Origin of the sequence: Thermus albus (assembly GCF_022760855.1) — a bacterium.
In the GTDB taxonomy this organism is placed as follows: domain Bacteria; phylum Deinococcota; class Deinococci; order Deinococcales; family Thermaceae; genus Thermus; species Thermus albus.
In genome coordinates, this window is record NZ_JAKTNR010000001.1 from 1 (window position 1) to 109,298 (window position 109,298).

General features: G+C 64.2%; 110 protein-coding genes, 3 tRNA genes, 2 pseudogenes and 1 riboswitch (1 of these 116 running past the window's edge). Of the genes and pseudogenes, 67 read left to right on the forward strand and 48 right to left on the reverse strand.

From position 1 onward, the window contains the following. The 4 genes and pseudogenes from L0D18_RS00005 to L0D18_RS11990 all read left to right on the forward strand — a co-directional run. On the forward strand, positions 1–231 hold a 231-nt coding region (locus tag L0D18_RS00005), incomplete at its 5' end, for an indolepyruvate ferredoxin oxidoreductase subunit alpha (protein WP_243026621.1). A 359-nt stretch (positions 232–590) separates the two neighbouring features. Then, positions 591–1,316 (forward strand): sulfurtransferase TusA family protein, encoded by a 726-nt coding sequence (locus L0D18_RS00010; RefSeq protein WP_243026622.1) that lies wholly within the window; start codon positions 591–593, stop codon positions 1,314–1,316. Then, positions 1,313–1,609: pseudogene (locus L0D18_RS11985) on the forward strand (2Fe-2S iron-sulfur cluster-binding protein); the annotation flags it as partial. The gene L0D18_RS00010 and the pseudogene L0D18_RS11985, both read left to right, overlap by 4 nt. Then, positions 1,607–1,912: a hypothetical protein gene (locus L0D18_RS11990; RefSeq protein ID WP_423247887.1), complete on the forward strand. Its 306-nt coding sequence runs from the start codon at positions 1,607–1,609 to the stop codon at positions 1,910–1,912. The pseudogene L0D18_RS11985 and the gene L0D18_RS11990, both read left to right, overlap by 3 nt. Here L0D18_RS11990 and L0D18_RS00020 read toward each other — a convergent pair. The 4 genes from L0D18_RS00020 to L0D18_RS00035 form a co-directional block, all read right to left on the reverse strand. Beyond that, a complete protein-coding gene (locus L0D18_RS00020; protein WP_243026623.1) occupies positions 1,866–2,432 on the reverse strand; it encodes a hemerythrin domain-containing protein in 567 nt (188 codons plus the stop codon). The genes L0D18_RS11990 and L0D18_RS00020 overlap by 47 nt on opposite strands. A gap of 10 nt (positions 2,433–2,442) precedes the next feature. Further along, complete coding sequence (locus L0D18_RS00025) at positions 2,443–2,820, reverse strand: cupin domain-containing protein (RefSeq protein ID WP_243026624.1); 378 nt, start codon at positions 2,818–2,820, stop codon at positions 2,443–2,445. A gap of 273 nt (positions 2,821–3,093) precedes the next feature. After that, complete coding sequence (locus L0D18_RS00030; RefSeq protein WP_243026625.1) at positions 3,094–3,747, reverse strand: Crp/Fnr family transcriptional regulator; 654 nt, start codon at positions 3,745–3,747, stop codon at positions 3,094–3,096. Between the two features lie 2 nt (positions 3,748–3,749). Continuing rightward, on the reverse strand, positions 3,750–5,558 hold the full coding sequence (locus L0D18_RS00035) for a GAF domain-containing protein (RefSeq protein WP_243026626.1): 1,809 nt from the start codon (positions 5,556–5,558) through the stop codon (positions 3,750–3,752). Positions 5,559–5,655: 97 nt separating this feature from the next. On the opposite strand from L0D18_RS00035, the gene L0D18_RS00040 reads away from it, so the two are divergent. From L0D18_RS00040 to L0D18_RS00100, 13 genes are all read left to right on the forward strand, one after another. Continuing rightward, the gene (locus tag L0D18_RS00040; protein ID WP_243026627.1) at positions 5,656–6,450 is read left to right on the forward strand and encodes a c-type cytochrome; all 795 of its coding nucleotides are present in this window, start codon (positions 5,656–5,658) and stop codon (positions 6,448–6,450) included. Positions 6,451–6,452: 2 nt separating this feature from the next. Then, positions 6,453–10,043 carry a nitrate reductase subunit alpha gene (locus L0D18_RS00045; RefSeq protein WP_243026628.1) on the forward strand — a complete coding sequence of 1,197 codons (3,591 nt, stop codon included), beginning with the start codon at positions 6,453–6,455 and terminating at the stop codon, positions 10,041–10,043. Between the two features lie 12 nt (positions 10,044–10,055). Beyond that, positions 10,056–11,591, forward strand: coding sequence for a nitrate reductase subunit beta (gene narH, locus L0D18_RS00050; RefSeq protein ID WP_243026629.1), 1,536 nt, complete (start codon positions 10,056–10,058; stop codon positions 11,589–11,591). A 9-nt stretch (positions 11,592–11,600) separates the two neighbouring features. After that, a complete protein-coding gene (locus L0D18_RS00055; protein WP_243026630.1) occupies positions 11,601–12,113 on the forward strand; it encodes a nitrate reductase molybdenum cofactor assembly chaperone in 513 nt (170 codons plus the stop codon). Between the two features lie 3 nt (positions 12,114–12,116). Then, the gene (gene narI, locus L0D18_RS00060; RefSeq protein WP_243026631.1) at positions 12,117–12,794 is read left to right on the forward strand and encodes a respiratory nitrate reductase subunit gamma; all 678 of its coding nucleotides are present in this window, start codon (positions 12,117–12,119) and stop codon (positions 12,792–12,794) included. A gap of 3 nt (positions 12,795–12,797) precedes the next feature. Beyond that, entirely contained in the window at positions 12,798–14,129 is a 1,332-nt protein-coding gene (locus tag L0D18_RS00065; protein WP_243026632.1) for an MFS transporter, read from the forward strand. Beyond that, positions 14,123–15,454, forward strand: a complete 1,332-nt coding sequence (locus L0D18_RS00070; RefSeq protein WP_243026633.1) for an MFS transporter — start codon at positions 14,123–14,125, stop codon at positions 15,452–15,454. Before L0D18_RS00065 ends, L0D18_RS00070 begins: the two co-directional genes overlap by 7 nt. Before the next feature lie 120 nt (positions 15,455–15,574). Beyond that, positions 15,575–15,793, forward strand: a complete 219-nt coding sequence (locus L0D18_RS00075; RefSeq protein ID WP_243026634.1) for a DUF2249 domain-containing protein — start codon at positions 15,575–15,577, stop codon at positions 15,791–15,793. After that, positions 15,766–16,590 carry a DUF2249 domain-containing protein gene (locus tag L0D18_RS00080; RefSeq protein ID WP_243026635.1) on the forward strand — a complete coding sequence of 275 codons (825 nt, stop codon included), beginning with the start codon at positions 15,766–15,768 and terminating at the stop codon, positions 16,588–16,590. The genes L0D18_RS00075 and L0D18_RS00080 overlap by 28 nt, the downstream gene beginning before the upstream one ends. 13 nt (positions 16,591–16,603) lie before the next feature. Beyond that, positions 16,604–17,041, forward strand: a complete 438-nt coding sequence (locus L0D18_RS00085) for a hypothetical protein (protein ID WP_243026636.1) — start codon at positions 16,604–16,606, stop codon at positions 17,039–17,041. Continuing rightward, positions 17,038–17,889, forward strand: a complete 852-nt coding sequence (locus L0D18_RS00090; RefSeq protein ID WP_243026637.1) for a protoglobin domain-containing protein — start codon at positions 17,038–17,040, stop codon at positions 17,887–17,889. Before L0D18_RS00085 ends, L0D18_RS00090 begins: the two co-directional genes overlap by 4 nt. 49 nt (positions 17,890–17,938) lie before the next feature. Then, the gene (locus tag L0D18_RS00095) at positions 17,939–19,090 is read left to right on the forward strand and encodes a hypothetical protein (protein ID WP_243026638.1); all 1,152 of its coding nucleotides are present in this window, start codon (positions 17,939–17,941) and stop codon (positions 19,088–19,090) included. Further along, the gene (locus L0D18_RS00100) at positions 19,087–19,389 is read left to right on the forward strand and encodes a metal-sulfur cluster assembly factor (protein WP_243026639.1); all 303 of its coding nucleotides are present in this window, start codon (positions 19,087–19,089) and stop codon (positions 19,387–19,389) included. Before L0D18_RS00095 ends, L0D18_RS00100 begins: the two co-directional genes overlap by 4 nt. 54 nt (positions 19,390–19,443) lie before the next feature. On the opposite strand, the gene L0D18_RS00105 is transcribed toward L0D18_RS00100, so the two are convergent. Genes L0D18_RS00105 through hemE form a run of 5 tightly spaced genes read right to left on the reverse strand, consistent with a single transcriptional unit; the run spans position 19,444 to position 27,645 of the window. Next, entirely contained in the window at positions 19,444–22,011 is a 2,568-nt protein-coding gene (locus L0D18_RS00105) for an EAL domain-containing protein (protein WP_243026640.1), read from the reverse strand. Between the two features lie 39 nt (positions 22,012–22,050). Further along, a complete protein-coding gene (locus L0D18_RS00110) occupies positions 22,051–24,291 on the reverse strand; it encodes a diguanylate cyclase (RefSeq protein WP_243026641.1) in 2,241 nt (746 codons plus the stop codon). A 35-nt stretch (positions 24,292–24,326) separates the two neighbouring features. Further along, positions 24,327–25,682 (reverse strand): protoporphyrinogen oxidase, encoded by a 1,356-nt coding sequence (hemG, locus tag L0D18_RS00115; RefSeq protein WP_243026642.1) that lies wholly within the window; start codon positions 25,680–25,682, stop codon positions 24,327–24,329. Further along, complete coding sequence (hemH, locus tag L0D18_RS00120) at positions 25,670–26,623, reverse strand: ferrochelatase (RefSeq protein WP_243026643.1); 954 nt, start codon at positions 26,621–26,623, stop codon at positions 25,670–25,672. Before hemH ends, hemG begins: the two co-directional genes overlap by 13 nt. Next, a complete protein-coding gene (hemE, locus tag L0D18_RS00125) occupies positions 26,620–27,645 on the reverse strand; it encodes a uroporphyrinogen decarboxylase (RefSeq protein WP_243027022.1) in 1,026 nt (341 codons plus the stop codon). The genes hemH and hemE overlap by 4 nt, the downstream gene beginning before the upstream one ends. A 13-nt stretch (positions 27,646–27,658) precedes the next feature. Between hemE and L0D18_RS00130 the strand changes: the two genes are divergently transcribed. Further along, positions 27,659–28,594 (forward strand): peptidylprolyl isomerase, encoded by a 936-nt coding sequence (locus L0D18_RS00130; protein ID WP_243026644.1) that lies wholly within the window; start codon positions 27,659–27,661, stop codon positions 28,592–28,594. Here the strand turns inward: L0D18_RS00130 and L0D18_RS00135 are convergent. The 4 genes from L0D18_RS00135 to L0D18_RS00150 all read right to left on the reverse strand — a co-directional run bounded on the left by L0D18_RS00135 (position 28,589) and on the right by L0D18_RS00150 (position 32,363). Beyond that, positions 28,589–29,437: a nitrilase-related carbon-nitrogen hydrolase gene (locus L0D18_RS00135; RefSeq protein WP_243026645.1), complete on the reverse strand. Its 849-nt coding sequence runs from the start codon at positions 29,435–29,437 to the stop codon at positions 28,589–28,591. The two genes, L0D18_RS00130 and L0D18_RS00135, sit on opposite strands and share 6 nt — an antisense overlap. Before the next feature lie 9 nt (positions 29,438–29,446). Further along, a complete protein-coding gene (locus L0D18_RS00140; protein WP_243026646.1) occupies positions 29,447–30,208 on the reverse strand; it encodes a sulfite exporter TauE/SafE family protein in 762 nt (253 codons plus the stop codon). Continuing rightward, the gene (locus L0D18_RS00145; RefSeq protein ID WP_243026647.1) at positions 30,205–30,864 is read right to left on the reverse strand and encodes a rhodanese-like domain-containing protein; all 660 of its coding nucleotides are present in this window, start codon (positions 30,862–30,864) and stop codon (positions 30,205–30,207) included. Before L0D18_RS00145 ends, L0D18_RS00140 begins: the two co-directional genes overlap by 4 nt. Before the next feature lie 62 nt (positions 30,865–30,926). Continuing rightward, positions 30,927–32,363, reverse strand: a complete 1,437-nt coding sequence (locus tag L0D18_RS00150) for an MBL fold metallo-hydrolase (RefSeq protein ID WP_243026648.1) — start codon at positions 32,361–32,363, stop codon at positions 30,927–30,929. 165 nt (positions 32,364–32,528) lie between these two features. Here L0D18_RS00150 and pdo point away from each other — a divergent pair, with 165 nt between their 5' ends. Genes pdo through L0D18_RS00165 form a run of 3 tightly spaced genes read left to right on the forward strand, consistent with a single transcriptional unit; the run spans position 32,529 to position 34,386 of the window. Further along, positions 32,529–33,218, forward strand: a complete 690-nt coding sequence (gene pdo / locus L0D18_RS00155; protein ID WP_243026649.1) for a protein disulfide oxidoreductase — start codon at positions 32,529–32,531, stop codon at positions 33,216–33,218. Position 33,219: 1 nt separating this feature from the next. Beyond that, entirely contained in the window at positions 33,220–33,594 is a 375-nt protein-coding gene (locus tag L0D18_RS00160; RefSeq protein WP_243026650.1) for a rhodanese-like domain-containing protein, read from the forward strand. Then, positions 33,595–34,386, forward strand: coding sequence for a TlpA disulfide reductase family protein (locus L0D18_RS00165; RefSeq protein ID WP_243026651.1), 792 nt, complete (start codon positions 33,595–33,597; stop codon positions 34,384–34,386). Here the strand turns inward: L0D18_RS00165 and L0D18_RS00170 are convergent. The 6 genes from L0D18_RS00170 to L0D18_RS00195 all read right to left on the reverse strand — a co-directional run bounded on the left by L0D18_RS00170 (position 34,383) and on the right by L0D18_RS00195 (position 41,651). After that, entirely contained in the window at positions 34,383–35,756 is a 1,374-nt protein-coding gene (locus L0D18_RS00170; RefSeq protein ID WP_243026652.1) for a SpoVR family protein, read from the reverse strand. The two genes, L0D18_RS00165 and L0D18_RS00170, sit on opposite strands and share 4 nt — an antisense overlap. Positions 35,757–35,759: 3 nt before the next feature. Continuing rightward, positions 35,760–36,803 carry a DUF444 family protein gene (locus tag L0D18_RS00175; protein ID WP_243026653.1) on the reverse strand — a complete coding sequence of 348 codons (1,044 nt, stop codon included), beginning with the start codon at positions 36,801–36,803 and terminating at the stop codon, positions 35,760–35,762. Then, complete coding sequence (locus L0D18_RS00180; protein ID WP_243026654.1) at positions 36,800–40,000, reverse strand: serine/threonine protein kinase; 3,201 nt, start codon at positions 39,998–40,000, stop codon at positions 36,800–36,802. The genes L0D18_RS00175 and L0D18_RS00180 overlap by 4 nt, the downstream gene beginning before the upstream one ends. 122 nt (positions 40,001–40,122) lie before the next feature. Further along, positions 40,123–40,671 carry a CPBP family intramembrane glutamic endopeptidase gene (locus L0D18_RS00185; RefSeq protein ID WP_243026655.1) on the reverse strand — a complete coding sequence of 183 codons (549 nt, stop codon included), beginning with the start codon at positions 40,669–40,671 and terminating at the stop codon, positions 40,123–40,125. Positions 40,672–40,681: 10 nt separating this feature from the next. Next, the gene (locus L0D18_RS00190) at positions 40,682–40,960 is read right to left on the reverse strand and encodes an Lrp/AsnC family transcriptional regulator (RefSeq protein ID WP_243026656.1); all 279 of its coding nucleotides are present in this window, start codon (positions 40,958–40,960) and stop codon (positions 40,682–40,684) included. 4 nt (positions 40,961–40,964) lie between these two features. Further along, the gene (locus L0D18_RS00195) at positions 40,965–41,651 is read right to left on the reverse strand and encodes a metallophosphoesterase (protein ID WP_243026657.1); all 687 of its coding nucleotides are present in this window, start codon (positions 41,649–41,651) and stop codon (positions 40,965–40,967) included. A gap of 17 nt (positions 41,652–41,668) precedes the next feature. Here L0D18_RS00195 and L0D18_RS00200 point away from each other — a divergent pair, with 17 nt between their 5' ends. The 6 genes from L0D18_RS00200 to L0D18_RS00225 all read left to right on the forward strand — a co-directional run bounded on the left by L0D18_RS00200 (position 41,669) and on the right by L0D18_RS00225 (position 45,460). Further along, positions 41,669–42,109, forward strand: a complete 441-nt coding sequence (locus tag L0D18_RS00200; protein WP_243026658.1) for a regulatory protein RecX — start codon at positions 41,669–41,671, stop codon at positions 42,107–42,109. Between the two features lie 9 nt (positions 42,110–42,118). Further along, entirely contained in the window at positions 42,119–42,556 is a 438-nt protein-coding gene (locus L0D18_RS00205) for a type II toxin-antitoxin system RatA family toxin (protein ID WP_243026659.1), read from the forward strand. A gap of 91 nt (positions 42,557–42,647) precedes the next feature. Beyond that, on the forward strand, positions 42,648–42,920 hold the full coding sequence (locus L0D18_RS00210) for a stage V sporulation protein S (RefSeq protein WP_014515944.1): 273 nt from the start codon (positions 42,648–42,650) through the stop codon (positions 42,918–42,920). Next, on the forward strand, positions 42,917–44,116 hold the full coding sequence (locus tag L0D18_RS00215; RefSeq protein WP_243026660.1) for an RsmB/NOP family class I SAM-dependent RNA methyltransferase: 1,200 nt from the start codon (positions 42,917–42,919) through the stop codon (positions 44,114–44,116). The genes L0D18_RS00210 and L0D18_RS00215 overlap by 4 nt, the downstream gene beginning before the upstream one ends. After that, complete coding sequence (gene proC / locus L0D18_RS00220) at positions 44,113–44,898, forward strand: pyrroline-5-carboxylate reductase (RefSeq protein WP_243026661.1); 786 nt, start codon at positions 44,113–44,115, stop codon at positions 44,896–44,898. Before L0D18_RS00215 ends, proC begins: the two co-directional genes overlap by 4 nt. Positions 44,899–44,905: 7 nt before the next feature. Then, entirely contained in the window at positions 44,906–45,460 is a 555-nt protein-coding gene (locus tag L0D18_RS00225; RefSeq protein WP_243026662.1) for a hypothetical protein, read from the forward strand. Here L0D18_RS00225 and L0D18_RS00230 read toward each other — a convergent pair. The 8 genes from L0D18_RS00230 to rpsB form a co-directional block, all read right to left on the reverse strand. Beyond that, a complete protein-coding gene (locus L0D18_RS00230; RefSeq protein WP_243026663.1) occupies positions 45,457–46,086 on the reverse strand; it encodes a glycosyltransferase family 2 protein in 630 nt (209 codons plus the stop codon). The two genes, L0D18_RS00225 and L0D18_RS00230, sit on opposite strands and share 4 nt — an antisense overlap. Then, positions 46,087–47,097, reverse strand: coding sequence for a M50 family metallopeptidase (locus L0D18_RS00235; protein WP_243026664.1), 1,011 nt, complete (start codon positions 47,095–47,097; stop codon positions 46,087–46,089). Continuing rightward, complete coding sequence (dxr, locus tag L0D18_RS00240) at positions 47,094–48,197, reverse strand: 1-deoxy-D-xylulose-5-phosphate reductoisomerase (RefSeq protein ID WP_243026665.1); 1,104 nt, start codon at positions 48,195–48,197, stop codon at positions 47,094–47,096. The genes L0D18_RS00235 and dxr overlap by 4 nt, the downstream gene beginning before the upstream one ends. Beyond that, positions 48,194–49,024 carry a phosphatidate cytidylyltransferase gene (locus L0D18_RS00245; protein WP_243026666.1) on the reverse strand — a complete coding sequence of 277 codons (831 nt, stop codon included), beginning with the start codon at positions 49,022–49,024 and terminating at the stop codon, positions 48,194–48,196. The genes dxr and L0D18_RS00245 overlap by 4 nt, the downstream gene beginning before the upstream one ends. Before the next feature lie 91 nt (positions 49,025–49,115). Next, positions 49,116–49,673: a ribosome recycling factor gene (frr, locus tag L0D18_RS00250; protein ID WP_243026667.1), complete on the reverse strand. Its 558-nt coding sequence runs from the start codon at positions 49,671–49,673 to the stop codon at positions 49,116–49,118. A gap of 10 nt (positions 49,674–49,683) precedes the next feature. Beyond that, on the reverse strand, positions 49,684–50,388 hold the full coding sequence (pyrH, locus tag L0D18_RS00255) for a UMP kinase (protein WP_243026668.1): 705 nt from the start codon (positions 50,386–50,388) through the stop codon (positions 49,684–49,686). A gap of 140 nt (positions 50,389–50,528) precedes the next feature. Further along, the gene (gene tsf, locus L0D18_RS00260) at positions 50,529–51,119 is read right to left on the reverse strand and encodes a translation elongation factor Ts (protein WP_243026669.1); all 591 of its coding nucleotides are present in this window, start codon (positions 51,117–51,119) and stop codon (positions 50,529–50,531) included. After that, a complete protein-coding gene (gene rpsB / locus L0D18_RS00265; RefSeq protein ID WP_243026670.1) occupies positions 51,116–51,904 on the reverse strand; it encodes a 30S ribosomal protein S2 in 789 nt (262 codons plus the stop codon). The genes tsf and rpsB overlap by 4 nt, the downstream gene beginning before the upstream one ends. 164 nt (positions 51,905–52,068) lie before the next feature. Between rpsB and L0D18_RS00270 the strand changes: the two genes are divergently transcribed. Then, a tRNA-Ala gene (locus L0D18_RS00270) sits at positions 52,069–52,143 on the forward strand. Between the two features lie 139 nt (positions 52,144–52,282). Then, a complete protein-coding gene (locus tag L0D18_RS00275; protein ID WP_243026671.1) occupies positions 52,283–53,530 on the forward strand; it encodes a Gfo/Idh/MocA family protein in 1,248 nt (415 codons plus the stop codon). 15 nt (positions 53,531–53,545) lie between these two features. Here L0D18_RS00275 and L0D18_RS00280 read toward each other — a convergent pair. After that, a tRNA-Ser gene (locus tag L0D18_RS00280) sits at positions 53,546–53,639 on the reverse strand. A gap of 56 nt (positions 53,640–53,695) precedes the next feature. On the opposite strand from L0D18_RS00280, the gene L0D18_RS00285 reads away from it, so the two are divergent. The 4 genes from L0D18_RS00285 to L0D18_RS00300 are packed head-to-tail and all read left to right on the forward strand — an operon-like array spanning position 53,696 to position 57,598. Continuing rightward, complete coding sequence (locus L0D18_RS00285) at positions 53,696–56,182, forward strand: CBS domain-containing protein (protein ID WP_243026672.1); 2,487 nt, start codon at positions 53,696–53,698, stop codon at positions 56,180–56,182. Next, complete coding sequence (locus L0D18_RS00290) at positions 56,157–56,762, forward strand: site-2 protease family protein (RefSeq protein ID WP_243026673.1); 606 nt, start codon at positions 56,157–56,159, stop codon at positions 56,760–56,762. The genes L0D18_RS00285 and L0D18_RS00290 overlap by 26 nt, the downstream gene beginning before the upstream one ends. Then, the gene (locus tag L0D18_RS00295) at positions 56,759–57,418 is read left to right on the forward strand and encodes a site-2 protease family protein (protein ID WP_243026674.1); all 660 of its coding nucleotides are present in this window, start codon (positions 56,759–56,761) and stop codon (positions 57,416–57,418) included. Before L0D18_RS00290 ends, L0D18_RS00295 begins: the two co-directional genes overlap by 4 nt. Positions 57,419–57,427: 9 nt before the next feature. Further along, complete coding sequence (locus L0D18_RS00300; RefSeq protein ID WP_243026675.1) at positions 57,428–57,598, forward strand: hypothetical protein; 171 nt, start codon at positions 57,428–57,430, stop codon at positions 57,596–57,598. Positions 57,599–57,624: 26 nt separating this feature from the next. Here the strand turns inward: L0D18_RS00300 and nfo are convergent, their stop codons facing one another. The 5 genes from nfo to ileS form a co-directional block, all read right to left on the reverse strand. Beyond that, the gene (gene nfo, locus L0D18_RS00305) at positions 57,625–58,443 is read right to left on the reverse strand and encodes an endonuclease IV (protein WP_243026676.1); all 819 of its coding nucleotides are present in this window, start codon (positions 58,441–58,443) and stop codon (positions 57,625–57,627) included. 1 nt (position 58,444) lies between these two features. Then, a complete protein-coding gene (locus L0D18_RS00310; RefSeq protein WP_243026677.1) occupies positions 58,445–58,939 on the reverse strand; it encodes a septal ring lytic transglycosylase RlpA family protein in 495 nt (164 codons plus the stop codon). After that, a complete protein-coding gene (locus L0D18_RS00315) occupies positions 58,940–59,971 on the reverse strand; it encodes a M24 family metallopeptidase (RefSeq protein ID WP_243027023.1) in 1,032 nt (343 codons plus the stop codon). A gap of 163 nt (positions 59,972–60,134) precedes the next feature. Further along, entirely contained in the window at positions 60,135–60,548 is a 414-nt protein-coding gene (locus L0D18_RS00320; protein ID WP_243026678.1) for a Uma2 family endonuclease, read from the reverse strand. A gap of 4 nt (positions 60,549–60,552) precedes the next feature. Continuing rightward, a complete protein-coding gene (gene ileS / locus L0D18_RS00325; protein ID WP_243026679.1) occupies positions 60,553–63,684 on the reverse strand; it encodes an isoleucine--tRNA ligase in 3,132 nt (1,043 codons plus the stop codon). A gap of 412 nt (positions 63,685–64,096) precedes the next feature. Here ileS and fsa point away from each other — a divergent pair, with 412 nt between their 5' ends. From fsa to pdxT, 8 genes and pseudogenes are all read left to right on the forward strand, one after another. Beyond that, positions 64,097–64,768: a fructose-6-phosphate aldolase gene (fsa, locus tag L0D18_RS00330; protein ID WP_243026680.1), complete on the forward strand. Its 672-nt coding sequence runs from the start codon at positions 64,097–64,099 to the stop codon at positions 64,766–64,768. After that, a complete protein-coding gene (gene rho / locus L0D18_RS00335) occupies positions 64,765–66,048 on the forward strand; it encodes a transcription termination factor Rho (RefSeq protein WP_243026681.1) in 1,284 nt (427 codons plus the stop codon). Before fsa ends, rho begins: the two co-directional genes overlap by 4 nt. Positions 66,049–66,171: 123 nt before the next feature. Continuing rightward, the gene (locus L0D18_RS00340; protein ID WP_243026682.1) at positions 66,172–67,365 is read left to right on the forward strand and encodes a M23 family metallopeptidase; all 1,194 of its coding nucleotides are present in this window, start codon (positions 66,172–66,174) and stop codon (positions 67,363–67,365) included. 87 nt (positions 67,366–67,452) lie between these two features. Further along, complete coding sequence (gene pdxS, locus L0D18_RS00345; RefSeq protein ID WP_243026683.1) at positions 67,453–68,334, forward strand: pyridoxal 5'-phosphate synthase lyase subunit PdxS; 882 nt, start codon at positions 67,453–67,455, stop codon at positions 68,332–68,334. 4 nt (positions 68,335–68,338) lie between these two features. Beyond that, positions 68,339–68,698 (forward strand): ArsR/SmtB family transcription factor, encoded by a 360-nt coding sequence (locus L0D18_RS00350; protein ID WP_243026684.1) that lies wholly within the window; start codon positions 68,339–68,341, stop codon positions 68,696–68,698. A 31-nt stretch (positions 68,699–68,729) separates the two neighbouring features. Beyond that, positions 68,730–70,808 (forward strand): heavy metal translocating P-type ATPase, encoded by a 2,079-nt coding sequence (locus L0D18_RS00355; RefSeq protein WP_243026685.1) that lies wholly within the window; start codon positions 68,730–68,732, stop codon positions 70,806–70,808. Between the two features lie 7 nt (positions 70,809–70,815). Next, positions 70,816–72,053: pseudogene (gene nhaA, locus L0D18_RS00360) on the forward strand (Na+/H+ antiporter NhaA). Positions 72,054–72,060: 7 nt separating this feature from the next. Beyond that, entirely contained in the window at positions 72,061–72,639 is a 579-nt protein-coding gene (gene pdxT / locus L0D18_RS00365; protein WP_243026686.1) for a pyridoxal 5'-phosphate synthase glutaminase subunit PdxT, read from the forward strand. Here pdxT and asnS read toward each other — a convergent pair. Then, the gene (asnS, locus tag L0D18_RS00370; protein ID WP_243026687.1) at positions 72,636–73,952 is read right to left on the reverse strand and encodes an asparagine--tRNA ligase; all 1,317 of its coding nucleotides are present in this window, start codon (positions 73,950–73,952) and stop codon (positions 72,636–72,638) included. The two genes, pdxT and asnS, sit on opposite strands and share 4 nt — an antisense overlap. An 82-nt stretch (positions 73,953–74,034) precedes the next feature. Between asnS and L0D18_RS00375 the strand changes: the two genes are divergently transcribed. The 4 genes from L0D18_RS00375 (at position 74,035) to L0D18_RS00390 (ending at position 77,228) form a co-directional block, all read left to right on the forward strand. Next, positions 74,035–74,676: a hypothetical protein gene (locus L0D18_RS00375; RefSeq protein ID WP_243026688.1), complete on the forward strand. Its 642-nt coding sequence runs from the start codon at positions 74,035–74,037 to the stop codon at positions 74,674–74,676. 59 nt (positions 74,677–74,735) lie between these two features. After that, complete coding sequence (locus L0D18_RS00380; RefSeq protein WP_243026689.1) at positions 74,736–75,398, forward strand: response regulator transcription factor; 663 nt, start codon at positions 74,736–74,738, stop codon at positions 75,396–75,398. Next, the gene (locus L0D18_RS00385) at positions 75,376–76,620 is read left to right on the forward strand and encodes a sensor histidine kinase (protein WP_243026690.1); all 1,245 of its coding nucleotides are present in this window, start codon (positions 75,376–75,378) and stop codon (positions 76,618–76,620) included. Before L0D18_RS00380 ends, L0D18_RS00385 begins: the two co-directional genes overlap by 23 nt. Before the next feature lie 245 nt (positions 76,621–76,865). After that, positions 76,866–77,228, forward strand: a complete 363-nt coding sequence (locus L0D18_RS00390) for a hypothetical protein (protein ID WP_243026691.1) — start codon at positions 76,866–76,868, stop codon at positions 77,226–77,228. Here the strand turns inward: L0D18_RS00390 and L0D18_RS00395 are convergent. The 4 genes from L0D18_RS00395 to hisS are packed head-to-tail and all read right to left on the reverse strand — an operon-like array spanning position 77,225 to position 81,964. Beyond that, positions 77,225–78,052 carry an HAD family hydrolase gene (locus L0D18_RS00395; protein ID WP_243026692.1) on the reverse strand — a complete coding sequence of 276 codons (828 nt, stop codon included), beginning with the start codon at positions 78,050–78,052 and terminating at the stop codon, positions 77,225–77,227. The two genes, L0D18_RS00390 and L0D18_RS00395, sit on opposite strands and share 4 nt — an antisense overlap. Beyond that, entirely contained in the window at positions 78,052–78,945 is an 894-nt protein-coding gene (locus tag L0D18_RS00400) for a PhzF family phenazine biosynthesis protein (RefSeq protein ID WP_243026693.1), read from the reverse strand. Before L0D18_RS00400 ends, L0D18_RS00395 begins: the two co-directional genes overlap by 1 nt. Continuing rightward, positions 78,938–80,683, reverse strand: a complete 1,746-nt coding sequence (gene aspS / locus L0D18_RS00405) for an aspartate--tRNA ligase (protein ID WP_243026694.1) — start codon at positions 80,681–80,683, stop codon at positions 78,938–78,940. Before aspS ends, L0D18_RS00400 begins: the two co-directional genes overlap by 8 nt. A 24-nt stretch (positions 80,684–80,707) precedes the next feature. Then, positions 80,708–81,964: a histidine--tRNA ligase gene (hisS, locus tag L0D18_RS00410; protein ID WP_243026695.1), complete on the reverse strand. Its 1,257-nt coding sequence runs from the start codon at positions 81,962–81,964 to the stop codon at positions 80,708–80,710. 39 nt (positions 81,965–82,003) lie between these two features. Here hisS and L0D18_RS00415 point away from each other — a divergent pair, with 39 nt between their 5' ends. Next, a complete protein-coding gene (locus L0D18_RS00415) occupies positions 82,004–82,339 on the forward strand; it encodes a hypothetical protein (RefSeq protein WP_243026696.1) in 336 nt (111 codons plus the stop codon). A gap of 460 nt (positions 82,340–82,799) precedes the next feature. On the opposite strand, the gene L0D18_RS00420 is transcribed toward L0D18_RS00415, so the two are convergent. The 3 genes from L0D18_RS00420 to modA form a co-directional block, all read right to left on the reverse strand. Further along, positions 82,800–83,810 carry an ABC transporter ATP-binding protein gene (locus L0D18_RS00420; protein ID WP_243026697.1) on the reverse strand — a complete coding sequence of 337 codons (1,011 nt, stop codon included), beginning with the start codon at positions 83,808–83,810 and terminating at the stop codon, positions 82,800–82,802. After that, on the reverse strand, positions 83,789–84,463 hold the full coding sequence (modB, locus tag L0D18_RS00425; RefSeq protein ID WP_243026698.1) for a molybdate ABC transporter permease subunit: 675 nt from the start codon (positions 84,461–84,463) through the stop codon (positions 83,789–83,791). Before modB ends, L0D18_RS00420 begins: the two co-directional genes overlap by 22 nt. An 8-nt stretch (positions 84,464–84,471) precedes the next feature. Next, complete coding sequence (gene modA, locus L0D18_RS00430) at positions 84,472–85,386, reverse strand: molybdate ABC transporter substrate-binding protein (protein WP_243026699.1); 915 nt, start codon at positions 85,384–85,386, stop codon at positions 84,472–84,474. Continuing rightward, positions 85,377–85,500, reverse strand: a riboswitch (molybdenum cofactor riboswitch). It overlaps the preceding gene by 10 nt. A gap of 91 nt (positions 85,501–85,591) precedes the next feature. Here modA and argF point away from each other — a divergent pair. The 7 genes from argF to L0D18_RS00465 all read left to right on the forward strand — a co-directional run bounded on the left by argF (position 85,592) and on the right by L0D18_RS00465 (position 90,625). Next, positions 85,592–86,497: an ornithine carbamoyltransferase gene (argF, locus tag L0D18_RS00435; RefSeq protein WP_243027024.1), complete on the forward strand. Its 906-nt coding sequence runs from the start codon at positions 85,592–85,594 to the stop codon at positions 86,495–86,497. A 126-nt stretch (positions 86,498–86,623) separates the two neighbouring features. Further along, complete coding sequence (gene argC / locus L0D18_RS00440) at positions 86,624–87,664, forward strand: N-acetyl-gamma-glutamyl-phosphate reductase (RefSeq protein ID WP_243027025.1); 1,041 nt, start codon at positions 86,624–86,626, stop codon at positions 87,662–87,664. Then, positions 87,655–88,800 (forward strand): bifunctional glutamate N-acetyltransferase/amino-acid acetyltransferase ArgJ, encoded by a 1,146-nt coding sequence (argJ, locus tag L0D18_RS00445; RefSeq protein WP_243026700.1) that lies wholly within the window; start codon positions 87,655–87,657, stop codon positions 88,798–88,800. The genes argC and argJ overlap by 10 nt, the downstream gene beginning before the upstream one ends. Positions 88,801–88,803: 3 nt before the next feature. Next, on the forward strand, positions 88,804–89,283 hold the full coding sequence (locus tag L0D18_RS00450; RefSeq protein ID WP_243026701.1) for a hypothetical protein: 480 nt from the start codon (positions 88,804–88,806) through the stop codon (positions 89,281–89,283). 28 nt (positions 89,284–89,311) lie between these two features. Beyond that, positions 89,312–89,884, forward strand: a complete 573-nt coding sequence (locus L0D18_RS00455) for a hypothetical protein (protein ID WP_243026702.1) — start codon at positions 89,312–89,314, stop codon at positions 89,882–89,884. Between the two features lie 28 nt (positions 89,885–89,912). Next, positions 89,913–90,191, forward strand: a complete 279-nt coding sequence (locus tag L0D18_RS00460) for a hypothetical protein (protein ID WP_243026703.1) — start codon at positions 89,913–89,915, stop codon at positions 90,189–90,191. Then, entirely contained in the window at positions 90,188–90,625 is a 438-nt protein-coding gene (locus L0D18_RS00465) for a DUF420 domain-containing protein (protein ID WP_243026704.1), read from the forward strand. The genes L0D18_RS00460 and L0D18_RS00465 overlap by 4 nt, the downstream gene beginning before the upstream one ends. Here the strand turns inward: L0D18_RS00465 and L0D18_RS00470 are convergent. The 7 genes from L0D18_RS00470 to deoC are packed head-to-tail and all read right to left on the reverse strand — an operon-like array spanning position 90,612 to position 96,482. Next, entirely contained in the window at positions 90,612–91,139 is a 528-nt protein-coding gene (locus L0D18_RS00470) for a septum site-determining protein MinC (RefSeq protein ID WP_243026705.1), read from the reverse strand. The two genes, L0D18_RS00465 and L0D18_RS00470, sit on opposite strands and share 14 nt — an antisense overlap. A gap of 9 nt (positions 91,140–91,148) precedes the next feature. Further along, positions 91,149–92,894 (reverse strand): penicillin-binding transpeptidase domain-containing protein, encoded by a 1,746-nt coding sequence (locus L0D18_RS00475; RefSeq protein WP_243026706.1) that lies wholly within the window; start codon positions 92,892–92,894, stop codon positions 91,149–91,151. Further along, a complete protein-coding gene (gene mreD / locus L0D18_RS00480) occupies positions 92,891–93,349 on the reverse strand; it encodes a rod shape-determining protein MreD (protein ID WP_243026707.1) in 459 nt (152 codons plus the stop codon). Before mreD ends, L0D18_RS00475 begins: the two co-directional genes overlap by 4 nt. Continuing rightward, complete coding sequence (gene mreC, locus L0D18_RS00485; protein WP_243026708.1) at positions 93,346–94,134, reverse strand: rod shape-determining protein MreC; 789 nt, start codon at positions 94,132–94,134, stop codon at positions 93,346–93,348. The genes mreD and mreC overlap by 4 nt, the downstream gene beginning before the upstream one ends. Continuing rightward, positions 94,131–94,706, reverse strand: a complete 576-nt coding sequence (locus tag L0D18_RS00490; protein WP_243026709.1) for a Maf family protein — start codon at positions 94,704–94,706, stop codon at positions 94,131–94,133. Before L0D18_RS00490 ends, mreC begins: the two co-directional genes overlap by 4 nt. Further along, complete coding sequence (locus L0D18_RS00495; RefSeq protein ID WP_243026710.1) at positions 94,682–95,833, reverse strand: phospholipase D-like domain-containing protein; 1,152 nt, start codon at positions 95,831–95,833, stop codon at positions 94,682–94,684. The genes L0D18_RS00490 and L0D18_RS00495 overlap by 25 nt, the downstream gene beginning before the upstream one ends. Continuing rightward, positions 95,823–96,482, reverse strand: a complete 660-nt coding sequence (deoC, locus tag L0D18_RS00500; protein WP_243026711.1) for a deoxyribose-phosphate aldolase — start codon at positions 96,480–96,482, stop codon at positions 95,823–95,825. Before deoC ends, L0D18_RS00495 begins: the two co-directional genes overlap by 11 nt. 73 nt (positions 96,483–96,555) lie before the next feature. Here deoC and ychF point away from each other — a divergent pair, with 73 nt between their 5' ends. The 14 genes from ychF to L0D18_RS00570 form a co-directional block, all read left to right on the forward strand. Continuing rightward, positions 96,556–97,680: a redox-regulated ATPase YchF gene (gene ychF / locus L0D18_RS00505; RefSeq protein WP_243026712.1), complete on the forward strand. Its 1,125-nt coding sequence runs from the start codon at positions 96,556–96,558 to the stop codon at positions 97,678–97,680. A gap of 74 nt (positions 97,681–97,754) precedes the next feature. Then, a tRNA-Gln gene (locus L0D18_RS00510) sits at positions 97,755–97,828 on the forward strand. Positions 97,829–97,869: 41 nt separating this feature from the next. Then, a complete protein-coding gene (locus L0D18_RS00515; RefSeq protein WP_243026713.1) occupies positions 97,870–98,244 on the forward strand; it encodes a response regulator in 375 nt (124 codons plus the stop codon). 10 nt (positions 98,245–98,254) lie between these two features. Beyond that, the gene (locus L0D18_RS00520) at positions 98,255–100,423 is read left to right on the forward strand and encodes a transglycosylase domain-containing protein (protein ID WP_243026714.1); all 2,169 of its coding nucleotides are present in this window, start codon (positions 98,255–98,257) and stop codon (positions 100,421–100,423) included. Between the two features lie 22 nt (positions 100,424–100,445). Next, positions 100,446–101,201 (forward strand): RNA methyltransferase, encoded by a 756-nt coding sequence (locus L0D18_RS00525; RefSeq protein ID WP_243027026.1) that lies wholly within the window; start codon positions 100,446–100,448, stop codon positions 101,199–101,201. After that, positions 101,194–102,741 carry a sensor histidine kinase gene (locus L0D18_RS00530; protein WP_243026715.1) on the forward strand — a complete coding sequence of 516 codons (1,548 nt, stop codon included), beginning with the start codon at positions 101,194–101,196 and terminating at the stop codon, positions 102,739–102,741. Before L0D18_RS00525 ends, L0D18_RS00530 begins: the two co-directional genes overlap by 8 nt. A gap of 13 nt (positions 102,742–102,754) precedes the next feature. Continuing rightward, complete coding sequence (locus tag L0D18_RS00535; RefSeq protein WP_243026716.1) at positions 102,755–103,258, forward strand: low molecular weight protein-tyrosine-phosphatase; 504 nt, start codon at positions 102,755–102,757, stop codon at positions 103,256–103,258. After that, the gene (locus L0D18_RS00540) at positions 103,221–104,009 is read left to right on the forward strand and encodes a fructosamine kinase family protein (RefSeq protein WP_243026717.1); all 789 of its coding nucleotides are present in this window, start codon (positions 103,221–103,223) and stop codon (positions 104,007–104,009) included. The genes L0D18_RS00535 and L0D18_RS00540 overlap by 38 nt, the downstream gene beginning before the upstream one ends. Then, positions 103,985–104,746 carry a DUF4388 domain-containing protein gene (locus L0D18_RS00545; RefSeq protein WP_243026718.1) on the forward strand — a complete coding sequence of 254 codons (762 nt, stop codon included), beginning with the start codon at positions 103,985–103,987 and terminating at the stop codon, positions 104,744–104,746. The genes L0D18_RS00540 and L0D18_RS00545 overlap by 25 nt, the downstream gene beginning before the upstream one ends. Positions 104,747–104,765: 19 nt before the next feature. Next, entirely contained in the window at positions 104,766–105,611 is an 846-nt protein-coding gene (locus tag L0D18_RS00550; RefSeq protein ID WP_243026719.1) for a pseudouridine-5'-phosphate glycosidase, read from the forward strand. Between the two features lie 4 nt (positions 105,612–105,615). Further along, on the forward strand, positions 105,616–106,494 hold the full coding sequence (locus tag L0D18_RS00555) for a RodZ domain-containing protein (protein WP_243026720.1): 879 nt from the start codon (positions 105,616–105,618) through the stop codon (positions 106,492–106,494). A gap of 93 nt (positions 106,495–106,587) precedes the next feature. Next, a complete protein-coding gene (rimO, locus tag L0D18_RS00560) occupies positions 106,588–107,892 on the forward strand; it encodes a 30S ribosomal protein S12 methylthiotransferase RimO (protein WP_243026721.1) in 1,305 nt (434 codons plus the stop codon). 12 nt (positions 107,893–107,904) lie between these two features. Then, a complete protein-coding gene (gene trkA, locus L0D18_RS00565) occupies positions 107,905–109,242 on the forward strand; it encodes a Trk system potassium transporter TrkA (protein WP_243026722.1) in 1,338 nt (445 codons plus the stop codon). Then, positions 109,214–109,298, forward strand: the 5' portion of a protein-coding gene (locus L0D18_RS00570) for a TrkH family potassium uptake protein (protein ID WP_243026723.1). It continues 1,388 nt past the right edge of the window; 85 of the gene's 1,473 nt are visible here — the first part of the coding sequence; its start codon is at positions 109,214–109,216; its stop codon lies off the right edge, out of view. Before trkA ends, L0D18_RS00570 begins: the two co-directional genes overlap by 29 nt.

Below are 109,298 nucleotides of genomic sequence, written 5' to 3' on the forward strand. Positions count from 1 at the left end.
AAGGACCGTTCTTGCCAGGAGGTTTGTCCGGTGGAATGCATCTACGATGCTGGCGAGCAGCTTTACATCCACCCGGACGAGTGCATTGACTGCGGGGCCTGTGTGCCTGCCTGTCCGGTGAACGCCATCTACCCTGAGGAGGATGTCCCCGAGGAGTGGAGGGTTTACATAAAGAAGAACCGCGAGTGGGCCCAGACCTTGCCCAACGTGCACGTGTTGGAGGAAAGCTGATGTTGAGCCCGGTGGTGGAGGTGCGGCAGGAGGTACCCTTCTTGCCCAAAGTGGCCTTTACCCTTATATCCCTTGCTTCCTTGGCAGGGGCAGTTTTTACTGGCCTCCACCTAGGCCTCTCCCTTCCTGCCCTTTTGCTACGTTGGCTTCTCCTTTGGCTTTTGGCCTTAGCCTTAGGTTTCAGTGCCTGGCGTACCCTTTACCTGCGCGAGGAAAAGGATCTGGGAGCGGAGGCCCAGGCTTTTTTGGCGGAGGAACAAGCGGTTTGGAAACGCTTGGCCCAGCCCTTGGGTCTGGTCCTTGTACTACTGAGCCCATCTCTGGCGCTTTTTCCTTATCTCGGTCCCGCTTGGGGATATATGTCCCTTGCACAAGTGTTCCTTGGATTGGGACTGTGGCTGGGTAGGCCAGGGCTAGCCTTGGGGCTTTCCCTAGCCCTCACCCTGTTTTGGGCGGAGCGGGATACCCAAGGTCTTTGGCCCTCGGCCTTGCGGGCCCTACACCTCAGCGCCTTTGGCCTTTGGTTGGGTGGGGCGCTTTTCAACCTCTTAGTGAATGTTCCCGTGGGCATACGCCATCCATATGTGCAAGCGGTGGTAGCTGGGGCCCGGCAGCTAGAACGTTTCCGCTTCGTAGTGCGTTTGGCGCTTCCCACCCTTCTGTTCACGGGATTCTTCATGGCCGCTGGGTACCGCCTACCCCTCGAGGCTTGGGGGAAGTTCCCCTTCATGCTCATCCCCCTGAAGCTGGGTTTCATCCTGGCTTTGGTGGTCATCTTCATCACCTGTCCCCTGTACCGCCAGTGTTCTCCTGTAAGGGGCGTGTGCAACTTGGATGACCTTAGAGTACGCCCTCTAAAGCGCCTGGATAATCGTAAAACCCCTTGTGCCTTGGGTTTGATCCGGGCTACGGAGGTGATGGAAAGCCTACCTTCTGGTACGGTTCTCGAGCTCCTTTCCCGGGATGTCTATGCCCCTTATGAGGTACCTGCGTGGGCCTTGAAGTATGGCTACCGGCTTCTCAAGCATGAGAGGCGGGGATTTTTCCCCTTTCGTTACCATCGCTTTTGGGTAGAGAAACCATGAGGGTGAGGTTGGCGATTCGCAGGATGAATTCTGGGGGCGGTTCCTACTGGGCCCGGTATACTTTGGAGGCTGAACCGCGGGAACGAGTGCTGGATCTTCTGCTGAGGGTCAAAAGCGAGATAGACGGTACCCTAAGTTTCCGTTACTCCTGCGGTCAGGGTGTCTGTGGGTCGGATGCCATGACCATCAACGGACGAAACCGCCTGGCTTGTAAAACCCTGGTTGTGGCTCTTCAGGAGGGACGTCACGCTGCCCTTAATCTGGTGCGAAGCTTGCACGGGAAAGAACCTTTGCCCTTCCGGTACCGAGATCGTGGGCAGCTGGCGGTGATCGGGCGCAACCAAGCCGTGGCCCAGATAGCAGGGATGGACCTTTCAGGCTTTCCCGCCTGGCTCCTTTGGGCCCTGATACACCTAACGGAACTGGCAGGTTTTCGCAACCGGCTCCTGGTCCTTTTAGACTGGGCCTACTCGTATTTCTTCCGGGAGCCGGGGGTGCGGATTCTCCCGCAAGGGCCGGTGTCCAGAATACCAGCCCTTATGGAACCCCTTAACTCGCCAGTTCCGCCTCGGAGTGGGCGAGGAGAGCCGTCTTGAACCGCTGGACAACACCTTCAGTAGGCCGGTTTTCCTTCAGGGTGGTGAGAAGTTCTGCCAGAAGTTCCCTTAGGAGTCTGTGCTCGAGAAGCCGTTCCTTTAACTTTCCTGGGGACAGGGTGGGGTAGTAAAGGGTTTCCTCCTTGGCGATGTGTTCTTCCAGTTTTCGAGCTAAGGCCTCCGCCGCTTCCCTAGAGGGAAGGGCCTCGAGGAGGGTCAGGAGGCGTTTGTGGTCCTGGGCCAGGGTTTCAGAGGAAACCCCTAAGGTAATCAGGAGGGCCCTCGCCCCCTCGGGGGCCTTCAGGATAAGCCTGCCCCGGTAAAGGCGGGCTATTTCTCCAGCCTCCAACTCAAAGGCCTTCCTCCAAAAGAGGAGCCGCAGCCTTCCCCTAAGGGGGGCCAGGAGGACGTCCTCACCCCTTTTGACCTCCAGGGAAACCTCTTTTCCTGGTTCCAAGTCTAGGATCCGGAGCCTGCCTCCGGGACGTATCAGGAGCTTGCCTTGAAAAAGGGTTACCATAAGTCTCCTTTCAAAACACCCCCTTTGTTAACTTCCTTTGCACCTCGGCATGATCGGCTTCCTTTGGTGGTGGGGCCACCACCTGGAAGAGGACCATCTTGGTGGTGGCACGGATCCCCCGCCGGGTTCCTTTGGGCACCAAGGCGACGCTACCTGGGGCAAGTTCGATTTCCCTTTCCTCTACTACCAGCCATCCCCTTCCTCTGAGGACCAAAAGGGCCAGGTCTACACCAGGGGTGTGCAGGGGAATGAACTGCCCGGGAAGAAAAGCGGTGAGTAGGGCTTTAAGGTGTGCTCCCTCTCCAAGGGGGATGGCGTTAAAGCGTTCCTTGTCATAGGAAACGAGTTTCCCGTACTGGGGTTGGAAGGAGAAATCGCCTGCAGCCATAAATCCAGGCTAGGTTGGTAGGGACATCTTGTCCATGACCCGGGTCATACCGGAAGTCCGTTCGCAGGAGCCAGGTGCCTCCTACCGTTCTCAGCGATGGAATCCGCGATTGGGGCACCCAAGGGCTAAGCCCTCGCGGCCCAAGGGATCCAAAAGGGATGGGGGCTTTGCCAAAAGGTCTACGGGTCTCCCACGAAGCTTCGCCCGGAAAGGGCGTAATGCCAAGGCCCCAGCACATCCTTTCTGCACGGTATACGGTATAGCGAAACGGCATCACTTTATGAGGTCTGCGAGGGCCTGGGGATCCGGAATCTCCACCTGCCGTCCCTTAAGCCGGATGAGGCCCTGGCGGTAGAGTTGCCCTAGGTTGCGAGAAACGGCCTCGGGGATGGTACCCAAAAGGGCAGCCAGCTCGGGATTGGTGGGGAGGGTAAACCCCTGTCCTTCCTGCTGGAGGCGCTCTAGAAGGTACTCGCCGAGCCTTTCCCGCACCTCATGGAAAACCAGACGGTCCAAAAGGTGCAGTAGCTGCCCCTGGCGACGGGCCAGGTAGCGGATCAAGGCCCGGGCCAAGGGGGGACGGGCCTCCACCAGCTGGAAGAAGCGCTCCTTGGGGATGACCAGGACCTGGCTTTCCTCCAGGGCCTCGGCGCTGGCGGGGTAGGTGGGCCGGTCCAGGAATAGGGCTACCTCGGCCAGGACCCGCCCCGGTCCTTCCAGGTGCAACACCACCTGCTTGCGTCCTTCTGGGTCCAGCTTGTACACCTTAATCAAGCCCTTCTCCACCACGAAGAGGGCGTGTACGGGCTCCCCCTCCAGGAAGAGCATCTCGCCCCGTTTCAACTGCCTAGCCCAGGCTTCCTGCCCTATGGCTTCAAGGTCCTGATAAGCCAAATCCCGGAAAAGGGGAACCTGTTTAAGATCCATCCCTACCCCTTTAGAAGGCTCAAGCGCTTTTGGGCTTCTTCTAGATAAGGCTCCAGCTTTAGGGCCCGGGCATAGGCTTCTTTAGCTACCTCTACGTAGCCTAAAGCCTCGGCCAGCTCGCCCAACCGGAGGAGTCCGGAAAGGGCCCGGTCCTGAAGATAACTCCTCTCCGCCTCCGCCCATTCCCCGTAGGGATCATCCCCGAAGAGGGGGCCCTTGTAGAGATCCAGGGCCTGCCTGAGGGTTTTGAAGGCGGAGAGTCCTTCCTCCAGATCGGCCTTGCGCATGAGTTCCTCAAAGCGCTCAAAGTCCAGGAAGCGGTCCTCGGGAAGCCTAAGCCGGTAGTAGTCCCCTTCGCGCTCCACGATGCCGGGGAGGGTTTTGCGAATGTGGTAGATCTGTGTGTACAACTCCTGCCGTGCCCGGTCCGGCGGCAGTTCGGGCCAGAGGGTTTCGCAGATGTCCTCCATGTAAAGGGCCCGGTCCTTGTTGGCTAATAGATACTTGAAAAGCTGGAACGCCCCGCTTCGCCCAAAGCTTTTGGGAGTCAGTGCCTTTCCACGGTACCTTAGGCGGAACTGCCCCAGGGCGTAGATCTCCAGCTCCGGGGCCTGGGCCTTTTCCTGGAACAAGGAGGGGAAGAGAAAGGGGGTCGCCAGGCGGGAAAACCAAAGGGCGGGAGCGGCTGGGCGGGTGGCGGGTTTGGGAGGGTGGGCGTGGAACAGGGTAACCATGGCCACCACTTCCCCCCGGGCCCAAAGGGGAAGGCAGGTCCTGGGACGTCCCTGGGCCTCTGGGCAGTCAGGGAGCCCGTTCTTGTGACCTACCACCTGGCCTTTCCAAGCGGGGCAGTCCTGCATGGCACAGGCGGGAACCAGGCCCAGCTCCCATCTCTCCCCACCCCGGGCCACCACCCGGATCCCCGTGGCTTGGGTGAGCTGCCGGATTTCCTTAAGGAAGGCCAAGCGGGCCTCGGAGACCTCGCCCCGGTAGAGGTGTTGGTGGAGGGCCTCTAAGCCCACTTCCCCTAACCGGGTGAGGAGGGTGTAAAGGGTACTGGCGAAGAGGGGAGCGATGCGGGAAAGCGTTTCCAAAGAATCTTTGTGGTCCAGCTGCGGGTTGCGGGAGGCCAGATTCAGGACCCCGATAAGCCCTTGGGGAAGTTCAAGGGGGTAGCAGATATAGGTCTGGTAGCCCAGCTGTTTGACCTTTTGCCGTAAATAACGGCGGTCTTCCCCAAGGGTATGGGTGATCAGGGGTTCACGCCTTAAGGCCACGATACCGGGGTAGCCTTCGCCCAGCTGGAACCACGGTCTTTCCAAAAAGGCCTCGCGGTGGAGACCCTCATAAGCCGTCAGGATCAGGTGGCGTCCCTCGGGATCCGCCAGGAAGAGCTCGGCCGCTTCCATGTCCAGGGCTTGGCGCAAGGTACGGAGGAAGTCCTCGAGGGCCTGGGGCAACCCATCGGGGTTATGCAAGAGATGCCGCGTTAGACGGGAAAGTTCCAGAAGAAGGTCCGGGGGCTCGGCCCGCTCGGGGTAGAGTTCCACCAAAAACCCTTCCCTCTCCCGGTACCCCTGGCAGCGAAGACGCCGACCTTTAACCACCAAGGGGGTGCTGGCCCGGTAGGCTCCCCGTTTAAGTTCCCGCTGCACGGGGCACCGCGCGCAGAGGGGGCGGCCGAAGGGGTCTTGGCCTTGAACCAGGAGGGCGCAGGGGAGGCCACTTCCCTCCAGGCCTAAAGAGGGGTCGGCCCCGAGGGGCGTAGCCCTCCCTTCGGGGTCCAGCCGGATCCGGGCCAGGGGCTTCATCCTCCTTCAGTGTAGCTTCCTTTCCGCTAGGACATATGTCCCGAGCCCTGCCAGTGAACGCAAGGACCCCTTGCCATCCTGGTACGCGGAGGTGAGGATGACGGGCAAAAGCTTCTATCCCTTGGCCCTGCTCCTGCTCTTCTCCTGGGCGCTGGCCCAAGACGGAAAGGCCCTATACGGCCAGCATTGCGCGGCTTGCCACGGGCCGGAAGCCAAGGGGATCCCCGGGGCCATACCTCCTTTGGCGGGGAACCCCCGGGTCCAGGATGAGGCCTATGTGCTGAAGGTGGTGCGGGAAGGGCTTTCTGGCCCCCTGGAGGTAGGGGGGATGAGCTATAGCGGGGTCATGCCTCCCATGTCCCAGGTCTCCGAGGCCCAGGCCCGGGCCATAGCCCAGTATCTAAAGGGCTTATCCGGTGCCCAAGCTGAGGCCAGAGCGCCCGCGCCTCAGGTCCAGGGGGATCCCGCCTTAGGCCGGGCCCTGTACCTGGGAGAGAGGCCCTTGCAAAACGGCGGGGCCCCCTGCCAGGCCTGCCATACGGTGGCCGGGGTGGGCTTCCTGGGTGGAGGGTCCATGGGTAAGGACCTCACGGACGCGGCCAAGCGTTTGGGGGGTGAGGCGGGGCTTGCCGCCCTTTTGCAAAACCCCGCCTTCCCCGTGATGCGGGAGGCCTACAGGGGAAAGCCCTTGACCGAGGCCGAGGCCGCGGCCGTGGCCGCCTTCTTGGCGCAGGTGTCCAACGAGGTCCCCAGGCCTTTTTCCTCGTATCTGGGCCGGTTCTTGGTGGCGGGCCTAGTGGTGCTGGGGGTTCTTCTCCTCTACCAAGCCATCCTTTGGCAGCTCCGTCCCAAAAGCCTGGCGGAGCGCATCCAAAGCCAGCTTAGGAGGTAAACATGGACGGTTGGATCAAGGAAATTGAGAGCCCGGCGGAGAGGAAGTGGGAGGAGTTCTACCGCAACCGCTTCCAGCACGACAAGAGGGTGCGCACCACCCACGGGGTGAACTGCACCGGTTCCTGCTCCTGGGAGGTCTTCGTCAAGGACGGGGTGGTCACCTGGGAGCTCCAGGCCACGGATTACCCTAGCCTCGAGGCCGGCCTTCCCCCCTACGAGCCCCGGGGTTGCCAGCGGGGCATCAGCTTCAGCTGGTACCTCTATAGCCCCATCCGGGTGAAGTACCCCTACGCCAAAGGGGCCCTTCTGGACTTGTATCGGGAGGCCAAAAAGCAACACCCCGATCCTGTGGCCGCCTGGGAGGCCATCCAGGGCGACCCCCACAAACGCAAGCGCTACCAGAAGGCCCGGGGTAAAGGAGGCTTCAGGCGGGCCAGGTGGGATGAAGTGCTGGAGATCATCGCCGCCGCGGTGGTCTCCACGGTGAAGCGCTACGGGCCGGATAGGGTCATCGGCTTTTCCCCCATCCCCGCCATGAGCCAGATCTCCTATGCCGCGGGAAGCCGCTTCCTCTCCCTTTTGGGCGGGGTACCCTTAAGCTTCTACGACTGGTACTGCGACCTGCCCAACGCCTCGCCCGAGATCTGGGGGGAGCAGACCGACGTCCACGAGTCCGCCGACTGGTACAACGCCCGTTTCATCGCGGTGATGGGCTCCAACCTCAACATGACCCGCACCCCCGACACCCACTTCATCTCCGAGGTGCGCCACGCCGGGGCCAAGCTCACCGTCTTTAGCCCCGACTTCTCCCAGGTTGCCAAGTACGCCGACTGGTGGATCCCCATCAACCCCGGCCAGGACGGTGCCTTCTGGATGGCGGTGAACCACGTCCTCCTCAAGGAGTACTACGCGGAGCGGGAGGTGCCCTATTTCCTGGACTACCTGAAGCGCTACACCGATGCCCCCCTCTTGATTGAGATCCAAAACGGCCGCCCAGGGCGCTACCTCAGGGCGAACCGCCTTTCCGAATACGCCGAGGAGGAAAACGGGGATTTCAAGCTCCTCCTTTGGGATGAGGCCAAGGGCCCCAGGATGCCTGGGGGCACCATTGGCTTCCGCTGGCAGAAGGAGAAGGGCAAGTGGAACCTGAAGTTGGAAGACCCCAAGACGGGTGAGCCCCTAACTCCCCGCTTGAGCCTCCTAGGGGTGGAGGATGAGGTCCTCCTTCTGGAGTTCGACGACTTCTCCTCTGACCGGAAACTGAAGCGGGGCGTGCCCGTCAAGTACGTGGTCACCAAAGAGGGAGAAAAGGTGGCGGTGGCCACGGTCTTTGACCTCCTCATGGCCCAGTTCGGGGTGGGACGGGGCCTGCCTGGGGATTACCCCAAGGGCTACGAGGAGGACCTTCCCTACACCCCCGCCTGGCAGGAGAAGTGGACCGGGATCCACCGGGACACCCTCCTTAAGTACGCCCGTTCCTGGGCGGAAAACGGCCTCAAGACCCGGGGTAAGAACCTCATCATCGTGGGGGCCGGGGTCAACCACTGGTACCACAACAACCTCATGTACCGGGCGGGGATCGTGGCCCTGATGCTCACGGGAAGCGTGGGGGTAAACGGCGGAGGCCTGGCCCACTATGTGGGGCAGGAGAAGCTGGCCAACCAGGCTGCTTGGGGCCCCATCGCCTTCGCCACCGACTGGGGCTACCCCCCGAGGCAGCAGAACACCCCCAGCTTCCACTACGTTCACTCCGACCAGTGGCGCTACGAGAGGGGCTTCTCCACCTACGACAAGACGGCGGTGGGTTTAACGGACCATACCATTGACCACCAGGTGCGGGCGGTGCGCAAGGGGTGGCTTCCCTTCTTCCCCCAGTTCAACAGAAGCCCCTTGGAGGTGGTCAAAGAGGCCGAGGCCAGGGGGGCCAGGACCGAGGCGGAGATCGTCCAGTATGTGGTGGAGGCCCTTAAGCGGGGGGAGCTGAGGCTAGCCGTGGAGGACCCCGACGCTCCCGAGAACTGGCCTAGGGTCTGGTTCATCTGGCGGGGGAACGCCATCGGCACCAGCGCCAAGGGACACGAGTACTTCCTGAAGCACTACCTGGGCACCCACACCAACGCCGTTGCCGAGGAAAAGGCGGAAGGGCAAGTCCAGGAAGTGGTTTACCGCAAGCCGGCCCCCGAGGGGAAGCTGGACCTGGTGGTGGACCTCAACTTCCGCATGGACACCAGCGCCCTCTACTCCGATATCGTCCTCCCCGCCGCCACCTGGTACGAAAAGGACGACCTCAACACCACCGACCTCCACACCTTCATCAACCCCCTGCAGGCGGCGGTGCCCCCCTCCTGGGAGTCCAAGCCGGACTGGGAGATCTTTAAGGCCATCGCCAAGAAGGTTTCCGAACTGGCCCGGGTCCACCTGCCTACCCCGGTGAGGGACATCGTGATGATCCCCCTGCAGCACGACACCCCAGACGAGCTGGCCCAGACCGAGGACTGGGACTGGAAAAAGGGCGAGGTGGAGCCCATCCCCGGCAAGACCATGCCCAAGTTCCGGGTGGTGGAGCGGGACTACACCCAGCTTTACGAGAAGATGGTCACCCTGGGGCCGGTGGTGGAGAAGGTGGGGGTGGGAATGCACGGGCTTACCATCCCGGTGGAGGACTTCTACAAGGAGTTGGCGGAACGCCAGCCCAGGGTGTTCCAGGGGGAGAAGCGGCCGAGCCTCGAGGAAGCCCGCCAGGTGGCGGAGGCCATCCTCTTCTTGGACCCGGTTTCCAACGGGGAGCTGGCCTACAGGGCCTTTTCGGACGAGGAGAAGAAGACCGGGGTCAGGCTCACCGACCTGGCCGAGGGGAACCGCCACGTGCGCATTTCCTTCAAGGACCTTGTGGCCCAGCCTCGCCGTCAGCTCACCACCCCCACCTGGAGCGCCATCATCAACCAGGGGCGGGCCTATAGCCCCTACACCCTAAACGTGGAGCGCCTCGTCCCCTGGCGCACCCTCACCGGCAGGCAGCACTTCTACCTGGACCACCCCAACTACCTGGCCTTCGGCGAGCACCTGCCCACCTACAAGCCCAGGCCCGAAGTCCACATGCTCCAGGAAACGGAAAAGACCCTTAAGGAGGCCCAGGGCAAGCTCCTTAACTACATCACCCCCCACGGGAAGTGGTCCATCCACTCCACCTACTCGGAGAACCACCGCATGATGACCCTTTCCCGGGGCGGGTACCCGGTCTGGCTCAACGATAAGGATGCCGCGGAACTGGGCATTAGGGACAACGACTGGGTGGAGCTTTTCAACGACAACGGGGTCTTCGTGCAAAGGGCCATCGTTTCTGCCCGCATCCCCAGGGGAACGGTCTTCGTCTACCACGCCACCGAGCGCACGGTGGGCATCCCCAAAAGCCCCTTAAGGGGCAAGCGGGCCGGCATGAACAACTCCATCACCCGGGCCCGCCTCAAGCCCGTGCTGATGTCGGGCGGCTACGCCCAGTTCACCTACGCCTTCAACTACTGGGGGCCGGTGGGGGTGAACCGGGATACCTGGGTCTTCGTGCGCAAGCTGGAGCGGCCCCCGGAGTGGTGAAGGAGGAACGCCATGAAGGTTAGAACCCACATGTCCATGCTCTTCCACCTGGACAAGTGCATCGGCTGCCACACCTGCTCCATCGCCTGCAAGAACCTCTGGACCGACCGCAAGGGCGCGGAGTACATGTGGTGGAACAACGTGGAGACCCGGCCCGGTGCCGGCTACCCCACGGGTTGGGAGGACCAGGACCGCTTCAAGGGGGGCTGGGAGTATAAGGACGGCCACCTGGACCTTCGCCTGCACTCCCGCACCCAGGGGCTTTTCCGCCTTTTCTTCAACCCCGCCTTACCCTCCATAGACGACTACTACGACCCTTACACCTTCCGCTATAGCGACCTCTTCACCAGCCCAGAAGGGGAGGACCAGCCCACCGCGGTTCCCGTTTCCATGATCACCGGGGAGGTGATGACCCCCGCTTCCGGCCCCAACTGGGACGACGACCTGGGGGGAAGCCCCCTTTACGCCCAAAACGACCCTAACCTAAGGGGCTTGGACCCCGAGGTGCGGGCCCAGCTTTCCGAGATCGAGGGGGTGGTCTTCCAGTACCTGCCCCGCATCTGCAACCACTGCCTGAATCCGGCTTGCGTGGCCGCCTGCCCCACCGGGGCCATCTACAAGCGGGCGGAGGACGGGGTGGTCCTGGTCAACGAGAACAAGTGCAAGGCCTGGCGGATGTGCGTGGCCGCCTGCCCCTACAAGAAGGTCTACTACAACTGGGCTACCGGTAAAAGCGAAAAGTGCATCCTCTGCTTCCCCCGGTTGGAAACCGGCCAGGCCCCGGCCTGCGCCCACTCCTGCGTGGGGCGGATCCGCTACATGGGGGTCCTCCTCTACGATGCCGACCGCATCCCCGAGGCGGCCATGGTGCCCGACGACCGGCTGGTGGAGTCCCAGCTCTCCATCATCTTGGATCCCTTTGACCCTGAGGTCATCGCCGCTGCCAAGGCGGAAGGCATCGACGATGGGTGGATCAAAGCCGCGCAAAACTCCCCCATCTACAAGTTCGTGAAGATCTGGCGGCTCGCCTTCCCCTTGCACCCCGAGTACCGCACCCTGGCCATGATGTTCTACGTCCCACCCCTTTCCCCAGTGGTCTCCACCCTGGAGAAGGCCTTGAGGGCGGGCAAGGGGAGGGAGGGGCTGGTGCGGCTGGACATCCCGGAAACGGATCTGGACTTTGAGGTCTACGAAAACCTGGAAAAGGCCAGGATGCCGGTGAAGTACTTGGCGAACCTCTTCACAGCTGGCAACGAAAGCCTCATCGTGCCCGCCCTCAAGAAGATGCTGGCGGTGCGCATCCTGAAACGGCAGGAAAGCCTAGAGGGCGGCGTCACGGAAAGGGCCCAGAAGGTCTTGCGGGAGGCCGGACTCACCCTCGAGGAGGCCGAGGCCATCTACCGCCTCACCACCCTGCCCACCCTGGAGGAGCGCTTCGTGCTGCCCCCCTACCACCGGGAGATGGCGGCGGAGGTTTGGAAGGACCCCCTGGCCCACAAGGGGGAGACGGGCTTTGGCTACATCCAGCCGCCCGTGCGGGGCGAGTAGGAGGAGACCATGGGCAAGGCCACCCTTTTGGAAACCCTGGCCCTGGCCTTGGACTACCCCATGCCGGGGCGCTTGGAGGAGCTTTGGCGGCGGTGGATCGCCTGCCCCCGGGGTCCGGCCAAGGCGAAGCTGGAACGCTTTCTTCGCCAGGTGGAGGAGCTCCCCTTGGGCGAGTGGGAGGAGCTTTACACCCGCACCCTTGACCTTACCCCCACCACGGCCCCTTATGTGGGCTTTGCCGTCTACGGGGAGAGCTACCAGCGGGGGGAGCTTTTGGCGGCTTTGGTGCGGGCCTACCGGGAGATCTCCTTGGACCCGGGAAGCGAGCTTCCTGACCACCTGGCCAACGTGCTCCGCTACCTGGCCCGGTGTGAAAACCCCCTTCCCGAGCTTCTGGAGATCCTGCCCAAGGCCCTTAACGAGATGCACAAGACCCTTAAGACCCTGGATGCCAAGAACCCCTACCTCCTGGTCCTCGAGGGGGTTCAGGAGGCCTTGCAAGGGGATTTGGCTAGGAGGTGAAGGATGAACTGGAACGCGCTTCTCTTCGGCATCTTCCCCTACATCGCCCTCACCTTGGCGGTGGTGGTGACCGCTTACCGCATGGCCTATAGGCCCTTTTCCGTTTCCGCCCAGTCCAGCCAGCTCCTGGAGCAGAGGCGCCTCTTCTACGGCTCCATCGCCATGCACTGGGGACTGGTCCTGGTGCTCCTTGGCCACTTGCTGGCGCTCCTCATCCCCAAGGGGCTTCTCCTCTGGAACGCGGTGCCCTTAAGGCTCTACCTTCTGGAGATCACCGGGCTTGGCCTAGGGCTTTGGGCCTTGGTGGGGACCTGGGTGCTCCTCACCCGGAGGCTTTCCGTGGCCCGGGTACGGGCGGCTTCCACCCCCATGGATTACGCGGTGTTGGTGGTGGTCCTCATCTCGGCGCTTACCGGGGTCCTTACCGCCCTTCTTTACCGCTATGGCAGCTACTGGTTCCCCGCGGTCATGACCCCTTACCTCTGGTCCATCCTTACCCTGAAGCCAAGGCCGGAACTCATCGCTGATCTCCCCTTCTGGACCCAGCTTCACGTCTTCAACTTCTGGGTCTTCCTGGCGGTCTTCCCCTTCTCCCGGTTGGTGCACATCATCACCATTCCCTTGGGGTACGTCCTCAGGCCCTGGCAGATCGTCATCTGGGTGCGCAAGCTGGCGGGGTGAATCATGGTCCATGATCCCATCCAACTGGAAAAAGAGCGTCCAGACCGGCTCCGGGTCCTCTGGTTTTCCACAATCGGCTTCACCCTGATGTTCGCGGTCTGGCTGATGTTTGGGGTGTTGGGGGTGCCCATCCGCAAGGAGTTTGGTCTTACCGATGTCCAGCTTTCCTGGCTTTCGGCCGTGGCCATCCTGAATGGCTCCCTGTGGCGGCTTCTCGCCGGCATCCTCACCGACCGCTACGGGGGGCGGCTGGTTTTCACCCTCATGCTCTTCTTCACCGCCATCCCCGCCTACCTGGTCTCCCGGGCGGGAAGCTACGAGGAGCTTCTCCTCTACGCCTTCCTGGTGGGCTTTGCTGGAAACTCCTTTAGCGTGGGCATCGCCTGGAACTCCGCCTGGTTCCCCAAGGACCAGCAGGGCTTCGCCTTGGGCCTCTTCGGGGCGGGGAACGTGGGGGCCAGCGTCACCAAGTTCATCGGCCCGTCCCTCATCGTGAGCATTCCCCCAGCGGGGTACCTGGGGGGGCTCATCCCCGGGGGCTGGCGCTTCATCCCCTTCCTCTATGCGGTGCTTTTAGTGCTGATGGGCCTCCTCATGTGGTTTGGTACCCCCGGGCAGGACAAGCGCCCGGGCCAAGGGCGGCCTTTCCTGGAGATGCTGATGCCCCTTAAGCACATCCGGGTGTGGCGCTTCAGCCTGTACTACGTGGTGGTCTTCGGGGCCTACGTGGCCTTGAGCGCCTGGCTTCCCAAGTACTACGTGGATGTCTTCGGCCTGCCCCTTCATGAAGCCGCCCTCCTCACCGCCCTTTTCATCTTCCCCGCAAGCCTTTTGAGGCCCTTTGGGGGCTACCTTTCCGACCGCTTTGGGGCTCGGCGGGTCATGTACTGGACCTTCGGCATTATCCTCCTGGCCTCCGGGATCCTCATGATGCCCGAGGGGCATATCGTCCTTTACACCAAGCAGGGGACCAAGGAGGTCATGCAGTTCACCATGAACGTCTGGCTCTTCACCGCTTTGGTCTTCCTGATCGGCGTGGGGATGGGGGTCGGCAAGGCCGCGGTCTACAAGCACATCCCCACCTACTTCCCCAAGGACGTGGGGGCGGTGGGGGGGTTGGTGGGGATGCTGGGGGCCTTAGGCGGGTTCTTCTTGCCCCCTCTCTTTGCCTACGCCCAGGCCTGGACCGGCCTGCCCCAGATGACCTTCTTCGTCCTTTTCCTCCTAGCGGGCATCAGTTTCCTCTGGATGCACCTTACCGTGTTGCAGCTCCTGCAGCAGGAGGCCAAGCAGCTGAAGAACGAGTTCGAACTGAAAGGAGATCGCCCATGCTAAAGGTTTACAAGGGGACTTGGATTCGTGAGTGGAACCCGGAAGACCCTAAGCGCTGGGACCCCGGCTTGGCCTGGCGTACCCTTTGGATCACCACCTTCAACCTCACCCTGGCCTTCATCACCTGGTTTGCGGTGAGCGCCCTGGTGGTCCGCCTGCCCAAGGTGGGGTTTGAGCTTTCCACCACCCAGCTCTTCTGGCTTACGGCCATGCCGGGGCTTGCAGGGGGTACCTTGCGCATCGTCTGGACCTTTTTGCCCCCCATCCTGGGCACCCGGCACCTGGTGACCTTCTCCACCCTCCTCCTCCTCATCCCCCTCTTGGGCTGGGGCTTCGCCGTACAAAACCCCGAAACCCCCTACTGGGTCCTTCTGCTCCTGGCCTTTTTGGCGGGGATCGGCGGGGGGAACTTTTCCGGCTTCATGCCCTCCACCAGCTACTTCTTTCCCAAGCGCCTCCAGGGGACAGCCCTGGGGTTGCAGGCAGGGATCGGCAACTTTGGCGTGTCCGTGGTCCAGTTCGTAACCCCCTGGGTTATCGGCTTTGCCCTTTTTGGTTCTCTTCTCGGGGGGCCTCAGACCTTCACCCCTAAGCCCGGGGTGTCCCAACCCATCTGGCTTCAGAATGCCACTTTCCTCTGGGTGCCCTTGGTCTTGGTGGGGGCTTGGCTGGCCTGGGTGTACTTGCGGAGCGTTCCCGTCCGAGCCAACTTCCGGGAGCAATTTGATATTTTCCGCGACAAGCACACCTGGATCATGACCAGCCTCTACATCATGACCTTCGGCTCCTTCTCGGGGTTTTCCGCCATCTTCCCCCTTCTGATCCGGGAGGTTTACGGGAAGTTTGACGGGGCTCCGGACCCCTTGAGGTATGCGTTCCTGGGGCCTTTGGTGGGTTCCTTGGCCCGGGTAGTCGCTGGGCCCGTTTCCGACCGCTTTGGCGGGGCCATCGTCACCCAGGTTTCGGCCATTGGCCTCTTCTTTTCCGCCCTCCTGGTGACCCTTTTCGCCCACCCCACGTCTTTGGAACAGTTTGCCTTCTTTGTCCTGGCCATGCTCCTGGTTTTCTTCTTCAGCGGGGTGGGGAACGCCAGCACCTTTAAGCAGATGCCCATGATCTTCCCGCCCAGGCAGGCAGGAGGGGTCATCGGTTGGACCGCGGCCATAGCCGCCTATGGCCCTTTCCTCTTCTCCACCCTGGCCGCTTATACGCAGAGGGTCACCGGAGGCTTCACCGCCTTCTTCTATGGCCTCATGGTCTTCTACGCCCTGAATCTTTTCCTGAACTGGTACTACTACGCCCGGAAAGGGGCGGAGAAGCCTTGCTAATCCCACCCCACCCTGGCCATGGCCAGGGTGGGGCCCCGGCAGGGGGCAGGGCCCCAAGGCCCGGGGCTTCCCTTGACCCAAGTCATGGCCGGGGAGAAGAGGATAAGGGATTTTAAGGGCATGGAGCTGGATGTGCGCACCCTACCCCCGCGGGAACGGCACCCCAGGATCTTTGCCCTTTTTGACAGCCTAAAGCCTGGGGAGGGCTTTGTCCTGGTCAACGACCACGACCCAAAGCCCCTCTATTACCAGCTCATGGCGGAGAGGCCAGGGCAGGTGGACTGGGCTTACCTGGAGGAGGGCCCTGAGGTATGGCGGGTGAGGATCGGCAAGAGGTAGTTCGGCCCGATATGAAAGTGGCCGAGGTCTTGAGGCGCTGGCCAGAGCTCCTTCCGGTCCTGGTGGAGGCAAGCCCGGCCTTCCAAAAGCTCAGGAATCCCATCCTGCGCAGGACCATGCCCAGCCTGGTTACCGTGGCCCAGGCGGCCAGGATAGGGGGCCTAAAGCCGGAAGAGCTGGTGGCCTGGCTGAACCGGGCCCTAGGGGTGGAGGCCACGCCAGAGGTGCTGGAGGCCAAGGATGTGGAAAGCCTCCTTGGCACCCCACCTCCTTCCTGGGTTTCCGCTCCCGTGGGATTTCGGTTGGATGTGCGGCCCATCCTGGAACAGGGTGGGGAGCCCTTCCAGGCCATCATGGCCGCGGCCAAGGAGGTGAAGCCCGGGGAGAGGCTCGTGCTGGAGGTGCTCTTTGAGCCCATCCCCCTTTACAGGGCCTTGGGAAAACAAGGCTTCTTAGCCTGGTGCGAACGGCTTGGGGAGAGGCACTACCGGGCGCACTTTTACCGGGTGAAGGTGGAAGGGGGCCAGAAGACCTCCGCTGGTCTAGTTCCACTCAGCGAGGCGGATTGGGATAACTATCAGGCGGAGGTCTCCATTGAGGAGAACCTCGAGCCCCCCTTGCCCATGATGCGGGTGCTGGAGGCCCTCGCCCAGCTAAAGCCCGGGGAGAAGCTTCTGGTCCACCACGTGCGTAGGCCCGTGCACCTCCTGGCCCGCCTCGAGGAGGAGGGGCACGCCTATCTGCTCAAGGACCTGGGCCCGGGGCAGGTGAAGATCTTGATCCGGAAAGGAGGGTAGGCCCCCAAGGCCCATGGGCTTTTGGCACTTCCTCTTCATCCGGGCGGCGCTTTTATACCTGGTCTACACCGCCCTCTTGGGCACCCTCTTCTATCTCTTCCCGAGCCTGGTGGGACCCCTTAGGCCTTCCCATGTGCACGCAGGGCTGGTGGGCTTCTTCCTGCAGATGGTGATGGGGGTGGCTTACTGGATGATGCCGAGGCCCGGGGGCTTGAGGCAGGATGCCCTCGAGGCCCTCACCTTCTTCCTCCTCAATGCCGGCCTCCTCCTGAGGCTTTTCTTGGAGCCCCTTTACCTCCTGGGGCAGGAGGGTTTGCGCCCCTGGCTTGGGCTTTCCGGTGTCTTTCAGCTTCTCGCCACCCTGGTGTTCGCCTGGGCCATGCGTAGGCGGGTGGTCACGGGGGATATGCTGAGGAAAATGCGCGAGGAAAGGGAAAGGAGGGGAGGATGAAGCCGGGGGTTACCTTTTCCGAGGCCACGGAGGTCCTCATCCTGGACCTGCCGCCCCTGCCCGAGGAGGTTCTGGCCGAGCTGCTGGCCTTTGGCGGGCTGGGGGAGGCGGAGAAGAGGGGCATGCGCCTGGATGCGGAGAGGCTTCTTGAAGGTGCGGCACCTTTCGTGGCTGGGGTCTATGACCACCTAAGCCGCCACCCGGGCACCGCCCGGGCCCTGGGCTGGGAGGGAAGGGTTAAGGAGGAGGAGCTTTACCTGAGGCGGGCCTTTTTCTCCGCTTGGCTTTCCCGCACCATCGGGGTGGACACCTCGGTGGAGTTCGCCCGGGAGGTGTACCGGGCGGGGCTTTGGCATGGGGGCCTGGGTCCCAAAGGGGCCTTCATCCCCCCGGAGTACGTGGGCCTTTCCTTTGCCCAGGTGGGGCAGTATCTGGCGGAAAGGGTGCGGGATGTGCGTCCCTGGCTCGTTTACCTTTCCGCCCAGGAGGAGGTGATGCGCAAAGGGTTTGACGCCGCCATGGCCCTAAAGGAAGGGCAAGTGACCGTAACTTTCCAGGCCTTGGGCCTGGCCCACCCCGCCTTACCCAAGCCCGTTTCCTTGCGGGCGGGGGATGTGGAGGAGGCGCTACGCAAGGTGTTCACCATTAGCCCTGCCCTAAGGGACCTGGCCCTGGAAGCCCTTCTGGCCGAGGAGGAGGTGGGGCTTTGGCTTGAGCCCAAGACCCTTTGGCGGCTTAGGCCCCGCTGGGCGGTGCTCTTAAACGGCCGGGATGTGCGCTACCTTCAGGGTCTGGCTACGCCTTTGAAGGAGGGGGATCGCCTTACCCTTCTCCCTCCGGGCCGCTGATTGACCTAGGTCATGGTGAATCCTGAGTAAAAGAATCAGGATTAAGCCGATGATGGTCACCGCCCATAACCGCGTCATCCCCTTGTCCATTCCCTTGGGGTTCGTCCTTCTGGGGGAGGTCTTTTGGCTGGTGGCCCTCTTGCTTTGGGCCTTCCATCCCGAGGCCATCCTTACTCCCCGGCACCCCTGGGGCTTGGCGGTAGCCCACCTGTTCCTTCTGGGCTTTGGGGTGGGGGTGCTCCTCGGAGCCATGCACCAGCTTTTGCCCGTGGTCCTCGAGGCGCCCCTTTACCGCCCGGAGTGGGGGTATCCGGTGATGGCCCTTTGGGGGCTAGGGGTCTTTTTGCTGGCCTGGGGTTTTACCCAGGCTTTTTTCTTGGTGCCGGTAGGCGGGGCCTTGGTGCTTTCGGCCCTCTGCTTCTTTGCTTACCACGCCTACCTCACCTTCCGCCTAGCCCCCCGCTGGAACCGGGTGGCCACCGCCTTGGCCTGGGTGGTCTTCTACCTGGTCCTTACCCCTTTACTGGGACTCTTGCAAGCCCTCTCCCAGCGGTACGGCTTCTACGACCCCGAGCGGCTTACCTGGCATCTCCTAGCTGGTCTGGGAGGCATCTTTCTCCTTTCCATCTTGGGGGTGGGCTACAAGCTTCTTTCCATGTTCACCCTTACCCACGGGGTGGACGAAAGGGTCTTAGGGCTCCTTCTTTGGGCGGCTAACCTGGGGCTTCTGGGCTTGGCCATGGGGGAGAGGCTTGGGTACCTTCTCCTTCTCCTAGCCTATGCCTTAGCCCTTTACGATACTTGGCGCATCCTCAAGAACCGCATGAAAAAGACCCTGGATATCGGGGTGCGGCACTACCTTGCGGGGCTATTCTTCCTGGGCCTTGCCCTTTTCGCCCTGCCCTTTAACCCCGTGTGGGCCGCCTTGTGGTTTGGCTTGGGCTTCGTGGGGCTTGTGGTGACGGGGATGCTCTACAAGATCCTGCCCTTTTTGGTCTGGACCCACCGCTATGCCCCTAAAGCGGGGAAAGAGAAGGTCCCCATGCTCAAGGAGATGCTGCCCGAGGGGGCGGGGTATCTGGCGGGGGGGCTTTTGGCCCTAGGGGCTTTGCTGGTCCCCCTCTTCCCCTGGGCGGGGTGGGTCTACTTCTTAGGGGCTTTCCCCCATGCCTATGCCCTTTGGGAGGTGATGCGGCGATGAGCCCGTTGGAAGAGCAGGCGTGGAACCTTTTGCGTTCGGTCTACGACCCGGAGCTGGGCTTGGATGTGGTGAACCTGGGGCTTATCTACGAGCTTCAAGTGGAGCCGCCCAGGGCCTACGTGCGCATGACCCTGACCACCCCAGGCTGCCCCCTGCACGACAGCATGGGGGATGCGGTACGCCAGGCCCTTAGCCGGCTCCCCGGGGTGGAGGAGGTGGAGGTGGAGGTCACCTTTGAGCCGCCCTGGACCCCGGACCGGCTTTCCGAGGAGGCCAAGAGGCTTTTGGGCTGGCTTTAGGGCCCAGGGGTCCTCATACCACCCCGCCATGGCTTAGGCCAGGGTGGGGTGGCATCAGATACGTCGGGGTTGGCCAAGAAGGTACCCTTGGCCCAGGGGGAAACCCAGACCTCTCAGATAGGCCAACACCGCATCGTTTTCTATCCCCTCGGCCACTACCTGTAGGCCTAGGGCCTTGGCCAGGGCCAACACCGCCGCCACCAGGCGGGCGGTGGGGCTCTGGGGGTCGGGAGGGTTTCCCAGGCGCTGGGTGAAGGCTTGGCCCAGCTTGAGCCCATTCACGGGGAGTTCGGCCAGGCGCTCCAGGCTGGAATAGCCCGAGCCGAAGTCGTCCAGGAAGATGCCCACCCCCAGATTTCTGAGGGCCTGCAGGGCCCGGTTGGCGTCCCGTCCTCGCTCGTCGGGGATCAGGGAGCTTTCCGTGATCTCCAGGACCAGGCGGCTGGGCGGGCAGGCGGTTTCCTCGAGGATCTCCGCCACCTGAAAAGGGTAGGAGGGGTTCATGAGCTCTTGGGGGCTTACGTTCACATGCACCGTAAGCCCGTGTAGGGCTTGTTCCCGGCAGGCCTGGTGCAGGACCCAGCGGCCAAGTTCCGGCATCAGGCGGTGGCGCTCCGCCAGGGGGATGAGCTCGGAAGGCGGGGCCTGCCGCCAGCGCAGGAGGGCCTCGAGGGCCACCGTTTCCCCTGTGCTCAGGTCCACGATGGGCTGGTAGACCAGCCAAAGCCCTTCGCCCCGTTCTAGGTCTTCCCGCAACGCCTCTAGGAGATGGTTTTCCCGCCGCAGGGCTTCTTGCCAATGGGGTTCAAAGAAGGCCAGCCGGTCCTTGCCTTCCCCTTTGGCCCGGTAAAGGGCGATATCGGCCCGGGCCAGGAGCTCTCCGGGGGAGAGGCCTTCCTCCCCCAGGGCGATGCCGATGGAGGTGGAGAGGTGGTAGACCCGCTCCCCCACGGGGCAAGGTAGGCGGGCCACCTCCAGTAACCGCTCGGCGATGGCGAGGGCTTCCCGGCCTTCCCTGATGCCGGTGACCAGGACCAGAAACTCATCCCCCCCTTGCCGGGCCACCAGGTCCCGGGGGCGGAGGGCGGCCCGGAAGCGGGCGGCCATGACCCTTAGCACCTCGTCCCCGGCGCTGTGCCCCTCCAGGTCGTTCACCAGCTTGAGCCCGTCCAGGTCCAGGTACAGGATGGCAAGGTGCCGGGCTTCCTTGCGGAGGCTCTGGGCTAACTTCTCCAGGAAGAAAAGGCGGTTGGGGAGGCCCGTTAGGGGGTCGTGGTAGGCCAAGTGCTGGATTCGGTCCTCCAGCTCAAGCCGCCTTAGGAAAAGGCCCAGCTGGCTGGCAAAGGCCTGGGCTAGCTCCAGGTCCAAGGGGGAGAAGGCATCCTCCCGCTCAAAGTTGTCCAGGTACAAGAAGGCCTTGCGCTCCCCTCCCAGATACACGGGTACGGAGAGGATGGCCTGGATCTCATCCACCCTTCCTGCCTCCTCCATAATCTTCCGCCTCTTCCCGTCTAGGCGGGCGTTAAAGCGTTTTAGATCCTTCCACGTGAAAACCTGGGCTTCCCGATGGCCGGTGAGGGAGAGGGGTTCCTCCGGGCGTAGGCATACTTGCCGCAGGGCATCCAGGTTGTACCCCTTGGCCGCCACGAAATGGTAACAGCCGTCCTCTTTAAGAACGGTGACGCTTCCTGCTTGGGCGGTGGGAAGGGTTTCCAGGGCGGCCTCGAGGATCAGCCCAAAGATGGACTCGGAAAGCCCCTCGGCCATGAGGGTTTCGTAGACCCGCAGGAGGTTTTTGCGGAACACGCTCCAGCGGGCCTCCCGGATTTCCGCTTCCTTCCGCTCCGTCACGTCCACCCCCAGGGCTAGGACCTCCAGCACCTCTTTCCCCGGCCCCGGTACCGCCAGCAGGGTCCACTCCACCACCCGGCCATCCTGGGAAAGGTGGGCGTGGGGTTGGTTCGGGGCCTTTAGGGCCTCGGCTACGGGGAGGGCGGGCCCTTGGGGAAAGGCCCTTTGCAAGGCAGGGTTGGCGTAGAGGAGGCGGCCCTCCTTGTCCAGGCGGGCCAGGTAAAACGGCGAGGATTCCAGCAGGGTCTCCAGCCAGCGCTCCCTTTCCCAAAGCTCCAGGATGCGGGCCAGGACCTCGGCCACCGCGCGCAGGAAAGCTTCCTCTTCCGCGGTGAAGTCCCTTTCCTCCTGGCAGTCGTCCACCCCCAAAAACCCCCAAAGCCTTCCCTCCACCCAGATGGGCACCACCAGGAGGCTTTGGATGTCCTGGGCCTCGAGGAGGGGCTGCTCCTCTCCGGGGAAGGAGGCCACAGGCCCCGCCACGGCCCGGTCTTCCAGGAAAAGGTCCAGCCAGCGGCCGTAGCCCGCTTTCCGCATGGGGAGGTTCTGGAGCTCAGGGTTTTGCAGCTGGGGGGTGGTACCCGGCCCTGCCCACTCCGCGAGCTGGCTGGTATACCAGGTGCCCTGGCGCTCTTCCAGGCGAAAGAGGTAGGCCCGGTGCGCCCTCAGGGTTTGGCCCACCTGCTCTAGGGCCTCGGCCAACCCCCTAACCCCCCGGCGCAACAGGGGAAGGAGCGCTTGGGATAGGCCTAGGCCAAAAGTCCCGTTCATAGCTAGGCCACATCCAATATACAGCCTTCTTGGAAAGGGTCAAGCCACCACGGCCTGCCCCTGGGCCTTGGCCTGGTACATGCGGGCGTCGGCGGCGGAAAGGAGGGCGTCCGGGGTGCTGCCGTCTTCCGGGTAGCTGGCCACCCCGATGTTCACCCCCAGGCAGAGCCCGTCAAAGCAAAGGCCCTGGATGGCTTTGGCGTAACGAAGGACAGCGCTTACGGCTCCCCTTTTGGGGGTGTGGGGGAAGATGGCGGCGAACTCGTCCCCGCCCCAGCGGAAAAGGCGGTCCCCGTTCCGCCTTTCCCTTTCTAGGGCCTCGGCCACCTTGATAAGGGCCAGGTCCCCCACGGCATGCCCTAGCCGGTCGTTCACCGCCTTGAACCCCGTTAGGTCCAAGACCGCTAGGGAAAGGGGATGGCCATACCGCTCGGCCCGTTTGAGCTCTTCCTGGAGGAAGCGCTCAAAGGCCCGGCGGTTGCCCAGGCCCGTAAGGGGGTCGGTGAGGGCGGCTTCCTCCAGGAGCTTTCGGGTGCGGCTTTCGTGGAGCAGGGTGGCCAGGGGGGCGGCGAAGAAGTGGGCGGCCTCCAAAGAGTCTTCGCCGAAGGCCTGGGGATCGTGGAGGTTATCCAGGTTTAAATAGGCCAAGACCTCTCCTTTGTAGGGGATCGGCAGGCACAGGTTGGCCTGGATTTCTTGAGCCCGGCCAGCGGTGTCCATAATTTCCGGCGGGGCGGTCTGGTGGCTGATGACGGCGATGGGCTCGTGTTCAAGGCTGAGGATGCGGGGCTCCCCCTTTTGCGCCTTCTTGGGGCCCAGGCGGTACCAAAGCAGTTGCTCCTCCTGGCTGAAGGTCACGGTTTGAAGATCCTCCAGGCGATATCCGAAGGCCGCCTTGTAATGGTAAGCCCCCTCTTCCCAAACCAAGAGGCTTCCGGCCTCTGCCCCTGGGACCTGGCGGATAGCCTCTTCCAGGATGCGCCCATAAAGCTCATCCAAGGGTTTATCTAAGAGTTCTAGGAAAAGCTGGTTTACCCTCTCGTGGTGGGCTTTCTCCGTAAGGCGCTCCAGGCCGAGGCCCAGGGTGCGGCTGGCCAGGAGGAGGAGCTCCACCTCAGCCCTTCGCCATAAGCGCGCTTCCTTTTGCCCTACCACCATAACCCGGCGGCTCCGGGGGGCCTTGGCGGAGGGAATGGGCAAGGCGGCCATGGTGCGCCAGCCCAGGGCCTTGAGGGCGGGTATGGCCTTGGGCTCCTCGGCATAGCGGGCGGTAAAGAGGGGGCTTTGCCCACGGTAAACCTCCCAGGCCAGGCCCTGCCCGTAGGGGAGGCCCTTTCTTAGGATCTCTAGGAGGCTGGGTTCCTCTACACCCCGGTAGGCCAGGGCCACCATGCGCTCGCCCTGCTCCTCCCAAAGGAAACCGGCCTCCAGGTGGAGGGCCTCCAGGAGGAGGGCCAAGGCTTTTTCCGCGGCTTCCCTCAGGGTGGTGGCGCTTTGTAGGCGTAGGGAGAGCTCGGCCAGAAGCCTTCGCTCCTCCAGGTCGGCAAGCCGGTCCAGCTGGAGGCTTACCGCCTGGGCAAAGCGGGTAAGCCCCTCCACTTCCTCCGGGGCGAAGGGGGCAGGGCGCTCCAGGTTGAGGATGGCCACTACCTGGCCCCGTTCCCAAAGGGGCAGGGCCAGTTCCGAGAGGACGTTTAAGCCGGGGGCGGCGATATAGCCGGGCTCCTGGCGCACGTCGGGCACGTGAACCGGCTGGGCTTCCTGTAGGGCGCGGCCCAGGACTCCGCTGGCCGGGACCTCCTCAAGGGCCAAGGGGGGGATGCTGGAAAGAAGGCGGAAGCCGCGCTCTACGGGTACCCAGACCCCCACGTGCCCACCTTCGCCCAAGGCGGCCAGGCGCTCGGGGAGGGAGGCAAGGAGGGCTTCCCGGTTTTCCGCCTGGGGGAGGGCCTCGAGGGCCTCGGTAAGGAGCCTTTGGCCCTTAGCTAGGGCCTTGGCCCGGCGGTGGGCCCTTCTCAGGCTTTCCCCAATGCCGTGGGCCAGCCAGGCGGAAAGGAGGAGAAGGGCCAGGGCCATGATGTTGAAGCCGGGAAAGAGGAGGAGAACCCCAGCCGAGAAGAAGGCCGCCAGCAATCCCAAAGCGAGCCCGTGCAGGCTGGCGGTGGCCGCGGTGAGGATCATGAACCAGGGGAGGATGTAGGGATCGGTGTAGCCCAGAAACCCTGCCAATAGGCCCATGAGAAGGGAGCCTAAGGCAATGACGGGGTAGGGCAAAACCATGTTTGCTTTATGCTATCCGGCAGCCCATCCCTTGCCTAGGGGGTGGGGGTGAGGGTGAGGTAGCCCAAGGCCCGCCCAGCGGCCTTTCTCCCTGAGCGCACCACCTCGGGGAGGCCCACCCCTTCCAGGTAGTTCCCGGCCAGAAAGAGCCCTGGGACCTTGAGGAGGGCCATGTCTAGCCTTTCTAGCCGCTCCAGGTGTCCCACCCGGTAGGCGGGCATGCCCTCGGGGAAGCGGAAGACAAAGGTGCGCTCTGGCCTTACCTCCTGGCCCAGGAAGCGGCGGAGGTCCTCCAGGGCCACCTTGGCCAGCTCCGCCTCGGAAAGCCTGGCCACTTCTCCTGAGAAATAGGCCCGCACCAGGGACCAACCCTCCGGGGCCCTCCCTGGCCATTTGCCATGGGTCCAGGTAAAACCCCTGGCCCGGTACCCTTCCCCCTGGGCGATGAGGAGCCCGTGCCCCTCCACGGGCAAGGCCTCGGAAAAGGCCAGGCTCACGGTGGCCGCAGGGGTGTGGGGGATACCCTTGAGAAGGGCGGTGGCCTCGGGAAGAAAGGGCCTTAAAAGCTGGGCGGCCACCGGGGCAGGGGTGGCCAGAATCACCGCCTCCGCTTCCCAGGTGCCCCTAGGGGTATGGAGGCGGTAGCGGCTCCCCAGGGGCTCCAGGGCCAGGACAGGGGTACCCAGGAGGGTCTTCTCTCCCACCCCCTCCTTTAGCCTCTGGGTCAGGGCGGAAAGCCCCTCCTGGAAGGAGAAAAAGAGGCTTCCCCCCTCGCGGCTTCCCCGGGCCTTTTGGGTGCGCATGGCCCCCAGGATGAGGCTGCGGTGCCTTCTTTCCAGCTCCAGAAGCTGGGGGAAAGCGGCCTTCAGGGAAAGCTCGTCCGGCTCCCCCCCGTAGATGCCCCCCGCCAAGGGGGCCACCAGGGCGGCAAAGACCTCGGGACCCAGCCTTCTCTCCACAAACTCCCTAAGGCTCTCGTCTTCCTTGCTCCCCCGGGGGAGGAAGAGATCGTAAAGGGCCCTAAGCTTCCCGGAAAAGGAGAGGAGGGAGGTGCGGGCTAGGCCCTTGAGGTTGCCGGGGACGATTTGCAGAAGCCCCTCGGGGAGGGGATGAGGCTTTCCCCGGCGCAGGATGTAGGCCGCAGGCTTGGCAGGAAGGGTGCCGATGGGGGTTAGGCCGAAGCGTTCCCCCAGTTCCAGCACCTCCTTTTTGTAGCGCACGCTGGCATCGGGACCCCCTTCCACCAAAAACCCTTCCCCCTTGTGGGTGCGCACCTTCCCTCCCAGGCGGAGGCTGGCCTCAAAGAGCCGGAAGTCCACCCCGGCCTCCTTCAGGGCCAAGGCGGCGGCAAGCCCTGCCCAGCCTCCCCCCACCACAGCTACTTGAGCCACGCCGCCTCCACCAGGTCCTTGAGCACCTGGATGTAGTCCAGATCCGCGTTGAGGCTCCGGGCGCGAAGGAGCCTTAGCCCCACTTCCTTAGCGGTGGCCTGGGCCTCGAGGTCCAGGTCGTAGTAGACCTCCAGATGGTCCGCGGGGAAGCCCACCGCCTGCACCACCACCTCTTCAAAGCCCTCTTCCCTTAGGGCCCTTAGGTGTTCGTTGATGTCGGGGCCAAGCCAGGGCTCGGGGGTACGCCCCGCGGACTGGTAGGCCACGCTATACCGGGGGAGGGAGAGCCTCTTGGCGATGAGCTCCGCCGTCCTTTCCACCTGGCGCGGGTAGGGGTCGCCCCGTTCCACGGCGGCGAGGGGGATGGAGTGGGCGGTGAAGACATAGGCCGCCTTCCTGGGCTCCCTTAGCCGCCAGATGGCCTCCTCCAGCCTCCTGGCATAGGCGGCGATGAGGCCGGGGTGGGCCTCGTAGCTTTGCACCCAGACCACCTCTATGGGCTCAGGGAGGGCCTTAAGGGCCTGGTCCACCTTTTCCTGGTACTCGGCCACGCTTCTTAGGGAGTAGTGGGGAGCGGCCACGATGGCCACCGCCCGCCGCACCCCATCCTCGTGCATGGCGGCCAAGGCCTCCCCGATGGAAGGGTGCCAGTGCTTGGTGCCCACGTAGACCCGGGCGGGGCCCTGGGGGGTACGGGGGCCAAAGGGGCCGAGAAGGCGCTTGGGATAGACGGGGGCCTCGAGGTTCAAAAGCGCCTGGAGCCTTATGGCCTGCGCCAGGGTGATCTCGTTCAGGGGGCTTTTGCCAATGGCGGTGTAACGTTCTTCCAGTTCCTTGATGAGCTCTTCCGATGGGCGCCTTCCCCGGCGGATGTCGGTGTAATAGGGCTCAATCTCTTCCGGGGTATAGGGGGTGCCGTAGGCCATGAGGAGTACGTTCATGCTTCCGCCTCCTTTAGGAGTTCTACCACGTAGCGCACGTGGTCCACGGGGGTCTGGGGCAGAATGCCGTGGCCCAAGTTGAAGATATGCCCTGCTCTGCCGGCGTTTTCCTCCAGGATCCGCCTCACCTCCCGCCTGATCACCTCCTTGGGGGCGAAGAGGACCACGGGGTCCAGGTTGCCCTGGACGGGGGTTTCCCCCAGGACCTCCCGGGCCCAGGGAAGGGGGGTGTGGTGGTCCAGGCCGAGCACATCCCCGCCCGCTTCCCGCATGTCCTTTAGTAGGCCCATGGTCCCCACCCCGAAATGGATCACCGGCACCCCTAGGGGCTTTAGCTCCTGAAAGAGCCGTTCCATGTGGGGCTTCACGTACCGGCGGTAGTCCGCAGGGGAAAGGGCACCCACCCAGGAGTCAAAGACCTGGAGGAGGTCGGCTCCCGCCTCCGCCTGGGCCTTGAGGTAGCGGGCCATGCCCTCGGTGAGTTTTTCCAAGAGCCGGTGCCAGAGGGCCTCTTCCCGGTACATGAAGGTCTTCACCTCCCGGAAGTGGCGGCTTGGCCCGCCTTCTATGAGGTAGCTGGCCAAGGTGAAGGGCGCCCCGGCGAAACCGATTAAGGGAACTCCCAGCTCCTTTTTTAGAATACGGATGGTGTCCAGCACGAAGGGCACGGCCTCTTCCGGTTCCAAGGGCCTTAAGGCCTCCACCCCCCTTTCGTTGCGGATGGGGTTAGGGATCACCGGGCCCTTGCCCTCCACCAGGTCCAGCTCCACCCCCATGCCGTGGAGGGGGGTGGTGATGTCGGCGAAGAGGATGGCGGCGTCCACCCCCAGCTGCCGCACGGGCAAGAGGGTGACCTCAGCGCAGACCTCGGGGTTTTGCACGATCTCCGGGAGGGAGTAGCGCTTGCGGATCTCCTGGTATTCCTTCTGGTAACGGCCCGCCTGGCGCATGAACCAGACGGGGGGCCTAGGGGTGGGCTCCCCGCGAGCGGCCTTGAGGATGAGGTCGTTCACGCCCTCCATGCTAGCATGGGGCATGCGCCTTCTTTTTTCCCGCAACCCCTTGTGGGGGCTTTTCTTTCTGGCCCTCGGCCTTCTGGCCTTTGCTCAAGAAGATCCGGTGGTGGCCCAGGTGGGGCCCGAAAGCCTCACGAGAAGTCAGTTTGAGCTACGCTTTGGCCTCTTCGCCAAAGGCGCCCTTCGCCAACTGGGCCTTCCCGACAACCAGGAAACCCGGGCCCTTCTGGCCCAGTACCGGGCCCCTTACTTGGAGGCCTTGGCGGAGGAACGGGCCCTCCTCCAGGTGGCCCGGAAAAGGGGGTTTTGGCCAAGGGAGGAAGCGGTGGCCAAGAAGGTCTGGGAACTCTCCGAGGCCTTTCCTTCCCAGGAAGCCCTGCTCCAGGCGCTTTTGCAAGCCGGGATACCCGACCTGGATGCCTACCGCCTCTTGCTTTCCGAGGCCATGGCCCTCGAGGCCCTGGAGGCCCATTACCGGCAAGCACTAAGGGTGTCTCCCGCCGCCCTAAAGGCCCTTTGGCTCCTTTCCCCGGAGTACCGCCACCCCACCCTCTACTGCGCCCGGCACATTTTGGTGCCTACCCTGGAGGCAGCCAAGGAAGTTCTCGCCCGCCTGGCGAAGGGGGAGGCCTTTGCCCAGGTGGCCCAGGAGGTTTCCCAGGACCCGGGCTCCAAGGAGGTGGGTGGGGACCTGGGATGCGAGCCGGAAGGCACCTATATTCCCGCCTTTGAAAAGGCCCTTCTCGGCCTCAAGCCGGGGGAGGTTTCCCCTCCCGTGGGTACGGAGTTCGGCTTCCACGTGATCCTTTTGGAAAGGACGGAGCCGCCCGGACGCTACCCCTTAGAGGAGGTGGCGGAGGAGATCGCCCAGGGGGTGGAGGACCTGGCATGGGAACGGCTGGCCAAGGCCTTGATCCGCCCTTATCCCATCACCCTTTTCCCCGAGCGTCTATAGGACCAGGAGAAGGGATTCATCCCCACGGAGGGCCTTGGCCAGGGCCAGGGTCTCCCCGGGGGCATAGACACCGCTTTGCCCCTCAAAGCTTAGGCCCAGGATTGTCCCGTTCAGCATGGGGTTAAGGAGGAGCCTTAGGTTCTCGCGGTCCCTTAGCCGTTCCCTGGCGGAGGCGAGCCACACCTCGCCCTCTGTCCTGGACCTATCCCAAGGCCAAGGCCTTTCCCAGGGGGCGGGGTTGGCGGAGGGTTGCAGGAGGACTTCCGCTCCCAGGGCATCCAGGCGGGCCAGGTGCTTTTCAAAAAATCCATCCAGACAGGTGAGGATACCCACCCGGCCCGCTTGGGTTTGGACCAGGTGGGGCCCGAAGTGTCCCCGCCTAAGCCAGCTTTCGGGCGGGGTGAGCTCTATCTTAGGCACCTGGGCTAGAAGGCGGCCATGGGGATTGAAGAAGAGGGCCAGGTTCTGGAAGAAGGGGCTCCTGGCGAAGCGCCCTCGGGCCAGCTCCTCCTCGTAAGGCGGGGAAAGGAGGGTGCCGGAGAGGAGGTAGGTACCGAAGGCCCTGGCGGCCTCGGCCATGGTCCGGTGAAAGACCTCATAGGCCTTTCGCGCCCGTTTCCAGGGGGATAGGGGAGAGGTGAGGAGCTCCCGGGGGTGGAAATCCCCTCCCAGGTGCAGGAGCAGGGGAAGCCCGAAAAGTTCGGGGAAGGCGGCCAGGCGGGGAGAGGGGGTGCCCTGTAGGGGCCTTAAGAGGGAAAAGACCCGTTTGCGAAAGGCTTCTTCCGTGCGGTAGTGCTCTGGCCTTGTTTCCGCCTGGATGGCCAGTAGGGTGCGGAAGGGCACCCCTTTAGTCTAATGTCCCTGGACCAGGTTCTGGCCCAGGATGAAAACCCCCATGACCACCAGGAAAAGGGCGAAGCCCCGCCTCAGGCTCTCCTGGGGCAGGCGCAGGGCAAGCCGCCCACCCCAAAAACTCCCCAGGGTGCCCACGGCGATGAAGAGAAGGGCCACGGGGTAGTCCACCCCTAGGCCGTACTGGGGCAGGAGGTGCAGGTACTTGTAGAAGCCGGTGAAGGATTTAAGGGCGATGACGAGAAGGCTTGTGCCCACCGCCAGGTGCATGGGAAGCCCCCCCAGGAGGACCAAGGCGGGGACGATGAGAAACCCCCCCCCAACGCCCACAAATCCGGTAAGGGCTCCCACGGCTAGGCCATCCAGGACCACCTTCCAGGCTTTGCGGGAGGCCCTTTTTGCCGAGGATAAGAGGGTGGGCCGGGCCATGGAGTAGGCGGCTAGGAGCATCACCATGGCGAAGGTAAGAAGCTGCACCTCCCCGGAGACGAAGCGGGAAAGCCAGGCTCCCAGGTAGGTGCCCGCCATGCCCGGAAGGCCAAAGAAGACCACGTTTCGCCAGTCCACGAGACGCCTAAGGACGTAGGGAAGGGCTCCAAAAAGGGCGATCCCCCCCACGATGAGAAGGCTTTCGGCGATGGCCTGCTTCGGGGGCTCCCCCAGGAGGTAGACCAGGACGGGTACCGTGAGGATGGATCCCCCCGAACCCAAAAGGCCCAAGGAAAGCCCTATGAGAAGGGCTCCAATCAGGGCTAGGATCATCGCTCCACCGGGAGGCCTGCTCCCACCCAGGCGTAGGTGCCGCCCTCGAGGTTGAACACCTTTTCCCCCGGGAAGCCCTGACCTACCAGGAAGTCCGCCGCCACCCCGGAGCGGTTGCCGGAGTTGCAGACCAGAAGGATGGGCCGGTCCTGGGGAAGCTCGGCTAGGCGTTGCGGCAGGGAGGAGAGGGGAATGTTGATGGCCCCGGGCACGTGTCCTTCGGCATACTCCCAGGGCTCCCTTACGTCCACCACCAGGGCCTCGCCCAAAAGCTTTTCCGCCTCGTGCGGGCCCACCTCCTGGTAGGGGGTGGCGGCGTAGCCCACCTCCACCGGGGTGGTGTCCACGGGAAGGCCTGAGCGGTACCAGCGAACAATCCCCCCTTCTAAGTTGTAGATGTTTCCGTAACCTTGGGCGGAAAGCCAGGCGGCCGCTTGCCAAGAGCGGTTTCCTGTGCGGCAGTAGAGGACCACAGGCCGGTCCTTGGGGATCTCCCCGTAACGGGCCATGAACTCGGAAAGGGGGAGGAGGCCCGCCCTCGGGATCCGGGCCTGGGCGTACTCCTCCACCTCCCGCACGTCAATGAAGGGCACACCCTGGTCGTAAAGCTGCTTAGCCTCTTCTGGGCTTAGGTCCTTGACTTGCGCTTCGTACATGGTTGGCCTCCCCTAGATGCCCTGGGGAACCGGGGTATGGCCCCAGCTCCCCAGCGGGCTACTCAAGCTTGGACCAGCTCCTCCCCCTTCACCACCGGGAAGCCCGCCTCCTGCCAGGCCTTGATCCCCCCGGTGAGGTTGAGGGCGTTCTTAAAGCCATGGGACAAGAGGGCGCTGATGGCGGTGCTGGAGCGGTCCCCGCCCACACAGTGGAGGATGAGGGGCTTGTCCTGGGGAAGCTTGTCCAGGTGGGCCAGGACGCGGCCCGCGTGGATGTTCAGGGCCCCGGGGATGTGCCCGGCCAGGTACTCGTCCCGGCCCCGCACGTCCAGGATCACCGCCTCGCCCTTTTGCCAGAGGGCATGGGCCTCCTTGGCGGTAATCTGGGGCACGGTTTCCAGTTCCCCGTCGGCGTAGCCCTCGAGGCCCGGGATGTACCCCACCACCTCGTCCAGGCCGATGCGGATCAGGGCCCGGGTCAGGGCCTCCACCTCGGAGGGGTGGGCCAGGAGGATGAGGGGCCTTTCATAGGGCAGAAGCCACCCCGCCCAGGTGGAGAAGTTTTTGCCGGCAGGGATGTTGATGGCACCCCGGAGGTGCCCGCCCGCAAAGGCGAACTTGTCCCGGGTGTCTACCAGAATAGCCCCCTCTGCCAGGTAGCGCTCAAACTGCGCCTTGGTGAGGCGGCCCGGGTGAGGGATGCCCCCCAGGATGGGCATCCCGTCCCGGTTGAGCCGCTTCATCTCCTTGAAGTAGGTGGGGGCCTCCGGCTGGCCTTCCAGCAGAGCCTTGACAAAGCCTTCCTCGTCGTTTCGGTCCAGGTACCCCGCCCACCAGGCATACCGCCTTTCGTAGCCCACGGTGGTGGCGGGAAGGGCCCCCAGGGCCTTGCCGCAGGCGGAACCCGCCCCGTGCCCGGGCCAGACCTGGACGTGGTCGGGAAGGGTCAGGAACTTCTCCTTGAGGCTTTGGAACATGCGCTTGGCTCCGGGCAAAGCGGTGCCCTTGATGCCCGCGGCTTCCTCTAGAAGGTCCGGCCGGCCAATGTCACCCACAAAGACGAAGTCCCCGGTGAGGAAGAGGAGAGGCTCATCGGTGACGGCACCATCGGCCACCAGGAAGGAGATGTGCTCCGGGGTGTGGCCAGGGGTGTGCACGGCCTTGACCCGAATATTCCCCACCTTAAACTCGTCCCCATCCTTGAGGAGGACGTAGCTGAAACCCCCCAACCCCTGGTACTTCCAGTTCTCATCCCCCTCGTCGGAAAGGTAGAGGGTGGCTCCCGTGGCCTTGGCCAGTTCACGGGCCCCCGAGAGGTAGTCGGCGTGGATGTGGGTCTCGGCCACGGCCACAATGCGCATGCCGAAGCTCTGGGCCATCTCCAGGTAGGTGTCAATGTCCCGCTTGGGGTCCACCACCAAGGCCTCCCCCGTGGCGGCGCAACCGAGGAAGTAGCTCATCTGGGCTAGACCTTCTTCGTAGACTTGGCGGAAAACCATGCTTCACCTCCGGATAGGGGCATCTGTCCCCACGGTCCGCAGTATACCCATATGGGGTATATGGGTCAAGCGGGGGATGGAGATAATGGGCACATTCTCCTGGCGTACCTTCTTTGCTATAGTGGTGAGAGGATGTACCCCGATAGGGGTATCCGGGAGGATACGATGGCGCTACTGGGACCCAAGGAACAGGAGATTGTACGCGAGCGGCTTGCCAACCTCGAGCGGGACGTGGAGCTGGTGCTTTTCACCGATACCTCCACCCTGATCGCCCCGGGGAAGGAGCCCTGCCTCTACTGCAAGGAGACCAAGCAGCTCCTGGAGGAACTGGCGGGTCTCTCCCCTAGGCTGCACCTGGTGGTCTACGACCTGGCCACCCCGGAGGGGAAGGAGAAGGCCAAGGAATACCGGGTGGAGGCTCCCCCTACCCTGATCCTGCGGGAGAAGGGTTCAGAGGCCATCAACCTGCGCTACCGGGGGATTCCGGCAGGGTATGAGTTCGCCAGCCTCCTCGAGGACATTGAGATGCTGGGCCGCGATGGCCACGGTTTACCGGATAACGTGGTGGAGGAGCTCAACAACCTGCCCGAGGAGGTGGTGCTCCAGGTCTTCGTCACCCCCACCTGCCCCTACTGCCCCCAGGCGGTGCGCACCGCCCACCGCATGGCCTACGCTTCCCCCAAGGTGTGGGGCGAGATGATCGAGGCCAACGAGTTCCCCGAGCTCTCCAGCCGCTACCACATCCACGGCGTTCCCGACACCATCGTGAACCATGGCAAGGAAAGGGTTCTTGGGGCCCAGCCCCTTTCCCAGTTCCTCCAGGCCATCCGCAAGGCGGTGGGGGTGAGCGCCTAGCATGACCCGGCGGGCGCTACTGGGATTTTTCGCCCTCTTCATCCTTGCAGCCTGTGGGCCCAAAGGGAGCTACACCCATGTGGGTCCCGAGGAGCTCTACCAGGCGGTGGAGAGGGGGGCGGTGATCGTGGACGTACGAACCCCCCAGGAGTTCGCCGGGGGGCACGTGCCCGGGGCCATCAACCTGCCCGTGGAGGCCATCGCCCAGTGGGGGGACACCCTACCCAAGGACAAGCCCGTGTACCTCTATTGCCGTAGCGGCAACCGCAGCCGCCAGGCGGCGGAATACTTGAAGCGGAAGGGGTACACCAACCTCTACAACCTGGAGGGAGGGGTTTTGGCCATTGAAAGGGCGGGCTTCCCCTTGGTTCGCTAGATGGATGCTTTCCAGATCGGGCCTTTTGCCATCCCCTGGGCCAGGTTTCAGGTCTTCCTGGCCCTTTTGGCCATGGTGCTCCTGGCGGAGGCCTGGGCCCGGAAGGTGGACCGCAGGCTTGGCCCTTGGGCCTATAACGCCATCCTCCTGGGCTTTGTGGGGGCGCGGCTGGGTTTCGTCCTGGAAAACGCCTCGGTATTTGCCCGGGATCCCCTTTCCGCCCTTTACGTCTGGCAAGGGGGGTTTAGCCCCATGTGGGGTATCCTGGCTGCGGGAGGGTACACGCTGATGGCACTGCCCAAAAACCTTTGGCGGTATGCCCTGTTCTCCGCGTTGGCGGCGGGCCTGGTCTTCGGGGTTTTCCTGGTGCAGAGGCGAGGGGGGGAGGAGGTGCGGCTGCCCTCGGTCACCCTGGCCACCCTCGGGGGTACCCCGGTCAACCTCCAGGATTTCCGCGGGAAGCCCCTGGTCCTGAACCTCTGGGCCACCTGGTGCCCCCCTTGCCGGCGGGAGCTTCCCATGATGGTGCGCCTGAGCCAGGAAAATCCCGAGGTGCGCTTCGCCTTTGTGAGCCAAGGGGAGGGGCCAGCGGTGGTGCGGAGCTTTTTGGAGGAGCAGAAACTGGCCCCCGAATGGGTCCTTTTGGACCCGGAAACCCAGCTTTCCCAGGCCCTGAAGACCCAGGGCCTTCCCACCACCTTCTTCTTTGACCGGGAAGGGCGCCTGGTGGCCCGGCACCTGGGGGAGCTTTCCGAGGCCCTCCTTCTTGGCTATCTGAGGGTTCTGCGCTAGCTCCCCGCGGAAAGGAGGGTTTCTTTGTCCCCCACCACCGTTTTCAGGTGCACGGGCCGGCCCCAAAGGCGGTGCAGGTTTTCCAGCACCGCCTTGGTCTTTTTGAGGTCCAGCCCCACCCCCTCGTAGGCGTGTTCCAGAAGAAGCTCCCCTCGATTCCCATAGTTGGCATCCACCAGCTCCACGATGGGGTAGCCTGCGTTGGTGAGGCGGAAGAGGAGGGCCTGTTTGGCCTCGGCGAACCGGGGGAGGTCCTCAGGGGAGATTAGCCTCTGCCTTAAGGCGAACTCCGGGGTCAAGAAGCTATCCAAAAAGCCCAGGTCCGTGTGGATGGTGCGCACCTGAAAGAGTTTTTTCAGGCCTTCCCCGGTGGGCCTCTCGTAGGTGAGCCGTTCCCCCAGGGGCAGGGCCTCGTACTCCGGGCCGAACCGCCCCTTGTCCCAGCGGTCCTCCACCTCCTTGAGGAGCAGGTAGCCCAGGCGGTAGGGGTTAAGCCCCTGGGGGGCCAGAAGCCCCGCCTGGAGCTCGGCGAACTCCAAGGCCTCCGCCGGGGAGAGGAGGGGGAGGAGGATGCGGGTGTGCCAGTAGGTGGCCCAGCCCTCGTTCAGGATCTTGGTGGCGGCTTGGGGAACGTAGTACAGGCTCTCCTCCCGGATGATCTCCAGGATGCCTTTCTGCCAAGGGGCCAGGGGGGCGTGCCGGGCCAGGAAGCCCAGAATGTCCCGGGTGGGCCGGGGAGGAAGGGGGGTGGGGCTTGCCCCCTCCTCGGCCTCCTTGGGGGGCTGGGGTGGGGGGTTCACGTAGGGGTCCAGGTAGGGGCGTACTTGGAGGCGGCCAGGAGCCTTTTCCTCCTGGGGTTCCACCTGCCTTTGAATATAGAGCGCTTGGGGGTCGATGAGGTTCTCCAGGGAGAGGGCCAGGTCTAAAAACTCCTCCACGCTCCTCGCCCCGTGCCGCTCCATGGCCCTCTCCACGAAGGAGGCATGGTGGGCCATCTCCTCGTGCATGTCCTTGGGGATGGGCTTGAAGGCCAGGTTGTTCTGGAAAAAGTCCGCGTGGGCGTACACGTGGGCCATGACCAGCTTTTGGGCCAGGAGGGTGTTCCCCTTTAGGAGGTAGGCGCGCACGGGTTGGGTGTTCACCACCAGCTCGTAGATACGCCCAAGCCCATAACGGTAGGTTTCCCGGTAGCGCAAATACTCGCTGCCGAAGCGCCAGTGAGGGTAGCGCCGGGGAAACCCCCCGTAGGCGGCCAGCATGGCCATCTCCTCCGGGCCCACCTCTTCAAAGAGGACCGGGGGAAAGGAGAGGCCTTCGGCCAAGGCGCGCTCCCGTAAGCGTTCGGCCCAGCGGCGAAGCTCCTTGCGCATCCTCTAGCCTCCCAAAAGCCGCCTCAGGGCCAGGGGTAGGTCCTCCTTCCCCCGCACCTCGGTGGCGGCCAGCCCTTCCTCCTTGCCCAAGGCCTCCTTCAGGTCCTCGAGGAAATGCCCTTGGCCGTAAGGTCCTTGCACCTGGGCGTAGCCGTATAGGGCCAGGGTGGGAAGGAGGCGCCTTAGGGCCTCGAGGGCCACGGGGGTATCCCCTTGCCAGTTTTCCCCGTCGGAGAAGTGGTAGAGGTAGCGGTTGTAAAAGGCCTCGGGGTAGGATTTCAGGATCTCCTCCGCCAGGAGGAGGGCGCTGGAAAGCCTTGTTCCCCCTCCTTCCCGGGCGCGGAAGAACTCTTCCTCGCTCACCTCCCAGGCCTCGGCGTCGTGCAGGAGGTAGCGCCTTTCCAGCCGGGGGAAGTGGCGCTTGATCCACAGGGTGATCCAGAAGGAGAGGGTCTTCACCAGCCTGAGCTCCTCCTCCCGCATGCTCCCCGAGACATCCAAGGCGAAAAGGACCACCGCCTGGGCGTGGGGGCGGGGCTTGGTCTTGGGGGCCTTGTAGCGGAGGTCCTCCCGCTCGGGGACCAAGAGGGGTTCCTCCGGGCGGTATTCCCCGGTGATGAGGGCCCGCTTGAGGCTTTCCTTGAGGGTGCGGCGCACGTGGCGTAGGCCCCTAGGCCCCTTGCGGGCGATGGTGGTGTAGCGGAAGGCCTCCTCGGTAACCTCCCCCTCCCCCTTGGGCCTGAGCCGGGGAAGCCTTAGGGCCTCGCCCATGAGGTCCAAAAACTCCTCCAGCTCCAGCTCGGCCACGGGCACGTGCCCCCCAGGGCCCAGGCTTTCCGTTCCCGGGCCCCCAAGGCCCAGGCCTTCCTCCAGGGGCTCCCCATAGACGATCTTGGGGAGCTCCAACTGGGGCAGGGGAATGGAGACCAGGCGGCCTTCCACCTGGCCGAAGAGCTCCTCCCGGGTCAGAAACTCCCGCGCCCTTTTCTTTACCTCCCCGCGCACGATCTCCTTAAAGCGCAGGAGGTCGCGCTCAATGGGCCTCATCGTTCGCTCCGGGCAAAGATGGAGGCGGCGAACTCCAAAACCCCGCTGGCGCAGTGCTCACAGTAGCCGTGGTCGCGGATGAGGCGGGCCTTGACCACGTCGATCTTGGCCTGGGTTTCCGGGTCCACCACCCCCGAGACCAGGGCGGAAAGGCGGATGGTGTCCTTCTGGTCGTCAAAGAGCTTGAGTTCCAGAGCCCGGCGTAGCCGATCGTTGTCCTTGTAGGTGAACTGCCTTCCCTCCAGGGCCAGGGCGCCGATGTAGTTCATGATCTCCCGGCGGAAGTCGTCCTTGCGGGACTCGGGGATCTCTATGCGTTCCTCGATGGAGCGCAAGAGCCTTTCGTTGGGGGGTTCCGGGGCACCCGTGTAGGGGTTTTTCACCTTTTCCCCAAGGACATAGGCCTTCACGTGGTCAATGTAGTTGTGGAAGAGGCGGTTTAGCGCCTCCTCATCGGCGGCGATGGCCCTTTGCACCTCGTTTTTCACGATCTCCGCGTACTCCGCCTTTACCTCCTGCAAAAGGGCCTTGTACCGCTCCTTGGTCTTCTCATCGGAGATGAGGGAGTGGTGCTTGAGGCCCTCCTCCAGCTCGTTCATCACCATGAAGGGGTTGATGCAGGGCTCCTCGGAGGTGACCAGGACGTTGGAGATCTTGTCCTGGATGTAGCGGGGGCTGATGCCCTCGAGGCCCTCCCGCTTGGCCTCGGTCATGAGCTCCCGCACCGCTTCCTCGGTCCAGCCGGGCAGGAGCTTGCCGTCGTAGAGCTTGAGCTTTTGCATGAGGGTTAGCCCCGCCCGCTTGGGGGGTTCCAGCCGGGTGAGGACCGCCCAGGTGGCGGCCATCTCCAGGGTGTGGGGAGCGATGTGCTTGGCCCTCACCTTGCTGAAGTCCCGCTGGTAGATCTTCACCTCGTCGGAGACCCGCAGGATGTAGGGGACGTCTATCTTGATGGTGCGGTCCCTCAGGGCCTCCATGTACTCGTTGGCCTGGAGCTTTCGGTATTCCGGCTCGTTGGTGTTGTGACAAACAACGTTGCCGACCCCGCAGACGAAGTTATGGAGGTCTTCGCACTCGATGTCGTAGACCCATTCCGCGAACGCTTTCCGGGAGTATACCCGAGCCTGGAAGCGGCGGTGGCGGCCGCCTCGCTTACCCTCTCCCGAAACGAACCGAATCCGGTAGGCCGGAGGCCGGCCAGGTCGCTCCTGCCGATAGACGCTATAGTCGTGGTCCAAAAGCGTCGCCAGGGTACCCACCTGAGCGGCCAGCATGGGTGAGATCGTCTTGAACTCAAAGAAGCGGGCACGGTAGTCGGCCGAGGCGGTCCGGTCAAGCTCTGCGGAGAGCTTACGGGAACCGTCGGTGCGCATCAGCTCGTTAAAGGCGTGCTCAAGGAATGGTCTTGGCAAGCGAAAGAGGAAGTCCGGAAGCCTCTTCGAGGCCGCGTGCTCGCCGCAGTGGTGCCGCGCGAGCACGGCGATGGCCTGCGAACCCAGATAGAGTCGCCATGCCGAATCCTTCTTGGCGCCGGCATCTATGTAACCGTGTGCGGTTGTAATGCGGGCGTAACTCCTACGAACCCGTTCCAACTCGTTCCGATCCGCATGGCTAATCACGATGCCGCCGTTTTTGCCGTTTACGTGGCCCTCGGTGGCGTACCAGATGAGGACGGTGAGGAGGTCCTTGAGGGCAGTCTCGTCCCGAAGCGGATGGTAAACCGCTCGGACCTCCGTTGCGTGCCGTGGGAGGGCGAGCCTTGCCCACCCGGGACGGGCGGGGCGTGTCAGGGGCCCGCTGCCCGCCACTGCACGAACGTCTTCGCGGATGAACCCGACAACACCCTCCATAACGTCCACAAGCTCCCCTTCTTCCCGTAGGGCGAGATCCACATGGATCCGGCGCACGGCCGCGATCTCCCGGCGCTCCTCCGGGTAGAAAGTCTGCCCGTCGCGGTCGTATAGGGAATGGTTGGGAGTTGTCTCCACCACACCCCACTTCTGGGAGGTGGTGAGCATCACGCCTGTAAAGCGGTGTCGGAAAATCGACCGGACCCGGGTCCAACGCGTCTGACCCGACGAGAAGTCGTGTGCGAGCACCTCAAGTCCCGTAGGGTCGTGGCCGAACCTTTCCCAGAGGTCTTGGACTGTTGCCCACCCCGGGATGCCCTGGTAGCGGTACAGGATGGGCGTGTCCCCGGAGACGCTATGGCCCAGGATGATCTCGTCAATGTCCGTTTGGGCGAACTTCTTGGACTTGATCTTGTGCTCCTGGCTGGCGGTGAGGAGGTCGTAGAGGAAGGCCACGTCCAGCTTCAGGATCTCGATGAACTCCACCAGGCCCCGGTTGGCGATGTTGAGCTCCCCGTCAAAGTTGAAGGCCCTAGGGTCGGAGTCGGAGCCGTATATGGCCACCTTGCGGTAGTTGATGTCCCCGGTGAGCTCCGTGGAGTCCTGGTTCTTCTCGTCCTTGGGCTGGAAGGTGCCGATGCCGATGCGGTCCTTCTCGGAGAGGACCAGGCGCTTGACCCCGATCTCCTGTTCCAAGACCGCGGCCAGATCCCCCCTGTGGCGGGCCAAGGCCTCCCGCATCTGGAAGCGGCAGACCGGGCACAGGTCCCCTTCCACCTCGAGGGGGTAAGGGTAGTCGGGGTGGAGGTGCCTTAGCTCCCCCAAAAACTCCTCCCTCAGCTCCCTAGGCAGTAGGAGGAGGGGTTCCTCGTGCATGGGGCAGGGGAGGGGGCCCTCCGGGGTCTTCCAGTAGAAGGTGAAAAGCTTGCCCTCCTCGGTGCGGCTATAGGCCTCGAGGCCCTTCTTGAGGAGCCGGGCGATGGTGCTTTTGGCCGAGCCCACGGGCCCGTGCAGGAGGAGGATCCGCCTTTCCGGCCCCAGGCGGTGGGCAGCGGCCTTTAAGGTGGCCACCAGGCGCATGAGGGGTTTATCCAGGCCGAAGATGGCGTCCTTGCCCTCCTCAAAGGGGTCGTCAAAGAAGCGGTAGTGGAGAAGCCTCTCCTTGAAGAGGGTGTACTCCTCCACCCCTTGGGCCAGGATCATGTCGTGGACCCGCTGGAAGCTGGTCCTTAAGGGTCTGGGGTCCTGTTTGAGAAGGCGCAGGTAGTCGGCGAAGGAACCTTCCCAGCTAAGGGCCCGATAGGCCTCGAGGTCTTGACGGCGACGTATCCGTTCCAGCTCGTTCATGGACGCCCCCTCCATAGCGGATATACCCGGTGTTTTGATAGCTTCCTCCCCATTATAGCAAGTTTTGGGCGGAGAATGTGGCTCGGACCCTTGGCCAGGAAGGGAACTTTTGCTACCTTATCTCAGCTCCGGGAGATCTCGTAAAACCCCCGGGCGTTGTGGAGAAAATGGGCTAGGATTCCCGGGAGCAAGCTTCCGGTAAGAAGGTAGGTGGCGCCCAAGAGGAGCCCAGCCGCCCCGGTGAAAAGGGGATAGGCGAAGGCCCGTTTAGGGGCAGGGTGAAGGAGGGCAAAGGCCACGGCCTGGAGGCCCAGCCCAAGGGGGCCCCACCAGGCGATGAAGAGGCTTTGCAAAAGGCCCCGGAAGAAGACCTCTTCCGCCACCCCGGAGAGGAGGGCGAGGAATACCAAGGCCGGGGGGCGCACCCCTGCTTGGCGCAGGGCCTGGCCCAAGGCCCGGTGGAGGCCTTCCGCTTCCCGGAAGGAGGTGGGGAAGAGGCGCCGGAAGGCCTCCTCCAGGAGGGCCAAAGCCAGGAAGAGACCCAAGGCGTAAGGAAGCTCCCGGGGGTTAGCTTGACCAAAGGGCAAATCTAAAAGAAGCATGCCCGCGGCCCCTAGAAGGAGAAGCCCTCCTTGGAGCAGCAGGAGGAAGACCAGGGGTGGAGGGACCAAGGTCTTGGGCCTATTCCCCACCCAGGGCGAAGCCTTGGTCCAGGAGCTTCCTGGGGTAGGCGCGGAAAGCCAGGAGGGTTTCCGTGCGTTCCACCCCTTCCAAGGCCAGGATCCCCCGGGTGACCACCTGGTCCAGCTCCTCGAGGTCCTTAAGGCGCAAAAGGGCTACCAGGTCAAAGGATCCGGTGACCGAATAGACCTCGGCCACCTGGGGGAGCTCGGCGATGGCCTCGCCCAAGGTGGCGATCCGGTCCCCCCGGGCGCGGATGAGTACGAAGGCCGTGATCACTCCCTTATCCTAACTCCAGGATCAGCTTGGGGCGGAAGCCCAGGGCGTCGGCGGCCACCAGGTGGAGGGGGATGCCTTGGTACTCCTGGGGAAGCCTTTCCGGATCCGCCCCGTGGAGGTGGCCGTAGACGATGGCCTGGGGTTTGGCCTCCAGGGCCAGCTCCAAAAGGGGGGTGGCCTCTCCCTTAGGGCCAAAGGGGGGGAAGTGAAAGGCCACCACCAGCTGGCGGTAGGGCTTGTCCTTCAGATCCTGCAAGGAGAGCTTAAGCCTTTCCACCTCTCGGGCGAAGATCCTTTCGTCCTCCGGGGTAGGGGGTGGGTACTGCCAGCCCCTAGTGCCCGCCACCCCCACCCCTTCCAACACCAGGGCGTCGTTTTGTAGGGCGTACATACCCTGGGGCAGGACCGCCCTTAAGCGGCTTATGGAGGGCCACCAGTAGTCGTGGTTGCCCTTTAGAAGCACTTTTTTTCCCGGTAAGGCGGCCAGGTCTAGAAGGTCGGGTAAGGCCTCCCCTAGGCGCATGGCCCAGGAGATATCCCCGGGTACGATCACCAGGTCTTCCGGGCCCACCACCTCCCGCCAGCCCCGAAAGAAGGCCTCCGGGTGGCCCTGCCAGTTTTGGCCGAAGATGGTCATGGGTTTGGGGTGGAGGCGGGAGAGGTGGGGGTCGGCGATGGCGAAGACCCGCATGGGCCATAGCGTACCCTATGGGTATGGAAAAGGCGGAGGCTATGGCCTACGCCCTTAGGCTCTTGGCCAGGCGGGCCTTGAGCCGGGCCCGCTTGCGGGAGAAGCTTCGGGACCGCTTTCCCGAAGGGGAGGTGGAAGGGGTCCTGGCCCGCCTCGAGGCCATGGGCTACCTGGATGACCGGGCCTTTGCGGAAGCCTTTGTGGCCAGTAGGCGGAAGTACGGTCCCCATAAGCTTCGCCACCTCCTAAGGGCCCAGGGGGTGGCGCAGGAGGTGGTGGAGGAAGTGCTTAGCGCCTATGGGGAGGAGGAGAACCTGGAGGCGGCCCTAAAGGTCCTCCGCCGCTACCCCCGCCGCCAGGACAAGGCCAAGGCGGTGCGCTTCCTCCAGGGCCGGGGTTTCCCCCTTTCCGTGGCCTTGGAGGCCTACCGGCTTGTCATGGAAGAGGAAACGGGGTAAAAAGAGCCCATGCCCGAGGTGCGTGCGGAACGCTTCATCCAGGCCCCGCCGGAAAAGGTGTATGCCCTGGCCAAGGACCTAGAGGGCCTTAAGCCCTACCTCAAGGAGGTGGAAAGCCTCAAGGTCCTTTCCCAAGAGGGAAACCGCACCAAAAGTGAGTGGGTGGCGGTGGCCATGGGAAAGAAGGTGCGTTGGCTGGAGGAGGAGGAGTGGGACGACCAAAACCTTAAAAACCGCTTCTACTCCCCCGAGGGGGACTTTGACCGCTACGAGGGCACCTGGGTCTTCCTGCCGGAAGGGGGGGGCACCCGGGTGGTCTTGAGCCTCACCTACGAGCTCACCATCCCCCTCTTCGGCGGGCTTCTGCAGAAGCTGGTGCAAAAGCTCATGCAGGAAAACGTGGAAAGCCTCCTTAAAGGCCTCGAGGAACGGGTCCTGGCCTCCTAGTTGCGCACGGGGCCCTTTTGCTCTACCATGGGCCTGAAGCCGCCCATGTCCTTCCAAAGCAGGGTGGCCCAGGAGCTTTCAGGAGGTCAAAGTGGAAACGTTGCGCGTGTCTTCCAAGTCCCGCCCCAACTCCGTGGCCGGCGCCATAGCAGCGCTTTTGCGCACCAAGGGAGAGGTGGAGGTACAGGCCATCGGGCCCCAGGCGGTAAACCAGGCGGTGAAGGCCATCGCCATCGCCCGCGGGTACATCGCCCCCGATAACCTGGACCTGGTGGTGAAGCCGGCCTTCGTCAAGTTGGACCTGGAGAACGAGGAGCGGACCGCCCTAAAGTTCAGCATCAAGGCCCATCCCCTGGAGTCTTGAGGCCGGAAAGCCCCAGGGCCTTGGCCGTTCGCGTCCTGCTGGAGGTGGGGCGGGGCGGCAGGGCCCAGCTGCTATTGGACCGGTTCCTGGACCGCCTGGCGTGGCCAGAGCGGGATAAGGCCTACACCACCCACCTGGTCTACGGGACTTTGCGGCACCTGCGGCTTTTGGACTTTCTCCTAGAGCCTCTCTTGTCCAAGCCCGATAGGCTTCCCGCCGCCGTGCGTTGGATCCTGCGCCTGGGAGCCTGGGAATGGCTTTCCGGCAAGGCGGACCATGCCCGGGTGAGCCCCTGGGTGGAAGAGACCAAGAGGATCTATCCCCGCCTGGCTGGCCTGGTCAACGCCGTGCTCCGGCACCTCCAGCCCCGGGAGGCCCCGCAGTGCGTGCGCCTAAGCCTCCCCGAATGGCTTTGCCAGGCCTGGAAGACGTATTTTGGGGGTCTGGACTTCGCCCAGGGGTTTAACGAACCCGCCCCCCTCTTCGTCACCGCCTACCGTCCGGTGCCAGGACTAAGGCCTGGCCCCATTCCCGACAGTTACCTTTGGGAGGGCCCTAAGACGGACTTTTCCGCTTTGGGCCTTCAGCCGCAGAACCCGGCTTCCCTCTTTGCCGTCCAGCTCCTGAACCCAGCCCCGGGGGAGAAGGTTTTGGACCTCTGCGGCGGTGCGGGGATAAAGGCTTTTTATCTTGCCGCTAAGGGAGCGGAGGTGGTCTCCTACGACCTGAATCGCGGACGTCAGGAGGCGGGCCAGAGGACGGCGAAAAGGCTCGGCCTACGGGTTTCCTACCGAACCCAAGACCTCACGGAGCCCATCCCCGAGCGGGCCGCCAAGGTCCTCCTGGACGCCCCTTGCACGGGTACCGGCACCTTTCGCTCCCATCCCGAGCTGCGCTATCGCCTGGCTCCCGAAGACCCCAGGCGTATGGCGGAGTTGCAGCTCATGCTCCTGGAGACTGCCGCCCAGGCCACGGAGGAAGGAGGGGTGCTGGTCTATAGCGTTTGCACCCTAACGGAGGAGGAAGGGGAAGGGGTGGCCAGGGCCTTCCTTGCGGACCATCCGGAGTTCGTGCCCGAGCCCATCCTGTGCCCCTTGCCCGTGCTTAAGGCGGGGCTCGGGGTCTACGTGGCCCCGGAAGGGGGGTTGGATGGGTTCTATTACCTCCGCCTGAGGAAGGTAAACTCTAGGGCATGAAGCTGGCGATCGTGGGCCTGGGCAAGATGGGGAAGAGCATCCTGAAGGGGGCCTTGGACCGGGGCTTCCTGAGGCCGGAGGAGGTGGGGGTGGTGGGCCGGACCCCGGAGCGCACCCGGGAGCTGGCCCAGGCCTTCGGCCTCCGCCCCCTGACCCTGAAGGAACTCGCCCAGGCGGAACGGGTGCTTCTTGCCGTCCAACCCCGGGATTTTCCCCATCTGGCCCCGGAGATGGCCCATCCCGGGGTGGGGTACATCTCCATCATGGCCGGGGTGTCCACCGCGGTGTTGGCCCGCAGGCTGGACACCCGGCGGGTGGTGCGGGCCATGCCCAACCTGGCGGCGGTAATCGGGGAGAGTTCCACGGCCCTCACCGCCTTAAAGGAGGCCCGGGAGGCAGGGGATTTGGCCTTCGCCCGGGCCCTCTTCGCCACGGTGGGGGATGTGTACGAGATCCCTGAGCACCTCTTTGACCCCTTTACCGCCATGTCCGCCTCGGCGCCCGCCTATCTGGCGGTGGTGGCCGAGGCCCTGGCGGATGCCGGGGTGAAGATGGGCATGCCTCGGGCCCTGGCCCTGCGCCTGGCGGCGGAGGCCTTGGCGGCCACGGGGGAGCTCCTAAAAAGCCGCCATCCCGCCCAGCTCAAGGACGAGGTGGCAAGCCCTGGGGGCACCACCATCCACGGCCTTCATGCCCTCGAGGCCCGGGCCTTAAGGGCCGCCTTCTACGAGGCGGTGGAGGCGGCCACCCGGCGGGGACATGAGTTGGGGGAGGCGGAGTAGAAAGGCCATGGGGTGCTCCGGGAGGCCGCAGGGATTCCGGTGTCTTTTGGCGCTGGCGGTCCTCCTTTCCTTGGCCCTGGGCCAGGTCCTTCCCCAGGCGGGTGGGCGGTACCGGTATTCCGACGGCGTGGTGCAGGAACTCGTGCCCACCCCGGAGGGCTTCCGCCTCCGCTACCTAAGGGAAGGGCGGGTTTTTCGGGAAGACCGGCTCAAGAGGGGATCCGAGGGGTTTGTTCTCCTCGGGGTGGGGTTGCCCGAGGGGTACTTCCCCTTTACGCCCCCTCTCCTGGTCTACCCCTCAAGGTTGGAGGTGGGGCTGGCCTGGGGGGGAAGCGCCCAGTTCCGCGGGCAACGGGTGGCCCTTTCCGCCCGGGTGGAGGGGATAGAAGGCGTGAGGGTAAAGGCCGGGGCCTTCAACGCTTATAGGGTGCGGGTGGCCTTTACCACGGAAAGGGGCGGCACGGACCTCAAGGAGCTCTTCTTGGTCCCGGGCCTGGGGGTGGTGGCCTACCGCACGGGAGGGTCCTGGGTGGAACTCTTAAGGCTTCCCGAGGCTCCTTAGAGCTGGGCCCTGAGGTAGTGGCGGAGGATCTCCCGGTACATGCGCAGGCGGTGAAGGAAGCCCGGTATGAGCCCCCGCTTTTCCTCCTTCATCACCTGGCTCACCCCAGTTAGGGGCAGATAAAGGACCCGCCAGCCCTCCCTTTTGGCGTGGCGGGTAAGGAGGAGTTCCAGGTCGTAGCGGGCCGCCTCGAGGCCCGGCACCCTCCTTAGCGCCTCCGTCCTTAGGGCCCGCTGCCCGGAAAGGAAGGGGGTGAGGCGCATGGCGAGATCCGTGGAAAACCGGCCCCCTTGGAAGACCCCCACGGTCATCTCCGCCTTACCCTCCAAAACCGGGGCCAGAAGGGCATGGAGGTGCTCTGCCTTTAGCCCCACCAGGTCGGCGTCCAGGAGGAGGACGAAGGGGGTGGTAACCTTCTTAAGCCCTTGGGCCACGGCGCCCCCTTTGCCCCGGTTTTGGCCAAGGCGCACCACCTGGGCCCCGGCCTTGGCGGCTTCCTCAGAGGTGGCGTCCTGGGAACCGTCGTCGGCCACCACCACGGGAAACCCCGCCTCCTTGGCCACCTTTACCACCCGGGCCACGGTGGCCTCTTCGTTGTAGGCGGGGATGAGGGCCGTGGCCTCCATCTAGCCTCCCAGTAGCCTTCTTAGGTCCTGGAAGGTGACCAGGATGACCAGGAGGATGAGGAAGAGAAAGCCCAGGTAGTGGACCATGGCCTCCTGCTCAGGCCGGATGCGGAGGAAGCGGGAGAGGAAGAGGATCAGGATCCGCCCTCCATCCAAGGCGGGGATGGGCAGGAGGTTGAAAAGGGCCAAGGAGAGGTTGATGGCCACGGTGAGCTCCAGGAGCCGGAAAAGCCCTTCCTGGGCGGCCCGGCCCGTCTCGGCCACGATGCCCACGGGACCCACCACCCCGCTATCCGGGTTTCCGGCAAGCACCCCCAAAAGCCCCCCCACCAAGGCCTTCACCATCTGGGGCCCAAAGGCCAGGGTGCGGCCCACGGCAAGGCCAAGCCCCTCCAGGAGACCCACTTTGCGGAAGGCCACCTCCGGCTGGTACACCACCCCCAGCCGCTCCATCCCTTCTTGCCAGGTAAGGGAAAGGCTCACCTCCTTTCCCTCCCGCAGGACCGTGAGGGTATGGGTCCCCGGGGTCTTCACCCGCTCAATCTCTTGGGCCCGGGTGAGGGGTTGGCCATCCACGGCCAGCAGGAGGTCCCCGGGTTTTAGACCGGCCGCCTCCGCCACGCTTCCCGGAAGGACTTCCATGATGGCCGCTCTGCCCGTGGCCTGGGGTACCCCCTGGGCGGTAAAGAGGAAGGCCAGAAGCCCCCAGGCCAAGAGGACGTTCATCACCACCCCAGCCACCAGGACCAAGAGCTTCCCCGCAAAGGGAAGGGCGTCGTACCCCCGGCCCCGCTCCTCGGGGAGGAGGCCCTCGATGTCCGCATACCCCCCCAGGGGAATGGCGGAAAGCCGCCACTCCGTGCCCCAGGCCTGGCGCTTCCACAGGATGGGACCGAAGCCCAGGCTGAAGGCCTTGACCCGCACCCCTTGGACCCGGGCCGCCAGGTAGTGTCCCAGTTCGTGCACAAAGATGCTGACCCCGATGATGATCAGAAACCAGATCAAGCTCATGTCCACCTCTTGGCCTCCTCCCGGGCCCAGGCGTCCACGGCGAAGAGGTTCTCCCATGTTAGGGGAAGGGAAGGGGTGTTTTCCAGGACCTGGGCCAGGATTTTGGGGATGTGGGGGAAGGGTATCCGGCCGGCCAAAAATGCCTCCACCGCCACCTCGTCGGCGGCGGAAACGGCCACCTGGGCCACCCCGCCCCGCCTTCCCGCCTCGTAGGCCACCTTTAGGGCGGGGAAACGGTTTAGGTCTGGCTCCAAAAACTCCAGCTCCCCGGGGAGGGGAAGATTCCTAAGAGGGGTTTCCGCCCGCTCGGGGTAGGTGAGGGCGTACTGGATGGGAAGGCGCATGTCCGTGGGGCCCAGTTGGGCCTTAAGGCTTCCGTCCACAAAGCGCACAAGGCCATGCACGTAGGCCTGAGGGTGGACCAAAACTTTGATCCCCTCCAAGGGAAAGCGGAAGAGCTCCTTGGCCTCGAGGACCTCCAGGCCCTTGTTGAAGAGGGTGGCGGAGTCTATCGTCACCTTAGGGCCCATGCGCCAGCGGGGGTGGTTTAGGGCCATTTCCGGGGTGACCTGGGAGAGGTCTTGCGGCTCCCTTAGGAAAGGTCCGCCGCTGGCCGTCAGAATGAGCTCGGCCACGTCCTCCCGCCTCTCCCCTAAAAGGGCCTGGAAGAGGGCCGAGTGCTCCGAGTCCACGGGGAGGATCTCGGCCCCATGGGCCTCCACCTCCTGCCAGAGGAGGGGCCCGGCGGCCACCATGGCCTCCTTGTTGGCCAGGGCGATGCGCTTGCCCGTCTGGGCCGCCACCCGGGTGGGGGAAAGCCCCGCAAGCCCGGGGATGGCGGCTACCGCTACCTCGGCCTCCAAGGCGGCCACTTCCTCGGGGGAGGCCAGCTTAAGCCAGGGGAAACGGGACTTGAGCTCCCCGTGAAGGCTTTTGTCCGCCGCCACCAGGGAAGGCCGCCACTCAGCGATCTGCTGGGAAAGCGTCTCCAGGTTCTTCCCGGCGGCCAGGCCCACCACCCGGTAGCCCTGCCAGCGGCAGACCTCGAGGGCCTGCCGCCCGATGGAGCCTGTGGAGCCCAAAACGATGACCCGTTTCATGTGAAGAGCACCACCAGAAAGTAGGTGAGGGGGAAGGTAAAGAGGAGGCTGTCAATCCGATCCAAAAGCCCCCCATGCCCCGGCAGGAAGCGCCCCGAGTCCTTGACCCCGCAGTAGCGCTTCAGCATGGACTCCACCAGGTCCCCAAGCTGGGCCGCCAGGGAGAGGAGGAGGCTGAAAAGCCAAAGCTCCAAAAGCCCGAAGGGAAATACCTCCCGCACCAGGCTCGTGTAGAGGACCAGGGCCAAAAAGCTCACGGCGATGCCCCCCAAGGAGCCCTCCACCGTTTTCCCGGGGGAGATCTCCGGGGCCAGCTTCTGCTGGCCCAACGTTCGGCCCACGAAGTAGGCCCCGATGTCGGTGGCAAAGCTGGCCACCAAGGGGAGGGAGAGGGTCCAAAGGCCCAGGGTACTGTCTGGGAGCTCACGCAACAGGGGGACGTATCCCAGGGTCCAGGGCAGGTACAAGAAGGCGAATAGGGTAAAGGCAAAGCGGGTGAGGTCTGCGCCCTTTAGGAGCTCATAGCTGAAACTGCCCAAGAGGAAAAGCCCCAGGGCCACCTCCCGCCAGGGCACCTGGGGGAAGTGCCAGTAGACTGGGGGCAAGGAGAAAAGGAAGAGGAGCACCCCTCCGCCCAGCAAAAAGGGCAGGTTCAGACCTATGCCCCGTTTGGCCAGCATGTCCCGTAGCTCCAGACTCCCCAGCCAAAGGACGAAAACCAGGGTGGGGAGGATTAAGGGCAAGCCGGCCCACAGCACCCATAGGAGGATAAGGGCCCCTACCAGGGCGGAAAGGACGCGGGTGGGAAGATCCTCCTTCCCCTCCATCACCCCTCCTTCCCTAGGGGCCCGGGGGCGAGGGGGCGATGACCTTTGGGCAAACCGGCCACAGCAGACCAAAGATGGGACCCAGGGGCTCTTAGCCCAGGATCTCCTCTTCCTTCTTCTCCAAAAGCTCGTCCACCTTGGCGATAAACTCGTCGGTGATCTTTTGGATTTCGGTTTCTGCTCGCTTGGTGTCGTCCTCGGAAAGGTGGAGTTCCTTGGAAAGTTTCTTGAGTTTTTCCAAGGCCTCGCGCCGGAGGTTACGGATGGCGATCCGGCCCTCCTCGGCGTAGTGGCGGGCGGTCTTCACCAGCTCCTTGCGCCTTTCCTCGGTGAGGGGAGGGATGTTGATGTACAGGGCATCCCCCTTGTTGGCGGGGTTCAGGCCCAGGTCGGAGTCGCGGATGGCCTTTTCTATGGCCTTTAGGGCGTTTTGGTCCCAGGACTGCACCACCAGGGTCTTGGCGTCGGGAGCGGTGACGGTGGCGATCTGGTTCAGGGGCACATGGGTGCCGTAGTACTCCACCTTGAGGTGGAGGAGAAGGGCAGGGTTGGCCCGCCCGGTGCGCAGGCCCGCCAGGTTGTGCTCCAGGGCCTCGAGGCTCTTTTGCATGTGCGCCCGCGTTTCTGCGTAGAGTTCTTTCAGGCTCATGGCACCTCCTTCAGGTGTGGATCAGGGTACCCACCTTTTCCCCCTGGATGATACCCACCAAGGCGCCCGGTTTAAAGATGTCAAAGACCACGATGGGAAGCCCGGCCTCCATGCACAGGGTGATGGCGGTGGTGTCCATGACCTGTAGACCCCGGTTCAAGACCTCCAGGTAGGTGAGCTCGTCAAAGCGCACCGCATTTGGGTTTTTACGGGGGTCATCGGAGTAGACCCCGTCCACCTTGTTCTTGGCCATCAGGACCACCTCGGCCCCCACCTCCAAGGCCCTTAGGGCGGCGGCGGTGTCCGTGGAGAAGAAGGGGTTGCCCGTTCCCCCCCCAAAGATGACGATGCGCTCCTTCTCCAGGTGGCGCAGGGCCCGCCTGCGGATGTAGGGCTCGGCCACCTGGGTGATGGTGAGGGCCGTCTGGACCCGGGTGGGAATGCCCAGGGATTCCAGGGCGTCCTGGAGGGCCAGGGCGTTCATGATGGTGGCCAGCATGCCGATGTAGTCGGCGGTAGCCCGGTCCATGCCCACACCCTGGCGGGCACCCCGCCAAAGGTTCCCAGCCCCAATCACGATGGCTAGCTGGACCCCGGTGTCGTAGGCGGCCTTGATCTCCTTGGCCAGAGCTTTGGTGGCCTCGGGCTCAATGCCGAAGCCATTTTGGGTCAGAAACTCGCCGGAAAGCTTGAGGAGAACCCGTTTGTACTTCATGGCCTTAGCAAAACCGGGGCCCTCTTAAAAAAGGCCCCGGATCTTCCCCGCGACTCACGCCCTTGTTCCTTACGGGGTACGCTTCCATAGCCTTGGATTTGCCGGGGTGCCCACCCTGGCAGGGCCAGGGTGGGGTGACCCTACGCCCCCAGCTCAAAGCGGCAGAAGCGCCGCACCACAATGTTTTCCCCAGTCTTGGCGATGGCCTCCTGGATGAGCTCCCTCACCCGGACCTTGTCGTCCTTGACAAAAGGCTGTTCCAGAAGCGCCACCTCCTCCAGGTACTTCTTCAGGCGGCCTTCGGCGATCTTCTCGGCGATCTGGGCCGGCTTGCCCTCGTTAAGGGCCGCCTGGATGTAGATCTGCCGCTCCTTCTCCAGCTCTTCGGCGGGGATCTCCTCGGCGGAGACATAGCGGGGGTTCATCATGGCGATGTGCATGGCCAGGTCTTTGGCCAGGTTCTGGAAGATCTCGTTCCGGGCCACGAAGTCCGTTTCGCAGTTGAGTTCCACCAGGACCCCCACCCGTTGGTTGTGGTGGATGTAGTGGCCGATGACCCCTTCCCTAGCCTCCCGTTCCGCTTTTTTGGCCGCCTTCATGGCCCCCCGCTCCCGGAGGAGCTGGACGGCCTTTTCCTCGTTCCAACCGGCGTCCTCGAGGGCCTTCTTCACGTCCATCATGCCGGCCCCCGTGGCCTCGCGCAGCTTTTTGATGAGTTCCATCTGGCTCATGCTTCCACCTCGTCCTCGTCAATGTCGGATGCGGTTTGGGACTGGGATTCGGCCCTTTCCGCCTCCTCGACCAGGGCGTAGGAGGGGGAGGGCTCCACCACCCCGCCCCGGGCCTGGATGATGAGGTCCACCGCCCGGGAGACGATGAGCTGGATGGAACGGATGGCGTCGTCGTTGCCGGGGATGATGTAGTCCACCAGCTCGGGATCGGAGTCGGTATCCGCCAGGGCCACCACGGGGATGAAGAGCTTGCGGGCTTCCCGGACGGCGATGGCCTCCTTGGTGGGGTCCACCACGAAGACGGCGTCAGGAAGGCGCTTCAGACGCCGGAAACCCGAAAGGTACTTCTGCAGGCGCTCCAGCTCGTGCTTCAGACGTACCTGTTCCTTCTTGGGCCGGTCCTGGATCTCTGGGGAAGCGAAGAGGTTCTCCAGCTCCTCCAGGCGGTTTACCCGCTGGGAGATGGTCTTGAAGTTGGTGAGCATCCCACCCAGCCAGCGCTGGTTCACGTAGGGCATCCCCGCCCGTTCCGCTTCCATGCGGATGATGTCCTGGGCCTGTTTCTTGGTGCCCACGAAGAGGATGGTGCCTCCCCGCATGGCCAGGTCCTCGAGGAAGCGGAAGGTGCGCTCCAGCTCCACCATGGTCTTCTGCAGGTCAATGATGTGGATGCCGTTGCGCTCCGCGTAGATGTAGCGCCCGAACTTGGGGTTCCAGCGCTTACGCTCGTGACCGAAGTGAACCCCTGCCTCAAGAAGCTCCTTAACGCTGATGTTTACAGGCATATTCCTCCCGTTCGGGGAAGGTTGGGCTTGGCGTTTCCCGTGCGCCGGCCTTTTTCCCACGGGACCTTCCCCTGCCCGTGGGCTGGCCCGGCACACCTCTCCGATTATAGAGGGAAGAGGGGCTTTGCGTAACCCCCCCTTTTGGGCTATACTCCCCTAGGCTTGGGGCGGTAGCTCAGAGGGAGAGCACCCGCCTTGCAAGCGGGAGGTCAGGGGTTCAAATCCCCTCCGCTCCACCAGGTCCAGGTACCCCCCCGGTAGCATGGCTGGGGGGGTACTTTTTACTGCTTACGGGGTGTGAGGCCCGGGGTGCGGACATCCCTGGGGTGGCGTTCTTTTGGTCTTCCCCCAGGGGGTAGGCCATGGCAGGATGGGGCCATGGGGCCCAGCCTGGTCTTCCTGGGAGGGGGAAACCGGGGTCTAGCCTATGCGCGTCACGCCCACGCCCTGGGCGCCCGCATCGTGGCGGTGGCGGACCCCCGGCCGTGGCGCCTGGCGGCCTTTCGCCGGGCCTTCGGGGTGGAAAGGACCTTTGCCGATTGGCGGGAGCTTTTGCAGGCCCCTCTTTTCGGGGAGGCTGCGGTGGTGGCCTTACCCGACCGCCTGCACGCCGAGGCTGCGGTGGCCCTCATGGAAAAGGGCTACCACCTTCTCCTGGAGAAGCCCATCGCTCCCACCTGGCGGGAGGTGGAAGGGGTGGCCGTGGCCAAGAGGCGCACGGGGCGCATGGTGGCCGTGGCCCACGTGCTGCGCTACACTCCCTACGCCCGGGCCCTGAGGGAACTGCTCAGGGAAGGGGCGGTGGGCGAGGTGGTTTCCGTCCAGCACCTGGAGCCGGTGGGCCACTGGCACTACGCCCACAGCTTCGTACGGGGAAACTGGCGGAAGGAGGCGGAGTCTAGCCCCTTTCTTCTGGCCAAGAGCGTCCACGACCTGGACTGGATCCTCTTCCTGCTGCCGGGGGAGGTGGCCCGGGTAGCCTCCTTCGGGGGGCTGTACCACTTCCGCCCCGAGAACCGGCCTCAGGGGGCGGCCAGCCGGTGCCTGGAATGCCCCAAGGAGGTGGAGGGGTCCTGCCCCTTTTCCGCCAAGCGCATTTATCTGGAGGCCTACGAAAAGGGGGAGCGGGGCTGGCCCCTGGACGTGGTGGCCTACCCGGTGACCTGGGAGAACCTGATGCAGGCCTTGAGGGAGGGCCCCTACGGGGAGTGTGTGTACCTGGGGAAGAACGACATGGCGGACCATCAGGTGGTGATGTTGGAATACCAGGACGGACGCACGGCCAGCCTGCATGTGGAGGGGTTGAGCCGGATGCGGTTTCGGGAGACCCGCATCTTTGGCACCCGGGGGGAGCTTTTTGGGGACGGGCGGCACCTCAGGCTCTACCGGTTCGGGGAGGGGGAGAGGGTTTATGACCTGGAGACCGAGGCGGAGGGTTCCATCCTTAGCGGGCACGGGGGTGGAGACTTTGGGCTGGTCCAGGCCTTCTTGCAAGCCCTGATCCGGGGTGACGAAGGCCCTCTGGAGCCCTTCTCCGAGGCGGTCCAGGCCCACCGGCTCACCTTCTTGGCGGAGGAGGCCAGGAGGGCCCGTAAGGTGGTCCAAGTGGAAATCCCCTTGCCCTAGAGGGCAAGGGGCCTTTGGCGGAGAGGGCGGGATTCGAACCCGCGAGGCAGGTTTAAGCCCGCCTACACGATTTCCAGTCGTGTCCCTTCAGCCACTCGGGCACCTCTCCAAGTGCCAAGCCTGAGTTTAACAAGGCCCGTTTTTAACGTCAAGTAAGCTGGTGCTGTGCGGGTGGTGGTGGCCCACGAGAACCTGGACTTTGACGCCCTGGGCTCCATGGTCCTGGCGGGCAAGCTGTTCCCTGGAAGCGTTCTGGCCTTGGTGGGAGGCCTCGAGGGGCCTCTAAAGGAGATCGCTCCCCTTTTGGAGGATCGTTTGGACCTGGTGCCAGCCTCGGAGGTCCCCTTGCAAAGGGTGACGGGGGTAATCCTGGTGGACAATGCCCGGCCCGAGCGCATCGGGCCCTTCAAGGCCTTGGTGGGCCGGGTTCCTTTTCTGGTGTTTGACCACCACCCCCGGGCCCCTGGGGATGTGCCGGCGGTGGGGGGTAGGGTGGCCCAGGTGGGGGCCACGGTGAGCCTTTTGGTGCCCCTTATTCGGGAGCGGGGCCTGACGCTTACACCTTTGGAGGCCACCTTGGCCTATGCGGGGATCTGGGAGGACACCGGGGGGTTTAGCTTTCCCTCCACCACGCCTCTGGACCTCGAGGCCGCCCATTTTCTGGCCCAGCAGGGTGCGGAGATCCCAAGGGTTCGGCAGTGGGTGCGGCCCCATATGGGGGAGGAAGCCCGGGAGGTGCTGAAGGCCCTGATGCGCACCGCCCGGGTGGTGAACCGGGAAGGCTTCCGCCTCCTCCTTTGCCAGGCCAAGGAGGAAGGGTACGTGCCCGCTTTGGCCCCTCTCGCCCATACCCTATTGGACCTCCACGAGGCCGATGGGGTCCTTTTGGTCCTGAAGCTGGGGCGGGAGGTTCTCCTCATTGCCCGGAGCCGGGAGCGGCTGGATGTGGGCCGCTGGCTTTCCCAGGTGGGGGGCGGGGGGCACCCTCGGGCGGCCTTCGCCCGGGTGCGGGGGGTGCGGAATGCGGTGAAGCGCCTTGTGGAGAGCCTTCCCCGGTACCTGGAGCCTGAGCCCACCTTGGGCGAGGTCATGACCTCGCCCGTGGAAACCCTGCGCCCCACCACGGTGCGGGAGGCCCTCCGGGTTCTGGAGGACCGCGGGTACGGGGCCATGCCGGTGGTGGTGCCTGTGGGGGGGGAAGGGGTGCGGATTTTGGGCCTAGCCCGCAGGCGGGACCTGAGGAAGGCGGAAAGGCTAGGTTTGGCAGAGCATCCCGTGGAAGGGTTTCTGGCCCGGGCCGTGGTCCTGCCTCCGGAAACCCCCCTTTCCCAGGTGGGGCCCTACCTGAAGGAGGGAGGAGGGCGGGTCCTGGTGGGAAAGCGGCATGGGGAGGGAGTGAGGCTTTTAGGCATCTTTACCCGGACCGACCTCTACCGGAAGAAGCCTTCCCGGGAGAAGCCCTTGGGAGAGCGGATTCTGGAGGCCTTGCCCGAGGGGGCCAGGCAGGTGGTCCTGGCCCTTAAGGAGGCCTTTTCCCAAGGGGTGTACCTGGTGGGCGGCGTGGTGCGGGATGCCCTTCTGGGCCGTTCTGGGCCGGATATAGACCTGGTTCTGGAACCGGGGGTAAAGGTGGGGGAGGTGGCCCGCTTCCTGGTGGAGCGCTTTGGAGGGAGCTTTGGCCTGCACTATGCCTTCGGCACTGCGCGGGTGCGCCTCTCTTTCGGCCTTGCCGTGGACCTGGCGGAAAGCCGGGAGGAGGTGTACCCCTACCCCGGGGCCCTGCCCCAGGTGCGCCCAGCCCCCATCGCCAAGGACCTGGAGAGGCGGGATTACACGGTGAACGCCATGGCTTTGTCCCTGGCCACCCTGGAGCTTTTGGATCCTTACGGGGGCCTCGAGGATCTTCAGGCCCGCCTACTTCGTCCCCTTCACCCCCTCTCCTTCGTGGAGGACCCTAGCCGCATCGTCCGAGGGGCACGCCTGGCTGCCCGCCTGGCCTTCCGCTTTTCCGAGGAGGCCTTGAAGGCCCTGCCTCCGGCCCTCCTGCCCGAGGTGCTGAAGACGGCCAGCAAAAGCCGGCTGAGAGACGAGCTTTTGCTCACGCTGGAGGAGGATACCTTCCTCGAGGCCCTCTCCCTCCTGGAAGAACTGGGAGCCCTGGGTCCCCTCTATGGGCTTAGGCTTCCACCACGGGAGCCCTTTGCCAGGCTTAGGTGGAGGTACCCCGAGGAGGAGGGAATCCCTTTAGAGCGGCTGAGGGTGGAAGCCCGCCTCCTCCTTCTCCTTTGCTTCCAGGAAAATCCCCTGGAGAAGGCCTTAGCCCTGGGGCTTCCCAAGCGGCTTCAGGAGGGCCTAGCCCTCTTGCTGAAGGGTTCCTGGAATGAGGTGGAAAAGGAAGCCCTGGCGAAGGAGCCCCTGCGAAGCGTTTTTTTGGCCCTTTTCCCCGAGAAGGAGGGCTGGCTTACGGAGAGGAGGCGGGTCCTCATGGGGCGGGATCTTTTGCAACTGGGCCTTAAGCCGGGCCCCAGGGTGGGGGAGATCCTGCGCCAGGTGGCCGAGGCCCGGGCTCGAGGCGAGGTGAGGACCTTTGAGGAGGAGCTGGCCTTAGCCCGTAGACTGATAGGCGATGGGTCTTTTTCCGTACCTCAATGACCCCCCGGTCTTCCTGGTGGCCTTCGCCTTTGCCGTTTTTGGCCTCGTGATCCACAACCTTTTCCAAGCCTACCTGGCAGACCGGTACGGGGATACGGCCCCCCGGCGCTACGGTTTCCTTTCCCTGGATCTCCGGGCCCACCTGGAGCCCTTGGGCCTAGTCCTGTTGGTCCTTCTGGGCTTCGGCTGGCCTCGGTTCGTGCCCACCGGCCTTCCGGGGAGGAAGGGGGCCATGGTGGCCCTCATGGGCCCGTTGGGTTTCCTTGTGGCCGCCTTCCTGTACGGCCTTCTCGCCCGCTTTTTGCCCTACCCCTTTGGGGAGGGGCTTTGGGTGGCCCAAAGGCTCCTGCTTCTGCACGCCGCCATTTACCTTTTCCCCGTGCCCCCTTTGGATGGGGCCAAGGCCCTTTATGCGGTGGGCGGGTATGAAGCCCGGCGTTTTCTGGATCAGGTGGCCTCATACGGGCCCCTGGGCTTTATCCTCATCTTCCTGGTCCTCTCGTTTACCGGGGTCACGGGCTCGGTGGTCCGGGGGCTGGCGGGGCTTCTGGAAACCTTTTATCGGGCTTTAGGGCTATGATCGGGCTTTGGCAGCAAGATCCCTTGGCCTTCGTACTGGCCTTTGCCGCCTTGGTCTTCAGCTTGGTTTTGCATGAGCTGGGCCACGCCTACGCCGCCTACCTCTTCGGTGACACCACGGCTAAGCGCCAAGGGCGGCTTACCCTTAACCCCTTGAAGCACCTGGACCCCTTGGGCACGGTGCTTCTTCTCCTGGTGGGCTTTGGCTGGGCCAGGCCGGTGCCCATCTATCCCCCGGCCTTCCGCTCCTACCGGCTGGGGCTTTTCGTGGTCTCCATCGCCGGGATCGTCATCAACCTGGTTTTGGCCGTGCTCTTCGCCCTTGTGGTGCGGGGGATCTTTGCCCTGGATCCTGTGGGGGTGGTCCTGACCCTAAGGGGAGAAGGGCAGACCCTATGGGGACTTTTGGCGCTGGCCGCCTTCTTCGCCAGCTCCATCAACCTGGTCCTGGCGGTCTTCAACCTCCTGCCCATTCCTCCCTTGGACGGCTCCAAAATCCTGCAAAGCCTTATGCCCCTTTCCTGGCAACCCCTTCTCTGGCGGCTGGAGCAGTACGCCTGGCTTTCCTTCCTCCTTATCCTTACGGTGTTGCGGGGGCCCATTCAGGAGGTGTTGCGTTTTGCCCGCAGGGTGTTCTTTGGCCTTTTCTTTGGCTAGACTGGGGCTATGCGCACCCTGAGCCTGGTGCTGGCCGTGCTGTCCCTTTTGTTACTGCTTCCGGCCCTTTTGCCCCTTGTGGGCTGGCTCAACTGGCTGGTTCTGCCCCTGGCCCTTTTGGCCGCCGGGCTTGGGGTGCTAGCCGGGGAGGAGCGAGCCTTTAGGCTAGGGTTTTGGTGATGATCGTCTCCGCCCTGCGCCTTTTCCTAGGCGGGGGCCTCCTCTAGCCAGCTGCGCAGGACCTTCAGGTTCCAGGCGTCCTCCTCGGGGCTTCTAGGGGTTTCCAAGATGAAGACCCGGTTCCTGAGCCGGGGGTCCAGGAGAACGCGTTTAAGCCCTTCCCCGATCTGGCCTTGGAGAAGATGGGCATGGTGGTCTATGCGGCTGGCTAGGCCCCCCACGGAATCGTTGAGGTGCACCACCGGCACCCGCTCGAGGCCCACGAGGCGGTCCAGTTGGCTCAAGACCTCCTGGGGCTCCTCCCTCACGTCGTACCCGGCGGCATAGGCGTGGCAGGTGTCCAGGCAGACCCCCAGGGGGGTGTCCTTTAGGAGCCAGGCCAGCTCCTCAAACCGGGCCCCCACCTTTTCCCCGCCTCCGGCGGTGTTCTCCACCAGGAGGGTGGGCCGTTCCTTTACCCCGGTCAGGCGCAGGGCCTTTAGGAGGCCCTCTTTTACCCGTTGGGGGTCTCCTGAGCCTGGATGGACCACCACGTACTCCAGTCCCAGGATGCGGGCCTTTTCCAGGTCGTCCGCCAGGCTCATCACGCTCTTTTCCCAAAGCTCCCCCTCCGCCCCCAGGTTCACCAGATAGGAGGCATGGATCACCCCGGGAAGTTCCCCGGCCATTTCCCGCAGGGCGCGGAAGGTTTCCACCTCGCTTGGGGAAAGGGCACGGGTTTTCCAGCTACGGGGGCTTTTGGCGAAGATCTGGAAGGCGGAAAGGCCCAGGGCCTGGGCTTCTTCCACGGCCCCGGCCACGCCCTTTTTCCCGGCGATGGAAAGGTGAAAGCCATAGCGCACCATCTCACTCCTCCAGCACCTCCACCCGTACCCGGGTGGCGGAAAGGGCCCCAATGGCCTTGGCGGCGGCGTAGGAGAGGTCAATGATGTACCTGCCCCCAAAAGGTCCCCGGTCGTTGATGCGCACCACCACGCTTCTGCCGTTTTTTAGGTTGGTGACCCGCACCCGGGTGCCGAAGGGCAAGGAGGGGTGGGCGGCGGTGAGGGCGTGCATATCGTAGACCTCCCCGCTGGCCGTGCGCTTCCCGTGGAATCCCGGGCCGTACCAGACGGCCAGGCCCTCCTGGAAAAGGGAGGCTTTCTTGGGAGGGTCCTGCGTTCCCACCCTAAGGACCTGCCCCGGGTGAATCAGGTCCGAGGTGAGGCCGTTTAGCCCCTTTAGCTCTTCCACGCTCAGGCCGTGGGCCTTGGCGATGCGGTAAAGGGTGTCCCCCTTCTGTACGGTATAGGTCTGGGCCAGGGCACCGGAGAGGAAAAGGGCTAGGACCAGGGCGCGCACCTAAACCTCATGCCAGCCCCGGGGAAAGCGGGAGAGGAGTTCCATCCCCGTATCCGTGATGAGGACAAGCTCCTCTATGCGCACGCCCCCTTTCCCCGGTAAGTAGACCCCGGGCTCCACGGTGACCACCATGCCCGCCTCGAGGGCCTCCTCCGTGTAAGGGGAAAGCCCCGGCCCCTCGTGCACGGCAAGCCCCACCCCGTGCCCCAGGGAGTGGACGAAGTAGCGGTCCAGGCCAAAGCGCCTTAGCTCCTCCCGGGCCAAGGCGTCCAGCTCCTTGGTGCTTTTGCCTGGGCCTAAGGCGTCTAGGACCCTTTCCAGGGTGGCCAGGGTGGCCTGGAAGGCCCGCTTGAGTTCCCCGTCCACCCTTCCCAGGGCCACGGTGCGGGTCATGTCCGAGTGGTACCCCTCCACCTCCGCCCCCAGGTCCAGGGTGACCAGTTCCCCGGCCTCGAGGGCTTTCCTCGAGGCCCCGGCATGGGGCAAAGCCCCCCGTACCCCCGAGGCCACGATGGGAGGGAAGGCCACCCCAGCCCCCCGGCGTTTCAGGAAAAACTCTATCTCCAAGGCCACCTCCCGCTCCAAAACGCCGGGCTTCAGGAGGGTGAGGGCGTGGGCCAGGGCTTCTTCCGCCAGGGCCTGGGCCTTGCGGATCCGCTCCACCTCCTCCGGGGTTTTCTTAAGCCTAAGCCGTTCTATGACCCCCTTGGTGGGCACCCACTCCGCAGGGGCGAGCTCCCGCAGGCGCTCCAAGGAGGCGTAGGGAAGGTGCTCGGCCTCAAAGCCCACCCGGCCCCTGAGCCCCCTCAGAAGGGCCTCTTTTTCCTCCCGCTTCAGCACCTTAGCGGGGATGCGGCTTTCCCGCTCCGCCTCAGGGTAGCGGGGGTCGGTGAGGAGGAAGGAGCCTTCCCCCATGACCAGGACCTGGGCGTCCTCGGGGTGGGGAAAGCCCGAAAGGTAGCGGACGTTTTCCGGGCGGGTGATGTAGAGGGCATCCAGCCCCAAGGGCTCTAGGAGGGTCTTGGGCTCCAGCACGGGGCCTACTATACCACCCGTTAACCCTCTTCCAGGTTCACGCCCGGGTACAGATGGTCCACGGTCAACTCCAGAGGGGGACAGGGGAGGGGAAGGCTCTCCCCTGGCCCCAGGCGGGGGTAGGTCCCCTTGTCTTCTTCCCGCAGCTAGGCCTCGAGGCCTACCCGACGGCTATCCACCAGAAGATACGCCCGCAGCGAGGGTAGGCGCAGATAGTGCCATAGCTTTTCCCCCGACCCAGATCCTCCGTGCTCTCCGAGAGGATTTCCAGCAAAAGGCCGGGGGCTTCCTCGTAAAGGGAGGGGGAGGGACCGCACGCCACCATGAGGTCGGGGTAAAAGACGGTATCCTCCGACACCTTAAGCCTACGCTCCACTGCAAAGGCCTCACACCCTTCCTCTAGGGCCTTGGGCCCCAGTTTTAGGAGTAACCGGGTCAGGATCTGATGGTGGGCCCGGCCTGCTCCCGCCATGGCCCATAGGGTTCCCTCCACCAGATGATGCCGTATGGGGCTTTTCTCCTCCAGCCTTAGGTAGGCCTCGAGGCTAAGGGCTTTCCGGGCGGGCTGGCCCATGGCCCTATCCTAGCCTTTCCAGGCTAAAGCGCACCCGGCCTTCCTCGTCCTCCAAAGAGGTGGTGTGACCGGGGAAGAGGCCTGGCCCAAACTCTAGGGCCAAAACCTCCTCGGCGATCCAGCCGCCATAGCCTTTCAAGGCTTCCAGATAGGCGCCTTCCGCCTCGTAGCCCACCCGGATGCGGTCGGAGACCTTGAGGCCCATCTCCTTGCGGGTCTGCTGCAGGTGGCGGATCAGGTCCCGGGCCAGCCCCTCAAGCTTGAGCTCCTCCGTGACCCGCACCTCCAGGGCGGCCACGTACCCGTCCTTTTCCAGGGCCTCATACCCCTCGGGGGCCTGGGCCTCGAGGAGCACCTCTTCCGGCTCCAGGACCACCTCCTGGCCCTCCAGGGTTAAGGGCACCCTTTCCCCTTTGAGGACCAGATGGGCCACCCTGGAGGCCTCCTTCTCCAGGGCCTCCCGGATCTGGGGAACGAGCCTGCCGTACTTCTTGCCGAGGAGCCTAAGGTTGGGCAAGACCCGGTAGCGGAGCACCTCCTCGCCGGGCTCTAGGACCCTTACTTCCTTTACGTTGAGCTCATCGGCCATCTCCGGGGCGAAGTGCCGGAGGCCCTCCCTTTCCAGGGCGCTAGGGGCGGTGACCAGAAGAAGGGGTAAGGGGATGCGGGTCTTGACCCCGCTTTTGGCCCGGGCGGAACGGGCCAGGTCCACCACCCTGAGCACCGCCCGCATCTTGGCCACCAGCTCCTCGTCCAGTAGCTTCGGGTCCACCTCCGGCCAGTCGGAAAGGTGCACGGAAAGGGGAGCTTCTGGGCTTACGGAGCGCACCAGGTTCTGCCAAAGCACCTCGGCCAGGAAGGGGGTGAAGGGGGCGGAGAGCTGGCTTACCGTGACCAGGGCCTGGTACAAGGTGGCGTAGGCGGATTCCCGGTCCAGGGGGTCCTCGTTTTTCCAGTAGCGCCGCCGGCCCCGGCGCACGTACCATTGGGAGAGGTCCTCCACCACAAAGTCCCGGAGGGCGCGGCTGCTTTGGGTGGGGTCGTAGGCCTCGAGGGCCTCCGTCACCCTTTGGATCAGGTCCTGAAGCCGCGCCAGAAGCCAGCGGTCCAACTCGGGCCGTTTCTCCACGGGAGGCGGGTTCCTGAGGTCCGGCCGGTCCAGGTTGGCGTAGGTCACGAAGAAGCTATACACGTTCCAAAGGGTTAAGAAGTAGTCCCGCACGGTTTCCCGCACCAGGTTGGGCCCAAAGCGGCGGTCGGCCTCCGGGGGTGCGGAGATGTAGATGTACCACCTTAAGGCGTCCGCCCCGAACTCCCGGATGATGTCCCAGGGGTCCACCACATTCCCCTTGGACTTGCTCATCTTCTGTCCCTTCTCGTCCAGGATGAGGCCGTGGCAGATCACGTTCTTGAAAGCAATGGAGCCGAAGAGCATCACCCCAAGCTGGTGCAGAGAGTTGAACCAGCCCCGGGTCTGGTCGATGCCCTCGGCGATAAAGTCCGCGGGGAAGGACTCCTTAAACTCCTCCTGGTTCTCAAAGGGGTAGTGCAAGGAGGCGAAGGGCATGGCCCCGGAGTCGTACCAGACATCGATCACATAGGGTACCCGGCGCATGGTGCCCCCGCAGGCGCACTTTAGTTCCACCTCGTCCACATGGGGGCGATGGGGGTCAAAGGGTTCGGGAAGGGGCCGGGTGGCCTTTTCCCTAAGTTCTTGGATGCTGCCGATGGCCTCTTCTTTGCCGCAGGAGGTGCAGGTCCAGATGGGAAGGGGGGTACCCCAGTAGCGGTTGCGGCTAAGGGCCCAGTCCACCAGGTTCCTGAGCCACTCCCCGTAACGGCCCTCCTTGATGTGGGGCGGAACCCAGTTGATCTCCTGGTTCTTCTGGATGAGGGCTTCCTTGAAGAGGGTGTTCTTGATGAACCAGGTCTCCGTGGCGTAGTACATGAGGGGGGTGGAGCAGCGCCAGCAGTGGGGGTAGTTGTGGAGGTAGCTTTCCTCCCTAAAGAGGAGCCCCCGGGAGCGCAAATCCTTCAGGATGGCCCGGTTGGCCTCCCGGAAGAAGAGGCCCCTAAAGGGTTCCACCAGGAGCTTTCCTTCCTCGTCCACCGTCTTGAGAAGGGGAAGGCCGTAGGCCCTGGCCGTCTCCAGGTCCTCGGCGCCAAAGGCCGGGGCCTGGTGGACGATGCCCGTGCCCTCTTCCCGGCTCACGTATTCCGCCAGGACCACGAAGTAGCCCTTTTCCAAAGCGCTTGGGTATGGGGGTTCGTAGGCCAGGCCTTCCAGGTCCTTTCCCGAAAAGGTCTTGAGGATGGGGGTTTCCTCCCCGAGGAGCCTTTTCCCCAGGGATTCCTCGAGGATCACCGCCTCCTCCCCCACGGCGAAGGCCCCATAGGTGAACCCTGGGTGGACCGCCGCGGCCACGTTCCCGGGCAGGGTCCAGGGGGTGGTGGTCCAGACGAGGAGGCTCGCCTGTTTCAGGCCCAGTTTTTCCGCCTCCTTAAGGGGTAAGCGCACGTAGACCGAAGGGTCGGTGATCTCCTTGTAGCCCAAGGAGAGTTCATGGGAGGAAAGCGGGGTGCCGCAGCGCGGGCAGTAAGGCACCACCTTTTGATCCCGGTAAAGGAGCCCCCGGTTAAAGAGCTCCTTCAAGCTCCACCAGATGCTCTCCACGTAGGTGGGGTGGAGGGTGGCGTAGGCGTTTTTTAGGTCCACCCAGTAGGCGATGCGTTCCGTGAAGGCCTCCCACTCCTTCTCGTAGGTGAAGACCGACTCCCGGCAAGCTTGGTTGAAGCGCTCAATGCCGTAGGCCTCAATCTCCCGCTTATTCTTAAGGCCCAGCTTCTTCTCCACCTCCAGCTCCACGGGCAGGCCGTGGGTGTCCCAACCGGCCCGGCGGGGCACGTAGTAGCCCCTCATGGTCTTATACCGGGGGAAGAGGTCCTTGTAGCTGCGGGCTTGAGCGTGGCCTACGTGGGGCATGCCGTTGGCGGTGGGGGGGCCCTCATAGATGGTGTAGCGGGGTCTTCCCTTGCGGTTTTCCACACTCTTTTCAAAGATACCTTCCCGCTTCCAGAAGGCCAGGATCTCTTCTTCCAACTTGGGAAAGTGGGGTTCGCCGACCTCCTTGAACATACCCTTCCTCCTCTTAAAGCAAAGCCCGCGCCCTCTGGGCGCGGACGAAAGCCAACTGGGCTTCCGCGGTACCACCGCGCTTCCTGGGAGGAGCTCCCAGGCCCTCTTTGGGCGCTGTCACGGGCGCACCCGGCGGGCATTACTCAGGGCCTTGGCCCCTTTCCTCCCGCGGCTCCGGGGTGATCTTCCCGCCTCTCCTCACCACCGGGCTTCCACCCTCCCCGGCTCGCTTTGGGCTATTGGAAAGGGGTACTCTCCCCATCCTCGCCTTTACACCTCCCGCCTCCTGGGGTAAAATCCCCCGTTGGCGGCTAAGCCCATCCTAGCAGCCCTTCCCCTTCCTTGACAACGCCCCGGTTGGGTCTGCTAGAATCGAGCTAAGCCGGTCCGCTTCCCGACAAAAGGAGTGCTCATGGAGCTGTACTTGGATACCGCCAACTTGGAGGAGATACGGGAGATCGCTGCTTGGGGAGTGCTCTCCGGGGTGACCACCAACCCCACCCTGGTGGCGAAGGAGTATGCGGGTCGCGGAGCCAAGCTGACGGAGGAGGTTTTGTTCGCCCACCTACGGACCATATGCGAGGTGGTGAAGGGGCCCGTGTCCGCAGAGGTGACCACCTTGGAGGCGGAGGCCATGGTGGCGGAAGGACGGCGGCTTGCGGCCATCCACCCCCAGATTGTGGTCAAGCTGCCCACCACCGAGGAGGGTTTGAAGGCCTGCAAGCGGCTTGCCGCTGAAGGGGTTAAGGTTAATATGACCCTGATCTTTTCCGCAAACCAGGCTCTTCTGGCGGCCCGGGCAGGGGCAAGCTATGTCTCCCCCTTTTTGGGGCGGGTGGACGATATCTCCTGGGATGGGGGAGAGTTGTTGCGGGAGATTGTGGAGCTGATCCAGGTGCAGAACCTGCCGGTGAGGGTCATCGCTGCCTCCATCCGCCACCCCCGTCATGTTACGGAGGCCGCCCTTTTGGGGGCAGACATCGCCACCATGCCCTACGGGGTGTTCAAACAGCTACTCAAGCACCCGCTTACGGACATAGGCCTTAAGCGCTTTATGGAGGATTGGGAGAAGGTCAAGCCATGAGGAGAAAAGCGGAGATCCATCAAGAAGCGCCCCTGACTTACCAGGAACTTGCGACCAAGATCCTGCCAGAGCTTCACCTCCTGGCCCAGGAGGCGGGGATCGAGAACTACAAGCGCATGAAGAAGGACCAGCTCATCATGGCCCTCCTGGAACGGCAGACCCAGGGGGAGGGCTTGCAGCTGGTCAAGGGGTACCTGGAGATCAGCCCGGATGGGTATGGCTTCATCACCGAAAACCTGTACAACCTGGAATCCAGGGTCGCCATCGTGTCCGCCGGGCTCATTCGCCAGTATGCGTTAAGAAGCGGGGACTACATCGTGGGCCGGGTACGGCCGCCCCGGGAGAACGAGCGCTACGGCACCCTCCTTAAGGTGGAGGCGGTGAACGACCTGGACCCCGAAGCGGCCAAGAACCGGCCCCGCTTTGACGAGCTCATCCCCCAGTTCCCCGACCGGCAGATCAAGCTGGAAACCACCCCCGACGAGCTCTCCACCCGGGTCATAGACCTTCTTGCCCCCATTGGTCGGGGCCAGCGGGGGCTGATTGTGGCCCCGCCCAAAGCGGGTAAGACCACCCTCCTTAAGAAGATTGCCAACGCCGTCTTGAAGAACGAGCCCGACATCAGGGTGATCGTGCTCCTCATTGACGAGCGGCCGGAGGAGGTCACGGACTTCCGGGAAAGCGTCCAGGGGGCCGAGGTCATCGCCAGCACCTTTGACGAGCCGCCCCAGAACCACATCCGGGTGGCGGAGTTCGTGCACGAAAGGGCCAAGCGCATCGTGGAGGAAGGGGGGCACGTGATGATCCTTCTGGATTCCATCACCCGCCTAGCCCGGGCCAACAACCTGGTGACCCCGCCCACGGGCCGCACCCTTTCCGGCGGTTTGGACTCCGCGGCCCTCTACTTCCCCAAGCGTTTCCTGGGGGCAGCCCGCAACATCCGGGGCGGGGGTAGCCTCACCATCCTGGCCACCGCCTTGGTGGAGACGGGAAGCCGCATGGACGACGTCATCTTTGAGGAGTTCAAGGGGACGGGGAACATGGAGCTCCACCTTTCCCGTCGCCTCGAGGAGCGCCGCATCTTCCCGGCCATAGACATCCTGAAGTCCGGTACCCGTCGGGAGGAGCTCCTGTTGGGTGAGGAGGTGGTCCACAAGATGTGGCTTTTGCGCAAGGTCTTGGCGGACATGGATCCGGCGGAGGCCATGGAGATGCTCCTCGCCCGCTTGGCGCGCACCAAGAACAACAAGGAGTTTCTGGCTTCTTTGGCTGCCCGCTAGGCGGGATTCTTCCCTGGGGGGCGGGGTTTCCGCCCCCCAGCGTCCTTTGCCCCTTGCATTTGCCCCGCTTGCCCCTGGTATAATCCCCCCGAGGTTGGGGTTAGGTTCGTTTGGAGGTGGGCGTTGCGGGGAATATGGGGAAGTTTATGGCTTTTGGTTTCCTCTTTGGCCTTCGCTAAGCTGCCTGTTCTTAGCCCCCTTCCCCTTCCCGAGAACACGGTGGAGGTGGGCCGGGCGGCCAAAAAGGGGTGGGTTCTCTACGTGGTCAAGCCTGGGGATACGTTGGCAGGGATCGCGGCCCGCTATGAGGTAGACCCCAAGCACATCATGTGGTCCACCGGCTTGCAAAGCGACCGCTTGCAACCTGGGCAGCGGATTCTTATCCCGCTGACGGCCGAAAAGGAACGTCCTCCCCGTATACCTCCTGGAGTGGAGACCTACCGCGTTCGCCCGGGAGATACCCTGCAAAGCGTGGCTAGCCGGTTTGGAATATCTATCCTGGAACTGGTTTCCGCCAATCCCTCTTTGGAGAGCTTGGATCGCTTGGTGGCAGGTGGTGTCTTGTACGTTCCTAAAAAAGCCAAGGGCTTGCTGGTGGCCTTGCCCGAGGGGGAAACCTTGGTGGACCTGGCGGCCCGCTTTGGCCTTTCTCCGGTGCAGGTGGCCCGAGCCAATGGGGTGGAGAACCCCACGGAGCTTCGCCCTGGCGATTTGGTACTCCTGCCCGGTATCCAGGCCAAGACCACCTACCAGCGCCTTTTGGCCAAGCAGGAGGAGGAGCGCAAGGCTCGCCTCGAGGCGGAACGCCGCCGCCAGGAGGAGCTTAGGCGCCTAGCGGAGGAGAGGCGCAGGCAGCAAGCCTTGGTCCAGCGGCAGACCCGGCAGGTGCAGCAGGCCCAGACCCAACAGCCCCAGGTACGCCGGGTGAGCTACCAGGAAGGGGGTATGCGCTGGCCCCTTTCGGGGTTCCGCATCACCACCTACTTTGGCCAGCGGGGGGCTTTCCAGCGCTACCACACGGGGATTGATCTGGCAGCGCCCCATGGTACCCCCATCGTGGCCGCCAAGGCGGGCCAGGTTGAGGTGGCGGGTTGGAGCTCCATGGGCTATGGTTTCCACGTGGTGCTGGACCATGGAGGGGGGGTGGAAACCCTGTACGCCCACATGTCCCGCATTGCGGTGCGGCCTGGCCAGTGGGTGGAGGCCGGGCAGGTAATCGGCTACGTGGGCTCCACGGGATGGTCCACGGGTCCCCACCTGCACTTTGAGGTACGGGTGGGCGGGGTGGCCCGTAACCCCTTGGCCTACCTCCCTTAGGCGTACGTGAGCGGACCGGGGGCCTTTGGGCCCCCGGCTGCTGTTGGCTTGACCCTCTGGGCGGTAAGCTGGAGGATGGAGGACGGGATGGAGAAGGGAACCTTCCAGATCAAGACCGGCTTCGCCGAGATGTTCAAGGGCGGGGTGATCATGGACGTGACCACCCCCGAGCAGGCGATGATCGCCGAGGAGGCAGGGGCGGTGGCGGTGATGGCCCTGGAGAGGGTGCCCGCCGACATCCGGGCCCAGGGGGGGGTGGCCCGCATGTCCGACCCCAAGGTGATCAAGGAGATCATGGCCGCGGTTTCCATTCCCGTGATGGCCAAGGTGCGCATTGGCCACTTCGTGGAGGCCATGATCCTCGAGGCCATCGGGGTGGACTTCATTGACGAGTCCGAAGTCCTTACCCCCGCGGACGAGGAGCACCACATTGACAAGTGGAGGTTCAAGGTGCCCTTTGTGAACGGGGCCCGGGACCTGGGGGAGGCCTTAAGGCGGATCGCCGAGGGGGCGGCCATGATCCGCACCAAGGGGGAGGCGGGCACCGGCAACGTGGTGGAGGCGGTGCGCCACGCCCGCACCATGTGGAAACAGATCCGCTATGTCCAATCCCTGAGGGAGGACGAGCTGGTGGCCTATGCCAAGGAGATCGGGGCTCCCTTGGAGCTGGTTCGCTGGGTCCATGAGCATGGCCGCCTCCCGGTGGTGAACTTTGCCGCTGGCGGCATCGCCACCCCCGCCGACGCCGCCTTGATGATGCACCTGGGGATGGATGGGGTTTTCGTGGGTAGCGGCATCTTCAAGTCCGGTGATCCCAGGAAGCGGGCCCGGGCCATCGTGCGGGCGGTGACCCACTTTAACGACCCCGAGGTGTTGGCCGAGGTTTCCGAGGACCTGGGTGAGCCCATGGTGGGCATCAACCTAGACCAGCTTAAGGAGGAGGAGCGCTTGGCCAAGCGGGGCTGGTGAGGGCATGGCCAAGGCGGTCTGCGGGGTTTACGAGATCCACCCCGAGCGGGTGGCCAAGGCCCGTGTCGGCTTGCCGCAGGAGGGGGTGCTTAAGGAAGCTGCTCTCCTCCTCAAGGCCTTGGCCGATCCCACCCGGATGCGCCTTCTCTTGGCCTTGAGGGCGGCGGGGGAGCTTTGCGTGTGCGACCTAGCCCTTTTGGCCGGGGTTTCGGTTTCTGCGGTAAGCCACCAGCTCAGGCTCCTGCGCCAGGCTAGGCTGGTGGCCTTCCGCCGGGAGGGAAAGCAGGTCTATTACCGCCTGGCGGACGAGCATGTGGAGCGGCTTCTGGATGGGGCTCTGGAGCACGCGGCAGAGAACACTTGAATAGCTGCTCAAACGATGCTACCCTGGGGGCATGGAGGCCCCCAGGGTTCGCGTGTTCCAGGTGGAAGGGATGGACTGCGCCGACTGCGCCTTGAAGGTGGAGAAGGCCCTTTCCCGGGTTCCCGGGGTGGTGCGGGCTGAGGTGAGCTTTGCCAGTGGGAAGGCCTATCTCCACCTCGAGGTTCCCCAGGCGGAGAAGGAAGCCGAGATGGCGGTGGCCGCCTTGGGTTACCGCCTGGTTCCAACCCAGGTGTCGGAAATCGGGGGACAAAAGGAAAGTGGGGCATGGACCCCCCGCCTTCCCGGGCCTTGGGCATGGGCCTTGGCTTCGGGAGGGCTTCTCCTTGGAGCCTTTTTGAGTTCCCGTTTTGTACCGTCCTTGGCCACCTGGGCCTACGCTTTGGCCGCCTTGGTGGGGGTGTTCCCCTTGGCCCGTCGGGCGGCAGCCCTATTCCGGCAAAACCCCTTCAGCATGCAGGCCTTGGTCACGGTGGCCACCTTGGGGGCTCTGTTCATCGGCGCCGAGGCGGAGGCCGGCTTGGTGGTCTTCCTCTTTCTGGTGGGGGAGGTGCTGGAGGCCTACTCCGTGGCCCAGGCCAGAAAGGCCCTTTTTGCTTTGGGAGAGCTTCTTCCCCAGAGGGCCTACCGCTTGAAGGAGGGCGGGTTGGAGGAGGTGCCCCTGAGCGCCCTTGAGGTGGGGGACCTGGTGCGCGTGCCCCCGGGGGAACGGGTCCCCGCCGACGGGGTGGTGCTGGCGGGAGAAGGGGCTGTGGAGGAGGCGGCTTTTACGGGGGAACCCTTGCCTCAGCTTAAGGGGACAGGGGACCGGGTCTATGGGGGTAGCCTCCTGGTGGAGGGAAGCCTGGTCCTAAGGGTGGAGCGCCTGCCCAGGGAAGGTTTCCTGGCCCAGATGGAGCGCATGGCCGAGGAGGCCTTGGCGAAGAAGAGCCAGGTGGAGCGGGTGGTGGACGCCTTCAGCCGTCGTTATACGCCAGCGGTGCTTTTCTTGGCCGGTGTGGTGGCCTTCATCCTGCCCCTTTTCCAGGGGGATTTCCTAGGACATGTGTACAAGGCCTTGGCCCTCCTCCTCATCGCCTGTCCCTGTGCCTTGGTGGTTTCCGTGCCGGCGGCGATCGCCGCCGGGGTGGCCCGGGGGGCCCGGAGCGGGGTTCTCTTCAAGACGGGGGCCGCCTTGGAACGGTTGGGCAGGGTAACCTTTGTGGCCCTGGACAAGACGGGTACCCTGACCCTCGGGCGGCCCAAGCTGGTGGAGGTGGTTCCCTTTGGGGTCTCCCGGGAGGAGGCCTTGGCCCTGGCCAAGGCGGTGGCCGAAGGCTCAGGGCATCCCCTGGCCCGAGCGGTGCGGGAGGCGGAGGGTGTGGCCTTACCCGGTGAGGGGCATCGCACGCAACCTGGCCTGGGGGCCTTTGCCCGGATTGGGGGGCAGGAGGTGGGCTTGGTACGCCCCGAGGTGGCGGACCTTCCCGAGGGCCTAAGGCGGCAGGTGGAGGCTTGGGAGGGGTATAGCCTGTCCCTTTTGCTGCGGGAAGGTGAGCCCTTGGCCCTCCTGGTTTTCCAGGATGAACCCCGGCCCGAGGCTAGGGAGGCCATAAAGGGCCTTCGCTCTTTGGGGCTTAAGCCTTTCCTTTTGACCGGGGACCGAGAGGCCTCGGCTTTGGCCTCGGTTGCCGAGTTGGGGCTTTCGGTCCACGAGGTGAAGGCCGGCCTTTCCCCCGTGGACAAACTCCGGTTGGTGGAGGAACTGTCGGAAAGGGGTGGGGTGGCCATGGTGGGGGATGGGGTGAACGATACCCCTGCTTTGGCCCGGGCCACGGTGGGGCTGGCGGTGCTGGAGGGAACGGAGGCTGCTTTGAGGGCTGCTGATGTGGGGCTTCTTTCCCTCACGGCCCTGCCCAGGGCCACACGCCTAAGCCGCAAGACCTTGGGGGTGGTGGGGCAGAACATCGCTTTGGCGCTGGGCTTCAAGGGGTTGGTGCTCATCACTACCCTGTTGGGGTATACAGGGCTTTGGGCTGCAGTGTTGGCAGACAACGGGGCCTTAGTGTTGGTGACGGTGAACAGTTTGCGCCTCCTGTGGAGCCGGGTATAGTCGGGACATGCCGAAGCGCCGTTACGCCGGGTTACTGGAGCAGTTCCTGGAGAGTGAGGCTAAAGGGGGGTTGGTTCTTTTCTTGGCCGCTCTTCTTGCCTTTATACTGGCCAACTCTGCGGGGGCTTCAGGCTATTTTGGGTTGCGGGAAATCCCGGTGGGCCTGCGCTTTGGGGGTTTCTCCTTGGAAAAGCCCCTGCTTCTTTGGATCAACGATCTCTTGATGGCCCTTTTCTTCTTGCTGGTGGGCTTGGAGCTCAAGCGGGAGCTGGTTTTCGGTGAGCTTAAAGACCCAAAAAGGGCAGGGCTTGCCTTGGCGGGTGCGTTGGGGGGGATGGCGGTACCAGCCCTTCTGTACCTCATGCTCAATCCCAGTATGCCCGAGGCCCGGGGTTGGGGGGTGCCCATGGCCACCGATATCGCCTTTGCCCTCGGGGTGTTGGCCTTGGTACCCCGGGTACCTCTGGGCCTAAAGCTTTTTCTCACTGCTTTGGCCATTGTGGACGACCTGGGGGCCGTCTTGGTAATCGCCATCTTTTACACGGGGGGCTTAGAACCCCTACATCTGGGCTTGGCGGCCCTAACCTTGGGGCTAGGCCTGCTCCTAAACCGCATGGGGGTCTGGTACCTGTGGCCGTACATGCTCCTGGGATTGCCCCTTTGGTATTTTGTCCTCCAGTCCGGCCTCCACGCCACCTTGGCTGGGGTGCTTCTGGCCTTGGCCATTCCTTTGCGGCGGGCTAGACCCTTCCAAGGAGCTACTTCTGCCCAAGATCCGGAGGATCTGGAGGGGGAGCTGGAGGGCCTCGAGGAGGAGGTGGAGGAGGCCCAAAGCCCTTTACACCGCCTGGAGCACACCCTGCATCCCTGGGTAGCCTTTGGGGTCTTGCCGGTTTTTGCCTTTTTAATGCCGGGGTTGCCCTGGGAGGGTTAGGACTCGGCCCGGTGGCCTGGGGCGTAAGCTTGGGCCTTCTTTTGGGAAAGCCCTTGGGCATCTTCCTTTTTTCCTGGCTGGCCTTGCGGTTGGGTCTGGGCGCCCTGCCCGAGGGTGTGAACGTAAAGTCCATGGTGGGTGTGGGTTTGTTGGCGGGCATCGGCTTTACCATGGCCCTCTTCATTGCGGGCCTGGCCTTTGAAGGGGACCTTTTGGACCAGGCCAAGGTGGGGGTGATGGCCGCCTCCTTATTGGCCGGGCTTTTGGGCTTCACTCTGGTGCGGGCTTCCCTTGACAGGGGCCGGGTGTAGGTCCAGGATGAGGGGCGTGGTTGGCGTTTTGGCCCTACAGGGGGATTTCCGCGAGCACAAGGAGGCATTGAAGCGGCTTGGGATCGCGGCCAAGGAGGTGCGCAAGAGGGAGCACCTGGAGGGGGTTAAGGCCCTCATCGTGCCCGGCGGCGAGTCCACCACCATCGGCAAGCTGGCCCGGGAGTACGGGATTGAGGAGGAGGTGCGAAGGCGGGTAGAGGAGGACTCCCTTGCCGTCTTCGGCACCTGTGCTGGGGCCATATGGCTTTCCCGGGAGATTTTGGGTTATCCGGAGCAACCCCGGTTAGGCGTGCTGGATGTGGCCGTGGAGCGGAACGCCTTCGGCCGCCAGGTGGAGAGCTTTGAGGAGGACCTGGAGGTTTGGGGCTTGGGGCCCTTTCACGGGGTCTTCATCCGGGCCCCCGCCTTCCGCCACCTGGGGGAGGGGGTGGAGGTGCTTTCGGAACTAAAGGGGCTTCCGGTGTTGGTGCGCCAGGGGAAGATCCTTGCCAGCGCCTTCCATCCCGAGCTCACGCTGGACCCCAGGCTTCACCGCTACTTCCTGGAGATCTCGGGGGTGGTCTAGGGCCGCATCCGGGTGTACATCCTTGGGAAGGGTATGGCCTCCCGCACGTGGCTAAGGCCAGAGATCCAGGCCACGGTGCGCTCCAGGCCCAACCCGAAACCCGAGTGGGGTACGCTGCCGAAGCGCCTTAGGTCCAGGTACCAGTCGTAGACTTCTTCGGGTAGCCCAAACTGGCGGATCTTTGCCTTTAAGAGCTCCAGGTCGTGGATCCTTTGGCTTCCCCCGATGATCTCCCCGTAGCCCTCGGGGGCCAGAAGGTCGTCGTTCAGGACCAGCTCCGGGTCCTCTGGGTCGGGCTCCATGTAGAAGGCCTTGATGCGGGCGGGGTAGCGCTCTATGAAGACGGGCCGGTCAAACTGGCGGCTGATGGCGGCCTCGTGGGGGGCCCCGAAGTCCTCCCCGTAAGGGAGGGGGGGTACCTCGGGGTCCTTTTCCGCCAGCCGGCTCACCAAGGCCACGGCTTCCTTGTAGGTGAGGTGGGGGTAGCGGCCCTCGGCGGCGGGCTCCAGGGCCTTGGGGTCCCGCCCAAGCATCTCCAGCTCCTTGGCCCTCCTTTCTAAAACCCGGCCCACCAGATGGCTCACCAGCTCCTCCTGCAAGGCCATGTTCTCCTCGTGGGTCATGAAGGCCACCTCGGGTTCCACCATCCAAAACTCCAGGAGGTGGCGGCGGGTCTTGCTCCTTTCGGCGCGGAAGGTGGGGCCAAAGGTGTAGACCTTGCCGTAGGCCAAAGCCCCGGCCTCGGCATAAAGCTGCCCGGACTGGGAGAGGTAGGCCTTTTCCCCGTCAAAGAGGTCCACCTGAAAGAGCTCGGTGGTGCCCTCCACCGCACTGGGGGTGAGGATGGGGGCGTCAAAGCGCAGAAAACCCCGCTCGGCGAAGAAGTCATGGATGGCCCTTTCCAGCTCGTCCCGGATGCGCATCACCGCAAAGGGGCGGCGGTGGCGGAGCCAAAGGTGGCGGTGGTCCATGAGGAAGTCAATCCCGTGCTCCTTGGGGCCGATGGGGTACTCCCCCTGGGGCAGGCTTACCACCTCGAGGCTCCTCACGGAAAGCTCAAAGCCTCCAGGAGCCCGTTCGTCCCGTCGCACCAGGCCGAAGACCCTTAAGGCGGTTTCCTGGGGTAGGTGGTCCGCCTGCTCAAAGACCTCCTCCGGCACCTCCCCCCGGAAAAGGGTGGCCTGGAGGAAGCCGGTGCCGTCCCGGAGGATGAGGAAGTGGATCTTGCCCTTGGAGCGCTTTTGGTAGAGCCAGCCCCTAAGCTCCACCTCCTGGCCCTCGTGCTTGGCGATCTCGTGGATGAAGACCCGCATACCCTATCTATCCTAAGGGGCCTAGGGGCGTTTACCCCGTGTTTACCTGGGGCACCTACACTGGGCTTTGGAGGTGAAGGAGATGATTAAACGGTGGCTCTTAGGGCTTTTGGCAGCGGCTTTTGGTCTTTGGGGCCTCGCTAAGGAGGATCAGGGCGCCTGGGCTGAGGTCTATGCGCATGGCCGGTTGGTAGCCGAGGGAAGCTTGGAGCAGGCTTCTTCCCTCCAGCTTCAGGCCCAAGGAGGGGTAGAGGTAAAGCTCCACCTGGAGGGGAAGGTGTACACCTTTACCGTGGCCCGGATGGGCAAGACCCTCGGGGAGACCAAGGTCTGGCTCAACGGCCAGATGATGGCGTTGGCCAAAGCGGCTGCCGAACTCCAGGCGGCCCAGGAAGGAAAGAAGGACTTGGCCGTCTTTTGGAAGGAGGGCCGGGTGGTGGGTTTGGTGGAGGTCAACCCCAACGCCCGGGTATCCCCTGAGGGGGCAACCGAGGTGACTCTCATCATCCACGGGCGGGAGCGCACCCTTCAGGTTTACCATGCAGGGAGCACGATGGTGGACGTCAGCGTTAACGTCGACGGTCGGGTAAGGGGTTTGCTGGAGGTGGCCCACGAGGCTCAGGTGGGAGGAGTCTCCCAGGGAGAGGGAGCAAATGGGGCTGAGGGGCGCGGCCAGGGAGGGGTGCATCTGAGGATCGGGATTGGCATTGGCGGGGGCAGGTAAACAGGTTGTCCCGGCCCCCCTTGACCTCGAGGGGGGCCGGGTTTTGGAATGGGAAAGGCGTGCGCATCCTGGTGGTGGAGGACGAGCTGGACATTGCCGAGCCTGTAACCCTCTTTTTATCCCGGCATGGATATGAGGCGGTGTGGGCCGGCAACCAGGAGGCTGCCTGGGAGGAGTTTTTGGCGGCCGAACCCGCCATGTTGATCCTGGATGTGATGTTGCCCGAGGGGGAGGATGCGGGGTTCCGGTTTGCCCAACAGGTGCGTGAGGGGGGGTATTCCGGTCCCATCCTCTTTCTGACAGCCAGGGATTCCCTGGAGGACCGGGTGGCCGGGTTGAACCTGGGAGGGGATGATTACCTGGTCAAACCCTTCGCCCTGGAGGAGCTTCTGGCTCGGGTTCGGGCCCTTCTTCGCCGGGAGGCCCAGCACAAAGGAGGGGGTTGGCAGCGCGGGGATCTCAAGGTGGATTTCCTGGCGCGGAAGGCCTACTGGAAGGGGAGGGAGGTTAGCCTTACGGTAAAGGAGTTCGCCCTGTTGGAGACCCTATGCCTGAATCCCGATCGTCTTTTTGCCCCCGAGGAGTTGGCGGACCGTCTATTTCCGGGGCGTGATACCGCGGTGAGAATGGTCCGGATCTACGTTCACCGCCTTCGGCGGAAGCTCTCTCCAAAAGTGGTGCGTACGGGGGCAGGAGGGTATGGTCTGGGGCTTTCGCAGTAGGTTGCTGCTGGGGGTAGGGTTGGCGGTGGGGGTTTCGGCTCTGGCCCAGCTGGGCCTGGGGTATTGGGCTTTGCTGCGCACCTCGGAAGCGGTGGCCCAAAGGGAGCTCCTCCTCTTTGCCCAAAGCCTCTATCAGGCTTTAGACTTTACGGGGCCTTTACCTACCCTTAAAGCGGAGGGTTATAACCTTCTCCTGCCCTTTTCGGGGGGCAGGGCGCGGGTTACCAGGGAAGGTCGGATATACCTCAGCTATGGCGGTCCCTTCCCGGTTGCTTCCCCCTTGGGGGAATACCGAACGGAGAGCGGTTGGATAAGCCGAGCCTGGGCCTTGCCGCAGGGGTACGCCTTGGAGGTGGCCCTTCCTGTTCCCAGCTTAGGGTACGCGCTAGGAGCGAGCATTTTGGCCTTTCCCTTAGCCTTAGCCTTGGCCTTAGGCCTTACCTTTGCCCTCTTGAAGAGCCTGCTCCGTCCCCTTGGAGAGTTGGCCCGGGCCACAGAGGCCCTTTCCCGGGAGCGCTTTCCAGAGCCCGTGCCGATTCCTGCAGGGGAGGATGAGCTTGCCACCTTGGCGTGGAGTTTTAACCGCATGGTGGAGGCGGTGAGGGGTTTTTTGGAAAGGGAGCGGGCGTTTACCCGCCACGCGGCGCACGAGCTGAGGACGCCCGTGGCGGCCCTGCGCAGCCAGCTGGAGGCTTTGGAGCAAGGTCTGGTGTCCCAAGAGCGGGCTCTCCCCCGTCTGAAGGCGCAGATTGCCCGCCTCGAGGGCCTTTTGCGGGACCTGCTGGCGTTGGCGCGGGGCGAGATGACCCGGGAGCCCGTTCGGCTGAGGACCCTCCTGGAGGAGCTTGGTCGGGAATGGCCGCGCCCGGTCTTCCGGGTGGAGACGGAGGGAGAGGTCTGGGGACCTCCCGAACTCCTGCGCCAGGTGGTGGCAAACCTGTTGGCAAACGCGTTTCGCCACGGCTGCCCTCCGGTGGAGGTGGGGTTATGGGAGGAGGGGGAGTGGGTGGTCCTCAGCGTGCGGGACCACGGCCCCGGGGTGCCAGAGGCCCGGATACCCGCGCTGGGTAGCCCTTTTCAAAAGGAACCTTCCTCCCCCGGTTCGGGTTTGGGCTTGGCCTTGGTGCGTCAGACGGTGGAGCGGCTGGGGGGCAGGGTCCGGTGGGGAAACACCCAGCCTGGTTGGCAGGTGGATATATGGTTGCCCAAGGGCGCTCCGTAAAGGGTTGGGCGGTGGTGCTTTGGTTCTTAGGGTGGGGGTTGGCTTTAGAGCTGCCTCCCCTGCCCCTTCCCCCTGTGCTTCCCCCCCGCCCGCCTTCTCTTCCCCTACCCGGTACCCCCTCCCCTTCCGACCAGGCCCCGCAGCGCTTTTATGGTCAGGTCACCTGGAGCGATGGCCAAACCCTGCTGGTGGGCGGGGTGCCACTCCTGGGTTCTTCCCCTTGGATGGCGCTTTTGATTCCGGGGATGGCGGTGGAGGTGGAAGGAAGCTGGGAAGGCAAAGGGTTTCGCCTACAGCAACTAAAGATCGTGGCCCCGGCCCGCTTCGCTTATTACCGGGGACCGGGAGCGGCCGTGGATCAGGGGAGCTATCGGGCGCTGGAGCTTTGGACGGTGGAGGATGGGGGTACCGTGAGGACCTTGGCCTTGAGGGCCGCCCCGGAGGGGGCCAGTGTGGTGCTGGTGGCGTACTGGGATGGGCAGCGTTTCCTGGCCTTGCCCTCAGGGCTTCGGCCCCCTCCTCCCGGCCTGGCGCCAGGATGGGTGGAGGGGATTGGGGTTTACCGGGAAGGCCGGGTCACCTGGATGCGGTTCAGGCCGTTCCCCTAAGGCGTTTGCCTGGTTAAAAGGCTGGAAAGGGCCTCCTCTAGGCCGCAATCCTCCACCCGGGCCACCACCCGCTTGGCCGCGGCCTTGACCCTGGGGGAGGCGTTCCCCATGGCGATGCCCAGGCCCACCCCTTGGATGAGCTCCAGGTCATTTTCCCCATCCCCCACCATGGCGGACTGGGCCAGGGTAAGGCCGTAGCTTTCCGCCACAAAGCGGGCGGCGGTGAGCTTGCTCACCCCCCGTTTGGTGAGGGAAACGAAGCGCACCCCAGGCATCCGGGGGCTTTCCGCCACATGGGCCTGGAGTTCCTGGGGTAGGGCCTGCAGAAAAAGCCCCAAAGGGGCTTGGGTTTCGCCCAGCACCTGAAGGCGGACCAGAGGGCTTGCAAGCGCGAGGAGGTCCGCTTCTTCGGCGGCCACGCCCAGGAGTTCCTGGTGGGCCTCTAGGAGGGGGTTTGCTTCCTCCACGAAGAATCCTCCATCGGCGGTGTAGCCTTCCAGGGGAAGCTCGAGCCTGCGGGCCAGCCGAACCGCTTCCCGGGTGGCCTCATGGGGTAAGGCCTCCACCAGGAGGGGTTGGATGGGCGGGGAGTGGGGATCCCGGGAAAAAGCCAGGACCACCGCCCCCGACTCAAACACGTGCAGGCCCGTGGGGTCCAGCCTGCGGGCGTAAGCCAGGGCGTGGCCCCGACCCGGCCGGCCGGTGATGAGGCTAAGCCGTACCCCCTGGTTCCTAAGGGCTTCTGCCGCGGGCCAGACGCAATCTGGGACTCCGTCCCTACCCACCAGGGTGCCGTCCACATCTATGAAGACCAACCCCACCATCAGAGTTCCCCAGCAAAGACCTGGACCGCTTCCCCACCGATCTGGACCCCATAGGGCTGGCCGGTGGGGCTATACTCCACCACCACCTCCACCACCCCGGGGTTACCCAGGCGGTGGCCTTGGTAGATGGTGAGGACCACCCGTCCCTCCCTCCGGGGCACCACCCCAGCCCGGGCCAACAGGGCCCCCAAGGCGGCGTTGGCGGAGCCCGTTACCGGGTCCTCGGGGATGCCCAAGAGGGGGGCGAAGTCCCGGGCGTAGAAGCTCCTTGGCCCCATGGGAGCGTAGGCGTGCACCGTGGCCACTTCTAGCTTCCGGGAAACCGTTGTCAGGGCCGCCATCTCCGGCTCCAGGGCGTCCACTACCCCGGGGGCGATCAGGGGGACAAAGAGGCTCCAAAGCCCGGTGTAGGCGATGCCGTAGGGCAGGCCCCGGTGCAGGTAGCGCTCGTCGGAACCCAGGGCCTCGAGGACCTCCTTCAAGGCCTGGTAGGGAGGGAGGTCGCGGAACCTGGGGGCAGGGCCCCGCACCAAGGCTTTCTTGGGCTCCCCGGCCTCATAGAGGATCTCCACCGGCAGGGCCTCCGTGGGGGTGTGAAGGTAGAGCCGTTCGGTGCCTTCCGGGGCCAGGCCCAGGCGCACCAGGGTCAGGCCCAGGGCCAAGGCGGCATGGCCGGAGAACTCCACCTCCCCTGTAGGGGTGAAGAAGCGCACGGAAAAAAGGGTGCCTTGTTTTTCCGTGACAAAGGCGGTTTCCGGCTCGCCCAGGCGCCGGGCAAGGCTTTGCATTTCCTCCAGGCCCATCCCCCTGGCATCCAAAACGAGGGCCACCCGGTTCCCGGCTCCCGGGGTGGAAGCGAAGGCGTCCACGATCACGTAGGGAATCCTAGCCATGGGCGATCACCATAAGACCCAGTTCGCGAAGCTGCTCCTCGGACACAGGGCTTGGGGCCCCGGTGAGGGGGTCCTTCCCCTCCTTGTTCTTGGGGAAGGCGATGACCTCCCGGATGGAGGGGCTTGCGGTCATGAGGGCAAGGAGGCGGTCTAGGCCCCAGGCGATGCCCCCGTGGGGTGGGGCGCCGTAGCGGAGGGCCTCGAGGAAGAAGCCAAACTTTTCCTGCTGCTCCTCCTCTCCGATGCCCAGGATGCGGAACATCTTGGCCTGCAGCTGGGGGTCATGGATGCGGATGGAGCCGCCGCCCACCTCCACCCCGTTCAGCACCAGGTCGTAGGCCAGGGCCCGCACCTTCCCGGGGTCGGTGTCCAAGAGGGGGAGGTCCTGGGGGTGGGGGTGGGTGAAGGGATGGTGCATGTAGGTGTAGCGGCCCGCTTCCTCGTCCCACTCCAAGAGGGGGAAGTCCACCACCCAGAGGAAGCGGAAGCCTTCCCGGGAGAGGTTCAAGAGCTCCGCCAGCCTAAGCCGCACCTGCCCCATGGCATTGGCTGCCACCTTGGCGGGCCCCGCCAGGAAGAGGAGGGTTTCCCCCGGGCCGGCTTTCGTGGTCTCCAGGAGATGGTGCTGTACGGGTTCCAAAAACTTGGCGATCCCGCCTGCCAATCCCCCCTCCTCCACCCTGGCAAAGGCCAGTCCCTTGGCCCCGTGGCGCTTGGCCAACTCCTCCAGGTCGGCGATCTCCTTTCGGGAGAGGGCCTTGGGCACCGCCAGGGCCTTTACCCTTTCCGCCTCCCGGAAAACCTGAAAGGCGCTTTCCCGGAAGAGGTGCCCCACTTCCTGGAGCTCTAGGCCAAAGCGGGTGTCGGGCTTATCGGAGCCAAAGCGCTCCAGGGCCTCCTGGTAGGCGAGGCGGGGAAAGGGAAGGGGAAGCTCCACCCCCAAGGCTTCGCGGAACACGTGGGCCATGAGCCTTTCGTTAAGCGTTAGGATATCCTCCACCTCCACAAAACTCATCTCCAGGTCCATCTGGGTGAAATCGGGTTGGCGGTCGGCCCGGAGGTCCTCGTCCCGGAAGCAGCGGGCGATCTGGAAGTAGCGGTCAAAGCCCGCCACCATCAGCATCTGCTTGAAAAGCTGCGGGGATTGGGGTAGGGCATAGAAGAGGCCAGGTTGCTGCCGATAGGGCACCAGGAAATCCCGGGCCCCTTCCGGGGTGCTCTTGGTGAGGAAGGGGGTTTCCACCTGGATGAAGCCTTCCCGGTCCAGGAAGTCCCAGATGGCCTTGATGACCCGGTGGCGTAGGCGCAGGTTTTCCTGCATCCTCTTCCTGCGGAGGTCCAGGTAGCGGTATTTTAGGCGGAGTTCCTCCGAGACCTCCTTTTCCTCCTCGCCGCGCCAGCCGGCATCTATGGGAAAGGGAGGAGTTTTGGCTTCGGAAAGCACCTCCAAGGAGGAAAGCTCCACCTCCACTTTCCCCGTGGGCAGGCGAGGGTTGGGCTCGGGGCGCAGGCGCACGGTGCCCTTCACCCGGACCACCCACTCCGAGCGGACGCGTTCTGCTTCCTGGTAAGCGGGGCTTTCCGGGTGGGCCACCAGTTGGACCAGCCCTTCGCGGTCGCGGAGGTCCAGGAAGATGAGCCCCCCCAGGTCCCGGCGGCGGTTCACCCACCCCTCGAGGACCACCTCCTCCCCCACGTGCTCTTCCCTGAGGCTTCCGGCGAAGTGGGTGCGGCGCATAATCCCCCAAATCTTAACGGATGCTCAGGCCAGGGCGGAAAGGAGGAAACCCAGGGCCTCCCTTTGGGGAAGGCGCACCTGTTCCCCGGTGGCCAGGCGCTTCAGGGTGACCTCACCGGTCTTTAGCTCATCCTCTCCCAAGAAGCCCACGAAGGCCGCGTTCCGCTTCAGGGCTTCCTCCACGCCTTTGCCGGGCTTCTTGGGACTAAGGGCGTACTCCGCCCGGATGCGGGGCCTCAAGGCCTCCGCCAGATAAAAGGCCTCGGATACCGCCTCTTCCGTGAGGGGGATAAGGTAAACATCGGGACCCTTTTCCTCGGCAACGCCCAGGCCCTCGGCCTCGAGGGCCAGGGCCACCCGCTCCACCCCGAAGGCGAACCCTACCCCGGGAACCCTGGGGCCACCCAGAAGCTCGGAAAGCCCGTCGTAACGCCCCCCACCCCCTAGGGCTGATTGGGCCCCAATCTCGGCGTGGTGCACCTCAAAGGCGGTGCGCACGTAGTAGTCCAGGCCCCGCACCAGGGTGGGGTCCAGCTCGTAGGGCACGGAGAGCCTTTCCAGGTGGCGCTCCACCTCCTTTAGGTGCTCCCGGGCGGCTTCCCCGAGGAAGTCCAGCATGGGCTTTACCTTAAGCTCCCGCAAAAGGGCCTGGTCCTTCTCGCTTTTTGAGTCTAGGATGCGCATGGGGTTGAGCTCCAGGCGCTCTTGGGAGTCGGGGGAAAGCTCTTCCTGGTAAGGGCTGAGCACCTCCCTCAGGTAGGCGTTGTAGCGGGCCCGGTCCTTCGGGTCCCCCACGGAGGAGAGCTTTAGGCTGAGGCGCCTTAGGCTGAGCTCCTTCAGGATCTCGTAGAGGAGGACGATGGCTTCCGCATCCAGGATGGGGCTTTCCGAACCTAAAGCCTCGTAGCTCACCTGGTGGAACTGGCGGTAGCGCCCTTTCTGGGGTCTTTCCGCCCGGAACATGGGCCCCGCCATCCAAAGCCTTACCGGCTGGGGCCAGACCTTCATCCCGTGCTCCAGATAGGCCCGCACCATGGCCGCGGTGCCCTCAGGGCGTAGGGTCAGGGAGCGCCCGCCCCGGTCCTGGAAGGTGAACATCTCCTTTCGGACGATGTCGGTGGAGATCCCCACCCCCTTTTCAAAGACCTGGGTTTCCTCAAACACGGGGGTGATGAACTCCAAGGCCCCCGCCGCCTCCAACACCCGGCGGGCGGTGGCCACGATGTGCTGGTGTAGCCTAAGCTCCTTGCCGAACAGGTCCTTGGCGCCGCGAACCGCCATACCTTTACACTCTACCGCAACCTTTTGTATATTGGGGCCATGGCCGCAAAGGGCTTGGGGCGGACCCTGGCTGTTTTTCTCTACCTCTCCCTTACCCTCACCGCCTCCACCGGGGTGGCCCTGCAGATGTACCTCATGCAGGTGCAAAACCCCGGGCTCAGGGCCGACCTATGCCAGGCTCCGGGTGGGGAGAGGGAGGTGGATCACTCCCTCTTTTGCGGCCTGCAGGTGGCTCCGGGCTCGCCTCCTGTAGGGGAGGTGGCGCCCCCTACCCTGGTGCAGGTATTGCGGGCTCGGGTTGCTCCCGAGCCCGGTTACCCCGAACCCAAGGGAAAGGCTTTTTCTCCCCGGTCCCCCCCTTTTGCCCAGAACTAGGGTTTTCCCCAGCGTGGGGCGAAAGGGCTTTTGGGCGAAAGGAGGGTGGACCTTGGAAGCGGTGGTGTATACGGATAGCTTGTACCTTTACGCTTTGGTTTACAGGGCCTTGAGTAAAGGAGGCTGGAAGGTGGGTTGGAGGCAAGGCCAGGGCCTGGCCCTAGCCGGTTTAGACCAGTTGGAGAAGGGGGAGGTGGTGGTGTGGTCCACCCCTTGGGGGCTTAGGGCCTACGATCCCCTGAACTTTGCCTTTTTGACCCATCGGGACGATCCCCAATCCCTGGTCCAGGGGTTAAGGGGCAGGGCGGGCTTGAGGCTTCTCCCGGGGGAAAGGGAAGTCCTCTTGGCCCTGGGAAAGGGGGTGGAGGCGAAAGGGAAACCTTTGGCCGGGCACCTGGGTTGGCCTTACCATCGGGCGCGCTTTTTCCTGAGGGGCCTCAGGAACAAGTTTGGCCTCCCCTTAGGGGACCTGCTCCGCCTTGCCCGGCATCAGGTGCAGGTAGCGGGGTTTGAGGGCCACGCGAAGCCGCTGGCCGGGGTGCAGGCGAAGCCTTTCCTGCACGTGCCGGGGCAGGAGGAGGCTCAGGGCCACGGGTCCCAGGAAGCGCCCCCGGTACGCCAGGCCTTCGGGGTGCAGGCTCTCTAGGATGCCTTCCAGCACGTTGTGGGACGGAGGGGGGCGGTCTTCCCGCACCACGATCACCTCCTCCGCCCGCACCCCCAGCCAGGCCTCTTGCCCTGGGCGGGCCCAGGGGGGAAGGGGTAGGTGGAGGTGGACCTGGCCGAGCCAGACCCCTTCTTCCCCAATGCGCACGGGGAAGAGGTTCTCGTAGCCTAATAGCCGGGCCACCTCCACCTCCTTGGGGGAGGCCAGGACTTCCTCGGGGGGGCCTTCTTGGAGGATCCTTCCCCGTCCCATCACTAAAAGCCAGTCGGCCATGCGGGCCAAGGCGGGATCGTGGGTTACAGCCAGGGTGGGAATCCCCTCCCTGCGGATAAGGTCTACTAGCTCTCCCATGACCAGGTCCTTGGTGAGGAGGTCCAGGGCGCTGGTGGGTTCGTCCAGGAGAAGGAGTTCTGGGTTTCGGGCCAGGGCCCGGGCCAGGGCCACCCGCTGCTTTTGCCCTCCGGAAAGCTGGTTGGGCCGCTTGTGGGCGTGGTCCAGGAGGCCTACCCGCTCCAAGAGGGCCAGGGCCATTTTTTTCCGGTTTTCCCCCTTAAGGGGGAAGGCCACGTTTTCCCAGGCGGTCATGTGGGGGAAAAGGGCCAGCTCTTGGGGAAGGTAGCCCACGGGACGCCTTTCTGGAGGCAGGCCCGCAAAGGGGGTGCCTTTTGCGGGTACCAGGCCAGCCAGGGCCTTGAGCAGGGTGGTTTTGCCGGTGCCGCTTTCCCCCAAAAGTACGGTGAACCCGCGGATCTGGAAGTGGGCCTCGAGGGGAATGGGCTTTTTTATGGTGTAGTGGACCTCCATGTCCTCCCTTTCGCCTCCAGCCATCTGGCCACAGTTAGGATGGCCAGGCTTAGAAGGAGCAAGGTTAGGGAAGTGGTGGCGGCATCCCTAAAGCGCAGGGCCTGGACCAGGTCATAGAGGTAGATGCTCACCATCTGGGTTTTGCCGGGGATGGATCCTCCCACCATGAGGACCACCCCGAACTCCCCCAGGGTATGGGCAAAGGCCAGGAGGGAACCGGAGAGCACCCCGGGCCAGACCAAGGGGAGGATTACCCTAACCCAGATCTTGGCCCTGGGGGCCCCCAGGGTCCGGGCCACCTCCAAGAGGTTCCGGTCCAAGGACAAGAAGGCTTCCCGGTAGGCGGTGAGGGCGAAGGGCAGGCTGAAGAGGACGCTGGCGAAGACCAGGCCCTCAAAGTGGAAGGCCCAGGTAAAGCCCGTAAGCCTATGCCAGGGCCCCTCGGGTCCCAAAAAGACGAGGATGTAAAATCCCAGCACCGTGGGAGGCAGAACCAAGGGGAGGAGGAAGACGGCCTCCAGAAAAGTCTTCATGGGGAGGCGGTAAAAGGCCAAGGCCCAGGCCAGGGGAATGCCTATGGGAAGGAGGATGAGGGAAGTCGCCAGGGCCACTTCCAAGGAGAGGCGGAGGGAGATCCAAAACAAGGGGTCCACGCCGCTCATCATTCAGACTTTTCCCCCGGTAGCAAGAAGCCGTAGTGCCTGAAGATGGCACGGGCCTCCTCGCTGCCCACGAAGCGGTAGAAGGCCAACACCTCGGGGCGGCCTTTCCCTTTTAGGATGACGTAGGCTTGCTCCAACCTCAAGTGGCTCTCAAAGGGGGAGAGCCAGTAGACCCCGGGGCGGGAGAGGCTTTCGTTTACCGCCAGGGACAGGGCCAGGATGCCGGCCCGGGTGGAGGTTAGGGCCAGCTGCGCGGTATGGGAGATGTTCTCGCCGTAGACGAACTCAAAGCTAGGTTTGCCCTGGCGCAGGGGGCTTGCGTCCCAGTAGGCCTCCACCCCGCCGGTAAGGGTTTCCCACGGGATCTCGTCCCAGGAAAGTTGGGAAAAGGGCTTGTTGGTCTCCGGGAGGGTGATGGCCTTCCTCTTGATGAGGCCATAGTGCTCCAGCAGGGTGATGGCGGCCCGGCCGTAGGGGGCATGCACGGGGTTGGCGATGGCCAGCCGGGTGATGCGGGGGTCCTTGAGGGCCTCGGGGCTCGGTTCCAGTTTCAGGTTACGGTCCAGCCAGATCACCATACGCCCGATGGCGTAAGGCTTGCGGGTTCCCGGTTCGGCCAGGCCTTGCTTTTCTAGAAGCTCGGGATAGACCTTTTCCGCGGAAAAGAAGAGGTCGGCCTCGAGGCCCTGGGTGAGCTGGGTGTAGAACTTTCCCGAGGAGCCGAAGATGAGGTTGATCTTTACCCCGGGGTTTTTGGCCTCAAAGGCCTTGGCTATATCCTGGAGGGCAAACTGCAGGTCGGCTGCGGCCACCACCCTGACCTGCTTGCTTTGCGCCCACACCGGCCCCAAACCGAGGAGGCCTATACCCACCGTCAAACCCACCAAAAACCGGATAACCGTAAGTCTACCCATGGTTACCTCCTTTGCGACCGCGGCAGGCAACAGGGTTGCCCCCGTTACCCCGGGGCCATTGGCCCGGCCCGGCAGGCCCTAGGGGTCTGGCCGGGCTCGGAGGCTGGAGCCATCCTATCGGGGGGAGGGGGGAGCTGTCAACTGGGCCCGCGGGGCTCCCCTGGACTTGCATAAGTTTACACTCATGCGCTATCCTAAAACCCTCATGGCGGGAGATCCCCTCACCCGGCCCAAGGACTTTTTGGACTTCAAGGCCTACGGCAGAAGGGAAGTGGAGGACCTTTTGACCTTGGCGGAAACCCTTAAGCGGGAGCGCTACCGGGGAGAGAACCTCAAGGGCAAGGTGCTGGCCTTGCTCTTTGAGAAGCCTTCCTTGCGTACCCGAACCACCCTCGAGGTGGCCATGCTGCACCTGGGAGGACACGCGGTCTACCTGGACCAGAAGCAGGTGGGCATTGGGGAAAGGGAACCGGTAAGGGACATCGCTAAGAACTTGGAGCGCTTCGTGGAGGGGATTGCGGCCCGGGTTTACCGGCATGAGACCGTGGAGGAACTGGCCCGCCACGCCCGTATCCCGGTGATCAACGCCCTTTCTGACCGGGTCCATCCCTTACAGGCCCTGGCGGACCTCCTCACCCTAAAGGAGGCCTTTGGGGGTTGGGAGGGCCTCGAGGTGGCCTGGGTGGGGGATGGGAATAACGTCTTGAACTCTCTTTTGGAGGTGGCCCCCCTGGTGGGCTTGCGCATGCGGGTGGCCACGCCCAAAGGCTACGAACCGGATCCCGATCTTTTGCGAAGGGCAGGGGCCCTGTTTACCCATGACCCTAGGGAGGCGGCCTCGGGTGCCCATGCCCTTTACACCGATGTCTGGACCAGCATGGGCCAGGAGGCGGAGCGGGCGAAACGGCTTTTGGACTTTAACGGGTTCCAGGTCAACGGGGAGCTCTTGAAGCTCCTCCGTCCTGAAGGCATCTTCCTCCACTGCCTTCCCGCCCATTACGGGGAGGAGACCACGGAGGAGGCGGTGCACGGGCCCCGGAGCCGGGTTTTTGACCAGGCGGAAAACCGCCTTCACACCGCCAAGGCGGTCCTCCTCCGCCTGTTAAGCTAGGGGTATGGTGCAGCCTTACCGCTTGTTGGAGAAGTTTTTGAAGCTTCCCCTGGCCTTTGGGGATTGGGCTCGGCTTTGGCCTTTGGTCCTTGGGGCGGGCATCCCTTGGAGGGCGCTTTGGTAAGGGTGGGCATCCTGGGAGCCTCGGGGTATGGGGGCGGGGAGCTCCTTCGCCTACTCAAGGCCCATCCAGGGGTGGAGCTCGTGGGGTTCACAAGCCGGAGGCGGGAGGGAAGGCCCCTTTCCGCCGCCTGGCCCCAGCTATGGGACGATAGGCCCTTTGCCCCCCAGGAGGAGGTGCTGGAACGGGCGGAGGTGGTCTTCCTGGCCCTGCCCAATGGCCTAGCCATGGAGATTGCCCCCCGGGCCCTGGAGGCCGGCAAGCGGGTGATTGACCTTTCCGGGGACTTCCGGCTTCCTCCTGCGGTCTACGAGGCCTGGTACGGAATCCCCCATAAAAGCCCAGGGCTGTACCGGGAAGCAGTTTATGGGCTTCCTGAGCTCCACCGGGAAGAGCTTAGAGGGGCTAGGTTGGTGGCCAACCCCGGCTGCTACGTGACTTCGGCCACTTTAGCCCTTGCCCCTTTGGCTAAAGAGGGCGTTTTACGGAAAGCCTTTCTCGTGGGCCTAAGCGGGGTTTCCGGAGCGGGTAGGGAAGGGGAAGGAACGTTTTTTGCTGAGGTGAACGAGAACCTAAAGCCCTATAAGGTGGGGGGTGTCCACCGTCACATCCCCGAGATGGAGCAGAACCTGGGCCGCCTTCTGGCCCAGGGGCGCCCGGTTAAAACCCACGGACCCAAAGGGGAGGTGCGCTTATCCTTTGTTCCCCACCTGGTGCCCATGACCCGGGGCATCCTGGTGACCGCGGAGGTGGAGGCGGAGGGGGGTTGGAGCCAGAAGACCTTGGATGACCTTTACCAGGATTTCTACGCCCAGGAGCCTTTTGTGCGGGTTTTGCGGGAGGCTTTGCCCGAAACCAAGGGCACCTATGCCTCCAACCGTGTGGATGTGAAACCCCTTTTTGAAGCCCGCACAGGGCGCATTTTGGTCTTTGCCGCCCTGGATAACCTGGTCAAGGGTATGGCGGGCCAAGCGGTGCAGAACCTGAACCTCATGCTGGGTTTTCCTGAAGAGACCGCGCTTCCCAAGGAGGGGATATGGCCGTGAGACTGCCTTTGGGGTTCCGCGCAGGGGCCACCCGGGCGGGCATCAAGCCTTCGGGAAAACCCGATCTGGCCCTTTTGGTGTCCGGCCTTCCCGCTTCCTGGGCCTATGTGGCCACGCAGAATCGGGCCGCTGCCCCTTCCATACATCGGGGCAGGGCCCTTCATGCCCAAGGGGGCCCCTTACGGGCAGTGGTGGTTAACGCGGGCAACGCCAACTGCGCCACCGGGGAGCGTGGTTTTGGGGACGACCAGCGCATGGCCGAGGCCGCGGCCCTGCGCTTGGGGCTTTCCGTGGAGGAGGTCTTGACGGCTTCCACTGGGGTCATCGGCGTTCCCCTTCCCGTGGAGAAGGTGGAGGCGGGTCTACCCCAGATTGAGCTCACCCCCTACGCCGATGCCTTTGCCGAGGCCATCCTCACCACCGACCTGGTGGCCAAGGTGGCCGAGGCTGAGGTGGAAGGCGCCAGGGTGGTGGGTATCGCCAAAGGGAGCGGGATGATCCACCCCAACATGGCCACCATGCTGGCCTTCCTGGTGACGGATGCTGCCTTGCCCCAGGAGGCCTTAAGGGAAATCTGGCGGGGCATTGTGGACCGCACCTTCAACCAGGTTACCGTGGACGGGGATACCTCTACCAACGATCTCGCCCTGGTGATGGCGAACGGGGCTTATGGTGGGGTGTCCCTCGAGGCCTTCGCCCCCGCCTTGGAAGGAGTGGCCCGGGAGCTGGCCAGGAAGATTGCCCGGGATGGGGAGGGGGCCACCAAGCTCATGACCGTGCGGGTGGTGGGGGCGGCCACGGAGGAGGAGGCCAGGCGGGCGGCCCGGGCGGTGGCGGGCAGTGCTCTTTGGAAGGCAGCCCTTTACGGTAACGACCCCAACTGGGGCCGCATCCTGGCGGCTTTGGGCAACTCGGGAGCGCGGTTTGACCCCTCGAGGGTGCAGATTCGGGTGCAGGGGATTCCCCTCTATGGGGGTGGGACCCTGCCCTTTGACCGTCAGGCTGCAAGCCGGGCCATGCGGGCGGAGGAGGTGGAGGTCTGGGTGGACCTGGGGGAGGGTTACGGGGAGGGCATGGCCTGGGGGTGCGACCTGACGGAGGGGTATGTTAAAATAAACGCTTTATATACTACTTGACGGTTGAAAATTATTTTGCTAATCTTAAAGGTGGAGGTGGTAGTAATGAAGAAGGTTTTTTGGGGCTTTTTGGGGATTATTGCCTTGTCTTTTGGCTTTGCCCAGACTCCAGGTATTGGTTTTTACTCCGGCTATCCTACGTATCTCGGCCTCCAATACCAGAGCGCTAGTCTCCGCTTAGGGGCGGGGTTTGGTTTCTTTGGTGTTGCGGGGGATGCTGCTTTCATCTTGGCCAAGACTCCATTACCTAGCTCCCCGGGCCTTGCGATGAGTTGGTACTATGGGCTCGGTTTGGGGGCGAGCGCTTACCTGGGTGGGGCTGTCTTTGGCATTTACCCTCACGGCTTGGTAGGGGTGGAGGTTCAGCTTCCTGATCCAACTATTAATCCCTACTTTGAGGGTCAACTGGGCGCCAATGTGCTCCTTCCCGGGGCGGCTTTTGGTCCGTATTTTGCTGGGCGTGTGGGTGTGATCCTGCGTTAAAGCGCCTTTGCGCTTTACGATAGGGGAGATGCGGATGCTTCTCCCCCTTCTTTTCCTCTTCCTAGCCTCTTGCGCTAGGCCCGATACCGTTCCCCCAGAAGTGGGGTTGGTGGAGCCCTTGGGTGGGGCGGTGGCCCCGGGAAAGGAGATTAGGGCTCAAGGCTACGCTTTTGACCCCTCAGGGGTGATGAGCGTTCGGGTGAACGGGCAGGAGGTCCTTTCCTCTGAGGAAAAGGGAAAGCGCCTAGTCTATTTCCGTTTCCGCCTCCAGGCCCCGGCCTCCGGAAAGGTAGAGCTTCTCTTGGAGGCGGAAGATACCCAAGGTAACCGCGGGGCGAAGCGGGTCCCCTTAGTGTTGGATGCCGCGCCTCCCCGCATCGTGGTGGAAAGGGTGGAGAGGGAAGGCGGCTTGTACCGGGTGTACGGACGGGTGGAGGACAACGTCCAGGTGGACCGGGTGGTGGTTCAGGTGGGCGGTCGCTACAGTCCCCTTTCCCTTCCCAAGGAGGCCACGGTGGCCTTTTCTGCGGAGGTACCCGCTGGGGCCTTCTTGGTGGCGGTGGATGCTGCTGGCAACCGTACGGGCCGGCGCATTCCATAGGGGTAGGTATGGTACACTCCTTGGGGTTATGGGGCGGAGCGGCGACACCTTGGCGGACCTGGCCCGGGCCTTGAGGGGTACTCCCCTCGAGGCCAGCCAGGTTCCCAGGTTTCGCGAGATCGCCAGGCTTCTCCACCGGCTTCCCCCTGGGCGGGAACGGGATGGGCTTCTGGCGGTGGCCTACCTTAGGCTTTACCAGCTTTTGGGTCAAGAAGAGGATTATTTGAGAGGTTACAGCTATGCGCGCACCTCGCAGCTGGAGCCCGTGCGGCTTCTGGGCGAGCGTCTAGGGGAGGAAAGGGCGTGAAAGAGCTGTTGGGCTTGCTGGCGGTTTGGAGTATTGTCCTCTCGGGGTTGGCGCTACTGGCGGGGGTTGCCCTGATCAAAAGGGGGAAGAGGGTTTGGCATCACCGGGCCATGCTTACGGGCACCTTCCTGGCCCTTCTTTTCCTGGTCTTTTACCTGGCCAAGTGGGCCCTTCACGGCACCACCGCCTACGGGGGGCCTGAGGCCTGGCGGGGTGCTTACTACTTTCTCCTCATCACCCACACCCTCCTGGCTGCCCTCAACGGACCCTTGGCCCTTTATGTGATCTGGCGGGCTTTTAGAGGGGAGTTCGTTCTGCACAAGCGTTGGGCCAAGGTGCTGGTGCCCATCTGGCTGTACGTAGCCGCATCGGGTTGGGTCATTTACCTCGTGCTGAAGCGGTACGGGGTAGAAACAGGAACTATCGCTTTCTAGCCGGCTCCACCACGATGGTTCCTTCCTGGACCCGGGCGATCTCGGGGCCCCGTGTGTCAAGGCCCTCCGGGGCTTGGGCCAGGTGGGGGCCGATGCGCACCTGCTTGGCGGCCAGTTCCAGGGCAAAGATGAAGCGCTCCGCGTCGCCCCCTGCCCCTGCATGGGCCAGACCCCGCAGTTTGCCCACCACGATCACGTCCCCCCCCGCCACCACCTCGGCTCCTGGGTTCACATCCCCCAGGACCACCACGGTGCCGGGGTGTTCCACCCGTTCTCCGGAGCGAAGGGTTTTGCTGAGGACCAGGGTACCGGCGGGGGGGCGGTTTCGGGGAGGGACTAGGGTGAGGGGCCGGCCCAACTCCAGTAAGGCTTGGAGCACGTCCCCAGGCACAGGCCCGGCCACCTCCACCTCGAGGGGAAGGTCTTCCAGTAGCTTGAGGTTTCGGATTTCTTCCGGGGTTTCTCCCCCATCCAAGCGTAGGGCTAGGGCCTTGGGGGTGGCGCGGAGCCGCATGGGGTTATTCTACCTGGCCTGGGCTTCCTCTACCCGCCAGTAAGCGGCCATCACCTTGCGCACGGCGGGAAGGGCCACCCGGCTTCCCTCGCCCCCGTTCTCAAAGAAGGCCACCACCACCAGTGGGGGATAAGGGGAGGTGGGGTCGGTGGGGCCATAGCCCATATACCAGGCGTGTTCCAGGCCTGCCCGCTTGCCTGGGGTTTCCGCGGTACCCGTTTTGCCACCAGTGGGCACGGGGAAGTTCCCAAGGACATGGCGGGCCGTACCTTGCTCCACCGTTTTTCGCAATCCGTCCTGGAGAATCCCCCAAAAACGCCCAGGTACCGGCTCAAGCTTGGGTCTAGTCTCCGCCTGACCGATGCGCTTGACCAGATGGAGGTTGGGCTTTAGCCCGGAGTTGGCGATGGTGGACAGCATGCGGGCCACCTGGGCTGGGGTGGTGAGGGTGGGCCCCTGGCCAATGGCCAAGGAGAGGGTTTCGCCGGGGTACCAGGGTTCCTTCAGGGCCTCACGCTTCCAGGCCCGGGTGGGAAGAAGGCCGGTCCGTTCAGCTACCTCCAGGCCTGTGGCCTCCCCTAGGCCCAGGAGCCTGGCCCTGGCCGCCAGGCGGTCCACCACCCCTAGGGGGTCCTGGGCCACCGCCTGGTAGTACCAGGTGTTGCAGCTCCAGGCGATGGCCTCTTTCACGGTCATAGGCCCCATGTCCCACGTGGCCCAGTTGCGGCGCACCTGGCCGCCAAAGACGATATAGGGGCTACACCGGTACGGGGTGGAGGGGCTCACGTAGCCCTCCTCCAAGAGGGCGTAGCTGGTGGCCAGCTTGAAGATGGAACCCGGGGTGTAGGGCTGGACGGCCCGGTTAAGAAGGGGAAGGTCCTTGTCGGTCAAGAGGGTGCGCACTTCGGGCGGCACCGGCCGCTTGGCGAATAGGCTTGGGTCAAAGGAGGGGGCGCTGGCCATGGCCAGGACCTCCCCTGTTTTGGGGTTCACGGCCACGATGGCCCCCTTGGGCCGGGTGGCGGGAGGAAGGCCCTTTGCTCTCCGTCCGGCGTTGATGTCGGTCAAGGCCTCTTCCAAGGCCTTTTCCGCAGCCCTTTGCAGGTCCAGATCCAGGGTCAGGACCACGTCCTGCCCCGGGCTAGGCTCCTCCAGAATGTTTTCCCTGAGGCGTTCCCCCCGGACGTTGACCTCCACCGCCTTCAGGCCGCGCTTGCCCCTGAGGTAAGGCTCGAGGGCCGCCTCGAGGCCCGCTTGGCCCACCTGCTCGTCGGGGCTGTATCCCCGTTTCACCTGCTCGGCGTTGGCCTGAAGCACATACCCGAGGACGGGCCCCGAGATAGGGTTGGGGTAGTGGCGCTCAATCCGCTCCACCAGCTTGAGGTTTTTCTGTCCGGCGGTGATCTCTGCCAGGGTGGGAAGCAGGTATTCGGGCACCCCTGCTTTCAGGACCTTGGGACCCTCTACCTTGGGAAGCTCCCGCAGGCCTAAAAGGGGTAGAAGCCTCTCCGCAAAGGCCACCTCCCCCCCTTCGTAAACCAGGTCCACCACCAGCCGGTCCTGGGCGATCACCCGGCCCTTGCGGTCCAGGATGCGGCCCCGCGGGGCGGGGATGCCCTCGGTCTTCAGGTAGTTGCCTTGGCTCCGCAGGGCGTACTTCTCATGCTGCAGAACTTGCAGGTGCCAGGCCCTTAAGGCCAGGAGGCCGAAGGCCAGGAGAAGGAAGAACATGAGGGCATAAAGCCGGCTGGTCATGGTCGTCGGGGAGGCGGCAGGAGGCGCCACGCCAGGAGGGCCAAGGGAAGGGTGAGGAGGCCCTCGAGGAGAAGGTCTAGGGGCCAAAAAGGAGGAAGCTCCAGGCGCAGCCAATAGGCCACCAGGAAGTAGCCCGCCCACTTGGCAAAAAAGGCCCAGATGAAGGAGAAGAGGATCCCAGGAGCCTCCCCCGGAGCCAGGCGGCGGCGCGCGGCATAATAGGCGTAGCTGGCGCTTAAAAGCCCTACCGCATGGAGACCCAAAAGCCCATATCCCAGGAGGTCTTGCACAAGCCCCAGGAAAAAGGCCCAGGGAAGGCCCAGGTAGTAGGGGAGAAGACGGGAGTAAGCCAGCGCCAGGACCAGGAAGAGGTCCGGAGCCATCAGCCCTTGGGGCCAAAGGGCTCCCGCGAGTCCGGCCAAAAAAAGGGTGATCAGGAGTAGGATCCCCATCATAAGGGCCTCAGTACTATGACCTCCTCTAGGAGGGAGAGTTCCACCAGGGGTTTGGCCCAGACCCGAAGCTTCAAGCCACCCTGGACGCGCTCCACACGTTCCACGCGCCCCACAGGTATGCCGTCGGGGAAGAGCCCCAAGGGAGCCCCCGTGAGGAGCAAGTCCCCAGGGGCCACCTTCACCGTGGGGGGAAACTCCGCCAGCAGATGGTCTGGAGGGACTCCCCGGGCCACCCCCCGGCCTGGAGCCTTCTCCGGCCTTACCCCCACCTGACTTTCCGGATCCAAGAGGGTGCGCACCAGGGCTCGGTTTTCGCTAACTTCCACCACCAGGCCCACAAGCCCCTCAGGGGCGGTGACGGGCATGCCCACCCGAAGTCCGTCTCGCTCCCCTAGGCCCAGGACGAGGCGGCGGTAGAGGCCGGAGAGGTCCTCCCCCACCACTGGGGCCACCGCCACCACCCCGGGGGCCTGGGTGGCCTGGACCTTGAGGGCCCGGGAAAGGCGCGCCACCTCGAGGCGAAGCCTCCGATTCTCGCTTTCCAGTTGGGACAGCCGTGCCTTTAGGGCTCGATTTTCCGCAAAGAGGTCTTGGCGGTTAAGGAGGGCGGTCAGAGCGGCCCGCAGGTTCTGCCCTAGGCGGTGGCCCAAGGCGGGAAGGGGGGCGGTGAGGGGGGAAAGGGTTAGGGCCAGGCGGGGAGCAAGGGGGCGCGTTAAGGCTGCCATGGCCAGGCCCAAGGCCAAGAGGAGGAGGAAAAGCCCCCGGCGCAGGGCCACTTCCCTCACGGCCTAAACCCCCTCTCCCAAAGAAGAGCAAAAACCCGGGCCACAGGCAGGCCCACCACCGTGTAGAAATCCCCCTCGATCCCCTCCAAAAGGGCCATTCCCAAGCCCTGGGCTCCGTAGCCCCCCGCCTTGTCCAGGCCCTCGCCGCTCTGCACGTACCAGGCGATCTCCTCTTCGGAAAGCCTGCGGAAGCGAACCTGGGTGGTGTGCACCTCCGCCACCAGGTCGCCTGGGGTACGCAGGTAGATGGCGGTGTGGACCCGGTGGGTTCTGCCGGAAAGGAGGCGGAGGAAGAGGTGGTTTTCCGCCCGATCCTTGGGTTTGCCGAGCACCCGGCCGTCCAGGTCCACCACGGTATCCGCAGCCAGTACCCACTCCCCTGGCACCTCTTCCCCCTTGCGCCGGGCCAGGGCCAGGGCCAGCTCCTTGGGGTCTAGGGGAAGGCTTTCCCCTTCCTCTTCCACCCCAGGGGGGACCACCCTTAAAGGGAAGCCCAGGGCCTCGAGGAGGGCCCTACGCCTCGGACTACCCGAGGCTAGGGTGAGCACTAAAGGGGCGTTCCTTCCTGCCATAGCCTCAAGAACTCCTGCCGGTATCGCTCGGCCAGGGAGGGGCTTTTCAGGATGAGGAGATTTTCGTTGTTTACCTGCCAGGCCCTGGCGGTGAAGTTGTAGCTTCCCGTGACCACCCAGGTGCCGTCTATCACCATTACCTTGTGGTGCAGGGTGTAAGGGTTGCCATCCTTGCGCACCGCTACCCCGGCCCGGAGGAGGTCGTCTTCCCGGCTATCCCGGAGGTTGCGGGTTTCCAGGAGGACCTGCACCCCCACCCCTCTCCTCTGGGCCTGGACCAAGGCCCTCACCACCTCCTGGTCCGTGAGGACAAAGGCCGCCACCAGAATCTCTTCCCTGGCCGCTTTTAGCCTTTCCAGGAGGGCTCCCCGCGCCAATGGACCCCCTCTTGGGCTGAAATAGGCGGTGCCCTCCAGGGAGAGGTTTTCGTCCGTAAGGGCGAAGGCCACGGGCTCTCCCAAGCCCTCCTTGTTGCCGCCAAAAAGGGCTTGGAACTCCTTGGCGTATCCCTGGGCCAGGGTGGGGGACGGAAGGAGAAGGCCATTCTCGTTGTTGCGGGCGAAGGCGTTCCAGGTCATGTTGGTGCTCCCAGTCCAGACCGCCTTGCCGTCCACCACCAGGAACTTATGGTGCATGAAGCCCTCCCGTTCGTCAAAGCAGACGGGAATGCCTGCGATCTCTTCGCAATCCAAGGATAGGGGCTTAACCCGTTGCCCCAGGGCCTCCTGGGGCACCCTGGGAGTTTCCCCCTGTTGGCCCAAGGCGGCTCCCACCAGGTAGCGGCGAAAATCGCTTCGGTAATCGCTTTCCCCGTACACCCTGATCCTTACCCCTCGCTCCTTGGCCCGCAGGAGGGCCCTGGCGATCTCCAGGTCGCGAAACTCGTAAAAGGCGCCCTCCAGGCTTTCCTTGGCCCCGGTTATGAGGGCTATGAGGCGGGCCTTGGCGGCCTCCCCCTCCTGGGGCATGAAATAGACCTCAACCCCCCCCCGTTCCGCCTGGGCGGGGGAGGAAACCGGGCCTGGGCGGAGCTCCTGGAAAAGCCAAAGGAGGAGAATGACCAGGAGGAGCACGTACCCCGGAAGCCCGGCCAGGGTGGATTTTCGCCGCCGCCTTTTAGTACCCATCCCCACTTTTCCCTTTCACCAGGGCTACCCCGCTGGAGGTGCCGAGCCGGGTGGCCCCCGCTTCCAGAAGCCTGAGGGCCATCTTCGGGTCACGGATGCCGCCTGCCGCCTTCACCTGGGCCCGGCCCTGGGCTATTCCTACCAGGAGTTCCACATCCTCGAGGCTGGCTCCCCGGGGCCCAAAGCCGGTGGAGGTCTTCAGGAAGTCGGCCCCACCCCGGATGGCGGCCTCGGCTAGGGCTTCTAAAGCCTTGGGGGTGAAGTGGCCTGTTTCCAGAATCACCTTAAGGACGGCACCCGGCACCGCTTGGCGGACGGCGCGGACTTCTTCCTCTACATAGGCGTAGTCCTGGGCCAGGGCCCGGCCTAGGTGGATCACCATGTCCACCTCTTGGGCTCCCTGGGCGAAGGCTATGGCCGCCTCGAGGGCCTTGACCTCCTTGGTTTGGTAGCCCAAGGGGAAGCCCACCACGGTTACCAAGCGAAAGGGGGCATGGGGGTAACGCTCCCGCACCAAGGGGACGTAGGACGGGGGGATACAGAGGCCGAAAAACCCGTATTCCAGGGCTTCTTCCGCCACCTTTAGGATCTCTTCGGGGGTGGCGGTGGGCTTCAGAAGGGTGTGGTCAATGTGGGCGGCCAGGTCCATACCCTGCCATCATACGCAAAGGGTGTGATAGGATGAAAAGAGGCCCCTTGGTGGGGCTTTTTTTGAGGTCAAGATGCTGGCTGTGGGAATCGTCGGTCTACCCAACGTGGGCAAATCCACCCTCTTCAACGCCCTCACCCGGGCAAGGGCTTTGGCGGCCAACTACCCCTTCGCCACCATTGACAAGAACGTGGGGGTGGTGGCCTTGGAGGACCCAAGGCTTTACGCCTTGCAGAGGGTGTTTGCCAAGGGCGAGAGGATGCCTCCCGTGATCCCCACCCATGTGGAGTTTGTGGACATCGCCGGGTTGGTGAAGGGTGCCCATAGGGGGGAAGGCCTTGGCAACCAGTTCCTGGCCCACATCCGCGAGGTGGCGGCCATCGCCCACGTGCTTCGGTGCTTTCCCGATCCCGATGTGGTGCACGTGATGGGCCGGGTGGATCCCCTGGGGGATGCCGAGGTGGTGGAAACCGAGCTCCTTTTGGCTGACCTCGCCACCTGGGAAAGGCGCCTTGAACGGCTGAGGAAGGAGGCCCGGGCCAACCGGGACCTGGCTCCCGCCCTCGAGGTGGCGGAGGCCCTTTACGCCCACCTGCAGGAGGGGAAGCCCGCCCGCACCTTCCTCGGAAACGGGCAGGAGGGGGAGGATACCGAGCTCCGCCGCCTGCTCAGGGAAACCCCTCTTCTCACCGCCAAGCCGGTGATCTATGTGGCCAATGTGGGCGAAGAGGACCTGCCCGAAGGTGAGGGTAACCCCCATGTCCGGGCGGTCCGGGAAAAGGCCATGGCCGAGGGGGCGGAAGTGGTGGTGGTCTCGGCCCGTCTGGAGGCGGAACTGGCCGAGCTTTCTCCGGAGGAGGGGCAGGAGCTTCTCGCCGCCTATGGCTTGAGGGAAAGCGGCCTGCAACGCCTGGCCCAGGCGGGGTATAGGGCGCTTGGCCTCATCACCTTCTTCACCGCCGGGGAGAAGGAGGTGCGGGCCTGGACGGTGCGCCGAGGGACCAAGGCCCCCGAGGCGGCGGGGGAGATCCACTCCGACATGGAAAAGGGCTTCATCCGGGCCGAGGTGGTTTCCTGGGACAAGCTGGTGGAGGCTGGGGGATGGGCCAGGGCCAAGGAGAGGGGGTGGGTGCGCCTCGAGGGCAAGGATTACTTGGTGCAGGATGGGGATGTCCTCTACATCCTCTTTAACGTGTGAGGGGGGTTTGACGGGAAAGGCCCTTTGCCCTACAATCTGGGTGGCTTTGCCCCTTGGGGCAAGCGCCTGAATGCTGGGGCGTCGTCTAATGGCAGGACAGCGGACTTTGGATCCGCCGGTCGTGGTTCGAGTCCACGCGCCCCAGCCATTTTTCACGTCGTTTTTGCACCCTAAGGATAAACTGGCCTGGTGGCGGTGGATTTCCCAGGCCTACTTCTATTAAGCCGCAACGAGGCCTTGCGGGCCTATGTGGACCTGGTCCTTTCGGAACAGGGCATTTCCCTACGCCACTTCGACCTGGCCCGGGAGGGAATGTTCTGGCTTGTGGAGCACACCCCTAGGTATATCCTTCTGGATCAGGACCTGGACCTGGATCCCTTCGCCGTGGCTGCCCGCATCCGGCACGTGCGTAGGCTTAAGGAGATTCCCTTGGCGGTGCTCATAGAGCCCAGCGAGAAGCTCAGGACCACCGCTGAAGTGGTCCGGGTAACGGCCATAGAAAAGCCCCTTAACCGGGATAGGCTCTTCCGCTTTTTGGGCTTAGGTCCAGCTAAGTCCGTGTAAACTGGAGGCCGTGCGGGTGTTCCGCTTCCTTATCTTCTCTTTGTCTGGCCTTCTTGTGGGGGCGGTCCTAGCGTTAGGCTATCTGGCCTATGCCTACACCCGGGATCTTCCAGATCTCTCCCAGTTTGACCGGCTTCGCCTGACCGCCACCTCCACCCTCTATGCCCGGGATGGTACGCCCTTGGCCCAGATCGCCAGCGTGGAGGAAGGGCGGGCCATTCGCCGCAGTCTGGTGCGGCTTGCTGAGGTATCCCCGGCGGCGGTGGCGGCCATCGTTTTCTCGGAGGACCGCCGCTACTTCCAGCATTACGGCGTGGATCCGGTCCGCCTTTTGGGGGCGCTTTATGCCATCCTCCGGGGCGATCTCCAAGGCGGAAGCACCATTACCACGCAGGTCATCAAGAACACCCTCCTCAAGGAGTTGGCCCAGGCTCGCTCCCTGGAGCGTAAGTTCAAGGAATGGGCCTTGGCCTTGGAGCTGGAGAGGCGCTACACCAAGGAGGAGATCCTGGAGATGTACTTGAATGTGGTGCCCTGGGGTGGCAATGCCGTGGGCATCAAGGGGGCAGCGGAAGCGTATTTTGGTAAGGATCCCGCGGCCCTTACCCTGGCGGAAGGGCTTTACCTCGCCTCCTTGATCCCGGCTCCCAACGCCCGCTATCAGGACTTTAAAGGGGTGCGGCAGAGGATGCGCCTGCTTTTGGACCAGATGGTGGCCGAGGGCTGGATAAGCCCGGAAGTGGCCAAGGCCGCCTGGTGGGAACCCCTTGCTCCCAAGGGCTGGGAGGTGCGCTACGACGGCGAAGGGAACCTCTTGGAGGCGAGGCTTGTGGATCCTGAGGCCCGTATCCTGCGGCAACTGGACTACCGCATGGCCCCGCATTTCGTCCTGGAGGTGCGCCGGTTCCTCGAGGCCCGTTTCGGGAAGGAAAAGGTCTACAGCGAGGGGGGGCTGAAGGTGTACACCACCTTGGACCCAGCCATGCAACGGGCGGCGGAGGCTGCCGCCAAGGGGGCCAGGTTGCCGGAGGGGGCGGAGCTGGCCATCGTGGGACTGGACCCCGAAACGGGGGAGGTTCTGGCCCTGGTAGGGGGAGTGCGGCGGGAAGGGGACGAGTACAACCGGGCCACCCGGGCCCTGCGCAACCCAGGGAGTGCGGTGAAACCCTTTGTCTACGCCACCGCCTTTGAAGAGGGTTGGACCCAGGCCAGCTTGGTTCCCGACCGCCCCCTGGAGTTTCCCGACCCCAGCCAGAAGGGAGGGGTATGGCGGCCCAAGAACTTCTCCGGTACCTTCCTTAACCGGGAGGTTACGGTGCGCTATGCCCTGGACCTCTCCCTCAACCTGCCCGCCATCTATACCGCCCAGGCCATTGGGGTGGAGAAGGTGGCCAGGAAGCTTTCCCAGGCGGGGTTTGCCGTCAAGTACCCCACCCTGGCCATAGCCATCGGGGGCGCCTCCATCACCCCGGTGGACCTGGCCGCGGCCTACGCCGCCTTCGCCAACGGAGGGTATCGGGTGACCCCAATCTACGTGAAGCGGGTGGAGGACGCCCAGGGGCAGGTGCTTTACCAAGCCTTTCCGGAGCGGCGCCGCCTTTTTGACCCCCAGGTGGCCTACCAAGGGTGGGACCTCTTGAAGGGATACGTTTACGACCTGGGAGAGAAGGGCCTGGCCAAGGGGGCCCGTATCCCCGGCCGGGTGGTGGGGGGGAAGACGGGGACCACCAACGAGGCCCGCGACCTCTGGTTTGCTGGGGTGACCCGGGGGCTTTCTGCGGTGGTCTGGGTGGGCCGCGACGATAACAAGCCCCTGCGCATGGGGGGGAGGGAGCCTTCCAGCTCCGTGGTCAACCCCCCCATTTGGCGGGAGTTTGTGGCTGCGGCCTTGAGGGGACGTCCAGGAGGGGATTTCCCCCCACCAGCGGGCCTGGTGCAGGTAGAGGTGGACCTACTTTCGGGCCAGCCCTCCCCGCAGGGGGTGAAGGCCTGGTTTCCTGAGGGGAAGGTGCCCGTGCCGGTCCTAACGCCTTCCTTGCGGGAAGGGGAGGAACGTTCCCAGGGCGCTTCCCCAGCACCTTCTGTCCCGGCTGGGGTGAGCCCTGCGGACCACCCCCCGGATTCCCACCCCCCGGATTCTAGCCAGGAAGGTTTTCCTGCCTTTCCACCCGGGCAGTGAGGATCTCGAGGAGGAAGCCGTGCTGGAACGTGTTCGCATCGTCTTGGTAGAACCCCAGGAGCCCATGAACGTGGGGGCCGTGGCCCGGGCCATGCGCAACTTTGGCCTTTCTCGCCTCTACTTGGTGAACCCAGGCCCCCGGGTAGGCCCTCCTTGGGCCCGGGAGGCCTACTGGCTGGCGGTGCATGCCGAGGAGGTGCTGGACCGGGCGGTGGCGGTGGAAAGCCTTAGGGAGGCCCTCGAGGGGGTGAGTTTTGTGGTGGCCACCACGGGAAGGCCCCGGGAACTGTACCCGGCCCCGGTGGTAACGGCTAAGGAGGTGCCCGTTCACGTGCTCTCTGTGGAGGGGGAGGTGGCCTTGGTCTTCGGTCGGGAAACCTTTGGCCTCACCAACGAGGAGTTGGACCTGGCTCACCTCATCGGCACCATCCCCACCGCCCCCGAGCAACCTTCCCTGAATCTGGCCCAAGCGGTGGTGGTCTTCGCCTACGAGCTTTACCAGGCCTGGGTGCAGGAGGGCGCTTTGGCCTTCAAGGAGGAGCTGGCGGACCTGACGGCCCTGGAGGGATTTTTTGCGGACCTGGGGCGGTATGTGCTGGAAATCGGCTTCACCGACCAGCACCGCCACCCTTACGCCATGCGGCGCTTGCGCCGCATCTTTCACAAGGCCCGGCTTTCCCCAGGCGAGGTGCAACTTCTTAGGGGGCTTCTGCACCAAAGCCGGTATGCGGTAGCCTCCTCCCGGAAAAAGGAGGGTACGAAGGAAAAGGATGGCTAGCCACAGCCTCTACCGATTGGTGCGCTTGGCCCAGCGGCTTTTGCCGCCCCTGATCGCCGCGGTGGTGGTGGCCTTTGAGCTGGCCCTTTTGCCCTACCGGCACGTGGATAGCCTCTTGTGGTTACGGCTAGGCTTCTACGGCCTGGTGGGCCCCTTGGTCACCTATGCGGTGCTGGAGTGGATTGCCCAGGAAACCCTGGAGAAGGTGCGGGCGGAAAGGGCCTTGGAGGAGGCAAACCGCCGCCTTTTAGCGGCGGGGAGGGTGTTTCGGGAGGCTTTGGAGAGCGAGAACCTGGAGGAAGCGGTCTCCCGGATCGCCCAGGCTTTGGGGGAAACGCTGGGGTATCCCGTGGCCCTCGAGGCCGAGGGGGTCCATGCTGGAGAGGAATGCGGTGGGGTACGGGTGGAGCTTCCGGGTTTAAGGGGATACCTGGAGGCCTGCCCTCCGGAGCCGGAAAGGGTGTTTTTGGAGGTGCTGGCCCATGAGGTGGCGGGGGCCCTGCAATCGGTGGTGGCCCGTAGCCGGGACCGCCTCACCCTCTTTGAGGTGGACCAGGCCCTTAAGGCCGAGGCCAACCTGGACCGGCTCCTGGAGGGCCTTTTGGGGCGCATCCAGGCTTGGGCTGAGGCGGAGGGGGGTGGGGTTCTCCTTCTGGATGAGGAAGGCTTCCTGGTGCCCCGGGTGGTGCGGGGGCTAGCCCTGCCCCCCCATCCCTTCCTCCCGGATGGGGTTTGGAGGGGAAGCCTCGAGGGCCCGGTGTTTGTGGACGACGGCATCCTGGCCCTGCCCCTGAAGGCGCGGGAAACGGTGGGGGTCTTGGTGTTGAAGGGCAAGGACCTCTCCCGGCGTATCCCTTTCCTTTCCTTCCTGGCCTCCCAGGTGGCCTTGGCGGTGCGCAACGCCCAGGCTTACCTGCGGGCTGAGGAACTGGCCATCAACGAGGAGCGCACCCGCATCGCTCGGGAGATCCACGATGGTATTGCCCAAAGCCTGGCCTTCATGGCCTTAAAGCTGGACTTGGCGGAGAGGCTTTTGCCTAAGGACCAGGAAGCGGCCCTGAAGGCTTTGCACGAGGTGAAGGAAACCCTCAGGGCCCAGATCCGGGAGGTGCGGAGAAGCATCTTCGCCCTAAGACCTATAGACCTGGAGCGGTACGGCTTCCTGGAGTCGGTGCGCCGCTACGCTCAGGCCTTTGCGGAGCAGGCGGGGTTTCGCGTGCAGCTTTCCTTGCCAGAGGGGGTGGGGCTTTCCCAGGCGAGCGAGCTGGTCCTTTTCCGGGTTCTCCAAGAGGCCCTCACCAACGCCGCTAAGCACGGCAAGCCCAACCGGGTGGAGGTGGAACTTCTTCCCTTGGGAGAGCGGGGGGCCAGGCTGGTGGTGCGGGACAACGGGAAAGGCTTCCAAAACCCAGAGAGCCGAGGGCTTGGTGGTTTTGGCCTCACCCAGATGCGCGAAAGGGTGGAGGCGCGGGGCGGGCGTTTCCTGGTGCGTTCGGAGCCGGGAAAGGGCACGGAGGTGGTGGCGGAGGTTCCCTACTGAGGCCCCATTTATCATGGGAGGCATGGACCGCATACGGGTGCTCTTTGTCTGCCTGGGGAATATCTGCCGAAGCCCCATGGCGGAGGGGGCTTTCCGCAAGCTCATCCGGGAGCGGGGCCTCGAGGCCCGGTTTGAGGTGGACTCCGCAGGGACGGGAGCCTGGCACGCGGGGGAGCCCATGGATCCCCGTGCACGCCGGGTACTGGAGCGGGAAGGGGCCTACTTCCCCCATGTGGCCCGGCAGATGACCCGGGAGGATGCCCAGCGCTACGACCACATCCTGGTGATGGACCGGGAGAACCTGGCCGAGGTCTTGAGGCGGTTCCCCGAGGCCAGGGGGAAGGTGCGCCTCCTCCTGGACCACCTGGGCGGGGGAGAGGTGCCCGACCCCTACTACGGGGACCTGCAGGACTGCCTCGAGGCCTACTGGACCATTGAGGCGGGCGTCCGGGCCTTTCTTGACCATTTGTTGGAGAGGGATGGATCCCAGGGAACTTCTGCGTCGGGCGGGGCTTGAGGCCAAGGGTCCGCCTCAGCCTCTGTATGGCGGGGATATTTCCCGGGTATATCGCTTGGAAGCCTATGTGGTGAAGCTTTCCCCCAACCCTCCTCCCGGCCTCTTTCCCGCGGAGGCCCGGGGGCTTAAGGCTTTGGCCGAGCGGGGGGTGCGGGTGCCGCGGGTCTTCTTCGCGGCGGAGGAGGGGTTGGTCCTGGAATATTTACCGGAGGGTCCTGCTGATTGGGAGGGACTGGCCCGCATGCTGGCGGGGCTGCACCGGCAGCGCGAAGCCTTCTACTGGGCCGAAGCGGGATTCTTGGGCACCTTTCCCTTGCCCGGTGGGGAGGGAAAGGAGTGGACGGAGTTCTTCTTCCTGCGGTGCGTAGAGCCTCTCCTGAAGGCCACCTGGGATCGCCTGGAGGGCCTGGGTCCGAGGGTGAAAGCCCTCTTCCAGGAGCCCCTGCCCACGGAGGGGCCTGCTCCCCTTCACGGGGATCTTTGGCACGGCAACGTCCACTTCACCCCGGGGGGGCCCGCCCTTCTGGACCCCTCCTTCTTCGTGGGGGAGCGGGGAGTGGACCTGGCCATGATGCGCCTTTTTGGAGGCTTTCCTCAGGACTTCTGGAGGGCGTACCAGGTCCTTTATCCCATACCGGAAGAGGTGGAAAGGGCCCTGCCCCGGTACCAGGTCTACTACCTCCTGGCCCATGTGCACTTCTTTGGCAAGGGGTACCTCGGTGCCTTATGGAAGGCGATTTCCGCCTCTTAGGTCCCATTGACTGGTTGCAGCTCCTCGCCCAGGGGGGAAGGACGGGGGTTTTCGTGGTGGAGGCTCAGGGGGGAAGGGGAGAGGTGTACCTGGAGCGGGGCCGGCCGGTCCATGCGGTGTTTGGGGAAAGGGTGGGGCGGGAGGCCTTGTTGGAGGTGCTGGCGTTGAAGGAGGGTCGGTTTCAGTTCCAGCGTGCCGTGCGCCCACCCTTGAGCTCCTTGGAAGGGCCCCTCGAGGTCCATCTCCTGCAGGCCATTCGCCTTTTGGATGAGCGGGTGGAGGTGGGCCCTTTTGACCTAGTGCAGCCTGGTTCCCGGGCCCAGGCGGTCCAGGGTACCCTGGACCCCGTGGAGCTTTCCCTGCTTTTGGCCCTGGAAAGCGGCCAAAGCCCCTTGGATCTGGCTTCCCGGCTGGCTCTTCCCCTGGGGGAGGTCCTGAGGCGCCTGGGCCACCTGGCCCGGTTGCGCCTGGTGGAGGTGTTCCCCCGGGTGCCCCGCACCGCCCGGCTTCGGGTAGCCCTGGGACGCCAAGGGGCGCAGGTGGACGCCTTGCTCCTTTCCGCTTGGCGGGAGCATTACGGCCTCTTCCAGCAGGTGCGGGTAAAGGCCTATAAGGAGGTTCTCCTATCCGTGGAGGGCGTGGGGGGGCTGGGGGTGGAGATCCGGCTTGCGCCCGAGCTTCTCCTCTTCCACGGGTTCAAGGTGGGGGAAGAGGTCCTGGTGTGGCCGGAGGTTTGAGGCGTGGTATCCTTCCCCCATGGCGGAAGCTGTGGTGGCTCTGGAGTCGGCTCTCCTCACCCACGGGTTACCCTACCCCTTGAACCTCCACACCGCTAAAGCCCTGGAGGAGGCGGTGCGCTCCGAAGGGGCCATGCCCAAAACCATTGGCATCGTAAGGGGCGAGGTACGTGTGGGCCTTTCCCGGGAGGAGATGGAGGCCTTGGCCCAGGGGGGCGCGGAGAAGGCCAGCCTCTGGAACCTTCCTGCCCTTCTGGTCCAGGGAAAGAGCGCCGGGACCACGGTGGCGGCCACGGTCCACCTGGCCCACCGCCATGGGATAGAGGTCTTTGCCACCGGAGGGATCGGCGGGGTGCATCCCGAGCCCTTTGACGAAAGCGCCGATCTTCTGGCCCTTGCCCGTACTCCCATCCTGGTGGTCTCTTCGGGGCCCAAGGCCATCCTGGACCTGAGGGCCACCCTGGAGCGCCTGGAAACCCTGGGGGTTTCCGTGGTGGGTTACCGCACGGACCGGCTACCGGCCTTTTTTTCTCCGGACTCCCCCTTCCCCGTGCCCTCCCGGGTGGAAACCCCCCTCGAGGCCGCCCGGATCCTCCGCAAGTCCCGGGAGCTGGGCCTGGGGGCGGTCCTCCTGGTAAACCCCGTTTCCCAGGGCCTGCCCTACGAGGAGGTGGCCCTTTGGGTGGAGGAGGCCAACCACCAGGCGGCCCGGGAAGGGATCTTCGGTAAGGCCCTTACCCCCTACCTGCTGAGGCGTCTCTCTGAGCTTTCCCATGGGGAAACCGACCGGATCAACGAAAGGCTTCTCGTGGAAAACGCCCGCCTGGCGGCCAGGGTGGCCTTGGCCCTAGCCGCGCTAGAATAGCCTTGTGTGCGAACTGGGGGAAAGGCTTCGCCGGGCCCGGGAGGAAAAGGGGCTTTCCCTGAAGGAGGCGGCGGCGCGGCTGGCCTTGAAGGCTAAGGTATTGGAGGCCCTCGAGGCGTGCCGCTTTGAGGACCTCCCCGAACCCGCCTTGGCCCGGGGCTACCTCCGGCGTTATGCCCTCCTTTTGGGGCTGGACCCCGAGCCCCTCCTGGCCCTCTATCCCGTAACCCCGGGCCCTCCGCCCCCACCCCCGCCGGCTTCCCGGCGCCCTTGGCCCTGGCCTCTTCTCTTGGCCTTGGCCCTCTTGGGGGTTTTAGGGTACGGGGCCTACCTGGTCCTGCGCCCCACGCCGGTACAAACGGTAAGCCTGCCGCCCGAGCCGCCTCCAAAATCCCCGGAACGTTTTAGCCTCGAGGTGGCCAGCGAACCCCCAGGGGCCCGGGTGTACCTGGATGGATTCTACCTAGGGCAGACTCCCTTGAAGAGCCCCCCCCTGGAAGGAGGCCGGCGGGTGATCCGGCTGGAAATGCCCGGGTATGAGCCCTTTCAGGAGGAGGTGGTACTGGACCGTGACCGCGCCCTACGCTACCGCCTTTCCCCCAAGCCCCAGGAGCCTCAGGCTGTCCCGGCTCCCTCGCCTTCTCCGGCACCTTCCGGGAGGCTGGTCCTTCGCCTGGAGGGCCGGAGCTGGCTTAGGGTCACCCAGGGAGATCAGCGGCTTTACGAGGGCATTCCCGAGGTGGGGGCGGAGCTCAGCTTTGACCTGCCGGTGGAGGTGCGCTCGGGGAACCCTGGGGCGGTGCGGGTTTTTCTGGACGGCAAGGACCTGGGCCCTTTGGGGGAGCCGGGAAAGCCCCTCACCCGTCGCTTTGAAGCCCCTTGATGCCCCTGCTCGCAGGGAGGCTGGAAGGGGGCTATACTGGTGCGTTGGAGCCCCGAAGAGACCCCTTCGGGCTGGGCGGGCTCCTGGAGGTCTATGGCGAAGATCGGCTTTGTGAGCCTGGGCTGCCCCAAGGCCCTGGTGGACTCGGAACAGATCCTTTCCCGGCTGAAAGCCTTGGGTTACGAAACCAGCGCCACCTACGAGGAGGCGGAGCTGGTGGTGGTGAACACCTGTGGCTTCATCACCCCAGCCATAGAGGAGAGCCTCGAGGCCATTGGGGAGGCCTTGCGGGAAAACGGCAAGGTGGTGGTGACGGGGTGCCTGGGGGCCCGGCCTGAGGTGATCCGAAAGAGGCACCCCCAGGTGCTGGAAATCACCGGTCCGGGGGAGGTGGAGCGGGTTTTGGAGGTGGTGCAGGAGGTGTTGCCGGCGTCCCGCAACCCCCTCTTGGACCTGGTCCCGCCCCAGGTGAAGCTCACGCCCCGGCATTACGCCTACCTGAAGCTTTCCGAGGGGTGCGACCACCGCTGTAGCTTCTGCATTATCCCCAAACTCAGGGGGTCGTTGCGCTCCCGCGACGCCGGGGAGGTGTTGGCGGAGGCCGCCCGGTTGGTGGCCACCGGAACCCGGGAGCTCCTCCTCATCGCTCAGGACCTCTCCGCCTATGGGGTGGACATCGGCCACCGGGAAGGCTTCTGGGGCGATCGCCTGGTGAAGGCCGAACTTAAAGACCTCTTGACCCAGATGTCGGAGCTCGGGGCCTGGATCCGCCTGCACTACGTCTACCCCTACCCCCATGTCCGGAACCTCCTTCCGCTTATGGCCGAGGGCAAGGTGCTCCCCTATCTGGATGTTCCCCTGCAGCACGCTTCCGAAAGGATACTTCGCCTCATGCGCCGCCCCGGGGGGTACGAGAGCCATCTTCAGACCTTGAGGGCCTGGCGGGAGGTGGTGCCGGAGCTGGCCATCCGGTCCACCTTCATCGTGGGCTTTCCCGGGGAGACGGAGGAGGACTTCCAAAAGCTTCTGGACTTCCTGGAGGCGGCGGAGCTGGACCGGGTGGGGGTCTTCACCTACTCCCCGGTGGAGGGCGCCGAGGCCAACACCTTGCCCAACCCTGTGCCCGAGGAGGTGAAGGAGGAAAGGAAGGCGCGCCTTTTGGAGCTCCAGGCCCGGATCAGCCTGAGGAAGAACCAAGGCTTCGTGGGCCAGACCCTCGAGGTCCTGGTGGACGAGCTTCCGGAGCCGGGCTTGGCCGTGGGCCGGAGCTACCGGGACTCCCCGGGTATTGACGGGTTGGTCTACGCGGAAACGGACGGCACGGCCCGGGTGGGGGAGAGGATCCAGGTTCGGATCACCCGGGCCGAGACCTACGACCTTTACGGGATCCAGGTTTAGGATAGGGGCGGTATGTACATCGTCATCGCCGGGGGCGGGGAGGTAGGCGGGGAGCTGGCCCGCACCCTGGAAAAGGCTCATGAGGTGGTGGTTCTGGACCGCAACCCTCAGGCCAAGGAGCGCTTTGCCCATCTGGACGTAAAGGTGGTGGTGGGCGGGGCCACGGACCCGGACGCCCTTAGGGAGGCGGGGGTGGACCGGGCGGACCTCTTCATCGCCAGCACGGATTCCGACGAGGTGAACCTCCTGGCCTCCCTTCTGGCCAAGGGCCTGGGGGCCAAGGAGACCCTCTGCTTTGTGGGCAAGGGAGGGTATGTGGAGGTGCTCACCGACCCCCGTACCGCCGAGATCCTGGGTACCCGCATCGACAAGGTCCTCTGGCCGCAAAGGGCCATGGCCCGGGAGATCGTGGAGGTGATCCTGGTCCCCGGGGCTGTGGACACCGAGGTGCTGGCGGAGGGACGGCTCCGCTTTGTGGAGTACCGGGTGAAGGAGGGTGGCCCCTACGCCCACCGGCTTCTCGCTGAGCTTCCCTGGCCCGAGGGGGTCTTGGTGGTGGGGGTGGTGCGGGAGGGGGCCTTTTGGAGCTTTGCCCACCCCGAGTACCCCGAGGTCATCCTGGAGCCTGGGGACAAAATCCTCTTCGTCACCACCTTACGGGCTTTCCCCGAGCTGGAGGCCTGTTTCGCCACGGGGCGGGGGGTGCGGAGGGTGATGGTCATCGGTGGGGGCAACGTGGGCTTCATGGTGGCCCAGGAGCTTTTAAGGCGGCGCCTGGAGGTGGTGATCATCGAGCCCAACCGCGAGCGGTGCGAATGGCTTTCCCAGGAGCTTCCCGGCGCCCTCATTATCCAGGGGGACGGTACCGATCTGGAGCTCTTGGAGGCGGAGGGGTTGCAGGAAGCCGATGCGGTGGTGGCGGTGACCGACAACGACGAGAAGAACCTCCTGGCTTCCTTGCTGGCCAAGCAGCTTGGGGTAGGCAAGGTGATCACCCGGGTTTCCCGCTCGGAGACCCGCAGGCTCTTTGAACAGGTGGGTATAGACCTCCCCCTCACCCCCCGCCAGGCGGCGGTGCGGGCGGTATTGGACTACCTGGGGCCGGAAAACGTGGAGCATGTGTCCACCATGGACGAGAACATTGAGCTCTTAGAGGTGGAGCTTCCGGAAAGCTTTAGGCCTAGGTACCTGAAGGCTTTGGCCACGTCCCAGGTGGCCCCGGTGGCCCTGGAGCGCGACCATCGGGTGATGCTCTACCGCGAGGACCTCGAGGCCCTTCCCAACGACCGACTCTTTTTGGTGGTGGCCCGGGAGGTGGCGGATGAAGCCGTGGCCCGCATCGTCGGCTAGGCAAGGGTTTCGCTCCAGCCTGTACCTCCTGGGCTTGACGTATCAGGGTCTCGGCC

Excerpts from the sequence above, each read along its gene's own strand:
- argJ (WP_243026700.1), top strand. The coding sequence starts at position 87,655 with ATGGCCGTGAGACTGCCTTTGGGGTTCCGCGCAGGGGCCACCCGGGCG.
- modA (WP_243026699.1), bottom strand. The coding sequence starts at position 85,386 with ATGGGTAGACTTACGGTTATCCGGTTTTTGGTGGGTTTGACGGTGGGT.
- L0D18_RS00225 (WP_243026662.1), top strand. The coding sequence starts at position 44,906 with ATGGGGTGCTCCGGGAGGCCGCAGGGATTCCGGTGTCTTTTGGCGCTG.
- L0D18_RS00130 (WP_243026644.1), top strand. The coding sequence starts at position 27,659 with ATGCGCCTTCTTTTTTCCCGCAACCCCTTGTGGGGGCTTTTCTTTCTG.
- rpsB (WP_243026670.1), bottom strand. The coding sequence starts at position 51,904 with ATGCCTGTAAACATCAGCGTTAAGGAGCTTCTTGAGGCAGGGGTTCAC.
- mreD (WP_243026707.1), bottom strand. The coding sequence starts at position 93,349 with ATGATGGGGATCCTACTCCTGATCACCCTTTTTTTGGCCGGACTCGCG.
- deoC (WP_243026711.1), bottom strand. The coding sequence starts at position 96,482 with ATGGACCTGGCCGCCCACATTGACCACACCCTTCTGAAGCCCACCGCC.
- L0D18_RS00320 (WP_243026678.1), bottom strand. The coding sequence starts at position 60,548 with ATGGGCCAGCCCGCCCGGAAAGCCCTTAGCCTCGAGGCCTACCTAAGG.
- L0D18_RS00300 (WP_243026675.1), top strand. The coding sequence starts at position 57,428 with ATGCGCACCCTGAGCCTGGTGCTGGCCGTGCTGTCCCTTTTGTTACTG.
- L0D18_RS00295 (WP_243026674.1), top strand. The coding sequence starts at position 56,759 with ATGATCGGGCTTTGGCAGCAAGATCCCTTGGCCTTCGTACTGGCCTTT.
- L0D18_RS00550 (WP_243026719.1), top strand. The coding sequence starts at position 104,766 with ATGGCGGAAGCTGTGGTGGCTCTGGAGTCGGCTCTCCTCACCCACGGG.
- L0D18_RS00045 (WP_243026628.1), top strand. The coding sequence starts at position 6,453 with ATGGACGGTTGGATCAAGGAAATTGAGAGCCCGGCGGAGAGGAAGTGG.
- nfo (WP_243026676.1), bottom strand. The coding sequence starts at position 58,443 with ATGGTGCGCTATGGCTTTCACCTTTCCATCGCCGGGAAAAAGGGCGTG.
- L0D18_RS00040 (WP_243026627.1), top strand. The coding sequence starts at position 5,656 with ATGACGGGCAAAAGCTTCTATCCCTTGGCCCTGCTCCTGCTCTTCTCC.
- narH (WP_243026629.1), top strand. The coding sequence starts at position 10,056 with ATGAAGGTTAGAACCCACATGTCCATGCTCTTCCACCTGGACAAGTGC.
- L0D18_RS00355 (WP_243026685.1), top strand. The coding sequence starts at position 68,730 with ATGGAGGCCCCCAGGGTTCGCGTGTTCCAGGTGGAAGGGATGGACTGC.
- hemE (WP_243027022.1), bottom strand. The coding sequence starts at position 27,645 with ATGGAGGGCGTGAACGACCTCATCCTCAAGGCCGCTCGCGGGGAGCCC.
- L0D18_RS00235 (WP_243026664.1), bottom strand. The coding sequence starts at position 47,097 with ATGAGCTTGATCTGGTTTCTGATCATCATCGGGGTCAGCATCTTTGTG.
- frr (WP_243026667.1), bottom strand. The coding sequence starts at position 49,673 with ATGAGCCTGAAAGAACTCTACGCAGAAACGCGGGCGCACATGCAAAAG.
- proC (WP_243026661.1), top strand. The coding sequence starts at position 44,113 with ATGAAGCTGGCGATCGTGGGCCTGGGCAAGATGGGGAAGAGCATCCTG.
- rimO (WP_243026721.1), top strand. The coding sequence starts at position 106,588 with ATGGCGAAGATCGGCTTTGTGAGCCTGGGCTGCCCCAAGGCCCTGGTG.
- fsa (WP_243026680.1), top strand. The coding sequence starts at position 64,097 with ATGGAGCTGTACTTGGATACCGCCAACTTGGAGGAGATACGGGAGATC.
- L0D18_RS00245 (WP_243026666.1), bottom strand. The coding sequence starts at position 49,024 with ATGGAGGGGAAGGAGGATCTTCCCACCCGCGTCCTTTCCGCCCTGGTA.
- L0D18_RS00105 (WP_243026640.1), bottom strand. The coding sequence starts at position 22,011 with ATGAACGGGACTTTTGGCCTAGGCCTATCCCAAGCGCTCCTTCCCCTG.
- L0D18_RS00085 (WP_243026636.1), top strand. The coding sequence starts at position 16,604 with ATGGGCTTTTGGCACTTCCTCTTCATCCGGGCGGCGCTTTTATACCTG.
- L0D18_RS00415 (WP_243026696.1), top strand. The coding sequence starts at position 82,004 with ATGGCCGCAAAGGGCTTGGGGCGGACCCTGGCTGTTTTTCTCTACCTC.
- L0D18_RS00540 (WP_243026717.1), top strand. The coding sequence starts at position 103,221 with ATGGATCCCAGGGAACTTCTGCGTCGGGCGGGGCTTGAGGCCAAGGGT.
- L0D18_RS00145 (WP_243026647.1), bottom strand. The coding sequence starts at position 30,864 with ATGTACGAAGCGCAAGTCAAGGACCTAAGCCCAGAAGAGGCTAAGCAG.
- L0D18_RS00475 (WP_243026706.1), bottom strand. The coding sequence starts at position 92,894 with ATGACCAGCCGGCTTTATGCCCTCATGTTCTTCCTTCTCCTGGCCTTC.
- argF (WP_243027024.1), top strand. The coding sequence starts at position 85,592 with ATGGCGGGAGATCCCCTCACCCGGCCCAAGGACTTTTTGGACTTCAAG.
- L0D18_RS00200 (WP_243026658.1), top strand. The coding sequence starts at position 41,669 with ATGGGTATGGAAAAGGCGGAGGCTATGGCCTACGCCCTTAGGCTCTTG.
- L0D18_RS00535 (WP_243026716.1), top strand. The coding sequence starts at position 102,755 with ATGGGAGGCATGGACCGCATACGGGTGCTCTTTGTCTGCCTGGGGAAT.
- L0D18_RS00055 (WP_243026630.1), top strand. The coding sequence starts at position 11,601 with ATGGGCAAGGCCACCCTTTTGGAAACCCTGGCCCTGGCCTTGGACTAC.
- L0D18_RS00455 (WP_243026702.1), top strand. The coding sequence starts at position 89,312 with ATGCGGATGCTTCTCCCCCTTCTTTTCCTCTTCCTAGCCTCTTGCGCT.
- ychF (WP_243026712.1), top strand. The coding sequence starts at position 96,556 with ATGCTGGCTGTGGGAATCGTCGGTCTACCCAACGTGGGCAAATCCACC.
- L0D18_RS00035 (WP_243026626.1), bottom strand. The coding sequence starts at position 5,558 with ATGAAGCCCCTGGCCCGGATCCGGCTGGACCCCGAAGGGAGGGCTACG.
- L0D18_RS00275 (WP_243026671.1), top strand. The coding sequence starts at position 52,283 with ATGGGGCCCAGCCTGGTCTTCCTGGGAGGGGGAAACCGGGGTCTAGCC.
- rho (WP_243026681.1), top strand. The coding sequence starts at position 64,765 with ATGAGGAGAAAAGCGGAGATCCATCAAGAAGCGCCCCTGACTTACCAG.
- L0D18_RS00075 (WP_243026634.1), top strand. The coding sequence starts at position 15,575 with ATGGAGCTGGATGTGCGCACCCTACCCCCGCGGGAACGGCACCCCAGG.
- L0D18_RS00010 (WP_243026622.1), top strand. The coding sequence starts at position 591 with ATGTCCCTTGCACAAGTGTTCCTTGGATTGGGACTGTGGCTGGGTAGG.
- L0D18_RS00530 (WP_243026715.1), top strand. The coding sequence starts at position 101,194 with ATGGCTAGCCACAGCCTCTACCGATTGGTGCGCTTGGCCCAGCGGCTT.
- L0D18_RS00195 (WP_243026657.1), bottom strand. The coding sequence starts at position 41,651 with ATGCGGGTCTTCGCCATCGCCGACCCCCACCTCTCCCGCCTCCACCCC.
- hemH (WP_243026643.1), bottom strand. The coding sequence starts at position 26,623 with ATGAACGTACTCCTCATGGCCTACGGCACCCCCTATACCCCGGAAGAG.
- L0D18_RS00490 (WP_243026709.1), bottom strand. The coding sequence starts at position 94,706 with ATGGCAGGAAGGAACGCCCCTTTAGTGCTCACCCTAGCCTCGGGTAGT.
- pyrH (WP_243026668.1), bottom strand. The coding sequence starts at position 50,388 with ATGAAGTACAAACGGGTTCTCCTCAAGCTTTCCGGCGAGTTTCTGACC.
- L0D18_RS00350 (WP_243026684.1), top strand. The coding sequence starts at position 68,339 with ATGGCCAAGGCGGTCTGCGGGGTTTACGAGATCCACCCCGAGCGGGTG.
- L0D18_RS00400 (WP_243026693.1), bottom strand. The coding sequence starts at position 78,945 with ATGGCTAGGATTCCCTACGTGATCGTGGACGCCTTCGCTTCCACCCCG.
- ileS (WP_243026679.1), bottom strand. The coding sequence starts at position 63,684 with ATGTTCAAGGAGGTCGGCGAACCCCACTTTCCCAAGTTGGAAGAAGAG.
- L0D18_RS00065 (WP_243026632.1), top strand. The coding sequence starts at position 12,798 with ATGGTCCATGATCCCATCCAACTGGAAAAAGAGCGTCCAGACCGGCTC.
- L0D18_RS00110 (WP_243026641.1), bottom strand. The coding sequence starts at position 24,291 with ATGGTTTTGCCCTACCCCGTCATTGCCTTAGGCTCCCTTCTCATGGGC.
- L0D18_RS00070 (WP_243026633.1), top strand. The coding sequence starts at position 14,123 with ATGCTAAAGGTTTACAAGGGGACTTGGATTCGTGAGTGGAACCCGGAA.
- narI (WP_243026631.1), top strand. The coding sequence starts at position 12,117 with ATGAACTGGAACGCGCTTCTCTTCGGCATCTTCCCCTACATCGCCCTC.
- L0D18_RS00375 (WP_243026688.1), top strand. The coding sequence starts at position 74,035 with ATGATTAAACGGTGGCTCTTAGGGCTTTTGGCAGCGGCTTTTGGTCTT.
- pdxT (WP_243026686.1), top strand. The coding sequence starts at position 72,061 with ATGAGGGGCGTGGTTGGCGTTTTGGCCCTACAGGGGGATTTCCGCGAG.
- L0D18_RS00420 (WP_243026697.1), bottom strand. The coding sequence starts at position 83,810 with ATGGAGGTCCACTACACCATAAAAAAGCCCATTCCCCTCGAGGCCCAC.
- L0D18_RS00470 (WP_243026705.1), bottom strand. The coding sequence starts at position 91,139 with ATGCGGCTCCGCGCCACCCCCAAGGCCCTAGCCCTACGCTTGGATGGG.
- L0D18_RS00140 (WP_243026646.1), bottom strand. The coding sequence starts at position 30,208 with ATGATCCTAGCCCTGATTGGAGCCCTTCTCATAGGGCTTTCCTTGGGC.
- L0D18_RS00170 (WP_243026652.1), bottom strand. The coding sequence starts at position 35,756 with ATGCGCAAGGAGCTTCGCCGCTGGGCCGAACGCTTACGGGAGCGCGCC.
- tsf (WP_243026669.1), bottom strand. The coding sequence starts at position 51,119 with ATGAGCCAGATGGAACTCATCAAAAAGCTGCGCGAGGCCACGGGGGCC.
- L0D18_RS00165 (WP_243026651.1), top strand. The coding sequence starts at position 33,595 with ATGGATGCTTTCCAGATCGGGCCTTTTGCCATCCCCTGGGCCAGGTTT.
- hisS (WP_243026695.1), bottom strand. The coding sequence starts at position 81,964 with ATGGCGGTTCGCGGCGCCAAGGACCTGTTCGGCAAGGAGCTTAGGCTA.
- L0D18_RS00495 (WP_243026710.1), bottom strand. The coding sequence starts at position 95,833 with ATGGGTACTAAAAGGCGGCGGCGAAAATCCACCCTGGCCGGGCTTCCG.
- L0D18_RS00090 (WP_243026637.1), top strand. The coding sequence starts at position 17,038 with ATGAAGCCGGGGGTTACCTTTTCCGAGGCCACGGAGGTCCTCATCCTG.
- L0D18_RS00100 (WP_243026639.1), top strand. The coding sequence starts at position 19,087 with ATGAGCCCGTTGGAAGAGCAGGCGTGGAACCTTTTGCGTTCGGTCTAC.
- L0D18_RS00545 (WP_243026718.1), top strand. The coding sequence starts at position 103,985 with ATGGAAGGCGATTTCCGCCTCTTAGGTCCCATTGACTGGTTGCAGCTC.
- L0D18_RS00390 (WP_243026691.1), top strand. The coding sequence starts at position 76,866 with ATGGCGGTGGAGGTGGAAGGAAGCTGGGAAGGCAAAGGGTTTCGCCTA.
- L0D18_RS00385 (WP_243026690.1), top strand. The coding sequence starts at position 75,376 with ATGGTCTGGGGCTTTCGCAGTAGGTTGCTGCTGGGGGTAGGGTTGGCG.
- L0D18_RS00025 (WP_243026624.1), bottom strand. The coding sequence starts at position 2,820 with ATGGCTGCAGGCGATTTCTCCTTCCAACCCCAGTACGGGAAACTCGTT.
- L0D18_RS00180 (WP_243026654.1), bottom strand. The coding sequence starts at position 40,000 with ATGAACGAGCTGGAACGGATACGTCGCCGTCAAGACCTCGAGGCCTAT.
- asnS (WP_243026687.1), bottom strand. The coding sequence starts at position 73,952 with ATGCGGGTCTTCATCCACGAGATCGCCAAGCACGAGGGCCAGGAGGTG.
- L0D18_RS00175 (WP_243026653.1), bottom strand. The coding sequence starts at position 36,803 with ATGAGGCCCATTGAGCGCGACCTCCTGCGCTTTAAGGAGATCGTGCGC.
- L0D18_RS00020 (WP_243026623.1), bottom strand. The coding sequence starts at position 2,432 with ATGGTAACCCTTTTTCAAGGCAAGCTCCTGATACGTCCCGGAGGCAGG.
- L0D18_RS00460 (WP_243026703.1), top strand. The coding sequence starts at position 89,913 with ATGGGGCGGAGCGGCGACACCTTGGCGGACCTGGCCCGGGCCTTGAGG.
- L0D18_RS00230 (WP_243026663.1), bottom strand. The coding sequence starts at position 46,086 with ATGGAGGCCACGGCCCTCATCCCCGCCTACAACGAAGAGGCCACCGTG.
- pdo (WP_243026649.1), top strand. The coding sequence starts at position 32,529 with ATGGCGCTACTGGGACCCAAGGAACAGGAGATTGTACGCGAGCGGCTT.
- dxr (WP_243026665.1), bottom strand. The coding sequence starts at position 48,197 with ATGAAACGGGTCATCGTTTTGGGCTCCACAGGCTCCATCGGGCGGCAG.
- L0D18_RS00030 (WP_243026625.1), bottom strand. The coding sequence starts at position 3,747 with ATGGATCTTAAACAGGTTCCCCTTTTCCGGGATTTGGCTTATCAGGAC.
- trkA (WP_243026722.1), top strand. The coding sequence starts at position 107,905 with ATGTACATCGTCATCGCCGGGGGCGGGGAGGTAGGCGGGGAGCTGGCC.
- L0D18_RS00160 (WP_243026650.1), top strand. The coding sequence starts at position 33,220 with ATGACCCGGCGGGCGCTACTGGGATTTTTCGCCCTCTTCATCCTTGCA.
- aspS (WP_243026694.1), bottom strand. The coding sequence starts at position 80,683 with ATGCGCCGCACCCACTTCGCCGGAAGCCTCAGGGAAGAGCACGTGGGG.
- pdxS (WP_243026683.1), top strand. The coding sequence starts at position 67,453 with ATGGAGAAGGGAACCTTCCAGATCAAGACCGGCTTCGCCGAGATGTTC.
- L0D18_RS00150 (WP_243026648.1), bottom strand. The coding sequence starts at position 32,363 with ATGGTTTTCCGCCAAGTCTACGAAGAAGGTCTAGCCCAGATGAGCTAC.
- L0D18_RS00290 (WP_243026673.1), top strand. The coding sequence starts at position 56,157 with ATGGGTCTTTTTCCGTACCTCAATGACCCCCCGGTCTTCCTGGTGGCC.
- L0D18_RS00080 (WP_243026635.1), top strand. The coding sequence starts at position 15,766 with ATGGCGGGTGAGGATCGGCAAGAGGTAGTTCGGCCCGATATGAAAGTG.
- L0D18_RS00395 (WP_243026692.1), bottom strand. The coding sequence starts at position 78,052 with ATGGTGGGGTTGGTCTTCATAGATGTGGACGGCACCCTGGTGGGTAGG.
- L0D18_RS00205 (WP_243026659.1), top strand. The coding sequence starts at position 42,119 with ATGCCCGAGGTGCGTGCGGAACGCTTCATCCAGGCCCCGCCGGAAAAG.
- L0D18_RS00095 (WP_243026638.1), top strand. The coding sequence starts at position 17,939 with ATGATGGTCACCGCCCATAACCGCGTCATCCCCTTGTCCATTCCCTTG.